Genomic DNA, 112754 nt, shown 5'->3' on the forward strand with positions numbered 1-112754 from the left:
CCAGCTCATCGACGCTGCCGGACAGGCCGGACAGCGAGGAGAACACGACGATGACGGCCAGGCCGATCAGCAGCGTCCGTTTGCCGCCGATGCGGGAGGAGACGAACCCCGTGATCAGCATGGCCAGCGCGGTGACCAGGAAGTAGCTGGTGAAGAGGAGGGAGACCTGGCTGGGGCTGGCGTCCAGGTTGGTGGCGATGGCCGGAAGGATGGGGTCCACCAGGCCGATGCCCATGAAGGCGAACACTGCGGCGAGGGCGGTGGCCCAAACCGCCTTCGGCTGTTTGAGGAATGAGGCCTTTTCGGCCGTCAAGGTTGATTCTGGTGCTTGCAGGGTTTCTGCGAGCTGGCCGTCCATGGAGGGTGCTCCTAAGTTCGTGGCTGGTTCAGTTCTGGAGGGATGCGTTGATTTTGTCGATGACCGGCAGGGCCTCCGCCAGGGCTTGGCGGTCCTGGTCGGTGAGCGTGCTGAGGATGTCGGCCATCACCTGGTTGCGGCGCTTGTTTGCGGCGTCGACGGCGGCACGGCCTTCGGGGGTGAGGATCACCCGGACGGCACGGGAGTCTGCCGGATCCGGCTCGCGGCGGGCCAGGCCGGCGCGTTCAAGTTTGATGATCTGCTCCGTGGCGCTGGGCACGCGGACCCCGAGGTTCCGGGCGATTTCACCGACCCGCTGGCCTTCACCGAGCAGCATCTTGAGCGTGCTGAGCTGGGCGGCGCTGAGTTCACCGTCCGCGTCGAGGCGCCGGACCAGGTAGACGCTGTGGCGGAGGGCTTCGCGGAAGGCGGCGGCAAGTTCGTGGAGCTGGGGATCGTCGTCAGTCATCGTTAGGTACCCTAATAGTTAGGGTACCTAACGGTCAAGGCCTAGAGGGCCAGCTTCATGCCGACGTGGCTGGCCTCGAAGCCCAGCTGTTGGTAGAACCGCTGGGCTGCCGAACGGCTATGGTGCGTTGTCAGCTGCATCAGGTCGCAGCCCCGGCGCCGCGACTCCGCGATGGCCCAGCCCACCATGAGCCTCCCCAGGCCCTGCCCGCGAAGGGACGCGGCCACGCGGACACCTTCGAGCTGCGAGCGCCACGCGCCCTGTCTGGAGATGCCGGGAAGGAAGCTCAGCTGGAAGGTTGCAACCACCGGCCCCTCCTCTTCCCCCTGCGGCACCCTTTCGCCGACGAGCAGGAGATGGGCGGGGTCGGCGTGGATCGCGTCAAAGGCGCGTTCGTAGGGTTCCATATCCTTCGCGGTCTCGCGGCCGGCGCCCAGGGCGTCGTCGGCCAGCAGGCGCACCATGTCCGGGATGTCGGCACGCGTCGCGTGCCTGAGGCGGAACGTCCCGCCGTCGACGTCGGCGGTGAGCAAAGCAGGCGCGGCATTTGGGTTCTGGTTCACCCGCCCAGCTTGGCACAGACAAAGAACGACGCCGGCACTTGGGTAAGTGCCGGCGTCGTTCTGATGGAGCGTCGCCGGAATTCCTGCAGGATCTGATGGAGCGTTGCGCTTGAGGGCGCAGGTAATGATGGAGCGTGTCAGTTGGCGCGTCAGGCGGGGGTGCCGGCCATTTCGGCCTGCCGCTCCTCGACGAGGGTGGCAACGGCGGCGAACAGCGGGTGGCCAGGCGCCAGCCCGGTGATTTTTGCCGTGGCGTCGGCGGGGCTGGTGGAGCGAAGGATTTCTGCCAGCTCCGTGGCCTCTGTATCAGCGGGGTCGTTGAACCGGAGCGCTGATGCGATGGCACCAAGCAGGGCCTCCGGCACCACGCCACGTTCGGCCAGCTCGGCGGCGGGGCCGATGAAGCGCTCGTTCCGGCTCAGCTTCCGCAGCGGAGCACGGCCCACCCGGTTGACGGTGTCCGGAAGATAGGGATTGGAGAACCTGACCAGGATCTTCTGGACGTAGGCTTCCTGCTCATCGTTGCTGAACCCGTGCTTGGCCACCAGGAGCTGCTTGGTTTCCTCCAGCACCGCCCGGACATCCTCCGCCACGTCCTGGTCCGCCATGGCGTCGGAGATCTTCTCCAGGCCCGCCTCGAACCCGAAGTATGCCGCCGAGGCGTGGCCGGTATTCACGGTGAACAGCTTCCGCTCGATGTAGGGCGAGAGGTCGTCCACGAACGTGGCGCCGGGAATGGCCGGAGCGGAGTCACCGAACGCGGTGCGGTCGATGACCCATTCGTAAAAAGTCTCCACTGTTACGTCCAGCCCCTGCCCGGCCTCCTGGTTGGGCACGATCCGGTCCACGGCAGTATTGGCGAACACTGCCTTGCCGTCCAGCACTGCGGCGGTGGCCCCTGGCTGGGCGGCCACCTCCTTGGCCAGGATGTCCGTGGCGTTGATCGCGTTCTCACAGGCCATCACCTGCAGGGGCGCCCGGCCGGGCTCCCTTGCGGCGATGCCCTTGGCGATCACCGGCGCCACGAACTTCAGGATGTGCGGGCCCACTGCGGTGGTGACGATGTCCGCCGTGGCGATCTCGGAGACCAGTTCCGCTTCCTGGGCGTTGGAGTTCAGCGCCCGGAAGTTGTCCACGGTCCGCACGGCGGGATTCTCCCCCACTTCGTGCACGGCGTAGCTGTCCGCTTCCTTGAGCCGGTTGATCAGGTCTTCGGCCACGTCCGCGAACACCACTTCGTAGCCGGCGTCATGCAGGAGCAGCCCCACGAAGCCGCGGCCGATGTTGCCGGCCCCAAAATGTACTGCCTTCACTATGCGTTGACCTTTCCGAAAAGCTCCAGGACTTCATCCTCGGACGTGGCGGCCTCGAGCCGGGCAACCTGTTCCTTGTTGGTGAAGACCTTGGCGATGGACGACAGGATGTGCAGGTGCTCGTTGTTGATGCCGGCGACGCCCACCACGAACTTCACCTGCTTGCCGTTCCAGTCGATGCCTTCCGGGTACCGGATGACGGAAACCGCCGACTTGCGGATGTGGTCCTTGGCGGCGTTGGTGCCGTGCGGGATGGCCAGGAAGCTGCCCATGTAGGTGGATACGGACTCTTCCCGCTCATGCATGGCGGCGATGTAGCCCTCATCCACGGCGCCACGGGCCAGCAGCAGCCGGCCCGCCTCGTCGATGGCGGCGTCGCGGGTGGTGGCCGAACCGCGCATGACCACGCTCTCGCGGGCCAGGATGTCGGAGCTGCCGGCGGCAGGAGCTGCCGCTGCCGCACCTGCTGCGGCAGGCGCTGCGTCCACCGGCGCCTCGGCGGCGTGCGCACCGTGGGCGGTGCCGGCGTCGGACGTTCCGCCTTCCGTGTTGCTCTCGCGGACCAGCTCGACGATCTCGTCGTACCGCGGGCTGCTCATGAAGTTGTCCACCGAGTAGTGGACGGCACTGGACGTGGCCGGCTTGGCCCGCTCGGTCAGGTCCTGGTGCGTGATCACCACGTCGTAGGTGTCGCTGAGGCTGGCGATGGAGGCGTTGGTGACCTTGACGTCCGGGAACCCGGCCGCCTTGATCTTGTTCCGCAGCACCGAGGCGCCCATGGCGCTGGAGCCCATGCCGGCGTCGCAGGCGAACACGATGTTCCGGACGGGTCCGGCCAGCACGCCCACTCCGCCGCGGCCGCCGGACGCGGCACCTGCGGAAGCGCCTGCACCTGCACCTGTCAGGGTGGAGGAAACCGAGCTCTTCTTGCCCTTCATTGCCTCCATGCGGGCGGTGGCGTCGCCCAGGTCTGTTTCGTCACTGTGCTTGGTGGTCTTCATGATGACGGAGGCCACCAGGAAGGATGCCGTGGCGGCGAGCACCACCGACAGGATCACGCCGAGGTAGCTGTCGCGGGACGTCTGGGCCAGCACGGCGAGGATGGATCCCGGAGCGGCCGGCGCAACCAGGCCCGCGCCGGTGACGGCCAGGGTGGCGATGCCGGTCATGCCGCCTGCGATTGCGGCCAGGATCAGCAGCGGGCGCATGAGCACGTACGGGAAGTAGATCTCGTGGATGCCGCCCAGGAAGTGGATGATCGCAGCACCGGGCGCCGACGCCTTGGCGGCACCGCGGCCGAAGAACATGTAGGCCAGCAGGATGCCCAGGCCGGGACCCGGGTTGGCTTCAAGCAGGAACAGGATGGACTTGCCCTGGTCCAGCGACTGCTGGACGCCCAGCGGGGTCAGCACGCCGTGGTTGATGGCGTTGTTCAGGAACAAGACCTTGGCAGGCTCGATGAAGATGCTGGTCAGCGGCAGGAGGCCGTTGTTGACCAGGAACTGCACCACGTTCCCGGCACCGGTGCTGAAGGCCGTGACCAGCGGTGAAATGCCGAAGAAGCCCAGCATCGCGAGCAATGCGCCCCAGATACCGGCAGAGAAGTTGTTGACCAGCATCTCGAAGCCGGGGCGGATCTTGCCCTCCCACAGCATGTCGATCTTCTTCATGGTCCAGCCGCCCAGCGGGCCCATGATCATGGCGCCGATGAACATGGGGATGCCGGCACCGACGATCACGCCCATGGTGCCGATGGCCCCCACCACGCCGCCGCGGACGTCATAGACGTTCTTGCCGCCGGTGTATCCGATCAGGAGTGGCAGCAGGTAGGTGATCATGGGGCCCACAAGGCCGACGTTGGGCTTCCCGCCGGTCTCACCGAAGCCACCGAGGACGGGTACGGGCAGCCAGCCCTTCTCAATGAAGAGGGCCGTGATGATGCCCCAGGCGATAAACGCCCCAATGTTGGGCATGATCATGCCGGACAGGAATGTCCCGAACTTTTGGACGTGCACGCGCGCGCTGGTGCGGGGTTTTGCAACTGTCTCTGTTGCCATGTGATTTCCTAACCTCATTCCTGCTGCTCCGCAGGAGTGGTCCGATGATTACGACGACGTACTGCTGGGTACTACGGGGGTCCGGGGCTAGCCGGCAGGGCTGGTGGAGATCCGGTGAAGCCATTCGAGGAAGAGCTTGAGTTCCGAGCTGGAAAGCTGGTCAGAGTGCGAAGCCTGAAGTGCGGCGTTCAGGGCGATCGCTGCCACCACCACCGAGGACTTTCCGGTGCCGCCCGGGGCCGGGCCGCTGGCGGGCTCGGCGGACACCGCGAAGATCATGGCGTCCCGGGTCATGGTGGACAGTTCGAGGTTGCGTTCGGAAGCGGGCTCCGCAATCAGCATCAGCGTCACGCCCACGTTGGCAGCCAGGATGGACCTGGCTGCCTCCCGGGGCTGGACGTTCAGCTGGCCCGCCGCCGCTGCCTTGTTCAGCATCTCCTCCATGAGCGCCTCAGCGTCCGCCACGATGGCAGGCCGGCTCTCCGGGCGGATATTGCCGAACATCACCAGGTACAGCTCGGGCTGGTTCAGTCCGAACTGGACGTGGTTGTCCCACATTCTCCGGATGTCCTCGATGGGCTGTCCGGAGGGGGCGAAATCCCTTTCGCCCGCGACATATTCTTCAAACCCTGCGGCGACGACGGCGTCGAACAAACCTTCCTTGTCACCGAAGTGGTGGTACAGCGTAGGAGCCGAAACCCCGGCCAGCTGCGTGATCTGGCGCGTGGACACCGGAGCCCCCGCGGATTTTGCCAGCAGTTCCGCGGCAGCACGGAGCAGCCGCATTTTGGGGGGAAGCTGGCCATCCAAACTCATAACCGCTACCCTAGCACCTATAGCGTTGCTATATGAACTGAATCACATACAATTTTTTCAGGCACGTTTCCCGCCCTGGACGTAGCAGTCCTCCGGCGGACCCGGCACGGCGCCGGGGGAACTTGGCGGGCCTGTCTACCGGCAGAGAATGAGGACCTTCAGTGCAGAACTTCCCAGGAGTAGGCGTCAGTCCAGGCCGCGTCATCGGCACCATCCGGCAGATGCCCAAACCGATCAGTGAGCCTCCCGCCGGTGAACAGCTGGCCCCGGACACCACTGCAGAAGAAGCCACCGCAGCACTGAAGGCCGCCGCGCAGGCCGTGCACGACGAACTGAAGGACCGCGCCGCCCATGCCACCGGCGACGGCAAGGCCGTCCTGGAGGCCACCGCCCTGATGGCCAAGGACACCATGCTGATCAAGGGTGCGGCCAAGCTGGTGGCCCGCGGCACCTCTGCCGAACGCGCCATCTGGGAGTCCGGCTCCTCCGTCTCCGAAATGCTGCACAACCTGGGCGGCTACATGGCCGAACGTGCCACCGACGTCCTGGACGTGCGCGCCCGCATCGTGGCCGAGCTCCGCGGCGTGCCCGCGCCCGGCATTCCCGCGTCCAACACCCCGTTCGTCCTGGTGGCCGAGGACCTGGCCCCCGCGGACACCGCAACGCTTGACCCGAACAAGGTCCTGGCGCTGGTCACCGCCGGCGGCGGCCCCCAGTCCCACACCGCCATCATCGCCCGGTCCCTTGGCCTGCCCGCCGTGGTTGCCGCCGTGGGAGTGGACGAACTGCCGGACGGCACCGAGGTGTACGTGGACGGCGCGGCCGGCCTCATCACTTCCGACCCCGACGAATCCCTCCGGGCAACAGCGGAAGCATGGGCCGCCACGGCGTCGCTGCTGGCTGAATTCACCGGCACGGGCGCGACGGCGGACGGCCACGAGGTGCCGCTGCTCGCCAACGTGGGCGGCGGCAAGGACGCCGAAGCGGCCGCCAAGCTGGGCGCCCAGGGCGTGGGCCTGTTCCGCACCGAGTTCTGCTTTTTGGAGCGCGACACCGAACCCAGCGTCGAAGAGCAGGCTGCTGCCTACAAGAGCGTTTTTGATGCCTTCCCCGGCAAGAAGGTGGTCCTCCGGACGCTGGATGCCGGCGCGGATAAGCCGCTGCCGTTCCTGACGGATTCCACGGAGCCCAACCCGGCCCTTGGCGTCCGCGGCTACCGCACCGACTTCACCACCCCCGGCGTCCTGGACCGGCAGCTGGAAGCCATTGCCCTGGCTCAGAAGCAGTCAGAAGCCGACGTCTGGGTCATGGCCCCGATGATCTCCACTGCGGAAGAAGCGGCCCGGTTCGCCTCCATGTGCGCCGATGCGGGCATCAAGACCCCCGGCGTGATGGTGGAGGTCCCCTCGGCGGCCCTCACCGCCGAGGCCATCCTCCGCGAAGTCAGCTTTGCCAGCCTGGGCACCAACGACCTGACCCAGTACGCCATGGCCGCCGACCGCCAGCTCGGCCCGCTGGCCAACCTGAACACCCCGTGGCAGCCGGCCGTCCTGCGGCTGGTCGGACTGACGGTTGAAGGATCCCGGGCGGAGGGCCACAACAAACCGGTGGGTGTCTGCGGCGAGGCCGCCGCCGATCCCGCCCTCGCCGTCGTCCTCACCGGACTGGGCGTCAGCACCCTGTCCATGACGGCGCGGTCCCTCGCCGCGGTGGCAGCAGTCCTGAAGACGGTAACCCTGTCCGAAGCCCAGGACCTGGCCAAGCTCGCCCTGTCCGCGCCGAGCGCCACCGAGGCGCGGGCGTGGGTCCGGGAAAAGCTGCCGGTATTGGAGGAGCTGGGGCTCTGACGGGTCCGCGGCCACGCCGGCTGCGGCCGGGATAGGCTACGTCCATGGCATTGATAGCCCCCCGCGTCACGGCCGGCCTGCCCGCCGGCGAAGCCCGCGTCCTGACGCGCGCCCTCGAGGACAGCAATGACATCACTGTCTTCGTCGACGGAACGGTCCATCGGCTGCCCGGGCAGGCACGGGACGCCGTCGTGGACCTCCTTGCCCGGCTGGGCCGCGGCGAAACGGTGACCGTGAGCAGCGTGGCGGAAATGCTGACCACGTCGCAGGCGGCAGAGCTGGCGGGGATTTCGCACACCTACCTGCGCAACATGACGGACCGCGGTGAGATCCCGGTGGAGTACCGCGGCTCGCACCGGCGGATCCGGCAGGCTGACATCATGGCGTGGCTCAAAAGCCAGAAACTTGCCGAACACAAGCGCAGGCAGGACAAGAACGCCGGGGCAGACGCCGGCCCGCGGGAATAGTGCCCATGGCGAAGGCCGGCGGCGGGACAATCCCTCCGCTGCAGTCAGCCGACCTGGAAGCCCACGGGCTGAAAGGCCGGATCCTCTGGGCTGATGGAACACCTGCACCGGGGCTGGAACGCGCGGACTGTTCGCGAGAGCCCGCATACATCCTCATCCACGGCATCGGCGTTTCTCACCGCTACCTCCGCCGCCTGCACGGTGAGCTCGCCACCACTGCCCCCACCTATTCCCTGGACCTGCCGGGCTTTGCCGGCACCCCCAGGCCGGGGAGGCAGTTGTCCGTGGAGGACTACGGCGCCTTCATCGCGCAGGCTCTGACGGCCAGCGGCATTGGCCCGTACATCCTGGTGGGACATTCGATGGGCGTCCAGTTCGCCATCGAGGCGGCACTCTGCGCACCGGACCAGGCACTGCGGCTGGTGTTGATGGGTCCCGTGGTCGATTCGCGGCACCGCAGCGTGGGGCGGCAGGGCCTGGCACTGTTCCTGGACTCACTCCTCCGGGAAAGCGCCTCCTCCAACTGGCTGGTGGTGTCGGACTACTTCCGCTGCGGTCCGCGATGGTACTTCACCGTGCTCCCCGTGATGATGGGCTACCCCACGGAGCTGCGGCTGGCGGGCATCAATGTGCCGGTGCTGGTCCTGCGCGGGAAACAGGACCCGGTGGCGGGCGCGGATTGGTCGCGCCTCCTCGCCCAGGTGGTGCCGCAGGGACGCTTTGTTGAGATCGACCGGGCAGGACACGTGGCCCAGCACCTGCGGCCACGGCAGGTAGCGGCCGCCATCATGTCCTTCACCGAGGCCGGTGCCTAACGCCAGGTCTGGGTACTCAGATCCTTGGCCTCGCCGCCCAGCGCCGCATCTTCAACGCGGCGTGCAGCTCCAGGCGGGGCATCCCCTTCAGCGGGTCCACCCCCAGCAGCTGCCGGATCCGGCCCAGCCTGTTGTAGATGCTGCTGCGGTGCAGGTGGAGCTTGCCGGCCACATCCTGCACGGACCCATCGTTGTCATACAGGAGTTCAAGGACCGGGATGAGCTCGCCGTTGCGGTCGTGGTCCTCGAGCATCCGGAAGTACACCGAACCGGAATCCGCCCAGGCCCCCACCCCTCCCCCGGCCGAGGCGAGAAGCTGGTAGACGCCCGTTGCGCGGATGTCCACCAGTTCACCCAGCTGCGGGTCCACGGCTGCCGCCTGCGCTGCCACCCGCGACTGCCGGTATGCCTCGGAGAGCTGGCGGGTCTTGGAGAAGCCCTCGCTGATGCCCAGGATGATCCGGTGGACCGGGCGGCCGGACCGTTTGGCCAGCTCCAGCTGGTAGTGGACCAGGACCTGGGCGTGGTTGGCCCGGCCCGTCGACTCGCGGAACAGCACCACCGAGTGGGTTTCCGTACCGGCGCTGAAAAGGGCGGCGTCCACGCCCACGGTTGCCTGGAGCGCTGTGGAGCGGTGGATCAGGGTGGACGCGATGGGGTCCGGGCCGCTGGCCCAGCCGTCCGCATCGAGGACCGTGACCATCTGCCACGGACCGCGGCCCTGGACTTCCTTCCACCCGGCCACGGCGGCCACGGCGTTCGGTTCTCCCGCGCAGGCGGCCAGGAACTCCCGCTCCCGGCCCCGCCGGAATTCGGATTCGGCCGTATTCGAATCGAGCAGGAGGCCGGACAGCAGCTCAAGCTCATGGTTCACGCCCGGCAGCTGGGTGAGGATCGCCGTCGGGCTTTCCTCCGCGGAGTCCTGCTGCACCCAGAGGTAACCCACGCGGAAGCCCCGCACCATGAGCGGAACGCAGACCCTGCCCAGCATGCCCAGCTCAGGGTTGGCCGGGACCACAACGGGCCGCACGGCGGTGGCGATGCCGTGCGAGAGCTGCCACGCGCTCACGTCCGCCGGGACCTTTTTGCTCAGCAGGAAGTTCACCCGCACCCGGTCGGCGTGGGACTGGTTGGAGCTGTAGGCCAGCAAAAGGCCGTCCAGGTCCTCGAGGGACAGGCCGCGCCCCAGCTTCTGCGCCACCTGTTCGACGAGCTGTTCCACACCCTGCTGCTGCATGGGGCAACACTACTGCGCTGGAAGCTCTACAGACGAACGGACACGAGGCGACACCTGACGCTTCAGTGCTCGACACCTGTCGAGCACTGAAGCGTCAAAACCGCGGAATCACGGGGGTCCTTGGCATGGCTGCAAGCCCGCTCCGTGTCACGTGGCTCACAGCCGGATTTATCGTTGAAACACGAAATCCTTTCCGTTTTTTCGGCCCACCGGCCCCGCACACTGGAGCAGACGATGATCATCGGCGTCCCCAAAGAAATCAAGAACAACGAATTCCGCGTGGCCATCACCGCGGCCGGAGTCCACGAATTCCGCACCCACGGACACACCGTCCTGGTGGAGCGCGGTGCCGGCCTGGGCTCAGGCATTACCGATGAGGAATACTCGATCGCGGGCGCCGAGATCGTTAACGAGGCGGACGATGTCTGGGCCCGGGCCGACATGGTGATGAAGGTCAAGGAGCCCATCAAGTCCGAGTACCACCGCTTCCGCAAGGGCCTGATCCTCTTCACCTACCTGCACCTGGCTGCCGAGCCGGAACTCACCCGCGAACTCATCAACTCCGGCGTCACTGCCATCGCCTACGAAACGGTGCAGGAAGGCCGCTCGCTGCCGCTGCTGGCCCCGATGTCCGAGGTTGCCGGCCGCCTCTCCGTCCAGGTGGGTGCCACCTCGCTGATGGCTCCGGCCGGCGGCAAGGGCGTCCTGCTGGGCGGCGTTCCCGGCGTGCGCCCCGCCAAAGTGGTGGTCCTGGGCGCCGGTGTTGCCGGCACCAACGCCGCAGCCATGGCCCTGGGCCTGGGTGCCGACGTCACCATCCTGGACATCAACATCAACCGCCTGCGCGAACTGGACGCCCAGTACCAGGGACGGCTGAAGACGGTTGCCTCCAACAAGTACGAGATCGAAAAGTCAGTGGTGGACGCCGACCTGGTGATCGGTTCCGTCCTGATCCCGGGCGCCAAGGCCCCCAAGCTGGTCACCAACGACCTCGTGGCCCGGATGAAGCCCGGCTCGGTCCTGGTGGACATCGCGGTGGACCAGGGCGGCTGCTTCGAGGACACGCACCCCACCACACACCAGGAACCCACGTACAAGGTGCACAACACCATCTTCTACTGCGTGGCCAACATGCCCGGCGCCGTGCCCAACACCTCCACCTACGCGCTGACCAACGTCACCCTGCGCTACGCCGTGTCCCTGGCCAACCTGGGGGTCAGGGCCGCCTTCGACCGCGACCCCGCCCTCGCCGCCGGCCTGAACATCGCCGCCGGCCACGTGGCACACCACTCCGTGTCCGAAGCCCACAACCTGCCCCTCGTCAAGGACTGGCACGAACTGGTCTCCGCGTAAGCCCCTCCGTCGATTGCTCCCTACTCGCCCCTTTGAGCCCTCAAAACGGCGTCTACGGGGCCCTGTGGGGAGCAATCGACGGGCCTAGGCCAGTTCGCGCGCTTTTTCCATGATTTTCAGGGCCGCGACCGCGTCTTCCGGGTCTACCGGGAGGGGACGGGCTGACGCGGTGCCGCCGTCGAGGATCTTGTCCGCCAGGATCCGGTAGAACTCGGGGTACGCGCCGCGTTCGGTGGGGAGCCGGTCCAGGTGGCCGTCGCGGCCCAAGAGGCCGGCCCACTCCGGCGCCTCCTGGCCGTAGGCGGGATCCAGGGGGCTGCCGCCGGCCGCCATGTAGGGCTCCTGGGGGTCCACACCGTTCTTGGTGAAGCCGCCTATCGAGCCCAGCACCCGGAAGCGCGGACCCTGCTGCGCGCACAGCATGTTCATGGTCAGGTGGCTGGTCACCCCCGATTCGTGCCGCAGGACCAGGAAGACGTCATCATCCGCCCGCTCATCCGAGCGCCGCGCCTTCAGCTCGGCGTGGAGCACGGCGGCCGGGCCGAACAGCTGCAGCGCCTGGTCGATCAGGTGGCTGCCAAGATCAAACAGGATGCCTCCCCCGTCGACGGCTGTGGCCCGGGCCTTCCAGGCTTTGCTGATGGCCGGGGACCAGCGTTCGAAACGCGACTCGAACCTGGTGACGCTTCCCAGCGACTGCGCGGCCAGCAGCTTTCGCAGCGTGAGGAAGTCCCCGTCCCACCGCCGGTTGTGGAACACCGTGAGCACGCGGCCCAGCTGCCGCGCCAGGTCGATCAGTTCCTGCCCCTGCCCGCTGGTGACCGCAAATGGCTTGTCCACCACCACGTCCAGCCCCGCTTCCAACGCTGCCTTGGCCAGCGAATGATGCGTCGCGGGCGGCGTCGCCAGGACCACCAGGTCAAGGTCGGCTGCCCGCTTAAGGACGGCGGCCCCGTCCCGCATTACCTCCACCCCTGGAAGCCTGGATGAGGCAGCCGCCCTCCGCCCGGCATCGGACGTGGCCACGGCGTCCAGCGAGTAGCTGCTGTTGGCCGCGAGCAACGGCGCGTGGAACACGCTGCCGGCGAGCCCATAGCCGACGACGGCGGTACGGATGGTGCGCTGGTCGCCTTCAGTTCCGGTCATGGAACCAACGCTACCCCTGGCGTGGCGGCGTCGAACAAGACCCGTTAAACGCCGAAAGACGGCACCCCTGGTGACCAGGGGTGCCGTCTTTCGGCGTTGTGCGGCTACTGCCGAGGGAGGGACGTTACTTCTTTTCCCAGCCGATGGTGGTCCAGTCCGGAACCTGCGAGAGGCTCTTGAAGAGGGACGGGCCGTAGTTGGCCAGGCCGGTGCGGACGAAGGAGATCTGCGGGCCGTTGAAGACCACGCCCATGGAGTAGTACTTGGCCATGTGCTCCTTCTCCACATCCATGGCTGCCTTGTTGCGGGCGGCGTTGTCCTCGATCGAGGCGAGGTCGGCAATCTTCTTGTCCAGCTCGGCGTCGCCCAGCTTGTTCTCGTTGGTCTTGGAGTCGTAGTACTGCTTGACGGCATCAGTGGCGTCCGGACCAACCGTGTAGCCGGAGATGCTCAGGTCGAACTCACGGCTGCCCAGGACCTTGCCGAAGTCGGCGGAGGCGCGCTGGTCAATCCCGACATCCATGCCGCCGGCCTGGAGCTGCTTCTGGAGCGTCTGGGCCACTGCCAGGGTGGTGGGGTCGTCGCCAAAGTTGCTGATCTTGAAGGCGGCGGGCTTGCCGTCCTTCTCCATGATCCCGTTGGCGTTGGCCGTGTAGCCGGCGTCGGTGAGGACCTTCTTGGCGGCGTCCGCGCCGGTTTCCTTGACCGGGTAGTTGTCCTGGTAGTAGTCCGAGAACGGCAGGAGCATCATGGAACCGGAGCTGGGCTCCTCCCAGTTCAACCCGTTGAAGCGGACCTTGCGCAGGGCTTCACGGTCGACGGCGGCGAAGATGGCCTTGCGGACGTTGACGTCGGTGATGCGCTGGGCGTTCAGGTTCAGGCCGCCGGCAAACAGCCGCTGGCCGCGGCGGATGTCGGAGTCCTTGGTGCCGTCCAGCTGCTTGTAGAGGGAGATGGTGTTGGCCGACATCGCGTCAATCTCGCCGTTCTTGAACGCGGCGATCTGGGCGCTGGTTTCCAGCTGCCGGAAGGTCACGTTGGCAAGGACCGGCTTCTGGCCCCACCACTTGTCGTTCGGCACCATGGTGACAGTCTTGGCGGCGGTGTCGTACTGGTCCAGCTTGAAGGGACCTGCCATCCATTCGGGGTGCAGGTTGCCGTTGAAGCCCTCATTGAAGATTTCGGGGGTGTTGACGGCGGGGTGGATGAGTCCGAAGAACAGCGAATCCACCGGGAAGACCGGCTGGCTGGTCTTGACGATGACTTCCTTGTCGTTGCTGCCCGCTTCGACGGAGTCAACGAACTCGTAGGCGCCCGAGCTGACGATGTCGTAGCCGGCATCCGGGCTCTTGAGGATGTTCCAGGTGTTCTTGAAGGCCTTGACGTCGATCGGGGTGCCGTCGTTGTAGGTGGCCTTGGGGTTCACCTTGATGGTGATGGTCTGCTTGCCGTCCTTGACCACGCTGTCCACTGACTCGCAGAAATCCGTGTTCGGCGTGACCTTGCCCTTGAAGTCCACCTTCCAGCAGCCGCCCATGCCGCCGCCGTTCATGGCGACCGGGTTCATGGGAACCTGCAGCGCTGAGTTGTCCGCACTGTTGCCGTTGTTGGAGAACCCGTTGAAGTCCGGCCCGATGTTGCCCAACGGAAGGGTAACCTTGCCGCCCTGCTGCAGGTCGGCAGCCGGCTTCTCGTTGATGCTGATCAGCTTGGCCAGGTCGCTTCCCGATGCCTGTGCCTTGGCCGTTTCGGGGCCGCTGGCACCGCCACCGCCGCAGGCCGTCAGCGCCAGGGCCGCAGCAACAGCTGCAGCTCCGCCGATCCTGTTCAGTTTCCTCATGGTTTTCCCTTCATTGGTGCGAGTGGTGGTGCTTGTGGGTCGAGAAGTCCTAGGGCGCATGGTGGTCCGCCGGTTCGTGGACCACCAGCATGTCCTCATCCAGTTCCCCATCCGGAAAGAAGCAGGCGAACTGCTGGTCCGCGGCGGATGCCGCAGCTTCCAGGGGCGGTTCCAGGGTGAGGCACTTTTCCTGCTTGGCCGGCGGCAACGCCGCGAAGACAGGACAACGGGTGGCGAAGTTGCAGCCTTTGGGTGCCTGCAGCGGCGAGGGCAGGTCACCCTGCAGGATGATGCGTTCGCGGGTGCGTTCCAGCTGGGGGTCCGGAACGGGAATGGCGGAGAGGAGCGCGCGGGTGTAAGGGTGCCGGGGGTTGTCGAACACCCGGTCCACGGCACCGATCTCCACGATTTTGCCCAAGTACATCACCGCCACCCGGTTGGAGATGTGGCGCACCACGGAGAGGTCGTGCGCCACCAGCAGGTAGCTCAGGCCCAGTTCGGCGCGCAGGTGGTCCAGGAGGTTGATCACGCCGGCCTGGACCGATACGTCCAGGGCGGAGACGGGTTCGTCCAAAACCACCAGCTTGGGGTTCACGGCCAACGCCCGGGCGATCCCGATCCGCTGGCGCTGGCCGCCGGAGAACTGGTTGGGGAAGCGGTTGACGTGGTCCGGCTGCAGGCCCACGAGCTTCATCAGCTCCATGATCCGCTTCCTGGTGGCCGCCCGGTCCATGCCCGCGTTCTGCAGGGGTTCGGCAAGGACCTCGTACACCGTGAACCGGGGATCCAGGGCGCCGGTGGGATCCTGGAACACCATCTGGAGCTCGCGGCGCATCCTGGCTTTGGTCTTTGCGTCGGCAGCCTGCTTGTTGCTGAGCCCGCCGATCACCACCTCGCCGTCCTGGTCCGGATGGAACTCCATGATCTCCAGGAGCGTGGTGGTCTTTCCCGATCCGGACTCGCCCACGATGGAGAAGCATTCACCTTCGCGGATATCAAAGGTCACGCCGTCCACGGCCTTGACCGTGCCGATCCTGCGCTTGATCAAGGCGCCCCTGGTCAGCGGGAAATGCTTCCGCACGTCCTTGAGCCTCAGCACGGTGTCCCGCTGGGCACGGGGGATGGCGTCGAAGCGGGACACAGGCACCGGCGGGGCGGCGAACACGTCGTGGACATCCACAGTTCCGCCCAGCGATCCGGACTTGATGCAGGCGGCACGGTGCAGTGCGCCGCCCTCGACGGGTGCGAGGGCGGGCTCGCCGTCAAGGCAGGCCTCCGAGGCAAGGGGGCAGCGGGGTGCGAACGAGCATCCGATGGGGGCGTGGAGCAGGTTGGGCGGCATTCCCTCGATGGGGACGAGCGAGGATTTCTCCGCCACGTCCACCCGGGGCACGGCGCCCAGCAGGCCCATGGTGTAGGGCATCCGCGGGTTGTAGTAGATGTCGTCCACGGCACCGGTTTCCACCGGCTTGCCCGCGTACATGACCATGATGTCGTCTGCCATCCCGGCCACCACGCCGAGGTCGTGCGTGATCATCACGACGGCGGCACCGGTCTCCTCCTGTGCCGCGTGGAGCACCTCGAGGACCTGGGCCTGGATGGTGACGTCCAGGGCCGTCGTCGGCTCGTCCGCGATCAGGACGCGCGGGTTGTTGGCGATGGCGATGGCGATCATGACGCGCTGGCGCATGCCGCCGGAGAACTCGTGCGGGAAGGCTTTCAGCCGTTCACGGGGGCTGGGGATCCCCACCATGGCGAGAAGCTCGACGGCGCGGGCTTCCTTGGCCTTCCTGCTCATGGAGGGGTGGTGGATGGCCAGCGCTTCGATGATTTGGGTGCCCACCGTGAAGACGGGAGTAAGGGAGGAGAGGGGGTCCTGGAACACCATGGCAAGGTCGTTCCCGCGGAATTGGCACATGGCCTTGTCGCTCAGCCCCAGCAGTTCCCTGCCGTTGAGCCGGACGGAGCCGGAGACCTGGGCCGCGGGCGGGAGGAGTCCCATGATGGCCAGCGAGGTGACCGATTTGCCGGAGCCTGATTCACCAACGATCCCCAGGGTCTTGCCGGGCATCAGGTCGAAGTCGACGCCCCTGACGGCGTGGACAACGCCGTTCTCTGAACTGAAGCGGACATTCAGGTCGCGGACGGACAGCACTGCGTCGGCAGGGGCGTGCAGTCCTGCCACGTGCAGGCGCTCCACGTCCGACCGGGCGGGTTCCATGGCTCCGGTGGTGGTTTCGCTGCTCATGCCGTCTTCTTTTCCGCGGGGATGGTCCGGGCTTTGGCCTTCCTGGCCTTGCCGGTGGAACTGGAGCTGGGGTCGAAGGCGTCCCGCAGGCCGTCGTTCATCATGGCCAGCGAGCCGGTCAGGAGGAACATGACGGTCAGCGGTACCCAGAACATCCAGGGGAAGGTCTGCACCTGGGAGGTGGCACCGCCGATCAGGACGCCGAGGCTCACGTCCGGGACCTTGATCCCGATGCCGATGAAGGAAAAGGCCACCTCGGCGAGGATGGCCGCCGTGACCCCGCGGGTGATGTCCAGGATCAGCAGCGAGCCGATGTTCGGAACCAGGTGGCGCCAGACGATCCGCCGCGGCGGCACGCCCATGTACTGGGCGGCCTTGACGAAGTCACGCTGCATGAGGGACATGGACATGGAACGGATCAGGCGGGCCGTCCCCATCCAGCTGAATACCAGCAGCACGATGATGAGCAGCAGCCACGAGGGAAGGTCCCGCTTGAGGCCCGCAGCGCCGCCGCTGGTGGCGACGGCCACCACCAGGAGTGCCGGCATCATGATCAGGGCCTCCAGGATGAACAGCATCACCTTGTCCACCTTGCCGCCGAAGTAGGCCATGCTGCAGCCGTAGACGGCGGCGATCAGGACCGACACGAGGCCTACCACCAGGCCAATCAGGATGGAGATCCTGGTGCCCTCGACGGTCATGGCGTAGAGATCGATTCCGGCCTGGGACGTACCGAGGAAGTGGTCGGCCGATGGCGGCATTCCGATGTTGAAGGGGTCGATGGTTTCCTTGTCCCACGGGGTGAAGAATCCCCCGATGAACGAGAAAACCGTCAGGGCCAGGAAGATGGCCAGGCCCGCCACTGCGGTCCTGTTCCGCAGGAAGCGGCGGAAGATAATGGTGTTTTTGCCGATGACGACGTCGGCGCTCTCCAGGTGCGCGTCCTGCGCCACGGCTGCCGGGTCAACGGCGTTCAGGTTGGTCATGGCTACTGCACCCGCACTCTCGGGTCGACAAGCGTGGTGGCGAAGTCCGCCAGGATGGCGCCCAGGGCGAAGATCACGGAGCCGTAGGCCAGGGTGGCCGTGGCGGCGTTGACGTCCTGCAGCGAGATGGCGTCAATGCTCCAGGAGCCAACACCCGGCCAGGCAAAGATCTTTTCGGCAAAGAAGCCGCCGGCGAAGATGGCCGGGATGGTGAACGCGATGCTCTGGGCCACCGGAATGAAGGAGACGCGGAGGGCGTGCCGGGCGATTGCCTGGTTCCGGCTGAGCCCCTTGGCCCGGGCGGTGCGGACAAAGTCGGCGTTCACGTTGTCCAGCAGGTACTGCCGCTGCGCAATCTGGTAGGCGCCCCAGCCCACGAGTGTGATGGCCACCGTAGGCACCACGTAATGCGCGGCCAGGTCCATGGCCTGGGGCCAGCCGGCCGCTACGCCCGGTGTGGAGATGCCGGTGACGAAGAAGATCCGGTCCCCCACGGACTCATTGATGTTGATGGCTCCCAGCTGAACCAGGAAGTACGCGATGGGCGCGGGCACGATGTATGCGAGGTAGCTGTAGGACGTGATGACGCGGTCCTGGAACTTGTACTGCCGTGCGGCCGAATAGACGCCGAGCGCGACGCCGATAACCAGGGTAAGGATGATGGACGCCAGGAAGAGCCGGGTGGAGATCCAGACGCGGTCCCCAAACTCGGCGTTGATGTAGGCGCCGTTGGGGCTCCGGCCCCAGTCCCAGCGGGTGACGATCCCGGTGAGCCAGTCAACGTAGCGCTCCCACGGGCTGAGGTCCGGGTCCAAGCCCTTCAGCCGCATGGAGTTGGCCACCTGCTCCGGGGTGGGCCGGGGGATGCGTTCCTGCTCGAGCAGCGCCGGCTTGAGCGAGCTGACAGCCAGGAAGTATCCGGCGGATGTGGTGAGGAAGATCATCACCACATACGTGAGGCCGCGTTTGGCGAGGTACTTGAGCATGGGGCTATTTCTTTGGCCGCGCCGCCGGATGCTGGACGGAGGAACACTCCAATGTCCGATGTCGTGCCGTGCCGCTGGCCAAGTCAACCATCACTGCTGGATCCTTCCGTCGTCCCCGGACAAGCACGGGTTGTGCCGCCTCACCGGGTTCTGCACCAGCGGGTAGCTGGCCTCCCGCAGCCCCATGGGCAGGTCCTGGTGGACTATGTCGCGGGTCACATTCCAGAGGAAACTATCACAAGCATTCACCGGAAAAGCGCCGCAATCCCCCGAAATCAGGCGGGCCGTATCAGATCGTTATGAATAGTTCTGTGAAGTTGGTTTGACTGGACGCACGGGCGTTCCAGCGCGTAATCTACGCGCCGCCCGCCACGCGTGTGACAAGATCGCGCCAGGAAGTTGCCAGCCGTTCACTGGTGACCCCATGTTCGCGGACAAGGTGCAGGAGCCGCTCGGGGTCCAGGCTGGCATTAAGGGATCCGGCCATCAGCCACGGTTCGGGGGACTCGAAGCCGCCTTCGCGCAGGAGCATCTCCACGTGCCGGTTCCAGAGGGCGGCGGCCGGGACGTCAAACCTGCTGCGGGAGGCGTGTCCGGCAGCGAGGACCAGGTCGCCGCATTCCAGTACGTAAGCGATCCGCTCGGTGCCAAAGGCGATGAGCCGGTCCAGCGGCGCAGCCCCTGGGCCCAGGGGCGGCGGGCCGAACAGGACGCGGGCCTGGAAGGCGGCCTCCGAATCGTTCAGCAATGTCAGCATCAGTCCGGCGCGGCTGCCGAAGCGGCGGAAGACCGTGCCCTTGCCCACCCCGGCGTGCCCGGCCAGGCGGTCCATGGTGAGCGCCGCCGCTCCGCCCTGCGCAATCAGCTCCCGGGCAGCCAGCAGGAGACGTTCCCGGTTCCGGGCAGCGTCGCTGCGTTCCGCGGCCGTTACCGGGGTCATTCCCGGCCGCACTGGGATGGAACTCACACAGACAGTGTAGCCACCGGGAATATAAGCGGACTGCGGTCCGTTTAGTACGGTGAAGGCTCCATGAGCCTCTGTTCACCCGAACGCGGTCCCCGCCGCGACCCTAGCCAGGAGATTCCATGACCAAGAGCACAGTCCTTACCCTTGTCGGCAGCCTCCGCGCCGAGTCCACCAACCAGAAGCTGGCGGAAGCCATCCAGCTCAACGCGCCCGAGCAGGTGGACGTGGTGATCCACGAGAGCCTGGGCAACATCCCCTTTTACAACGAGGACCTGGACGTGGAAGGCCAGGTCCCGGCTGCCGCCGCGGCACTGCGCGCCGCCGCCGAAGAGGCCGACACCCTCCTGCTGGTCACCCCCGAACACAACGGCACCGTTCCCGCCGCCCTGAAAAACGCCATTGACTGGCTGTCCCGCCCCTTCGGTGCCGGCGCCCTGGCGGGCAAGCCGACCGCCGTCGTCGGTACAGCATTTGGCCAGTACGGCGGCGTGTGGGCCCAGGATGAGGCACGCAAGGCCGCCGGCATCGCCGGCGCGCAGATCCTCGACGACGTCAAGCTGGCCGTCCCGGGCTCCATGGTCCGCTTCGCCGAGGTCCACCCGAAGGACGACGCCGAAATCGTGGAGCAGATCAAGGGCATCTTCGACACCCTGGCCGCCGCAGCACCGGCAGCCTAACCTCCCGCGCCACTTGGCAGCTTAGGGAGCCCGGCAGCGCCCGGCATGCAGCTTTGCATGCCGGGCGCTGCCGGCTTAAGGGGCACTTCCCAGCCGTGACCAACTCTTGTCCCAACCGGTACCTTCCGGACATCTGCGCGGGCCAGGGCCGCCGTAGCGTTAATCCACTGGACCTACCGGATGGGATTGCGTGCCGCTGGCAAAGAGACGGAGTTGGGGCGGCGGTGGCAGCGGCAGCCTGGCAGCGGCAGCAGGGTGCCTTGCGCTGCTGGTCAGCGCTTGCAGCGCCCCTCTCCCCCAACCGGAAGGGCCATCCGTGCCTGCCACCGGCGGAAATGCCGGAACCAGCGCAGCGCCGCTGGCCCTCCTTCCGGCGACGATGGAAAGCAGCCCTCCGGGGGCGGAGCAAGGAAGACCGGCCGGAAGGCCGCAAAGTACGCCCCAGGCAGCGGCACCCGCAGGTCCCCGGGCCAGCGCCGCCGCCACGGCCCCGCCGGTAACGGCCTACTTCGTGATGGTGGACGACGGCGGGAGGCACGGTATCCGCTTTGGCTGCAATGACAGCCTGGTCGCCTCCGCCCCACTGGCCGGCGCCGGGGATGGCCGGCTGAAGGCTGCAATCGCTGCGCTCCTTGACGGCGGACAGCAGGCGAATGGACTGTACAACGCGCTGGGCGGCTCCAGGCTGAAGTTCCTGTCCGGCAGCTTTGACGGCACCACGGTCACGGTCTACCTGGCGGGCGCGCTGAAGCCCGGCGGAACCTGCGACCTTCCGCGCATAGACGCCCAGCTCACCCAGACCGCCCTTGAGGCAGTGGGTGCAGTCCGGGCTGATATCTACATCAACGGAAAGACCCTGGCGGACTCCCTGAAACTGAAGTAGCCGGCCGCCGGTAAATCAGTAATAAACATATGTTGCTTTTAGAGCAACAACTGGCTGTATCCTGACTCTGTGACCCACGAGACACTTGACACCGCGGCAGGCACGCTGCCGGCGGAAGCCATTGATGCAATCGAGCGGGCGGCAACGTCGGCACACCGGCACGAGGAACTGTTCTCCGAGCGCGCGGCGAACATCCGGCAGTCGGCGGTGAGGGATGTCTTCGACATCTCCATGCGGCCCGGCTTGGTGTCGCTGGCGGGGGGAAGCCCGTACCTGCAGTCGCTCCCCCTGGACCGGCTCGCAGCCACGGCGGCGAAAATCATCGCGGAGGACGGCCTTACCGCCCTCCAGTACGGGGCCGGGCAGGGCACAGCGGAACTCCGGGCACAGATCTGCGATGTCATGGCTGCAGAAGGAATCCTGGATGCCCGTCCGCAGAACGTGGTGATCACCGCAGGTTCCCAGTCCGCCCAGGACGTTGCCACCAAGCTGTTCTGCAATCCGGGCGACGTGGTGCTGGTGGAGGACCCCACCTACGTGGGCGCACTGAACACGTTCGAGGCATACCAGGTCCAGGTGGAAACCGTGGAGATGGACCAGTACGGCCTGGTTCCGGAACTGCTGGAGGCGCGGATCGCCGCCCTGCAGCTGGCGGGCAGGAGCATCAAGTTCCTCTACACCATCCCCAACTTCAACAATCCATCCGGCATCACCCTGGCCAGGGAACGCCGGCAGCAGGTGGTCGATATATGCCGCAGGGCGAATATCCTTGTCCTCGAGGACAACCCTTATGGCCTGCTCCGCTTCGAGGGGGAGCCCTTGGCTCCCTTACGGGCCGCAAGCCCAGACGACGTCATCTATTTGGGATCATTCTCCAAGATCTTCGCGCCCGGCCTGCGCATTGGCTGGGCCCTCGTGCCGGAGCACCTGCAGCGCCGCTACTACCTGGCCGCCGAAGCCGTGACGCTCTGCCCGCCCGCCCTGAACCAGATGCTGGTCTCGGCCTACCTGCGTGACTACGACTGGAAGGGACAGATCGAGACCTACCGCCGGCTGTACGCCGAGCGCTGCCGCGCCATGCTGGCCGCCCTCAGGGAATACATGCCCGCGGGAACCACCTGGACCAACCCGCAGGGCGGCTTCTTCGTCTGGGTGACGCTGCCGGAGGGTGTTGATACCTACCCACTGCTGCACAAGGCGATCGATGCCGGCGTCGTGTTTATCCCCGGCGCCGCCTTCACGCCGTCGGACGAACCGTCCAACAAGCTCAGGCTCGCCTTCAGCGCCGTACCACCCGATGCCATCGCCGAGGGAGTGCGCCGGTTGGCGCCGGTGCTGCAGGAAGCCATCGCCGCGCTGTAGCGTAAGCCACACGAGTGCCGAAACCTAGCAAAGGAGCATGCATATGGCTGGAATCATCGTTGTAGGGGTTGACGGCAGCGAGACGGCGAAGAAGGCGGCGCAGTCAGCCAGGGACCTGGCTGCGGCCCTGGGCGCTTCCCTGCACGTCGTGTCCGCCTTCGACAGCGACCGGACCGAGGTGTTCGGCAGCGGCAGCGACCGCTGGATCGTCTCCGACGCGGACGCCGCGGAGCAGGTGGCCCGGACGGTGGCGGAATCGCTGGGCCGCGACATCACGGTGACGTATTCGGCAGCGCGCGGGCGCCCGGCCGACGCCCTCATCAAGGAAGCCATCCGCATGGACGCCAGGATCATCGTGGTGGGCAACCGGCGCATGCACGGCATCGGGCGCGTCCTTGGCAGCGTGGCCAACAGCGTTGCCCACAACGCACCCTGCGACGTGTACATCGCCAACACCTACGACGCCGACTGAACCGTCAGGACCGGCCGCCGGCGTAACGCCGGACACTCCCCGTGGTGGTGCATGTCGCTGCGGGGGGTGTCCGTTCTCACCGGCTGAAACCGGTTTCGCTGCGTTCTCCAACGATAAAATTGGAAAAGGCCCCAAAGGCGTGGACATTGACAAATCCACCCCCATCGAAGGGCTCCCCCTTGATCACCTTGCAGCGCCGGCAGCTCGTTGGCCACGACATCCTCCTGGCCCGCCACGGAAACCACATCTCCTCCATGCGCGTGGACCGGAGCAACGGCAGGGTAGTTGCGCTGCTTGACGACGGCAGCCTGGACAGCGCCCCCAACCTGATCGCGCCGGGACTCGAGCTTCCCCAGACCGTGCGGAGCGTCCTGCGCGAGGACTGGAAGCTGCTGGGCGCCTGGGCCGGGATGGCGGCCCTGATGGGCGGCCTGATGACCGCAGCCGCTGTGGTTCTGGGAACCACAGCTGATCCTGCCCTGCTTGAGGCCCTCACGGCCTACTCCGCGTACTAGGCGTTCAGCCCACCAGCCAGCCCTGGAGCAGCCACCAGATCCCGGCCATCACCACTCCGCCAAAGAGCGAACCTGCCACCACCTGCCCCGGGGTATGCGCCCGCAGGACAACGCGTGACCAGCCCACCGCCGGAACCAGGAGCAGCAGCGGGGCCCAGGCCGCGCCAAGCATCAGCACCAATACGACGGCGGCACAGGACACTGCAGCGGCATGGCCGCTCATTTTCCAGAACGGGCTGACGACTGCCAGCACGGCCACGCCGCCCACCACCGCCAGGACCATGGCGGTCACGCTCTGCGGGGCGTTCACGGTGTCCAGCACCAGCAGCCCCACGGCAATGCAGGCCAGCGCCATCAGCAGCACCGGGGCGCGCTGCCTCCGGTCGCTCACATGATGGTCCGTCACCTTCCCCAGCCTGACCAGCACCAGCAGCACCACAAGCGGAAGCACGCACACAAAGAGGGCCGCCAGCGCCCCGTAACCCATGGTCCCGGGGAATCCTGCCTCCGTCAGGGGGCTGATCAACAGCTGGATGCTCACCACCACCGGCGGCTGGAAGACCTCAGTCAGCCACCTGGCGGTGTGGTTCCTGGCCCGGATTGAGCCGCTGCTTACCGTCACGTCCTGGTCCGGGCCCTAGTCCAGCAGAAGCGCGGGCTCTTCCAGGATGGCTGCGACGTCGGCCATGAAGCGTGCGGACAGGTCACCATCCACCACGCGGTGGTCGAAGGATCCTCCCAAGGTGGTGATCCAGCGGGGAATCACCTCACCGTCCAGGACCCAGGGCTTTTGCTTGATGGTTCCGAAAGCAACGATGGCCACCTCGCCCGGGTTGATGATGGGCGTGCCGGTGTCGATGCCCAGGGCACCGATGTTGGTGACGGTGAGCGTGCCGCCCTGCATCTCGGCCGGCTGGGTCTTCCCGGCCCTGGCGGTGGTGGCCAGGTTGTTCAGCGCCAGCGCCAGCTCCTTCAGGGACAGGTCCTGGGCATTCTTGATGTTCGGGACCATCAGGCCGCGCGGGGTTGCGGCGGCAATCCCCAGGTTCATGAAGTGCTTGACATGGATTTCAGCGGTGTCGGAGTCTTCGTTGTCCACCCACGACGCGTTCACGCTGGGGTTCCGGGCCGCGGCCCAGATGACGGCTTTGGCCAGGATGAGCAGCGGCGAGACCTTGATGCCCTCGAAGTCCCGGGAGGCCTTGAGCCGCTTGACGAATTCCATGGTGCGGCTGGCATCCACGTCCACGAAGATGCTGACGTGCGGCGCTGCGAAGGCGGATTCCACCATCGCCTTTGCGGTGGCCTTGCGGACGCCCTTGACCGGAATCCGCTCCACGCGCTGGTCCTGCGGCTTTCCGGCCTTGCCCCAGAAGCCGTCCGCCTTGTCCAGCTCGGCATCGCGCTGAGACTGGTAGCTGACCAGGTCCTCGCGCGTTACTTCACCCCGTGAACCGGTGGCAACAACATCTGCCAGGTCGATGCCCAGGTCACGGGCAATTTTCCGGACGGGCGGCTTGGCCAGGACCCGGTTGACCAGGCCCGTGATGGTGCCGCCAAGGGTAGGACGGTTGTCGACGGCGGCGGGTTCGGTGGCGGACACTGCAGCCGGCGTGCCCGGCTGGACAGGTTCAACCTGCGGGGCATTGACCGTTACGGCAGCGGCCGGCGCCGTTTTCCGCGGGCGCCGCTTGACCGCGTCGGCCTTGGGGCCGGACCCCACCAGCGGGCCGGCGGCCGGGGCACTTCCGCCAGCGCCGCCGTCGGCCGTTGTGTCCACTGCCGCATCCTGCGGGAGCTTGCCGTAGAGCGGCTGCACTGGTGCTTCCGGTGCACGGACGTCAGCGGGTGTGGGATCGCCGGACACGTGGTCGCTGACGCTGATGATGGCCGTGCCGACGTCCACGGTCACCCCTTCCCCCACCAGCAGTTCGGTGACCGTCCCGGCGAACGGGGACGGCAGTTCCACGATGGACTTGGCGGTTTCGATCTCGCAGAGGACGTCATTGATGGCGACGGCGTCGCCCGGCTTGACCTTCCAGGAGACGATTTCCGCTTCGGTGAGGCCCTCGCCGACATCGGGCAGGTTGAACTTGTTCAGGGTCATGGTGTCCTCAGTAGGAGAGGGCGCGGTCCAGCGCCTCCAGGATGCGGTCGATGTCCGGAAGGTAGTCTTCCTCCACCTTGGCAACGGGATAGGGCATGTGGAATCCGCCAACGCGGATCACCGGGGCCTCGAGCGAATGGAAGGCACGTTCACTGATGCGGGCGGCGATTTCGCCGCCGATTCCACCGAAGGTGGGCGCCTCGTGCGCCACGATCAGCCGTCCGGTCTTCTGGACGGAGGCGGTGACGGTGTCGAAATCGATCGGCGAGATGGACCGGAGGTCGATGACCTCAACGCTCCTGCCGTCCTCCGCCGCGGCGTTGGCGGCCGCAAGCGCCACGGGAACCAGCGGGCCGTAGGCAACAATGGTGGCATCAGTACCCTCACGCAGCACGTGGGCCTTGAAGGGGTCCTCCGAGGGACCCGGAGCGTCAACGTCGACGTCGCCCTTGAGCCAGTAGCGCCGCTTGGGTTCGAAGATGATCACCGGGTCCTGGCATTCCACGGCCTGCTGGATCATCCAGTAGGCGTCGTGCGGGTTGGAAGGGGTGATGATGCGCAGGCCTGCCGTGTGCGCGAACAGCGCCTCGGGGGACTCGGAGTGGTGCTCCACGGAGCCGATGCCGCCGCCGTACGGGATGCGGATGACGACGGGAACCGTAAGGTTGCCGTGGCTGCGGGCGTGCATCTTGGCCAGCTGGGTGGTGATCTGGTTGAAGCCGGGGAAGACGAAGCCGTCGAACTGGATCTCGCAGACGGGGCTGTAGCCGCGCAGGGCCAGGCCGATGGCGGTGCCGATGATGCCGGATTCGGCCAGCGGGGTGTCCACCACGCGGTCCGGGCCGAACTCGCCGATCAGCCCGTCGGTCACCCGGTACACACCACCCAGGGGACCAATGTCCTCGCCCATCAGCAGCGACTTGGGGTTTGCCGCCAGGGTGGCCCGGAGGCCCTCGTTGATGGCCTTGGCAATGGTCATGGTGGTCATCAGTGGCCTGCCTTTGCTTCCTGCGCGGCGGCTTCTTCCTCGCCGGCGAATCCTGCGCTGTACTCCTCGAACCATGCCAGTTCCTCGGCCACCAGCGGATGCGCCTGGGCATAGACGTTGGCGAAGGCCTGCCGGATGTCCGGGTTTTCAAGATCATGGGCGGTGCGCCGGACATACGCGGCCAGCTCGTCGCCGTCGGCCTTGACCTTGGCGAAGAAGTCGTCGTCCGCCAGGCCTTCGGCACGCAGGTACTTCTCGAGCCGTGTCAGCGGATCCTTGGCCCGCCAGGCGTCTTCTTCCGTCGACGGGCGGTACTTCGTGGGGTCGTCGGCGGTGGTGTGCGCGCCCACCCGGTAGGTGAAGGCCTCGATCAGGACAGGTCCGTTGCCCTGGCGGGCATGCTCCAGGGCCCATTCGGTGACTGCATGCACGGCGATCACGTCGTTGCCGTCCACCCGGATCCCCGGGAAACCATAGCCCTTGGCGCGGTTGGACAGCGGAACCCGGGTCTGGACGTTGGTGGGTACGGAGATGGCCCAGTGGTTGTTCTGGCAGAAGAACACCACCGGCGCCTTGTAGGAGGAGGCGAACACCATGGACTCGTGCACGTCACCTTCCGAGCTGGCGCCGTCACCGAAGTAGGCGATGACGGCGGCGTTCGGCTGCTCGTTGGCCGCATCCGTGGCGGCGGCGAGCTTCTGGTCGCGCTGGATCCCCATCGCGTAGCCCACGGCGTGGAGGGTCTGGGCAGCCAGGACCAGGGTGTACAGGTGGAAGTTGGTGTCCTTGGGGTTCCAGCCGCCGTTGGAAACTCCGCGGAACTGGCGCAGGAGTTCGGCCAGGTCCACGTTGCGGGTCAGCGCGACGCCGTGCTCCCGGTACGTGGGGAAAATGTAGTCCTGCGGCTGGCTGGCACGGCCCGAGCCAATCTGCGCTGCCTCCTGGCCGGTCAACGGTACCCACAGTGCCAGTTGGCCCTGGCGCTGGAGGGCGGTGGCTTCAATATCGAACCGGCGGATAGCGGCCATGTCCCCATACAGCCCACGCAGGTCCTCCGGGGTCAGTTTGTCCGCGTAGCCGCTGAAGACCGGATCGCTGCCGAGCTTCCCGTCGGGGCCGAGCAGCTGCACCATCTGGGCCGCGGGCTCGCCCATGACGGCTTCAGCATCGGCTTCCCGCTGATCGTCTACCGCTGTTCCGTCGAACTCGGTGGAAGGCAGATGAGTGCCCATACCGTCTCCTTGCTTGCCGCATCCGGATGCAATGCAAATGTCGCTGGGATATATGCCTCAAAAGGAATACATTCCCTTTGCGGCATATACATTGGCTTACTGATCCTAACTTTATCTTCGGTAAGTAGCGGGAGGGCTACTTGTTAAGTGCTAGGAAGTTGCCGGTGCCTTTGTATAGTCGGCACACAACTGGAGGAACCGGGTGTTGGCCTCGGGTTCCCCGATACTGACCCGGACGCCCTCCCCGGGGAAGGCCCGCACGGAAAGGGCACGCGTCCCCGCCAGCTCCGCAAAGGCTGAACTTTCAGGACCGAGTGCCAGCCATACGAAGTTGCCCTGGGCATCCGGGACGGCCCATCCGAGCTCCTTCAGGCCGGCGGTTACCCGCGCCCGCTCGTCCACGAGCTTTTGTACCCTTTCCACAACCTGGGCGTAATTCCCAAGGGAAACAATTGCTGCGTCCTCGGCAATTTGGGACACGGCGAACGGGGTGGCGGCAACGCGGAGGTACTGCGTCAGTTCCGGTTGGGAGACGCTGTAGCCCACCCGAAGGCCGGCCAGTCCGTGGGCTTTGGAGAAGGTCCGCAAAACCACCACGTTGGGGTATTTGCGGTAGAGGTCGATCCCCTCAACGGCGTCCTGGGCCCTGACGAACTCCTGGTAGGCCTCGTCGATGACCACCACCACGTCCGCCGGCACGGAACGGATAAAGGCTTCGGTTTCAGCAGCGCCGAGTGCCGGGCCCGTGGGATTGTTGGGCGTGCAGAGAAGGATGACTTTGGTGCGGGCCGTTACTGCAGCCGCCATCGCTTCCAGGTCATGCCGTCCGTCCGCGGTCACGGGGATGCGCACGCTTTCCGCACCTGCCAGGCCCACGCTGATGGGGTACGCCTCAAAGGAACGCCACGCATAGATGACCTCGTCCGCCTTGCCGTCCTCGTTCTGGCCCGCAAAGGCAGCCAGAATCTGGTTCAGTGCGCCCAAACTCCCGGCGCCGGTGACGATGTCCTCGGCGGGCACGCCAAGGAATTCCGCCAGCGCCGCGCGGAGCCTGCTGCTCAGCGGATCCGGGTACCGGTTGAAGTCCCGCTGCCGGGCGATCGCCTCGAGGACGGCCGGAATCGGGGGCAGCGGGTTCTCGTTGGACGACAGCTTGTAGCTGGCCAGCCCGCTGACGGCGGCCGGTGGCTTTCCTGCAGCGTAGCGGGGCAGCCGCTCCAGCACCGGGCGGGGTGCAATGCCGCCTGCCCTGGTCTCAGATGAGGTCATGGCTTCTAGCCTACTTCCAAGCCCCCACGGGAATCGGGGGACCATGCACCGAAATTCAGGGCACGCTGCCGGCCGCACATCAGCACCTTGTGGAAGCATGGTGCCATGGGTTCATTCATCCTCCGGGTCATCGTCAATGCCGCAGCTCTTTGGGTGGCCAGCTGGATCCTGCCGGGCATGGACATCTCCAGCACGGCGGCATCGGATGCCGTGGCCCGCAGCGGTATTTCACAGGACACCGATGCCATCGGGATCGTCCTGGCCTACCTCTTCATCGGCCTCATCTTCGGGGTGGTGAACGCCTTCGTGCGGCCGCTGGTCAGACTCCTGGCGCTTCCCATCACCATCCTGACCCTGGGCCTGTTCGCGATCGTCATCAACGCCGCCATGCTGTACCTGACAGCCTGGATCAGCGGCTACACACCGGTGCACCTCACTATCGATTCCTTCTTCTGGACCGCCGTCCTGGCGGCGATCATCATCTCCCTGGTCTCACTGGTGGCAGGTTTGCTCCCGGGCGGCAGGCGCTGACCCCGGGTCCGGGATCCAGCCTCTAAGTAGGAAGGCGGGCGGAAACAGGTACCCGGCAGGTGCCGTTTCGCCACCCAGCTCCCAAAACAGCAGTACCCGCCACCCATGACCCCTGCCGGACGGGCCGCTTAGGCTGCGAACCGGGGCCTCCAGAGGCCCTGTTGCTGTCAGTTCCGGACCACGGGGGGCCCACGCATGAAGCCCATGAGATTCCTGCTTGCCGCCTGCCTGCTTTTGGCGTGGCAGGCAGGCCCGGCACAAGCAGACGCCGAAACAGGGCCGGCACCGCGGAGCATGACCGCGCTTGGCAACGACATCTCCTGGCCCCAGTGCGGCGCAGACCTCCCCGCACCCCCGGCATTCGCAATCGTGGGCGTCAACGGGGGACGGCCGGACACCGTCAACCCATGCCTGGCTGCCCAACTGGCGTGGGCGGACCAGACGTCGGATGCCGCCGGGGGAACTCCGGCGGCGGTGTACGTGAACACCGCCGCAACAGGACCGGTGGAGTCGGTGTGGTGGCCTGCGAGCAACAACTACCGTGGCATGGACGTCAGCAACCCCTACGGAGTGTGTGACGGCACGGGGGCACCTGCCTGCGCCTACGTGCACGGGTACGCCATGGCCGCCAATGACGTTGCCATCCTGAAGGATTCGGGCGCCGGGGAGCTGCGGCGCATGTGGTGGCTGGATGTTGAAACCGGAAACAGCTGGCTGTGGGACAAGACCGCCAATGCTGCGGAGCTGGAGGGCATGACCGCGTTCCTGGAGGGCACTGGCTTGGACGTGGGGATCTATTCCACCGGTTATCAATTCGGTGAAATTGTGGGGGAAGTGGGCCCCGGCAGCAACCTCTACCGGCTGAGGAACTGGCTGGCGGGTGCGGAATCCACGGACTCTGCCCGCGAATACTGCTCGGCTTCCCCCCTGGCGCCGGGCGGGACCGTCACGCTGACCCAGTTCACCGAAGGCGACCTGGACTACAACTACCGGTGCACAGCCGCCGTGCCGGCGCCGGCCCCGAAGCCCGCCCCGCAGCCGGACCCGCAGGGAAAGACGCGCACCAAGAGGTTCGCGGAAATGCACGCCGCCCAGATCTCCTGAGGCCCTGCCCTGCTTTGGCTGGATGCAAGTTTTACCTGGCACCCGGCTGCGGCCGCCCCGAAAAGGGGTCCCTGCGTTCCCTGGGAAGAGGAGGCGGTGGCGGCTTGGACAGGGAAAACCTGGTGGCAGTGGCAGCACCGCCGGCACCCAGGACCCCGCCCAGCACCGCCGTGGACTGGGCCAGGGACGGGTCCTTGCTGGCGCCCACCAGGCGGGCTGCCTCCTCATAGCCGGTGAGGCGGTGGCCCGGCCCCAGTCCGGCGTCTTCTCCCCCGCGCACGTAGAGGTCGTTGTTCACGGTCACCGTGACCTGGTTCCTGGCATCCCGGTTGTCCAGGCCATCGCTGCCGGGCACCCAGTCCGTGCGGTGTTCCAGGTGAAGAGTGCTGACATCGGGGGGAGGCGTTATGCGCGAAATGGGCGATCCCGCAGTCAGGACGTATTTCATGTCGTACTCCTTGAGGAACTCCTTGTCCGCCGCCAGGTTCATGGCATGGATTCCGCCCTGGCTGTACCCCACCGCAACGACGTCCGCTCCCGGCTCGGCGCCGGCCTCCCGGAGTGCCTGCAGGACTGCGGCATTCACCTGCCGGGAATTGCTGCCCAGGCCGTCGACGATTCCGGCAAGATCGAACGGGTTGGTGCCTTCGTCTTCGTCATGGACCTGGGTTCCCGGAACCACCACCACGTAGGCCTTTCCGCCTCCGTTGTCCACCTCGATGACTTCGATGTAGCCACTGCCGCGCTCCTCCACCAGCCTGACCCGTTCAAGCAGCCCGGCGGGGGTGGCGTCGAGGTCGATGGGCACGCGCTCTTCCTGCCTGGCCGTCACCGGGCCCGGACGCAGCGCGGGGTTGACGCCTTCGACCAGAGACTTGATCAAGGGAAGGGTGGTGACGGCATTGGCCACCAGCATCTCCATGGCATCCCCATTGAGGAATCCCGTCCGCCAGAAGTCCACATGCTTCCGGAGCTCAACGTCCGGATTCGACAGGCCCAGCATCCACTGCGTGTGGGCAATGGATTCGGCCATCTGGTAATCCCACCTGCAGCTCCGTACCTGGCCGCTGATCCGCTGGAGCTCCAGCCGGACCCTGAGGACCGCCTCCCTTGACTCCCCCACGGCAATAAGCGCTGCAGTCCCCGTGGTTCGCGGCTGGTTCTGGTACTCACCAAGCTCCCGCCAGACCGTGAAAAGCTCCGCCTCGATGGCGGCGAGACGGCCAGCGAGTCCATCGAGCTTCGCGGCCCCCGCATCCAGTTCCTCCAGCTGGACGGTGATTCCACCCACGCCACCGGAAATGGTCAGGATGCCGTCCGGGGGCGGTGGTGAAACGTGGATGGGACCTCCTGAACCGGAGGGCGTCACATCGGCCATCAGAACCGGCTGCCCGGCGAGCACTCGGCCGTCAATGCTGCGCTGGCGTGCGCGGCCACCGCGGCAGACGCCTCCCGCACCCGGTCAAGCGCCCTGCGGACCGCCACCGCCTGCAGGCTGACCGAATCGCGGTATGCCTGCCCGGCAGGTGATTCCCAGTTCGCCAACTGGATGTCGTGGAATCCTGCGAGCACCTCTTCCGCCGTGTGACAGCACTGCGCCACCCTTCGCCCCAGTTCCTGGACTTCAAGGCTGACGCCCAGCCCGTTGCCCCATATCCCGTCCGTCAGATCGTTCCCCATGCCAGCTTCCCGTCACGGCCTTCCCGGCCAGATGTTTCGCCATCTCCCTGCTGTGTCCAACGCTAGGCAGGCAGCCCCCGCGGGGTAAGCACCGCCGTCGGCTATGTGGACAAGTAACGTGGCTGCCCGGCTTAAGGCGGTGCCGGACTTCATGAAAGAATCAGCACATGCCTGAAACTGCCGCCACAGCTGATACCCGTACGCCCTCAGGACGCCTGGCCCTCGCCGCGTCATCGGAAAAAATCGCGCTCGGACCCCTGGACGGCCGTTACCAGTCCGCCGTCGCCCCCCTCGTGGACTACCTGTCCGAGGCCGCCCTGAACCGCGACCGGGTGGCTGTGGAAGTTGAATGGCTCATCCACCTGACCAGCAACAACGTCCTGCCGGGAGCCGGTCCCCTCAGCAAGGAGCAGCAGGACCAGCTCCGCGCCATCGTCACCGAATTCGACGCCGCCTCGGTAGCCGAACTCGCAGAGATCGAGGCCGTCACCGTCCATGACGTGAAGGCCGTGGAGTACTACATCGGCCGCCGGCTGCCCGCTATCGGCATCGAAAACCTGACCGCCATGGTCCACTTCGGCTGCACTTCCGAGGACATCAACAACCTTTCCTACGCGCTGGGCATCAAGGGCGCCGTGGAGGATGTGTGGCTGCCCGCCGCCCGCGCCCTGGTGGAACAGATCAGCAGGATGGCGGAAGACAACCGCGCCGTCCCCATGCTGTCCCGGACCCACGGCCAGCCGGCCACGCCCACCACCCTGGGCAAGGAGCTGGCTGTCATCGCGCACCGCCTGACCCGCCAGCTGGACCGGATCGAAAAGACGCAGTACCTGGGCAAGATCAACGGTGCCACGGGCACCTACGCCGCGCACGTGGCCTCCGTCCCGGGCGCTGACTGGCAGCAGGTGTCCCAGACCTTCGTGGAGGGGCTGGGCCTGACCTGGAACCCGCTGACCACGCAGATCGAGAGCCACGACTGGCAGGCAGAGCTCTACGCCGACGTGGCACGCTTCAACCGCATCCTGCACAACGTCTGCACGGATATCTGGAGCTACATCTCCATCGGCTACTTCGCCCAGATTCCGGTGGCCGGCGCGACGGGTTCGTCCACCATGCCGCACAAGGTGAACCCCATCCGCTTCGAGAACGCCGAGGCCAACCTGGAGATCTCCAACGGCCTGCTGGACACGCTGGGCGCGACGCTGGTCACCTCCCGCTGGCAGCGCGACCTGACCGACTCCTCCAGCCAGCGAAACATCGGCGTGGCGTTCGGCCATTCCCTTCTCGCCATCTCCAACGTGGCCAAGGGCCTGGAGCGCCTGGACGTTGCCGGGGACGTGCTGGCGGCGGACCTGGACACCAACTGGGAAGTGCTGGGTGAAGCCATCCAGATGGTCATGCGCGCGGAGGCGATTGCCGGCGTCGAAGGCATGGAGAACCCGTACGAGCGCCTCAAGGACCTCACCCGCGGCCAGCGCGTCGACGCAGCGCGCATGCGCGAGTTCGTTCAGGGACTGGGCCTTTCCCCAGATGCCGAGGCACGCCTCCTTGCCCTTACCCCGGGCAAGTACACGGGCATCGCTGACCAGCTGGTGGACCACCTGAAGTAGGCTCCGCACCAACGCAGAAGATTACGACGGCGGCGCCGGGCTCCCCAGGGCCCGGCGCCTTTCTGCGACCCCGGCGATGTGACGCCCGTTCCGGCCGTACGCCGGCAGCATTCCGGAGTGCGAAACTGGGATCATGAAGTTGCTCCTGATCCGCCACGGCGAAACCCCCGGCAACGTGCTGGGCCAGCTTGATACCGACCATCCCGGCCCTGGGCTGACCGAACTGGGCGAGCGCCAGGCGGAGGCCATGGCGCGGGCCCTGGCCAACGAACGCATCGGGGCCCTCTACGCCTCAACGCTGATCAGGACCCAGATCACCGCCGCCCCGCTGGCGCGGCTGCAGACCCTCGATGTCGAAGTGCTGGAAGGGCTGCACGAAATCGAGGCCGGATCGCTGGAGAAGCTCACCGACCACGAATCCCACAAGCGCTACATGGGGACGGTCATCTCCTGGGCCGCCGGGGACCTGGATCTCCGCATGCCGGCGGGTCCGGACGGCCACGCCTTCTTCGAACGGTTTGACGGTGCCATCGCCCGGGTGGTGGAGCGGGCCGAACATCACCAGCACGGCACCGTTGCGGTCGTCAGCCATGGTGCAGCCATCCGCACGTGGGCCGGGTTGCGGGCCGACGGCGTTGACCACGAGTTCGCCGCCCGCCATGTCCTTGCCAATACCGGGATCGTGGCGTTGGAGGGCGACCTGCGTGCCGGCTGGAACCTGATCCATTGGGACGGCAGCCCGGTGGGCGGCCTCGCCCTGGCGGACCCGACCGCCGAGGACCCGACAGGGCGGGACGCGGGCGCCCCCTAGATCTGCTGCCGGTGGCGCCGGGGAGAGAAGATGCGCATTGCCTTGCACGGGACGGCACCCGGCTCCACGCGCTGACTTACACGGCTGCGCTGGTCGTCCCCGCCGGGCCGGCTGTCTTGGGCCTGCACCGGGGCCGCGGGGATCAGCCGTGCTGCCATCCCCGCGGCGCTTGCCGCCGTCGGCCGTTCGACGGGATCCATGGCTGTCAGGGACCGCAGCAGGATGGCCCATTCACCGAGGTGGTCCGGAACATCCGGTGACCGCAGGGTCCTGGCCACAAGGGATTCGATGGCGGTGCCCGGAAACGCCTTGGAGCCGGTGAGAAGCTCCAGCAGGACCAGGCCCATGGCGTACACATCCCAGGAGGGGTCAGCCGTGCCGCCGGAGGCCTGCTCGGGGCTCATGTAATGCACGGTGCCGGAGGAAATTCCGGGCTCGGGAGCCGACCCCGCCGCGGCGGCGATTCCAAAATCGATGATCCGGACCGGACTCCTGCGCAGCCCGCTCAGCATCAGGTTGGCAGGCTTGATGTCCCGGTGCACAAGCCCGCTGGAGTGAAGGTGCGCCAGTGCACGGAAGAAACCCTGTGCCCAGAGTGCAACATCCCCGGGCCCCGGATTCTGCAGCCGGATGGTTTCGGCCAAGCTCGCGCCCAACGCAAGTTCCTCCACCAGAAAGGGGCGCCCGGAATGGCGCCCGCCGTCGGGCATGACGCCCTGGGCCAGCAGCCGCACGATGGACGGGTGGTTGAGCCCCGCCAGCACGCTTGCTTCATTGCGGATGCGCTGGTGCTGCTTCCGGCCGTTGACTGCCGCGATCTTGACTGCGGCATCAGGACCGCCCTCCAGGTCAACCGCACGGAAGACTTCGGCAGCGGACCCGCGGCCCAGGCGTTCCCTGAGCTGGTAGCGCCCGGCAATGAGACCGTCCGGGCCAGGTTTCTGCGGGCTGAGCGGCAGTACAGGCGCTGCCGTCCCGGCGATGCTCATGCTGAAAGGGCAGCAGAGGTGTGCGTGGCGCGGACATCGGCCGGCTGCCAGGCATCCAGCTGGAATCCGCAGGCGCAGCGCCACACGGGCGGAAGCTCCGTACCCCCTGCGTCGGCCGGCGTGAAGGTGTAGCTGGCGCGGTGCCATCCCACAGCCGGCGTCACGAGCTGCATGGCGGCACCACAGTGGACTGCCGGATCTCCCTGCGGCGCAGTGGTGCCGTCCAAGGTGGATTCCAGCAGGTCGCTTGTCAGGACCGCCCCGGCCAAGCGGGGTTCAGGCGGTGAAACTTCGGTGAAAGTAACCAACACACTCACGACTCCGTTGGGAAGCAACTTTGGGAACAATCGTAAGCTTACATATAACTAGTTGATCTAGCTAGTCCAGCTAGTGAATTTTCTGGTCCTTGCCTTCGGGCGCCTGGAGCGCGTCCGTCATCCGCTGGAGGAAATCGACCACGACCCGGGCCTCCTCCGCGGTCAGGCCTTCCGCCACCTGCATCATGCGCCGGTGCATGGCGCCGAGCGTCTCGCGGACCTCCTTGTCCGATTCAACGGTGGGGATGACCACCACGGACCGGCGGTCCGAGGGATGCGCCTCGCGGCGAACGTGGCCGCTGGCCACCAGCCGGTCGATCAGCGAGGTTGTGGAAGCGCTAGTAATATTGAGGAACTGGCTCAGGTCCTTGGGGACAACCTGCTTGCCTGAGGCCTGCACACGCAGCAGATACCGCAGCGCGAGAATGTCGGTTTCCCCCATGCCCATGGAGTCCCTGGTGGTGCGGCGGATTTCGGTTTCGGCCGCGCGGTAGTCGCGGAGCGACTTCAGCACCGCAGCACTGTAGTCCAGCTGCCCGTCGGGCCCGTACCAGTAGCCGGATCCCTCGTTGCCCATAGAAGCCATGGATTTATTTTAGACCAGCTGGTAACTAGGCTGCCAAGTAACCTGCCCAGCCGCGTCAACATCCGCGTTATCCAGGTGCTTACCGCCAGGAAACACCTGTGTAACTCCCCGCGCCTAGCCTTATCAGGCATACCCCTCCGGCGAATCGAGGCAGATATGCAGACCAACCCCAGGCTGAACATCCGGCAGGTCCCCTGGTCCAACCCCGTGGGCGCCGACCTCCGCCGCGCCCAGCAGGCCGAACTTGACGCCCGCTTTGGCCGGCCTGACCACGAACCCGGCCCGCCGCCGTCGGGCGCCGACTGTGCGGTGTTCCTGGTGGCGTACGACAAGGGTTCGGGGCAGCCTGTGGGCTGCGGGGGGCTGCGGCTCCTGGACGGATCGACGGCGGAAATCAAGCGCCTCTACGTACTGCCGTACACGCGGGGATCCGGGGTGGCCAGCTCCATCCTGGCGGCCCTGGAAGCGGAGGCCTTCAGGCAGGGCATTACCCGCATCAAGGCAGAGGCGGGGTCCGCGCAGCCGGACGGCCGGAACTTCTACGAGAATTCAGGATTCGAGGCCATCCCGAACTTCGGTCCCTACGTCGGGGTGGAACACTCGTACTGCTACGCCAAGAGCATCAATGCCCGCAGCGCGGCGCAAACCGCCATGGCCTAGCAGTGGAGCCCGTGGCACCGGTGCCGGCGCGCCGTCACACTGGAAGGGCGCACCGCCCCTTCGGCTAATCTCAGCCTATGGAAACAGCGGACATCACCTTCCGGACCCGCAAGTGGGTGCGGCCCGAGGACCTCAACGCCAACGGGACGCTCTTCGGCGGCAGCCTGCTGAAATGGATTGACGAAGAGGCCGCCATCTATGCCATCCTCCAGCTGGGAAACGGCCGCGCCGTCACCAAGTACATTTCGGAGATCAACTTCGTCAGCTCGGCCGTCCAGGGCGACCTCATCGAGATGGGCCTCACGGCCACCCGGTTTGGCCGGACCTCCCTCACCATGCGCGCCGAGGTCCGCAACATGATCACGCGGCAAAGCATCCTCACCATCGAGGAGATCGTGTTCGTGAACCTGAACCAGGACGGCAAGCCCGAGCCGCACGGCTACACGGAGATCACCTACGACCGGGACCGGATTCCCACGCACCACCTCAGCGGTACCACGGTCAAGGACTAACGTTCGCCCCCGGTTCACGCCGCGGGCCCCCAGAGTTTCCCCATCTGGTCCAAAGTGGACAGCCGGGCTGTTTATCGAATCGATAGGTATAACAGCCCGGTTTTTGTCATGCGCGGCTATAGGCTGTGCGGACATGCTCCGATTCCAGTCCAGAAATGAGTCCTGATCGTGCGTAAATTGCAGACTTTGGTTGCCGCCGCCGTCGCCGTCACCCTCCTCGCCGGATGCGGTGGTGGATCGAACCCACCAACTTCAACGGGGGAAGCTTCCAAAGCTCCGCAAGGTGCGTCCGGGGACACCCTGGTTGTCTACACCAACTCCAACGGTGAAGGCCGGGGTGACTGGCTGGCCGCCAAGGCGGCCGAGGCCGGATTCAAGATTGAGATCGTGGGGGCCGGCGGCGCTGATGCCACCAATAAACTCATTGCCGAGAAGAACAACCCGATCGCGGACGTCGCATTCGGCTTGAACAACATGTACTTCTCGCAGATCAAGAACGAGGGCGCATTGGAGGCCTATCAGCCGGCGTGGGCAGGTGACGTGGACAAGGGACTCGGTGACGGCGAGACGTACTGGCCCCTCGTGAAGCAGGCGATCCTCCTTGGCTACAACTCTGACAAGTTCGCCAAGGATGCAGCACCGAAGGACTGGACTGACCTGTGGGCCAAGGATGAGTTCAAGAGCCGCTATGAAAGGGTCACCGGCCTGGGCACCGCCACAGCCCAGCTGGTCTTTGCCGGCATCCTCTCGCGCTACCGGGACGACTCAGGGGATTTGGGAATCTCCGATGACGGTTGGAAGCAGGTTGAGCAGTACTTCAAGAACGGAAGTCCCGCCGTGGCGAAAACCGACCTGTTCGCCCGCATCGCATCCGGTGAAGTGGACATGGGGCAGATGCCGTCCTCGATCATTGCCGATCGCGAAAAGTCCTTCAAGGTGAACGTCGACACGGTGATCCCTGCGGTTGGCGTCCCGCTGGCGGTAGAGCAGATCGCGCTGGTGAAGGGGACCAAGAAAAAGGACCAGGCGCAGAAGTTCATCGACTGGTTTGGCAGCGCCGAGGTCCAAGGCGAGTTCGCCCAGAAGTTCAACTCCATGCCGGTCAACAAGGGCGCCCAGGCAAAGGCCAATCCCGAGGTGGTGGGCTTCTTCGCGGATCTTAAGCAGCAGGACATCGACTGGGACTTCGTCCAGAAGAACATGGGTGCCTGGGTGGAGAAGATCGAGCTCGAGTACATGACGTAACCGTCCTGCCAGTCACCGTTCCGCTTTCCATCAGACAGGTATGCCATGATCCGCTTGGAAAACATCGAAGTTACCTTTGGCGATTTCACCGCCATTCCGCAGCTGGACCTGCATGTGCGCCCCGGCGAGTTCTTCACCCTCCTGGGGCCCTCGGGCTGTGGAAAGACGACGGCGCTGCGCACCTTGGCCGGCTTCATCCAGCCGGCCAAGGGTACGGTCCGGGTGGATGGAAAGGACGTGACCCGGCTTCCCAGCGACAAGCGGCAGGTGGGCATGGTGTTCCAAAATTACGCCCTGTTCCCCAGCATGAGCGTGTGGGAAAACATCGCCTTCGGGCTCCGTGTCCGGAAAGAAAAACCTGCCGAGAGCGACCGACTTGTGCGGGATATCGCGCGGCGCGTTGAGCTCAGTGATGAGCAGCTGGCAAAGAATGTGGCGGAGCTCTCCGGTGGCCAGCAGCAGCGGGTGGCCGTTGCACGGGCCCTGGTGCTGCGGCCCAAGATCCTGCTGCTGGACGAGCCCCTGTCAAACCTGGACGCCAAGCTGCGCCACCAGCTGCGCCAGCAGCTCAAGGACCTGCAGAGTGAATTTGGCATCACCACCGTCTATGTCACTCACGACCAGGATGAGGCACTCGCCATGAGTGACCGCGTCGCGGTGTTCAACAAGGGCGTCATCGAGCAAGTGGGGACACCCCAGGACATCTATGACCATGCCGCCACGGAGTTCGTCTGTAACTTCATCGGCGACAGCTCAACCCTGACTCCGGACTTTGTCTCCGAGGTGAACCAACTTTCGGGGGCCGGCCTCAGCACCGACGCCAGGTCCTACCTCCGCGTGGAAAAGGCTTCACTGGACCGGCCCTCCGGCGGAGGCACCGCCGTCGGGCTTCCGGCCACTGTGGTCTCCCGCACCTATCATGGCCTCCACAGCCGCTACGTTGTGCGCAGCCACGGCGCGGACATCCGCCTCCTTGTCAGGGAGAACGGAGGCAGGCACCCGGAGGCCGGCACGAACACCACCGTCTATGTCCAGCCTGAACACATCCTCCAGTACCATCCGGAAACCGGTGTGTCGCTGCGCCGGGACCGGGCAGTTGCCCTGCCATGAGCGCCAACGCCACTGTGCGCAGCATGGGCCGTTCACCCTTCGTCCTGGTGGTGGGCGTCGTCCTCACCTGGTTCATCACCGCGTTTTTGGTCTGGCCCAACGTCAATATCCTGATTGCCACCTTCTTTCCTGACGGCAGCTTCTCGGGGCGCGCCGCGGAGAAGCTGTTCTCGTCGCAGCGGGCCATGAAGGCACTCGGCAACAGCTTCCTCCTGGCCGTGGCCCTTTCCGTCACCGTCAACGTGGTGGGGGTCTTCATCGTGCTGGTGACGCACTATTTCCGGATCCGCGGCTCGCGCATCCTCTTCCTTGGCTACGCCTCCACCTTCATCTATGGCGGCATCGTGCTGGCTGCGGGATACAAATTCATTTATGGGGACAAGGGCATCGTCACCTCGCTGCTGGTCAAGCTGATCCCCGGAATGGACCCGGGATGGTTCTCCGGGTTTTTCGCCGTCCTGGTGGTCATGACCTTTGCCACCACCACCAACCACATGCTCTTCGTGGCCAACGCACTCAAGGGGATCGACTACCAAACCATCGAGGCCGCCCGGAACCTTGGCGCATCCCCCTGGACGATTCTTCGGCGCATCGTCCTGCCAATGCTCAAGCCCACGCTGTTCGCCGTCACCATCCTGTCGTTCCTGACCGGGCTGGGGGCTTTGAGCGCACCGCAGGTGCTGGGCGGCCGCGACTTCCAGACCATTACCCCGATGATCCTGACCTTCACCAACAGCCCCACGTCCAGGGACCTGGCAGCGCTGCTGGCGGTGATCCTGGGCCTGGCCACCATGCTGATGCTCGCCGTCATGTCCCGGCTTGAGAAGGGCGGCACCTACTTCTCGGTGTCCAAGGTGTCCTCCGAGCTGCAGAAGCAGGACATCACCAACCCCGCAGCCAACATGGCCGTCCACGCCGTGGCATATCTCCTCTTTGCCATCTACACGCTCCCGGTGGCCCTGATCGTGCTCTACTCGTTTGCCGACGGCGTGGCCATCCAGACGGGGCAGCTGTCGCCGGCCAACCTCACGCTGGACAACTACGTGCGCGTCCTCACCCAGCAGTCCGGGCTCCGTCCATTTGTCGTCAGTGTTGTGTACAGCGCCTCGGCGGCCGTTATTGCCGTCGGCGGACTGCTCTTCGTGGCCCGGCTGCTGCAGAAATACAAAAACTGGGTGGCCTCGGCCTTCGAGTACCTGCTGCACATTCCCTGGATCCTGCCGTCTGCGCTGCTGGCTTTGGGCCTGATCGTCAGCTACGACCACCCCAGCCCGCTGGTGGGCGGTGCCGTGCTCACCGGAACAACGGTGATCCTGCTCATCGCATTCGTCACGGTGAAGATTCCGTTCACCCTCCGGATGCTCAAAGCATCCTTTGCCTCCGTGAATTCATCGCTGGAGGAGGCTGCATCCATCATGGGCGCCAAGACGCTGTACGTCTTTCGGCGCATCCTCCTGCCGTTGGTACTCCCGGCGGCAGCAGCCATAACCGCCCTGAACTTCAACAGCCTGTTGGACGACTATGACACAGCCATCTTCCTGGCCCACCCGCTGGTACAGCCGCTGGGCCTGGTGATCAAGGCCAACACCGATGGCGCAGAAGGCACCGAGGGTATTGCCAACACGTTCGTCTACACGGTGCTCCTCATGATCATCACCGGCGTGACGATGTACCTGGTCTACGGCAGGTCGGGGCGCAGGCGGACCAGGAAACGACTGCCCGCGGTACCGCCCGTCCAGCAGGCTCCTGGAGGACTCCCCGGCGCCCAGGCCCCGGGCGGGGACGACGCAACACGGCCTGCCGCGGCCGTGCGCTGAATCACCTGCCGGCACTGCTGCCGACGGCGGCGCGTTTGTTGCGCCGCCGGGCCAGGTTGAGCAGGCCATCACGCAGCGGCTGGCCGCGTTCGGTGAGCGCGACGCGGCCCAGCGCCGAGGACGCCAGGCTCACCGCGCGGGTCCGGAACCTCCGCTGCCGGTCGTAGGCGCGCAGTGCCTGGTCTTCGGGCAGCGTGTTAAGCAGGTCTGCAAGTGTCACCGCGTCAACCAGCGACTCGCAGGCGCCGCGGCCAAGTGTGGGCATCATGGCATGGGCCGCATCACCGATGAGCGCAATCCTGCCACTGACGTAGGAGCCCAGGCGCGGAACCGTCCACAGGCGCTGGACCAGGCATTCCTCCGGCGTGGCTGCAGCAAGGGCGCGCCGGATGGCAGGTGCGTGGCCCGCATAGCGCTCCCTGGCCTGTTCCAGCGCTGACGGAACGTCGATCCCGTAGGGGCCAAGTCCGGACCGGTAACTGGCGTACCAGAAGGACCCGCCCCGGGCGGCGGCCATGCCGAACAGGTCCCCGCGGCCCCAGTACTCGCCCACCTCGTCCGGGGCAACTGGAGTAGGCAGGGTCCCGCGGAGGGCGAGGTAGGGCGTCAGACGTGCGTCCGCGCCGGGACCCCAGGCCGTGCTGCGGACAACGCTGTGGACGCCATCGGCGCCAACCACCAGTCCCCCGTCCGCGGGCAGCCCCCGTATCTGGCTGGTGGCCCGGCGGACGCTCCCCGGGACGGCCGTGTCCAGGAGCCGCAGCAGGTCGGTCCGGGAAATGCCGAACATTTCCCCGGCATCGACCGTAACCCAGGGCTCCCCCTGGGCGTTACGTACCGACCCGCTCCCGAGCACCGGGCTCACCGCCCGCGCCTGGTCCAGTATCCCCAGCCGGGCCAGGGCGCGTTGGGCGTTGGGCCACATCCCGAGAGCGTTGCCGACGGCGGGCAGTTCCGGACGCTTCTCGTACACCGTCACGTGGAAGCGGTTGGGGTCCAACGCCGCCGCGAGGGCAAGCCCGGAGATGCCCCCGCCCACGATGGTGATCGTCTCCATACGCAGGATTCTACTACTTTTGTAGTGAATTGAAAGGAGTCCCACTAGACTGTGGCCATGCGCGACAGACGTACCCAGCTCCTTGATGCCGCGCTGTCCGTGGTGGCAAACAAGGGGCTGAAAGGCCTCACGCACCGGGCCGTGGATGCCGCCGCCGACGTGTCCGAAGGCACGACGTCAAACTATTACCGCAACCGGTCAGCACTGGTGGAAGGCGTCCTGGACCGTTTGCTGCAGCTGGACGCAGAGCTCCTGCAGCGCGTTGGCCCGGCCGGTCCCCCACGGGACGTCGACCAGCTGGCCGGGCAACTGGCCGCGATGGTTCTCGCGCTGGCCCGGCAGCATGCCGGCCTCACCAGGGCCCGGCTGGCCCTGTCCCTGGACCATCCGGAGGCGGTGACCGGCGGGCACCGCCTGCTGGTGGGCGGGCTGGAACAGGCTCTTGCAGCCCTGGGGGTGGCTGACGCAGCAGCACGCGCCCGGGATATCGCGGACTACGGCGACGGGGTGCTGTTGCACCTGCTTACCGTCAGGCGCGACGAGCAGCCTGACGCTGCCGCCATCGCGGCGGCCGTCCGGCGACTGGCAGGCCCCTGAACCCACCCCGGCCGACCGCCGTCGTCCTTCTCCCGCGGCTTTAGGCGCCGCCGGGCCAGCCCGTGTAGGCCTCGGCCAGGTAAGCCATGCCGTGGCGGGAGGAGACCACCGAGTTCAGCTCGCCTAGCTGGCGCGCGCGGGAGAAATCGTCCGCGTCGGCGGGGGTGTGCAGCATGGTGGTCATCCAGTACGAGAACTGCTGCGCCTTCCAGACACGCTCCAGGGCCCGGTCGCTGTAGGTTTCCAGCAGGCGGCCGGAACCGGAGTTGTAGTGGCTGTCCAGCCCCTCGAAGAGGACCTTGACGTCGTTGATGGCAAGGTTCAGGCCCTTGGCACCGGTGGGCGGCACGGTGTGCGCGGCGTCGCCGGCGAGGAAGAGGTTGCCGTGGCGCATGGGGGTGTGGACGAAGCTGCGGAACGGCAGCACCATCTTTTCCAGGACGGGCCCTTCCTTGAGCTCGAAGCCGTTGCCGTTGACACGGCTCCGGAATTCGGCCCAGATCCTCTCGTCGTCCCAGTCGGCCACGTTCTCCTTGGGGTCGCACTGGAAATACATCCGCTGGACTGTCTCCGTACGCTGGCTGATCAGGGCGAATCCGTTGGCCGAGTTGGCGTAGATCAGTTCATCGGAGCTGCGCGGGGCCTCGGCCAGGATGCCGAACCAGGCGAAGGGGTACTCGTGGAAGTACCACTTGCGGTGGGCTTCCGGGATCTGGAACCGGCAGTGGCTGCGGGAGCCGTCGGCACCCACCAGGAAATCCGCCTGGATCTCGAACTCAACGCCTTCGGAGTCGGTAAACCGGACTTTCGGGCTGCCTTCCAGGTCATGGACAGTGGTGTCGGTGACGCTGTAGCGGACGTCGCCGCCGTCGTCCTTCCTCCGCGCGGCGAGGTCCAGGAAGACGTCCGTCTGCGGGTACAGCCAGACGGACTCGCCCACGAGGTCCTTGAAGTCGATGCGGTGGCTCTCGCCGTTGAACCGCAGTTCGATGCCATCGTGCCGGTCGCCCTCGCGCAGCACACGGTCCGAGACCCCGCTGTCCACCAGCAGGTTGACCGTCCCGTGCTCCAGGATGCCGGCGCGGACGGTGTGGGCAATCTCCTCGTGGCTGCGGACCTCGATGACCGTTGACTCGATGCCTGCCTTCGCCAGGAGATGGGACAGCATCAGCCCTGCCGGGCCGCCTCCCATGATGGCCACCTGGGTGGTGATGGTTTTTCGTGCCATGACTGCGTCTCGCTTCGTTGCGGGTCCCGCCACGGGCGGCACCGGACCGGTTTGTCTGCCATCAGTGTGGGGGAAGCCGGGTGACCGGCGTTACAGAAATTCCGTTGAATGGTTCAGGCGTCCGCAAGTTGCCGGGCAATGCCCCGGGCGGCCGTTTGCAGTGCCGGAACCAGTGCCTGCAGGCGCATCTCCTGCAGGGGCACCACGACGCCCAGTGAGGCTACGGCCCGCTGCCGGCGGTCCAGCACGGGCACCGCGATCCCCCAGGTGCCCGCATCCACCACGCCTTTCAGTTGCGCAAAGCCCTGATGGGCGGTCTCTGCCAGCAGCGCCCGGACGTCGGCCGCAGCCAGCCTTCCTTCGGGATCGGTGAACTGGCCCAGGTACTCCTGCTGCATGGCCTTGTCCTGGTGGGCCATCAGCGCCAGTCCGGCGGACGAGATATGGATGGGCATCCTGCCCGCTACCTGCGCCCGGTTGGCCACCGAGCCCCGGCGGGACAGCCGTTCCACAAAGAGCGCCTCCCAGCCATCCAGCACCGCGAGGTTCACGTTTTGGTTCAGGACCTGCTGGATGTCCTCCATAAAGGGCATGGCTGCCTGCCGGAGCGCCAGCGCCGGCGAGGCACGGTTCACCAGTTCCCACAGCCTGAGTCCAGGCCGCACCATCCCGCCGGGAGCAGTCTCCAGCAGTCCGTGACCTGCCAGCTGGCCCACCAGCCGGTGGGTGGTGGTCAGCGGAAGGCCTGCCCGCCCGGCAAGGTCAGACAACTGGAGGGCATTGACGTCCTGGGGAAACGCGGAGATCAGCCGCACGATCCGGTCCACCACGGAGTCGCCGGACGGGGAGTTGGCCAGCGTGAACACCTGCTTCCGTTGAATGGGAAAAGTTGTCCCAGATTACACCCGATAGTGATACAAACCTCACTGGGGATGTGGGCAATGCTGCCCACCCATTACCGGCAAAGCAGACTGCCGCTCAAAACTCCTGGAAGATACACCGAGGTATTTCTATGTCATTTGCGCCATCCCAGCACCGTTCCAAGTGGCCAGTCTGGCTTTGCTGGCTGGCTATGGTTCTTGACGGTTTTGACCTGGTGGTTTTGGGCACCGTCATTCCCACACTGATCAAGACCCATGAGCTTGGCTTCGACGCGGTGGGTGCCACCTTGGCCGCCACAATTTCACTGGTGGGCGTTGGCGCCGGTGCCCTGTTCATCGCCCCGCTGTCCGACCGCTTTGGCCGGCGCCGCCTCCTGGTGGCCTGCGTCCTGTGGTTTTCGATCTTCACCATCGCCGTGGTGTTCGCACCCAACGTGGCGGTGTTCTGCGCCTTCCGGCTTCTTGCCGGGCTGGGACTGGGCGCCTGCCTCCCGGCCGCCCTGGCCTACATGAACGACTACGCTCCGGCAGGTACCGCCGGAAAGTCGACCACCCGGACCATGACCGGCTACCACGCCGGCGCTGTGGCCACGGCCTTCCTTGCCCTGCTGCTGATCCCGGACTGGCGGATGATGTTCATCGTGGGCGGGCTGGCAGGCTTCGCCCTGGCACCCTTCCTGTGGTTCAAGCTCCCCGAAACCCTTCCCCCGGCGGCGGCAGGAACAGAACCTGCCGCAGCCCGCACGGGCTTCCGGGACCTGGCACGGAAGCCTTACCCCTTGGTGGCGCTGGCCATCGCGGCCGCGTCCTTCATGGGGTTGCTCCTGGTCTACGGCCTGAACACCTGGCTTCCGCAGCTGATGGCCGGCGCCGGGTACACCGTCAGCACCGGCCTGGTTCTCCTGCTGGTCCTCAACGTAGGGGCCGTGGTGGGCCTGGTGATCGCGGGGATCCTGGCCGACAAACACGGCACCAAGCGTGTGGTGCTGCTGTGGTTCGGACTCTCCGCGGTTTTCCTGGCTGTCCTGAGCGTCAAGATCCAGAATGAACTGCTGCTCAACGCGGCAGTCTTTGTCACCGGCGTGTTCGTCTTCAGCGCACAGGTCCTGGTTTACGCATGGGTCAGCCAGCTGTTCCCGGCAACCCTCCGTGCTACAGCCCTCGGCTTCGCCGCCGGGGTGGGCCGGCTCGGCGCGATCATGGGCCCCGCCGTCACCGGCACGCTGGTCGCTGCCAACATCGCCTACCCCTGGGGCTTCTACGTCTTTGCGGCCGCTGCCGCGATTGCCGTGGTAGCGCTGGTGACGGTGCCGCACACCATCGCTGCGGTCCGGGAAGCATCAGCCGCGGAACGTCCGTAACGGGTCACCACCCGCCCCTGCCCCTGGTGTTGCAGGGGCGGGCACAAGGCGGTCAGGCCGCCGTCGTCCTTTGCCTGATCCGGCGCCATGCGCCGGGCGCCAGCACCACGGCAATGCCGACGGCGGCGCCGATCACGGTCTCGATGATGCGGTCGCGCAGCAGGATGGAGGGTGACGCCGGGACCACCAGCAGTGTTGAGACCAGCGCGAGGGGTGTCACGAAAACCTGGGCCAGAAGGTACTGGCGGATGATGAACATCTCGGCCCCGAACTGGCACAGCGCCATCACCAGCACGGTTTGCCACGGCTGCAGGCCCACCAGCAGCACGGCCGCGAGGACCAGCAGGCCCAGGACCGTGCCGATGATCCTTTGTATGCCGCGGCGCACCCGGTGCCTGGTGGTGTGGCCCACCAGCGGCACCACGGCAGCAACCATGGCCCAGTAGTTGTGCCCGAACCCCAGGCGCTCCCCCGCCCACGTGGCCAGCGTGCCGGCAAGGCCTGCGGCCACCAGGTAGCCGAGCCCTTCAAGCCAGGCCGCGCGCTTCTCCGCGGGAGTGCGGCGGATGCGGGGAGGCCTGGCCCAGGGAGTCCTGTGGCTGGGAAGGATGCGGGACGAGAAGCCGACCAGCAGGGCGAACACCGTGGTCAGGACGGCCACCAGCATGCCTTGCCAGAGCGGCGGCTGGTTGGGAATGGATGCGATGGCGGCGAAGGCGAAGATATGGAAGAGCGAGCCGCCGGGGCGCAGCCTGAGCCAGGAAATGGCAACCGAACAGGCGCCGGCCACCAGCGTGGTGGCCAGGACCAGCAGCCACGTGTGGGTGGGGGCGTCCAGGCCCCAGGCGGGACCCATGCGCGCCGCCAGCGCCGCCAGGAGCATGACGAGCAGCATCAGCAGACCGGCGCGCAGCTGCAGGATAAACCGGACGGCGTGGGGTTCGCCGCGGCCGTAGATTCCGGTGAAGGCGCCGAAGGACGCGAAAATTGCCAGGTCCAGCCTGCCGAGCAGCACCAGCGTGATCAGCGGAACGAAGACGCCCACGGCGCACCTGAACGCGGGGTGGTGGTCCTTGTTGCCGGGGGCAATGCTGAACATTTCAGCAAACAACTTCACGGGCAGCGCCTTCCTTGGGTGGATTCTGACGGGCGGCCGCGCTGACGTTCCTGATAAATCCTACGGTGCGGGACCCGGAAGGCCCCCGGCGCGTTCCCATGAATGGAATCGGGAGGCAATGCGGTGGAAACAGCACCGCACCATGCTTGTGTCATGAAGCGCCCTGCCCACAACACACCCGCTGCCGAACTGCGCTGCAAGGTCTGCGGCCTGATGCCTGAGCCGCCCAAGGCGCGGCTGACCTTGGCGAACGTCGCCGTGATGCTGCCCATCGAGCTGCTGGTCCACGCCCTGGTGGTGGAGACCCACCTTCCCTATGTGGCCAAGGTCCTGGTGCTGACCCTGACGGCCACAGTCCTGGTGATCTGGGTGGCCGAGCCCTCGGCTGCCCGGATTCTGCTGCGCTGGCTGCACGCCCCGGCCCTTCGGCACCGGCGGCAGCTGGCGTCGGCGCCGTCCCTGTGGCGGGCGCGGACGCTTCTCCAGGACCGGCCCGGTTCGCTGCAGCGGATCACGGCGGCGCTGGCCCGGCTGGACACCAACATCCTGAGCATCCATGTCCACCCGGTACCGGCTGGGGTCCTGGATGAGTTTGTCCTCTCGGTGCCCGGGGACGTGGGCGAACGGGAACTGCTGGCGGCACTTCACGACGGCGGCGGCAGCAGTCCGCACGCCTGGCCCACCACCGCCCTGGACATGGCTGACGGGCAAACCCGGGCGCTCAGCCTGGCAGCGAGGATCGCCGCCACCCCGGACGAACTCCCCCTGGCGGTGGCCGAGCTGCTGCACGCACGGATTGTGCCGCCGTCGGACGCCGGCTTCAAAGCGTCCGACGACGGGACGCACCTTAGGATCCCCACGGCCTGGCATGGCCCCATCACCTTCTCCCGGCCGGATGAGCCGTTTACGCCGGCCGAGTCCGCGCGGGCCCACCGGCTGGCGGAACTGGCCGAGATCCTGTCCCACCGGCCGGACGGATCCCCCACGGCGCGTTGAGCTTTCCGCGCTGCTGCCGCCCGGCCTTACCCGTGCGCGGCAGTCACAATCCGTCAGCAGGGCCCCTGCAGCGCCCGGCCGGCAAAACCCCTTGACAGTGGCCGGAGTCACTTCTACCTTTGATTTTGGGATCCCAAATTGGGATCCCAAAAGTGCATTTCCCGCTCAACGCTCCGGATCGTCCAGCGGCCCCCTGCCGGCAGGCGCAACAACCCTGCCCGGCACGTACGTACAACGCACCATTCGCATCCTCCCCATCCGTAAACTTCCCCGTGAAGGAGAAGCTGTGTCCATCCCAAACACTGAAACAACGGCCACGTCCGACGAGGCCACCCCCGGCACTACCGAAACGCGCGGAAAGGACGGAACGCAACGGCGCACCTCCGTCCGCTGGCGGCTGTTCCTGCTGCTCCTGGTCCTGGTGTCCGTCAACTACATCGACCGCGGCTCCATCTCGGTGGCCCTGCCCATCATCCAAAAGGAGTTCGACCTCGCCCCGGAACTGGTGGGCCTGCTGCTCTCCGCCTTCTTCTGGACCTACGCCCTGATGCAGATCCCTGTGGGCCTGCTCATCGACAAGTTCGGTCCCCGCAAGGTGATGACCGCCTCCTGCGTGGGCTGGGGCGCGGCAACGGCCGCATCCGGCATGGCCGGCGGCTTCCTGAGCATGTTTATCGCCCGCCTCGGCATCGGCGTGACCGAAGCAGGTGTCATGCCCGCCGGCGGCAAGCTCAACGCCATCTGGATGCACAAGTCGGAGCGCGGCCGCGGTGCCACCATCCTGGACGCCGGCGCCCCGCTGGGTGCAGGCCTTGGCGGCATCCTCATCGCCGGCCTCATCGCAGCGACGGGCAGTTGGCGCAGTTCGTTCGTCATCGCCGGCGCCGCAACAGTCCTGATGGGCCTGGCCGTCTGGTGGTACGTCCGCGACAACCCGCGGCAGCACCGCGGTGTCAATGCCGCCGAAGCCGAGTACATCGAAGCGTCGCACGCTGCCGAGGATGCCGAAGCTGAGCTCGACGGCAGCCAGGGCAAACGCGCACTGCTCCCCTACCTCAAGTTCCGCTCCTTCTGGGCGATGTGCTTCGGCTGGCTCGGCTTCAATGGAGTGTTCTATGGCCTGCTGACCTGGGGCCCGCTCTATCTCGCCCAGGCCAAGGGCTTCGACTTGAAGACCATCGGCTGGTCCACCTTTGTCATCTTCGGTGCCGGCTTCGTCGGTGAAATCCTGGGCGGCACCATTGCGGACAAGTGGCGTGCATCCGGCGCGTCAGCCAACCGGGTGATGCGCACCCTCCTGGGGATCTCGAGTGTCGTGGTGATCGGCGGCCTGGTGGGCGTCACCGTGGTCCCGGACCCCACCACCGCTGTGGTCCTGCTCTCCCTCGTCATGTTCTTCCTGCGCTGGGTGGGCCTGTTCTGGAGCATCCCCTCCATCCTGGGCGGCCGCACCAACGCAGGCGTCCTGGGCGGTGCCATGAACTTCAGCGGCAACATCTCCGGCTTCGTCACGCCGATCGCCGTCGGCCTGATCGTCGGAGCCACAGGTTCCTACACCTGGGCGCTGCTGTACTTCGTGGGTTCCGCAGTGATCATGGGCGCCTCAGTCCTGACGCTGAACTACAACAAGCGGCTTCCTGTCTAAGCTGACCCTCGCAGGGAAACTTGCAACCAACGCCCCCGCAGCCGGGAGCAGTGCCGTACAAAATCCGAATGGAGCATCATGCTGACCGCAGAAGAGACCCAGGACAAGGACCGCCCCCTCCGCGAGACTGTCCGGGACACCCTCCGCACCAGGATTTTCGAAGGACACTACGCTCCCGGCACGCGGCTGGTGGAACGCGACCTGGCAGCCGAATTCTCCGTCTCCCGGCTGCCGGTCCGCGAGGCCCTGCGCATGCTTCGCCAGGAAGGCCTGATCAGCGACCGGGGCGCCCGCGGGGCTGAGGTGAGCAGCCTCAGCCCCAAGGACGTGGAGGACCTCTTCGATGTCCGCCAGTCCCTGGAAGTCCTGGCCTGCCGGCTCGCCGCCAAACGGGCCACCAAGGAGGACCTCGCCCATTTGAAGGGGCTGCTGGACGATGCGGAAACCTTCCTGGCCAAGGGATCAGTGATGGAGGCGCACCGCTCCAACAGCGAATTCCACGACGCCATCACCCGCATCGCGGACAACAACTTCCTCAAGTCCGCCCTGGAACCCCTCCAGGGCCGCATGCACTGGCTGTTCCGGCATGTCAGCGACCTGCCCGAACTCATCCGCGAACACCGCGACCTGTACACCGCCATTGCCAGCGGCGATCCGGACAAGGCAGCCGCCCAGTCCGCATCACACATTGGAAAGTACCGGGACCAGTTTCCCGAGGACTTCCAGAAGACCGAACCAGAATTCCACCGGAAGAGAAAATGAAACTCCTGGTCATCAACCCCAACATCAGCGCCGATGTCACCGCGCTGATTGAATCCGAGGCGCTCCGTTCCGCCTCCGCCGGCACCGAACTGCTGGTCAGGACTGCCGGGCACGGCGTGGAGTACATCGAGACCCGCTTCGAAGCCCTCATCGCCGCGGGTGCCGTGGCAGAGATCATTGCCGAACACACCCGTCCCGGCGCAGACCCGGTGGACGCCGTGGTGGTGGCTGCCTTCGGGGACCCGGGAATGCCGGCCCTCAAGGAACTGGCCGAGGTGCCCGTCATCGGGATCACCGAGGCCGCCCTGTGCGCAGCAGCACTGCAGGGCCACCGGTTCTCCATCATCGCCATCTCGGACCGGATCAAGCCCTGGTACCGCGAGTGCGTGGAGCAGTTCGGACTTGCCGGACGGCTGGCCTCCATCCGTTCCATCAATGACTCCCTGACCAGCATCGCCTCCGTCCAGCAGGACTTCAGGGAAACCCTGCTGGCACTCAGCCGGCAGGCCGTGGCGGAGGACGGCGCCGACGTCGTGATCCTTGCCGGCGCCCCGCTGGCCGGCCTTGCCCGCGACCTCACGGGGCAGATTCCCGTCCCTGTGGTGGATGGCATCTCCGCAGGCATCCGCATGGCCGAGGCCGTTGCCGCGCTGCAATCCGGGCCGCACCGCGCCGGCGCCTTCGCCCCGCCGCCGGCCAAGGACCGCAAGGGCCTGCCGCCCAATCTGGACGCGGCCCTTGCCGCCCGCCAGGAGCACGCCGGCACCCCCCAGCCCGCCGCCTAGCCAGAGCCCAACGACTTTAGGAGGACACCGATGTCCCACCAGCCACAACTCGTCATTGCCAACGCCACCGTGGTGAACAGCCACGGCCGCCGGGAGGCGCACGTCGTGGTCCACGACGGCCGCATTGCCCGGCTCGTCGACGCCGCCGGACCCGTCCCCGCGGCGGACCGCACCATCGACGCCACGGGCAAACTCGTGATCCCCGGCGGCGTGGACGGACACTGCCACGTGGCCCAGGTCACGGGGCGATTCCGCACCCTGGACGACTACCGGACCACCTCCACGGCAGCGCTGTGGGGCGGGACCACCACCATCATCGATTTCGGAATTCCCCGCGACGCCCAGGAAACCCCGCTCGCCGCCGCCCTGCACAAGAAGGAACTCGCCACGGAGTCCCGCTGCGACGTTGCCCTTCACGGCGCCGTGGTCACCTGGGACGAAACCGTCCCGTGGCAGCTTGAGCAGCTGGCAGCGGAAGGCGTCCGGTCGGTGAAGATGTACACCACCAACCGGGGCACCACCATGGCGGACGGCGACACCATCCTGAAGGTCATGCGGGAAATGGTCCGGCTGGACGGGTTGACGTACATCCACGCCGAACACGATCCCATCATCGCCGACTGCACCGCCCAGCACGCGGAGGACGGGCGGATCGGCATCGAACACCTGCACCGGACCCGGCCGGAACTGGCCGAGGAGATCTCGGTCAAGGAAACCCTGGCCATGGCCGAATACACCGGCGCACCGGTGTACTTCGTCCACCAGTCCACGCCCGGGGCAGTGGACCTGGTGAGCGAAGCCCGCTCCCGGGGACTGGAGGCCTACTCCGAGACCTGCCCGCATTACATCACGCTGGACGATTCCGTCTACGGATCCACCTTCCCCGAGTGGTTCGCCTGCTGCCCGCCCATGCGCAGCCCGGAAACCGTGGCCGCCCTCAAGGAGCGGCTGGTGTCCGGAGCCATCCACACCATGTCCTCCGACCACTCCTGCTACGACCTGTCCCAGAAGCGCGAGCGCACCGACGACGTGCGCGCCATGCCGCACGGACTGCCCGGCGTGGAGACGCGGATGCCGGTTACGTTCACCGCGATGACCTCCGCCGGGGCAACCGTGGAGCAGTTCGTGGAGGCTTTCGCTGCCGCGCCGGCACGGATCAACGCCGTGCCCGGCAAAGGCTGCATCGCCGAGGGGTTCGACGCCGACCTGGTGGTTTTCGACCCCGCAGAGGAACGCACCGTGAACGGCGCGGCCCTGCACATGGGAACGGACTTCTCGCCTTTTGACGGGAAGGCACTCACGGGCTGGCCCGCCGTCGTTGTTTCCAAGGGACGCGTGGTCCTGGACGCGGACGGCTTCCATGACCCCGGCGCCGTGGGCCGCTTCATCAACCGCACCGGCTTCCGGCAGCACCAGTCTGCTGCCCCCGAAGCTTCCCGACTCGCCGCCGCCCTCTAGGAGCCCCCATGCCTGCAAGCACACGCCCCCGCCGGATCGGCATGATCGTGCCGTCCTCCAACACCTGCCTGGAACCGCAGACCTACCGCATCCTGGGCGTCCGCACCGACGTCACGGTGCACTTCACCCGGATCCCAGTCACCCGCATCGCGCTCGATGACTCCTCCGACCGCCAGTTCGATCCCACAGTCATGCAGGAGGCAGCAGCGCTGCTGGCGACGGCGGACGTGGACGTGATTGCCTGGAACGGCACTTCAGGCTCGTGGCTGGGCCCGGCGCACGACCAGGAGTTGGCGGCCGGGATCAGCGGCGCCACGGGCATCCCCGCCACCACCTCCACGCTTGCCTACCTGGAAGCCTTCCGGACCTTCGGCACGGAGCGGATCGGCCTGTTCACCCCCTACACCGCGGACGTGAACCACCGGGTCATCGCCTGCTACGAGCGCGAAGGCATCAAGACCGTGGACCACCGGGCGCTGGGATTGAGCGACAACGAGTCCTTTGCCCGGGTCACCGACGACGAGATGCGCCCGGGGTCCCTGGAACTCGCAGCCACTGCCCCGGACGCCCTGGTGTACCTGTGCACCAACCTCTACGGGGCCAACATCACCGCCGAAATCGAGGACAGCACCGGAGTGCCGGTGCTTGACTCCGTTGCCGTCACCCTCTGGCACGCTCTGAAACTGGCAGGCGCGCCGTTGCTGGAACCACGCTGGGGACGGCTGCTGGGCTAAACCGCCCTACATCCGCAAGGTCAGGGCGCCGGGCTCCATGGTCATGAGCACGTGCTTGCTCTCGCCTTCGTGGTCCCCGTCCAACTGGTAGTCGTCCTTGTGTTCCAGCGTGATCTCAACGGTTTTGCCCTGGAAGTACTCCACGGCGGTGTCCTTGCCGCGGCCCTTGCCGATCATTCCCGCCACCACGGAGAGCCACCCCAGCTTTCCGTGGTGGGGAGCCAGGACGGCGATGTCCAGCAGGCCGTCGTCCACCTTGGCATCAGGGAAGATTTCAAGACCGCCCTGGACCTTGCCGCAGTTGCCCACCATCACGCTGCGGACGCCCCGGTGCACCACGGGCTTGCCGTCGATCACCACGGTTGCCTTGACCGGTTTGCCGGGCAGGTTCCGGATGCCGGCGTCCACGTAGGCCAGCCAGCCCACCTTGTCCTTCAGGTCCTCGTTGGTGTCCGCCATGATGGTGGCGTCATAGCCCAGGCCGGCCATGACCAGGAAGAGCTGGTCCTTGTCCGGGTCGCTGCGCCGGGCCCGGACCACGTCGATCTTCCGCTCCGTGCCGATGAGGGCCCCGGCCATGGCGCCGTCGTAGTCGGTGACGTCCATGCCCAGGTTGCGCGCCAGCAGGTTGCCCGTCCCCAGCGGCAGCAGGCCCATGGGGGTGTCGCTGCCGGCCAGGACCTCGGCAACGCACCTCACGGTGCCGTCGCCGCCGGCCGCGATCACGATGTCCGCACCCTGGGCCAGCGCTTCCTTCGCCTGGCCGACGCCCGGATCCTCCTTGGTGGTTTCCAGCCAAATGGCTTCCCCCCACCCGTTTTCCACGCAGTGCTTGGCCACCAGGCCGCGCACGTCGATATCCACCGGCTTGGCAGGATTGACGATGATGGCGGCACGTTTGGGCGAAGTGGAGCTGTTGTCAGTCATGGCGTCCTCTGATGGCGGATGGAAAGCAAGCTTCTGAGAGAAGGGTAACCCGCCCGGTGCGCCGTTCCGCGCCTACAGGGCCTTGACCGCGCCCAGCACCTGGGCCAGGGAGTCCTTGGCGTCGCCGAACAGCAGCGATGTCTGGGGTTCATACAGCAGGTCGTTCTCGATGCCGGCGAATCCCGGGCGCATGGACCGCTTGAGGAACACCACCTGCCGCGCCTCCGCCACTTCAAGGATGGGCATGCCGTAGATCGGTGAGCCGGACGAAGTCTTGGCGGCGGGGTTCACCACGTCGTTGGCGCCCACCACCAGGGCCACGTCCGTCGTCTTGAACTGCGGGTTGATCTCGCCCATCTCCTTGAGCGACTCGTACGGGACGTTGGCCTCGGCCAGGAGCACGTTCATGTGTCCGGGCATCCGGCCGGCCACGGGATGGATGGCAAAATCCACTTCGATGCCTCGGGCCTCCAGGGCCAGGGCCAGCTCGGCGGCCGTATGTTGGCCCTGCGCCACGGCCAGGCCGTAGCCGGGGACGATGATCACCCGCTGGGCGTACCCCAAAAGGACCGCCACGTCCTCGGCCGAGGACGAACGGACCGGACGCTCGCTCACGGCGGTGGACCCCGCCGTCGAACCTCCCCTGAAAGCCCCGAACAGGATGCCCGCCACGCTCCGGCCCATGGCGGCGGCCATGGCCCGGGTGAGGATGGTGCCCGAAGCCCCCACCAGGGTCCCGGCCACCACCAGCAGGACGTTGCCCAGCACCAGGCCGGACGCCGCAACGGCCAGGCCGGTGAAGGCGTTCAGCAGCGAGATGACGATTGGCACGTCGGCGCCGCCTACTGGCAGCACCAGCAGGACGCCGGCGGCAAGGCCCAGCAGCAACAGCAGGACCGCAAGGGGCAGCGAGGCGGTGAGCACCACGGCCACGCCGGCGGCCACTGCGGCGAGCAGGACCACGGCCATCACCACCGGGAGGCCCGGGAACACCACGGGCCGGGTGGTCATCAGTTCCTGCAGCTTGGCGAAGGTGACGCCGGAACCGGCGAAGGAAACGGCACCCACCAGGAGCGTGAACACGATGGCCACGCGGACCCAGGGATTGCCGGCATGGCCCAGTTCCAGGAGGGCCACCAAGGCAGCCGCGCCGCCTCCCACGCCGTTGAACAGCGCCACCAGCTGGGGCATCTGCGTCATCTTCACGCGCCGGGCCACGGGTGCCGCCACCACGCTGCCCACCGCGATGGCGGCCAGGATCCAGGGGATGTTCTCCAGCCGGGCGGACAGGAACACCGTGACGACGGCGATCAGCGCACCGAGTGCGCCCACCAGGTTTCCGCGGCGCGCGGTCCGCGGGGAACTGAGCCCGCGCAGGGCCAGGATGAAGCAGACCGCCGCGACGAGGTAGAGCAGGGAGGTCCCGATGGGGTCGAGGAGGCTCATTTGCTGCCCGTTTCAGGCTGCACGGCACCTTTTGGGGCTGCGTCCTTCCTGGCATGGAACATGTGCAGCATCCGGTCCGTCACCACGAACCCGCCCACCAGGTTGGCGGTGGCAAGGACAACGGCGAGCAGCGCCACCGCCAGGACCCATGGGTCTGCTGCCTGGCCGGCCACAATGATGGCACCGACAAGGATGATGCCGTGGATGGCGTTGGCACCGGACATCAGCGGCGTGTGCAGGGTGCTGGAGACCTTGGACACCACTTCGAAGCCGACGAACACCGCCAGTACCGTAATGGTCAGCAGGGCTGTTCCGTCCATCAGAGCGTTCCTTCCTGCCGGGCCGCGGCCGTGGCCGGCTCTGCGGCGGCACGTGCGCGGGCGGCCAGCAGCTCCGCCGTGGGCTGGTGCCGCACCACGCCGTCGTGGGTGAGGCAGGCACCGGCCACCACTTCGTCGTCGAAATCCAGGGTGAGCCCGCCGGCACCGGCGTCATCCGGGCGCACCAGCAGGGCCAGCAGGTTGGCCACGTTCTTGGCGTAAAGACGGGAGGCGTCCGACGCCATCGCCGAGGCCGGGTCCTTCAGGCCCACCAGGGTGACGTGCCCCATTCCATCGGCGGTGGGGATGGGGATGTCCTGGCCCGGTACCGAACCCTCCACGTTGCCGCCGGACTCCGCGGCGAGATCAACCACCACCGACCCGGGCCGCATGCCCTGCACCATCCCGCGCGTCACCAGGAGGGGTGCGGGGCGCCCGGGGACCGCCGCCGTCGTAATCAGCACGTCCGACTGAGCCACGTGCGGCGCCAGCAGCTGCCGCTGCCGTGTGCCGGCATCGGAGCTCAGCTGCCGGGCGTAGCCGCCGGCCGCCTCCGCCGTCTCCAGGTCCAGCCGGATGAAGGTGCCGCCCATGGAGGCAACCTCGTCCGCGGAAGCCGGACGGATGTCGTTGGCGAAAACCCGGGCGCCCAGGCGCTTGGCCGTGCCGATGGCCTGCAGCCCCGCCACCCCGGCTCCGAGGACCAGGACCCTGGCGGGCGGAATGGTTCCCGCGGCCGTCATGTAGAGCGGGAAGAAGCGGGGCAGCCGGATGGCAGCCTCCAGCACGCAGCGGTAGCCGGCCACCAGCGCCTGCGAGCTGAGGGCGTCCATGGACTGGGCACGGGAAATGCGGGGCACCAGTTCAAGGGCGAAGGAGGTCACCCCGTTGTCCGCGAGCGCCTGCACTGCCGGCAGCTCGGACGACGGCGACGCGAGCCCCACGGTGACGGCTCCCCTTTTCAGGGACGCGGCGGTGTGCCGGTCAAGGGGGCGGACATGCGCCAGGATGTCGAGGGCCGTGGTGTTGAGTTCCGGGACGACGGCGGCGCCGGCGTTTTGGTATGCCTGGTCGGCGTGCCCGGCGCCGTCCCCCGCCCCGGTCTCCACCAGGACCTCCAGCCCCATCCCGGCCAGCTGCCTGACGGTATCCGGCGTGGCGGCCACACGACGCTCGCCCTCCCGGCGTTCCCGCGGTATGCCCAGTTTCACCCGCCGACCCCTCCTCCTGACAAGCGATGCAGCGGCTCTGCTGCACGCAGTTGGCTAGAGTCTATGGCCCGTTCAGCTGCGGCGGGAGTGGTGCGCTGTGCTTGTGTGGAAACAGTTACATGGCAAGCGGCCTTGAGTGCGGTCCACCGCGGGAGGGAGGGTCAGCCGCGGGTGGTTGGGCCAGGGCCGCCGTAATCGAGTGCGATCCGCCGCGCGGTCTCCATCAACGGGGGAAGGACTGACGATTCAATGTCCTGGGCGGCCGCCCGGTGCGTCTGCAGTGAAACATTCGCCGCAGCCACCACCTCGTTCCCCCGCCGCACCGGCACGGCCACGCCGCGCAGGCCTTCCTCGAGCTCCTGGGAAACCATGGACCAGCCCCTTTTACGCGCCAGCTCCACTTCGGAACGCAGGTCGTCAATGCTGCTGATGGAGCGGTCGGTGTAGCGGTGCAGCTGGACCGTGCGGAGATACTCCTCGAGCTGCGCCGGGGGCATTCCGGCGAGGAGCACCCGGCCCATTGACGTCGCCCAGGCCGGAAACCGGGTCCCCACGGTAATGGAGACGCTCAACAGCCGCGGCGACGGCACGCAGGCAACGTAAACCACGTCGCCGCCGTCGAGGATGCACAAGGCCGTGGTCTCGTTCAGGTCCTCCGCCAGTTCCTTGAGGTGCGGCTGGGCCACCCCGGGAAGCGTAAGGCCGGCCAGGTAGGCCCGACCGATGTCCAGGGAACGGGCGGTCAGTTCAAAGGCCTGGCCATCGGCGCGGAGGTAGCCAAGATCTGCCAGGGTCAGGAGGAACCGGCGCGCGGAGGCGCGGGTCATGTCGGTCCGGGCAGCAACCTGGGAAACAGTGAGCCGTGGCTGGTCGGGGGAAAAGGCGAGCAGGACGTCGAAGGCCTTCTCAACCGACTTCACAAAGTAGGCTGGCTGCTCCTCCATGAACGTTGCGGTTCCTCTCCCGACGGTCGGCGCCCCGGCACAGGGTCCGCCGGGCTTCAGCGCCTGTCCGATCATATCGGCCCGGTGGGCACTGGAGTGCGTGGGGCGGCCCGCTGGTCAGGAGGCGGCCCGGATGCGTTCCAGCGTTTCCTTGAGCAGCCTCCCGGACTGCCCGTCGAGCCCCAGGAGCGGCACCATGGCCACCGCCTGTTCCCGCAGGTGCTCCCAGCCATCGATGCACCGGACTCCCATGCCACGCGCCCGGGCCACGCTTGCAGTGGTGTGGCGGGCATACACGAAGTCATAGACGACGGCGTCAGGGGCGAGTGGGCCGTCGCCCCATGCCGGACCGTCGGACATGCTTTTGCCGATGGGAGTGGCATTCACGATCAGGGAGGCATCGGCGGACAGCTCCTGCCCCTGCTGCCAGGAGACCGTCCGGGCGTCCATGCCGCGTTCCCGGGCAAGATCCAGCAATTCCGCCGCGGCGTGCGGGTCGCGGTCAGTGATGGAAACGGTCCCCAGATGCCCCTCCAGGGCGATCATCGCGGCCCTTGCCGCTCCACCGGCGCCCAGGAGGAGGGCGTGCCGTTGGTACTGGCCGCCCAGCAGCGCGGTCACGGCGGATATATCGGTGTTGTGCCCCACCAGCCGTGTGCCCTTTCGAACCAGGAGGTTGCAGGCACCGCTCAACAGGACCGGGTCTGTTGCCTCGTCCGCTGTTTCCGCCGCCCAGTGCTTGTGCGGCATGGTCACGTTGGCCGCCACGATGCCGGGCGCCAGGAGCCGCCTGCGGACCTCGTCGAGGTCGCCGCCGGCCGGCACATCCCAGGCATCGTAGGTCCATCCAAGGCCGAGTTCCTGGAAAACAGGATTCCAGAGGCGCGGGGACATGGCCTTGGAAGCTGCTGATCCGATCAGGACTAAGCGGGAGGGTTCCATCGTGAAGCACCTTTCCGTCGGCGTTGTGATTGGCGTCACCGACTAGTATCCTCTTTGTAGGCGCATTACGCACACATGTTCGCAATGCGTACAAATAGAACAGATCCCCCGCCTTCAGCGTGGAAGGAAAACCCGGACATGACCGACATCGCAGCAGGAGCCCAGGCCAAGCCGACGCCTGAGGCACAACGCCGGCTAAAGCGCGCCAAGAAGGCAGCGCTGGCCGCATTCCTCGGCGGCGCCCTGGAGTACTACGACTTCTTCATCTACGCCACTGCCGCTTCCCTCGTCTTCTCGAAGATCTTCTTCCCGGCGGGCGACCCCACGGTTGCCTTGCTGGCCTCCTTCGCCACGTTCGGCGTGGCATACGTGGCCCGGCCCTTCGGCGCCGTGGTGTTCGGCCACCTTGGTGACAAGATCGGCCGGAAGAATACGCTCGTGCTCACCCTGGTGCTCATGGGCAGCGCAACGTTCCTCATCGGCGCCCTGCCGGACTTCAACACCGCCGGCTACTGGGCACCCGCGCTGCTGGTCCTGCTCCGCCTGATGCAGGGCCTCTCCGCCGGCGCCGAGACGGCCGGCGCCTCCGCCCTCTCCACGGAAGAGGCTCCCGAGGGCCGGCGCGGCTTCTTCGCCAGCTTTGCCATGAGCGGCATTTCCGCGGGCATCGTCATGGCATCCCTGGCCTTCCTGCCCGTGGCTGCCATGAGCGAGGCCGACCGCCTCGCCTGGGGCTGGCGGATCCCGTTCTGGCTCTCCCTGATCGTGCTCATCGTCGCCTACCTGGTCCGCCGGTCACTGGCCGAACCTGAGGTCTTCGAGGAAAAGCAGGAGCACGGTGAACTGGTGAAGCTTCCGTTCGCCAAGATGTTCCAGACCCACCCGGCGCAGTTCTTCCAGGTGGCGCTCATGTCCTTCGAAACGGTCACCAACACGTTCATGCAGTCATTCGGCCTGGCCTACGCCGTGTCCGTCGGCGTTCCCGCTTCCACCATGCTGTGGGTCAGCATCGTGGGCAACATCCTTGCCGTCTTCACCCAGCCCCTGACCGCGCGCCTGTCGGACACGTTCGGCCGCCGGCCCATCTTCATCATCGGCGTCCTGGGCTCCGGCATCATGATCTTCGTGTATTTCTCGGTGATCGCCACCGGCAACATCCCCATGATCTTCCTGACCAGCACGCTGATCACCGCCGGCACCTATGCCATGTCCAACGCGATCTACCCGGCCTGGTTCTCCGAGCTCTTCAACGTCAAGGTCCGCTACTCCGGCATGGCCATCGGGCTCCAGATCGGCATCCTGTGCGCCGGTTTCACCCCGCTGCTCGGCACCGCCCTGGTGGGCGCCGACAAGGCGAACTGGGGACCGGCAGCCTGGATCGTGGCGGGCTCGTCGATCCTCGCCGTGGCCGGCGCCTGGTGGGCGCGCGAGACCGCCAAGACGCCGCTGCGGGAGCTGGGCAACCCCGTCCGGTAGGGGCATTCACAGCCCCATAACGAACAGAAGAGGACGACGGCGGGAAGCACCCGCCGTCGTCCTCTTGCTTAACCTGGCGGCGCGGCGAGGCCCTGGTTGAGTGCGCAGGAACAGTCCCGGCGCACTCAGGCCAGGAGTGGACGCACGGCTGGGGTGGTATTGCTAACCGCGGGCGGTCAGGTCCGCGGAGATGAGTTTCGCGGTGGCCATGATCTCCTGCGCCACCGAGGCCAGGTAGGCTTCCCGGTCCGGTTTGGCCTCCACGGACTGGGCCTGCAGGGAGACGTTCACCGCGGCCACCACCTTGGGTCCGTCGTACACAGGAGCGGCAACGGACATCAGGCCCAGCTCCAGTTCCTGGTCCAGCAGGCACCAGCCCTGTGCACGGACCGTTTCCAGGACGGCCAACAGTTCCTGGACGGACCCGAGGGCGCGGGGGGTCAGGGGCTTGATGTCGGCCGCGGCGAGATAGGCCTTGAGGTCCGACGCCGGCAGGTGGGCCAGCAGGACCCGGCCCATGGAGGTGGCGTAGGCGGGGAACCGGGTGCCCACGGTGATCCCGATGGTCATGATGCGGCGCGTGGTGACGCGGGCAATGTAGGCGATGTCGGTGCCGTCCAGCACGGCGGCCGACGTCGATTCGCCGAGTTTGAGGGACAGTTCCTCCAGGTGCGGCTGGGCCAGTTGGGGCAGCGACAGCCCGGAGAGGTAGGCGTAGCCCAGCTGGAGGACTTTGGCCGTCAGCGCGAAGGTCTTGCCGTCGGTGCGCACGTACCCCAGCTCCACCAGGGTATGCAGGAACCGGCGTGCCGTGGCACGGGTCAGGCCCGTGCGGCCCGCCACCTCGGTGAGCGTCATGACCGGCCGGTCGGCGTCGAAGGCGCGGATCACCGCCAGCCCGCGGGCCAGCGACTGGACGTACTGGTCGCTGGCCTGCGGGGTTGGCTGGATATCGGTACCTGCGGCGTCGGTCATGGTAACCAATCCTAGGGCCGTCCTTAGCCGGCCGAGGCGGCCTTGAGCGGGACGGGGATGAGTTCCTGGAGTTCCTCGAGGGTGCAGCCAAAAGTCTCGCGGACGGTGACACCGTTGGGACCGGTGAGGAAGACGGCTTTGTCCGTGTAGACGCGGGTGACGCAGTTGACGCCGGTGACCGGGTAGGTGCAGGCCTCGACGATCTTGGAGGCGCCGTCGCGGGTCAGGAGGGTCATCATGACGAAGACGTCCTTGGCGCCGGTTGCCAGGTCCATGGCACCGCCGACGGCGGGAATCGCCCCGGGTGCGCCGGTGTGCCAGTTGGCCAGGTCACCGGTGGCCGAGACCTGGAAGGCGCCCAGGACGCAGATGTCCAGGTGCCCGCCGCGCATGATGGCGAAGGAGTCGGCGTGGTGGAAGTAGGAAGCGCCCGGGAGTTCGGTCACGGGAATCTTGCCGGCATTGATCAGGTCCTCATCGATCTCGTCGCCCTTGGCTTCGGGGCCCATGCCCAGCATGCCGTTCTCGGTGTGGAGGGTGATGTTCTGGTCCTCGGTGAGGTAGTTGGACACCAGGGTGGGCTGGCCGATCCCGAGGTTCACGAACGAGCCCGGGGCGATGTCGCGGGCCACGAGCCGGGCGAGGTCATCCCGGCCCAGGGGCGTGGCGGAGGTCTGGAGTGATGTTGCAGTGGTCAAGGTCAGGCCACCTTTCCGCTGGTGCCGGTTGCGCTGCGGTCTGAGGCCGGGACGCGGACAACCGTGTTGACGTGAATGCCGGGGGTGACCACGTTTTCCGGGTCCAGCGCCCCCGTGGGCACGATCTCGGAGACCTGCACGATGCTCTGCTTCGCGGCGGCAGCCATGATGGGGCCGAAGTTCCGGGCCGTCTTGCGGTAGACCAGGTTGCCCTTGCCGTCCGCCTTCAGTGCCTTGATCAGGGCGACGTCGGCGTGGATGGGGGTTTCAAAGACCTGGCCGCGGCCGTCAATGATCCGCGTTTCCTTGCCCTCGGCCAGCATGGTGCCGTATCCGGTGGGGGTGAAGAACCCGCCGATGCCTGCCCCGGCGGCACGGATCCGTTCGGCCAGGTTGCCCTGCGGCACCAGTTCCAGCTCGATCTCGCCGGCCTTGTACTTGGCGTCGAAGTGCCAGGAATCGGACTGCCGCGGGAAGGAGCAGATCATCTTCCGCACCCGGCCTTCCTTGATGAGCAGGGCCAGGCCCTGGTCGCCCTGCCCGGCGTTGTTGTTCACCACGGTCAGGTCCGTGGCGCCGCAGTCCAGCAGCGCGTCGATCAGTTCGAACGGCTGGCCGGCGTTGCCGAATCCGCCGATCATCACGGTGGAGCCGTCCTTGATGCCGGCCACGGCCTCCTGGACGGTGTCAACAAAAGTCAGCATTACTGGTCCTTTCCAGCGGTGACGTTCTCGAGTACCACGGCCAGGCCCTGGCCCACGCCGATGCAGATCGCGGCGACGCCCCAGCGTTCGCCGGAGGCCTGCAGGGACCGGGCCAAGGTGCCCAGGATCCGGGTGCCGGAAGCACCCAGCGGATGGCCCATCGCGATGGCCCCGCCATGCCGGTTCACGATCGAGGGATCGATGCCCCAGGCGTTGATGCAGGCCAGGGACTGCGCAGCGAACGCTTCGTTAAGTTCGACGGCGCCCACCTGGTCCCAGCCGATGCCCGCCTTCGCGAGGGCCTTGTTCGCCGCCTCCACCGGTGCGTACCCGAAGTACTGCGGATCATTCGCGTGCGCGCCGCGGCCGGCGATCCGGGCCAGCGGATCCAGCCCCAGCAGCCCGGCGGCCGCCTCGGACCCGATCCACGCCGCGGAGGCGCCGTCGGACAACGGCGATGCGTTCCCCGCTGTCACCGTGCCGTTCTCGGTCCGGAACACGGTCTTCAGCCCGGCCAGCTTCTCCGCCGACGATCCGGCACGGATGCCTTCGTCGCGGACCAGGTCCGTCCCGGGCACCGGGGCGACCAGGTTGTCGTAAAACCCTTCATCCCAGGCGGCGGCGGAGAGGTTGTGGGAGGCCGCGGCGAACTCGTCCTGCGCCTCGCGGGTCACGTTGTACTTCTCGCGCAGCCGCTCCGTGGCCTCGCCCAGGGAGATGGTCCAATCCTTGGGCATGGCCTTGTTCACCAGCCGCCAGCCCAGGGTGGTGGAGGCCAGGGTCATGTCCCCGGCCGGGTAGGGCTTCTCCGTCTTGGGCAGCACCCACGGGGCACGGGACATCGACTCGGCCCCGCCCACCAGCACCAGGTCGGCGTCGCCGGCGTTGACCTGCCGCGACGCGATGATCGCCGCGTCCAGGGACGAGCCGCAGAGCCGGTTGACCGTGGTGCCCGGGATGGACACCGGCAGCCCGGCCAGAAGGGTTCCCATCCGCGCGATGTTGCGGTTTTCCTCGCCCGCGCCGTTGGCGTTGCCGAACACCACCTCATCGATCCGCTCGGGATCAAGCCCGGGAGCCCGCTTCACGGACTCGCTGATAACGTGCGCGGCAAGGTCATCCGGCCGGACGCCGGCGAGGCCGGAACCGAACTTGCCAAAGGGGGTGCGCACGGCGTCGTACACAAATGCCTGGTTCATGGGGTTTTATCCGTTCCGGTGTTGTCCATGTCGTGGAACACCTGCTGTGCTGTCTTGAAGGCGGTGTTGGCGGAGGGGACGCCGCAGTAGATGGCGGTCTGGAGCAGGATCTCCTTGATCTCGTCCCTGCTCAGGCCGTTCCGGAGGGCGGCGCGGATATGCATGGCCAGCTCTTCCCAGTGCCCGTGCGCCACCATGGCAGTGATGGTGACGGCGGACCGCATCTGGCGCGGGAGCCCCGGGCGGGTCCAGATACCACCCCAGGCGATCCGGGTGATCATGTCCTGGAAGTCCTCGGTGAACTCATCCTTGTTGGCGTTGGCCCGGTCCACGTGCGCGTCCCCCAGGACTTCGCGCCGGACCACCATGCCGCCGTCGTAAATCTCCTGGCTGGTGGCGCCGGGCTGGACCACGCCGTGCCGCTCATTTCCGCTCACTTGGCTGCTCCTTGGGATTCGGTCCAGCTGATCAGGCTGCGCATGAGATCGGCAAGATGCGCGGGAGCCTCGGCCGGTGCCAGGTGCGCCACGCCTTCCAGCGTGACGGCAGTGGCGGTGCCGCCCCCGGCGGTGATGCCGGCTGCCACCTCGTCAGCCATGGCCGGCGTGGCCACGCCGTCCACCGCGCCGGCGATGACCTGGGTGGGGACGCGGATGCTGCCCAGCTGGCTGCGGACGTCGAAGGAGGCCAGGGCCTCGCAGCAGAAGGCGTAGCTGAAACGGTCGGCGTCGCGCAGGGCGTGCAGGAGCCGGCTGCTGAACTCGGGTTCCCGGTCCATGTAGCCCGGCGCGAACCAGCGCTGCGCCGAGCCCTGGATCATCACGGGTGTGCCCTGGGTGCGGACCGTTTCGGCCCGTTCCAGCCAGCCCTCCGGGGTGCCGATCTTCGCCCCGCTGTTCTGGATGGAGAGGCTCTTGAGCCGCTCGCCGTGCTTGATGCCCAGCTGCAGGCCCACGGCGCCGCCCAGTGAAACGCCGGCGTAGTGGAATGTTTCACCGGGGGCGATGGAATCCACCAGGTCCACCACGGCGTCCGCGAGGGCTGCGACGTCGAAGGTTTCGGTGGCTGCCGGAGAGACGCCGTGGCCGGGCAGGTCCCAGGCGACCACGTCGTAGTCATTGCCGAGCAGGGTGGCCACCCTGTTCCACAGGATGGAGGAGGTGCCCAGGGATGGGCCCGCCACCAGCAGGGGGTGGTCGCCAAGGGGTCGCTGGGGGGACAGCAGCGCTGCCTTCAGGGTTGGCTTAGCCACGGGAAGCTCCGTTCGCGTCGGTGGTCTGGGAATCAAAGTCGGGGAACGCCGCCAGGATGCGGCGGGAGATCTGGGCCGCCTGGCCCAGGTAGCTGCCGGGGTCCAGGAGCTCCTCCAGCCGCTGGTCGGGAACGACGGCGGCAGGGACGGCCTCGCGGAGCAGCTTCCGGTAGGTGGCGGCCTGGTCGGAAGGCGGTGCTTGAAGGGTCTGGTCCACCACGTCCTGCAGCTGCTGCTTGCCGGTGCGGCCGTCCTTCCCGTCCAGGAGGGGCGCCACGGCCGCGCTGACGCCTTCTGCCAGCAGCAGCGGCCCGGACAGGTCCAGGTTGCGGCGCATGGCGTCGGGGAACACCTGGAGTCCTTCGGCGAGCTCACGGATATGTCCGGCAGCGCCGAGCGTGAGCGCCAGGAGCTGGCGGAGTGCCGGCCATTCGATGTGCCAGGCGCCGTCCGGGCGTTCGTCGTTGAAGGTGGCGGCGGCCAGGTGCAGCTGGGCAGCCAGGCCGGGCGCCTGCAGTGCGGCGCTGCGGACCAGGACGGACAGGACCGGGTTCTGCTTTTGCGGCATGGCAGAGGAAACCCCGCGCCCGGGAGCGCGTGGCTCGGCAAGCTCGGCCACCTCGGGCCTGCTCAGGAACAGGACGTCCGCGGCGATCTTTCCGAACGCATCCAAAACCGAAGCCAGCCCATGCCCAAGGGACGTGATGGCCAGCCGGTTGGTGTGCCAGGGAGCCGCCGCGGGGGCCAGGCCCAGCTGGGCGGCCAGGGCATCGGCCAGGGTAAACGGGGTGGCAGTGGATCCGTCGGTCAGCACGGTTGCGGCGGCGAGCGTTCCCGCAGCCCCGCCGAACTGGACCGGGAACTCCAGGCCTTGCAGCTGCCGGCCGGCGGCGGCCACGCCCTGGAACCACTGCGCGGCCCGGAGCCCGAAGGTATAGGGAAGCGAATGCTGCGTCAGGCTCCTGCCCACGCACAGCGTCTGCGCATGTTGCCCCGCCAGGGCGGCCAGCGCCGCGGCGGTGCCTTTGAGGTCGGCCAGCACGGCGTGGACGGTGTTGCGGGCCACCAGCATGAGGGCGGTGTCCAGCACGTCCTGGCTGGTCAGGGAGGTATGCACGGCCTTCCCGGCACCGATCCCGGCGCTGTCCAGCGCGGCCACCTTCTTCCGGAGGTCCGCCAGCAGCGGAATGACCGGGTTGCCGCCGCCCTGGGCACGCAGCGCGATGTCGGCGAGGTCGTATCGCCCTGCCTCGGCAGCGGAAGCCACGACGGCGGCAGAACCGGCAGGTGCCAGGCCGGCCCGTTGCAGCACGGCTGCCCAGCCCGATTCGACGGCGAGGATCGCCGCCAGCACTGCCCGGTCCCCCGTCAGCGCCGCCACCAACGGTGACGCTGATACGGGACTGAGCAGGCCGGCGTCGGCCTCTTCCGCGAAGGCGCGCAGATCTCCCGGGGCGGCGTTGGTCACTGGAAGTCCAGGAAGACCGTCTCGCCCTCACCCTGGAGGCGGATGTCCCAGGTGAGGCCGCCGTCAGGGTCGCGGCGGGCGATGAGCGTCTTGCGGCGCTCCGGATCCAGCGAGCTGAGCAGGGGGTCGTTGGCCAGCGCCTCGGCGTCCTCAGGCAGGTAGATGCGGGTGAACAGCCGGTTGGTCAGGCCGCGGGCAAAGAGCGCCACGGAGATGAACGGCGCCGCACCCGGTTTGGTGGGGCCGGGGTTGACCGTGGTGAACGTGAAAACGCCGGAGTTGCCCACGGCGCCGCGGCCCCACCCAGTGAAGGTGTAGCCGTCGCGGACCAGGGAGCCGGTGCGCTGGACAACCCTGCCGTCGGCGTCCGGCTGCCAGATTTCCAGGATGGCGTCCGGGATGGTGTGGCCGGCGCCGTCGTAGACGGTGCCCTGCAGGCGGGTGGAGCCCGGGAAGCCGGGAGGCAGCAGCTCGTTGTCCTTCTCGAACGGAAGCGCATAGCCATAGAAGGGGCCAACGGTCTGGCCCGGGGTGGGAACAAGTTTGGTGCTCATTTTCCTACTCCTCGTCACCTTCTGCGCCGAGCGCCTCGTTTTCGGTCCAGGTCCGCTTGGGCCCGGTCAGGACGATGTCCCAGTTGTAGCCCAGGGCCCACTCGGGCTCGGTGAGGCTGTGGTCGTAGGTGGCCACCAGGCGGTCGCGGGCGTCCTGGTCCACGATGGTCTGGTAGATGGGGTCCAGCGGGAAGAGCTGGTCGCCCGGGAAGTACATCTGGGTGATGATGCGCTGGGTGAACTCCGTGCCGAACAGCGAAAAGTGGATGTGGGCGGGTCGCCACGCGTTCAGGTGGTTCTTCCAGGGGTAGGCGCCGGGCTTGATGGTGATGAACCGGTAGGAGCCGTCCGGGCCGGTGATGCAGCGGCCGATGCCGGTGAAGTTGGGGTCGATCGGGGCGGGGTGCTGGTCGCGCTTGTGGATGTAGCGGCCGGACGAGTTGGCCTGCCAGATTTCCACCAGCTGGCCTGCCACCGGGCGGCCGTCGCCGTCCAGGACCTTGCCGGCGACGATAATCCGCTCGCCCAGCGGTTCGCCGTTGTGCTGGATGGTCAGGTCGGACTCCAGGGCGTGCACGTCCTGGTGCCCGAACGCCGGCGAGTACAGCTCGATGGTCTCCGGATCCGCGTGGTGCAGGCTCTTGGTGGGGTGGCGCAGGATGCTGCTGCGGTACGGCGGGTAGTCCAGCCGCGGCTGGGTCTCCGGCTGGGCGCCGTCCTTCAATGCCCGCTGGTAGGCCTCGCCGATGGCGTTGATCTCTGCGCTGAGGTCCGCCTGTAACTCGATGGCCTTGTCCAGGGGCTGGTGGGCAGCCTTCGGTTCGGCCGGGGGCACGAGTTCCTCCGACTCCAGCTCGGCGGTGATGTCTTCCGGCATGGCTGGCTCCTTTCTGATCTGTTCGGTTTCTTGCGTCCGGGGTTGTGTGGTGCGGTCTAAGGCGTGCGGTGCAGCGAGTCGTACTGGACGGCGTGGCGCACCGGAGCATTGGGGGCGCCGTAGCCGTCGTAACCGCCGCGGCGTTCCACCATTTCGAAGAACACGCTGCCCACGGTGGCGGTGTAGAAGTGCAGGAATTCGCCGTCGGCGTCGCGGTCGAACAGCAGGTTCAGCTCCTGCAGGGTGGCCAGGAACCCAGGCTCCAGGTCGAACCGGGCGTCCAGGTCCTCGTAGTAGTTGGCCGGGATCTGCAGGAATTCCAGGCCCCGTTCCCGGGCTGCCCGGGCTGTGGCCACGAGGTCGTCCACGGCAAAGGCGATGTGCTCCTGGTAGGTCTTGCGGACCTCGCTCCGTGCCTGCTGGATGGGGGCGAGGTTGAGCACCAGCCGCACCGCGCCGTCGGAGGTCTGCATGACCTGCGAGCGCACCAGCCCGCTGGGGCTTGGCACCTCCGCGAACGGCTGCGGCTCCAGGGCCAGGGCGCTGGTGTAGAAGAGGACAGCTTCGTCGAAGTGCTGCCACGGCTGGGCAAGGTTGACGTGGTCGATCACGGCACTGGCTCCGGCGGACGGGTGTTCCAGCCCCTCCCCGAACTCGTGGGTCCACGCCGCCGTGCCGTCCGGGCTGCCCTGGCAGAGAAAGATCTCGGTGGAATCGGGCGCGGAGATGCCCTGGAAGACTTCCTCGTCCGCCTGCACCTTGCGGGCCACCACGGGGGCCTTGAGCTGCTGGGCGCGCGCCGAGGCAATCACGGGGGAATCGACGTCGAACCCCAGTGCGGCAATGGCCGGCTCGGCATGCCGGGCCGCCTGTTCGTTGATGATCACCCGGGCCTGGCCCATGGTCCACAGCTGGACGTCCTTGGTGCGGTGCCTGCCCTCGAAGGCGAAGCCCAGCTGGCCCAGGAGTTTCTCCAGCTGCGCGGTGTCGTCCGCCTTGACCTCGGCAAAGTTGAAGCCCGCGGGTTCGTTCACCTTGGGCAGGGTGGCAAGTTCCATGGGGTAACGACGGCGGAGCGCTGCTCCGTTGCCTGGTGCGGCTTCGGTACCGGCCAGCCACTTGGCGCTCTGTTCTTCAAGCCAGATGAGCGACCGCATGGCATCCACGGCCGTCCGCTCCACGTCCGACTGGCGGAAAACGTCATTGAAGACTTCCAGCGAAACGGGTCCGGTGTACCCGGCCCGGACCACGTGGCCCATGAACTTGGCCAGCTCAAACTGGCCCTCGCCCGGGAACACCCGGTAGTGCCGGCTCCAGGACAGCACATCCATGGAGAGCTTGGGGGCGTCCGCAACCTGGACGAAGAAGATCTTCTCCGGGTTGAATGCCTCAATGTGGGCGGTTTCCCAGTCCCGCGAGAGGATGTGGAAGGAGTCCAGGCAAGTGCCCAGATTGGGATGGTCAACCATCTCCACCAGCCGGTAGGCATGCTCGTAGTCGTTGACGTACTTGCCCCACGCAAGCGCTTCATAGGCCACCTTGACGCCGTGGTCGCCGGCCAGGTTGGCAAGCTGTGCCAGCTGCTCGGCGCGGAGGCCGTCGTCGTCGATGGTGGCGGTGGCAACGTTGGAGCAGACCAGGATGGTGTCCATGCCCAGGCGGGCCATGAGCCGGAACTTGGCCTCGGCCCGGCGGAGGTTGGCCTTCAGCAGGTCCGGGCTGACGCCGTCAAAATCCCGGAAGGGCTGGTAAAGATCCAGGCCAAGGCCCAGGTCCGCGGCCAGCTTGCGGACGTCCTCGGGACTCAGCGGGGACGTCACCAGGTCCTGCTCGAAGATCTCGATGCCGTCGAAGCCTGCGATGGCGCAGGCCTGCATCTTCTCTTTGAGGGTTCCGGACAGGCAGACAGTGGCGATTCCGGTGCGCATCAGGCAGCCACCTCTTCCGCTGCCACGAGCTCCAGGAAGTGGGCGCGCATGCGGTCCGGGTCCGCGTCCAGCCCGGTGAAGATCCGGAACGCGTCCGCGGCCTGGCCCACGGCCATCCGGCCGCCGTCCAGGACGTCGCAGCCCTTGGCCCGGGCGCCGCGGACCAGTTCCGTGTCGATGGGGCGGTAGACGATATCCGCCACCCAGTGCCGGGACTCCAGCAGGTCCAGGTCCAGCGGCACGCCGGGGTGGGCGGCCATCCCCACGGGGGTGCAGTGCACCAGGCCGTCGGCCACGCGCATCAGCTGCGGCAGCTCCGCCGTCGTACCTGCCGTGACGGTGCTGTCCGGGAAGAAGCCCTGGAGCTCGGCGGCCCGGGCTGCCGCGCGTCCCGGGTCCACGTCCACCAGGTGCAGGGTCCTGACGCCGGCGGTCAGCAGGGCGTAGGCGACGGCAGATCCGGCACCGCCGGCACCGAGCTGGACCACGCGGTCCAGCGACGCCCCGGGGAGGCCGGAAGCCAGTGCCGCGGCGAAGCCGGAGAAGTCGGTGTTGTAGCCGATGAAGCGGCCGTCCCGGATCACCACGGTGTTGACGGCGCCCAGGCGGCGGGCGTCCGGGGAGATTTCGTCAAGGTACTCCAGGACCAGCTGCTTGCAGGGATGGGTGATGTTCAACCCATTGAAGCCCAGCGTCCGGGCGCTCTGCAGGATGCTGCCGACGGACTCGCCCGCCAGTCCCAGCTCCAGGAGGTCGATGGGGCGGTAGAGGTAACGCAGGCCCTGCACGTCACCTTCCCGTTCGTGCATGGGCGGCGTGAGCGACGGCGTGACACCGTCTCCAACCAGTCCCACGAGGTAGGACTCAGTTCGAATACTCATCCGTGCAGCTCCTTTGGTAACGGCACCGGCAGTGTCCATGCGGGGATGGGCTGCGCCGGTGATAGGGATTACAGTACAGCATTTGTTCACTTCTCGCACTACTGTTCGAGATACGAACCAAATATTTTGAGTAACGGCACAGGCGCCTTAGCCGCGCTGCGGAAGGCGTGCAGCCAACTCGGCTGCCGCATCGACCAGGACGGGGACGTGGGCCTCCAGCTCCTCGAGGCTCAGGCGGAAGACCGGAACGGCCGTCGCCAGGGAGGCAAAGGCGTGGCCCTGGCTGTTGAGCAGGGGCACCGCCACGGCACGCATGCCGGCCTCGTTCTCCTCATCCATGACCGCGTAGCCGCGGCGGCGCACCTCCTCGATTTCCGCCCGGAACGCGTCCCGGTCGGTGATGGAGCGGGCGGTGAGCGCCTCGAGCGGGAGTTCCGCGAGCAGCCGCTCCCGTTCCGCATCCTCGGCGAATGCCACCAGGGCCTTGCCGACGGCAGTGGTGGACAAGGAGCCCAGGTGGCCCGGATCGCTGGTGACGCGGAAGATCTGCGGCCCGTCCACCTTGCTGACGGTGAGGTGGTGCAGGCCGTCCCGGACGCTGAGGATGGTGGCTTCCCCGGTCTGCTCGGTCACCCGGCGCAGGATGGGCATGGCAGTGCCCGCGAAACCGTGGTGGTTGGAGACCCGCTGGCCCAGCTGGAAGATGCGCAGGCCCAGGTGGTAGCGGCGGCCGTCCGGCTCGTAGTCAACAAAGCCGTCACGGGTCAGGGATCCGAGCAGCCGGTAGGTTGTGCTGAACGGCAGTTCCGCGCGGCGGGAAATTTCCGCGGCGCTGGCACCGCGGGGTTCGTCCCCCAGGAGGACAAGCAGGCCCAGGGCCTTGCCCACCATGTCCGTGCGTTCCGCAGGACGCGCGCCAACCTTCGCCTCCGGGGGCATGGCGTTCACGGGCTCCGTGGCGGCAGGGGCAGCAGCGGATTCTTCATTGGCCGCTGTGGTTTGGTTCACACTCATGGCAATCATGTTGCCACAATGTGAGAGCTATTTCTAGATGGTGATTATTTTCTTGACAGGTGACTGCCCTCACAGTCATAGTTTCTATATCGCACAAGTAGCTCCCACCATGTGGCTACTGACGCCGGGTCTTCTTCCGGACTCCAGCCGCATCGCGCCCCGCCCGCACCAAGGCAGCGGCGGCTGCGACCTCCAGATCCATCCGCGACAATGTCGTCACACCAAAGGAACACCATGAGCCAGACACTTCCGTCCGCCGGGGCGGGTGCCCTCACCCGTGCCGGGACGCCCAGGAAAGCAGCCCTCGCCAGCTTCCTGGGCAGCGCCGTCGAATACTACGACTTCTTCATCTTCGGATCCGCTGCGGCGCTGATCTTCCCCAAGGTCTTCTTCCCCGATGCAGACACCAACGCTGCCATCATGTCCTTCGCCACCTTCGGCTTCGCCTACGTGGCACGTCCCGTGGGCGCCATCATCCTGGGCCACTTCGGCGACCGGGTGGGCCGCCGGAAGGTCCTGATGTTTACCCTGCTGCTCATGGGCGCGTCGACGTTCGTGATCGGCTGCCTCCCCGACTTCCACACGGTCGGCTGGTGGGCCCCGGTCCTGCTGGTGCTGGCCCGCCTGTGCCAGGGCCTCTCCGCCGCCGGTGAGCAGGCCGGCGCCTCGTCCATGACCCTGGAGCACGCTCCGGACAACCAGCGTTCCTTCTTTACGTCCTGGACCCTCACCGGTACCCAGGGCGGCCAGATCCTCGCCGCCCTGGTCTTCATCCCCGTCCTGGCCCTGCCGGATGAGATCAAGTACGGCATCGGCTGGCGCGTCCCGTTCTGGCTCAGCGCCGTCGTGGTCATGGTTGCCTTCTTCATCCGCCGCACGCTGCACGAGCCGCCGGCCTTCGAGGAAGCGCAGAAGAACGCCCAGATCTCCAAGCTCCCGGTGGCCGACCTCCTCAAGGGCCACTGGCGCGACGTCCTGCGTGTTGTCGCCTGCGCCTTCATTGCCGCCGTCTCCACCGTCTTCGGCACCCTGGCCATCAGCTACGCCAAGACCGTGGCCGGAGTGGACGGCACCACCACCCTGTGGCTCGTCGTCGGGGCCAACCTGGTGGCCCTGGGCACCCAGCCGCTCTTCGGGAAGCTCGCGGACAGGATCGGCCGCAAGCCCGTCTTCATTTACGGCGCCGTGGCCAGCGCAATCCTCACCCCGCTGTTCCTGCTCAGCCTGGAATCCCACAGCATCCCGTTGATGTTCGTTGCAGCCATCGGCTTCTTCTCCTTCGGCTACGCCGCCTCCAACGCCGTGTGGCCGTCCTTCTACGCCGAGATGTTCAGCACCAAGGTCCGCTTCTCCGGCCTGGCCATCGGCACCCAGCTCGGGTTCCTGATGGCTGGCTTCGCCCCGGCCATTGTGGCTGCCATGGGCGGCATCCAGGCGGGCGGCTGGGTCCAGATCAGCATCTTCACCGCCATCATCTGCGCCATCGCCGCCGTCTCGGCACTCACGGCCAAGGAGTCCTTCCGGACCCCCACCAACCTGCTGGGCGTGAAGTAGGCGCCGAAAGCGTCACACCAGCCCGGTTTTAGAGCCGGAAAGCCCGCCATTCCCCCAAATGGCGGGCTTTCCTTCGTGAAAGATGGGCTGCTTCGGAAGCGTCCCGCAGGGCACTTACCCCCGCCCGGTCTCCAGCACCGAGGCCAGGTCAAAATTGACCGGTTCCTCCAATTGCTCATAGGTGCAGGACTCCGGGTCCCGGTCCGGGCGCCAGCGGTTGAACTGGGCCGTGTGGCGGAACCTGTCGCCCTCCATGTGGTCGTAGCGGACCTCCACCACCAGTTCGGGCCGCAGTGGGACGAAGGACAGGTCCTTCCCGGCGCTCCACCTGCTGCCTTCGGCGTTCCGCGGCGTCCGTTCCCCTTCTTCCTGCTTGCCCCACGCCCACGGGTGGCCCTCGAAGCCGGTCACCAGCGGCTGGAGTTCTTCGAACAGTTCCTTGCGGCGCTTCATGGGGAAGGCGCCGATCACGCCCACGCTCGCCAGGCCGCCGTCGTCCTTGTAGAGGCCCAGCAGGAGGGACCCGATAGCATCGGGACCGCTCTTGTGGAGGCGGTATCCTGCCACCACGCAGTCGGCCGTGCGCTCGTGCTTGACCTTGAACATCACCCGCTTGTCCGGCTCGTACCGGCCGTCCAGCCGCTTGGCCACGATGCCGTCCAGCCCGGCGCCCTCGAACTGTTCGAACCACTGCGCGGCCGTGGCTTTGTCCGTGGTGGCAGCTGTGAGATGGACCGGGGCACTGCTGGCCGCGAGCGCCTTCTCCAGCGCGGCCCGCCGCTCAGAAAAAGGCCTGCCAGTGTAGTCGTCGTCGTCCAGCGCCAGCAGGTCGAACGCCACGAAGCTCGCCGGGGTTTGTTGGGCCAGCAGCTTCACCCGGCTGGCCGCGGGGTGGATGCGCTGCTGCAGGGTGTCGAAATCCAGCCGGTCGCCGGACGCACCGATAAGGATGATCTCGCCGTCCACCACGCAGCGCGGCGGCAGGTTTTCCTTCAGTGCCGCAACGAGCTCCGGGAAGTAGCGGGTCATGGGCTTCTCGTTGCGGCTGCCGATCTCCAGGTCATCACCGTCGCGGAAGATGATGGACCTGAAGCCGTCCCATTTTGGCTCGTAGCTGAGGTCCGCGCTTCCTGGAATGCCGTCAATGCCGCTGACGGCCTTGGCGAGCATGGGCGGGACGGGCGGCATCACGGGAAGTTCCATAGTGCCCATTCTTGCCCGGCCAGCGCCCTGCACGGTAGGGCGGCGCGGCGGCGGAGTGGTTTTCAGCCTGCCAGCAGCCAAACCACCAGCACCAGCACCGGCGCCGCGGCGGCGGTGGAGAGCAGGATGGTTTCCCGCGCCACCGCCACCCCCCTCCCGTACTTGCTGGCGAACAGGAACACGTTCTGGGCCGAGGGAAGCGCCGCCATGAGCACTACGCCCAGCAGCATGTGGTGGTCCAGGTTGAAGAGGAAGCGGCCGACGACGAACGCCACCGCCGGCATCACCGCGGACTTGAGTGCCGTGGCAGTGAGGATTTCGGCCGTGTGGCCGCCGCTTCGAAGCATCTTTGTTCCGTGCAGCGACATCCCGAAGGCCAGGAGCACCACCGGCACTGCAGCACCGCCCAGGAGCGTCAGTGGAGCCATCACCGGAGCCGGAAGCTGCACATGGAACGCGGCCAGGACCACGCCCAGGAGCGAGGCGATGATCATGGGGTTCCGGAAGGGCTGCGTCAGCATGAGCCGGGGCGAAAACCGGCCGGCCTCGGAGAGGTCCAGCAGGGTCAGGACCAGCGGGGCGAACAGGAGCAGCTGGACCAGCAGGACCGGAGCTACGGGAGTGGCGTCCCCCAGGGCATACAGCGTGATGGGGATGCCGATGTTGTTGGCGTTGACGTAGGAGCCCGCCATCGCGCCCACGGCCGTCTCCGCGAGCGGCCGCGGAAACCAGATCCGGCTGGCGGCCACATACAGGAGGGCCGTGATCGCCGCCGTGATCATGGCGAGCGGAACGTATGCGGAGAGGACCACGGAGAGGTCCGATTTCAGCACCACGGTGAAGAGCAGCACCGGGTTGGTGATGAAGAAGGCGGTCCGGGTCAGCGCCGAGATGGTGGGTTCATCGCCCAGGCCGCAGCGTGCGGCGATGTAACCCACGGCAATGACGACGCCGATCACCGCCAGTCCGATCAGCACACCGCCCACGTGGGGTACTTCCTTCCGCTCCCGCCGCATCCTGCCGCGCCGCAGGACAAAGTACTACAAGTCTCAAACTTATCGGACAAGCGGTCCCGACATTGCCAGGTGGGCCGCGTGACCCGCTGCCCCCGGTGTGCGCTGTGTGAAAAGATCAACCATGCACGCAATGCAGCACTCCAGCAAGCTTGAAAACGTCCGGTATGAGCTCCGCGGGCCAGTCCTGCAGGCGGCCAAAAACATGGAGGCCGAAGGGCACCGGATCCTCAAGATGAACCTCGGGGACACGGCGCCGTTCGGCCTGGAAGCACCTGAATCCGTGGTGGTGGACATGATCCACCACCTTCGCGGCGCCCAGGGCTACAGTGACTCCAAGGGCATTTTCACGGCGCGGACCGCCATCTCGCAGTACTACCAGACGCGTGGCCTGATGAACATCGGGGTCGAAGACATCGTGATCGGCAACGGCGTCAGCGAACTGATCTCCATGTGCCTCCAGGCGTTCATGGAGAACGGCGACCAAATTTTGGTCCCGGCACCGGACTACCCTTTGTGGACCGCCGCCGTGACCCTGACGGGCGGAAAACCCGTGCACTACGCCTGCGACGAGGCGGAGAACTGGTGGCCGGACATGGCCGACGTGGAGGCAAAGATCACCAGCCGCACCAAAGGCATCGTGATCATCAACCCGAACAACCCCACCGGCGCCGTCTACCCCCGCCACATCCTGGAGCAGTTCGCGGCGCTGGCCCGGAAGCACAACCTGGTCCTGTTCTCGGATGAGATCTACGAGAAGGTGCTGTATGACGACGCAAAGCATATCCACACCGCGTCCGTGGCTGAGGACCTGTGCTGCCTGACGTTCAGCGGACTGTCCAAGGCCTACCGGATGCCTGGCTACCGGGCAGGATGGGTGGCCATCACCGGACCGCTTGCCGCTACCGCCGCCTACCGTGAAGGCCTTGAGCTGCTTGCCTCGCTGCGCCTTTGCGCCAACGTTCCCGCCCAGCATGCCATCCAAACCTGCCTGGGCGGCTACCAGAGCATCGAGGCGCTGGTGAAACCCGGAGGCCGGCTGCGCGAGCAGCGGGACCTTGCCCATAGACTCCTTACCGCCATTCCCGGCGTGACCTGCGTGCCGGCGTCGGGCGCCATGTACCTGTTCCCGCGCCTGGACCCGGACCTGTATCCCATTGCCAATGACGAAAAATTCGTCCTGGACCTGCTCCGGGACCAAAAGATCCTGGTCTCCCACGGCTCGGCCTTCAACTGGCCCGCGCCGGACCACTTCCGGTTTGTCATCCTCCCCTCGGTGCTGGACATCGAGGAAGCCGTCCGGCGGATTTCCAGCTTCCTGGCCGCCTACCGCAACGGCACGGACGAATAACGCCGGGGACATGTAAGCAGAGGCAGGAAACCGCAGCGGCGCGAAGAACTAACCGGGCGCTAACCACGGGGAAACCGCGTCGCAACATTCCCGGCCCACACTGGGTAGTGCAGGCAAGAGCCGGCACCAGCTCCAGCCAGGAGGCCCCCGATGTTGAAGAAAGCGACCACGCATGTAACCAGAGTCCGCGCCCTGGACCAGCTCCACCGCGGTGACGAAATCGAAGCCCGCCTCTCCGTGGGCCCTTCCTACGACGACGTGGTGATCCGCCGCGGCAGCGTGCAGGAAACGGCGCCCGGCATTGGGGTGGTGTGGATCCTGGACCGGATCACGGGGGTCCGGAAAGCAATCAATACGGACGAATGCACCGTCTGGCGTGTGGCATAGGGACCTGGATGCGGGGCTGCGGGCGTAGTCAGTAAGGACTGCCCGCCACCGGCCCGCCTCCCGGTCAGCCGCCGGCCACGGACTGGATCACCAGTACTTCCTGGCCCGGCGCCACCCTGGTATCCAGGCCCTGCAACCGCCGCACCTCGTCGCCGTTGACGTAGATGTTGACGAACCGGCGCAGCGCACCGGTTTCGTCACGGAGCCGCCGGCCCAGCACCGGGTAGTCGGAGGCCACCGCATCAAGCAGGCTTTCCACCGTCACCGGCCCGTCCGCGGGCGCAGTCAGTACGGACTGCCCGCCGGCCAGGGGCTGCAGGACGCTGGGCAGCAGCAAAGAAATCTCAGGCACCTGCCACCACGGCCGCCCTGACACACAGGACATCAGGCAGGTGGGAGGCCACCTCCCTGAATGTCTCCCCTTCATCCGCACTCGCATAGACCGTCCCGCCCCGCGTACCGAAGTACACGCCGGCGGGATCTGCAGTGTCCACGGACGCCGCGTCCCTGAGCACGCTGTTGTATTCGTGCTCAGGGAGCCCGGTGCTGAGCCGCTTCCAGGTGTTCCCGGCGTCGTCGGTGCGGTGGACGGCAAGCTTTCCGTCGGGCGGGATGCGTTCGCCGTCGGCCTTCAACGGAATAACCCAGGCGGTGCCCTCCCTGCGGGGATGCGTGAGCATGACGAAGCCGAAATCGGCAGGCAGGCCTTCGGCGATGGAGGTCCAGCTGTCCGCATTGTCGTCCGTCCGGTACACCCCATGGTGGTTCTGGGCATAGAGGCGCCCTTCCACGGCGGCATCGGCGGCGATCTTGTGCACGCACTGGCCGAACTCGGGATTGGGGTCCGGCATGAAGTAGGCCGAGATGCCCTTGTTGCGCGCCTCCCAGGAGGTGCCGCCGTCCAGCGAGCGGTAAACGCCGCCGGTACTCATGGCAACGTGCACCGTTTCCCCGGCCGGCTGGACCACGATCGAATGCGCAGCCGCCCCGCCATAGCCCGCTCCCCATTCGCTGCGGTGCGGGTGGTCCCACAAGCCGCGGTTCAGCTCGAAGTGCTCCCCGCCGTCCGTGGATTTCCAGACGGAGATGGGTTCGGCTCCGGCCCATACCACTCCGGGGCGGGACCCGGCGTCCGGATAGATCTGCCAGACCCGCTCCAATGCTGCCCCGGTGTCCTCTGGGAACTTGATGGCGCCCTGTTCCGGCTCGGTCCAGGTGGTGCCGAAGTCGTCGGAGTGGGCAACCGTTGGTCCCCAGTGCGGACTGCGGACACCCACCAGGATGCGCGTGCGGCCTTCCCTGGTATCGATCCCGATGCTGGGGATCTCCGCCATGAGGAAGTGCGGCCCGGTGAAGGACCACTCCTGCCGGTCCCGGCTCGTGGCAAGCCACAGCCCTTTCTTGGTCCCGATTGCCAGGACAAATGATTCTGCGGCCGTTGCCATGCGGACCATGCAACCACCGGATCAGTCACCGCGCAACGTTTCCAGGTGCGCAGGCTCCACATTCACAGAGGCAGGAGTCAGTCCACGAACTCCGACTGCGTCTGGATGAAGTCCCAGTCGGCGACGGTCAGCACGGCGGCGGGATTTCCGGGGTGCGGGCCGCCCGCCTCAGCGATGCCCTGGAGCACCGGAAGGGGCAGTTCCTCCGCATAAAGGTTTTCCCGCAGCCACTCTTTGCTGGCGAGGTCCAGGTCCAGCCACCACATAAAGATTTCCACGAAACCCCTCCTTGCGTCGCTTTAAACGTTAGGCGCGGCCCCTCCGGGGGACAAGGTGCTGCGGCCGGAAGCAGGTGTGTCCGGCCGGGTTTCAAGTACTGGCAGGTAACTTTCCCGGCCAACCCCGTTGAAAGACGAGTATCCCCTACTGGCGACTGCGCAAGGCGGCGCTCCTAGCCTGAAATCTCAAGCAAGCTGACCGTGCTGCTGGGGCATACGGCGTCACCGCTGGCCTTTCCTCGCCATGGTCCGTTTCACACATATATGGGGAGACAAAATGAAACGCACCTTAGCAACAATGGGGGTGATGGGGCTTGGCCTTATCAGCCTCACAGCGCCCGCCATCGCGGCTTCCGACCAGGTGGTGGTCGCCCGCTCAAACGGAAGCGCCCTGATACCGCTGGAGATCAATACCAACGGCGGCACTAACAACGGCGGTGGCAACAACACCGGTGACACCAACAACGGCGGCGGCAACAACATCGGTGGCGGCAACGGCGGCGGCGGCACCAACAACGGTGGCGGCAACGGCGGCGGCGGCACCAACAACGGTGGCGGCAACGGCGGCGGCGGCACCAACAACGGTGGCGGCAACGGCGGCGGCGGCACCAACAACGGTGGCGGCAACGGCGGTGGCGGCACCAACGGCGGCGGCACCGGCGGCACCAACAACGGCGGCGGCAACGGCGGTGGCGGCACCAACGGCGGCGGCACCGGCGGCACCAACAACGGCGGCGGCGGCAACAACGGCGGTGGCGGCACCAACAACGGTGGCGGCAACGGTGGCGGCAACGGCAACGGTGGCGGCAACGGCAACGGCGGCGGCAACAACGGTGGCGGCAACGGCAACGGCGGCGGCAACAACGGTGGCGGCAACGGCGGCGGTGGCGACAATACCGGCGGCGACAATACCGGCGGCAACACCGGCGGCGACAATACCGGCGGCGGCGATACCGGCGGCGACAATACCGGCGGCGACAATACCGGCGGCAACACCGGCGGCGACACAACCGGTGGAACTGCTCCGGCCGCTGTGGCGGCTGTGGCCCCTGCTGCCGCACCCGCGCAGCCGGCGCCCGCCAAGCAGGCTGTTGCCACACCCAAGGCCGCCCCTGCCGCGGCACCCGTCAGCGTTGGCACGAACCAGGGCTACAACGCACAGACGGCTGTGGGAGCACCGGATGGCTTGCCAGGCTGGCTGGTAGGCCTGGGAGCGCTTGCTGCCGCGGGCACCGTGGTGGCAGTACGGCGCCAGTCGCGTCCGCTGCACACTGCCGGCTAGCCGGAACACCGCCACCACCAGTGGCCCCCTGACAAGGAAGGCGTCCTGCCAGTGCCCGGCAGGACGCCTTCCTTCCACCCCCGCCAACCCGTGAGGAGCGCCATGCGGCAGGATCGAAGCCGGCACGCAGCCCCCAGCCGCGGGATGTGGCGGCGCATATGGCGCCGGTGGAACGCCGGTGACCTGGCAATCCTGTGCTGTGGCGTCCTCGCCTTCGTGTCATTCACCCTCGGCGCTCCCCTGTTCCACCCGGCACCGCCACTGGCAATCGGAAATGCCCCCGCTTCGGTTGCCCTCGTTCGTGGCGGCATTCCATCCGCCGCTGGGGCGGCTCCCATTGCGGAGACCGGCCTGCCGGACGCCGCAGCGGCACCCGACCAGGCAGCGGCAGCCCAGGCTCCTGGCGAAACAGCAACGGAAGCGCCTGCGGGACCGGAGCTTCCGGCGGCGTCCCAGCCGGTCCGCATCCGCTACCCGTCGGCCGCCTTCGATGTGCCCGTCCACCCGCTGGACCTGGACAGTGGGGCCCAATACAGCCGGACCATTGAACCTCCCGCCACCAAGGACGGCTACTGGCTCACGCCCTTCGGGGTTCCGGGCAAGGGCTCCGGCAACACCACCTACGTGATTGGCCACAGTTGGGACGGCGCGGATGCTCCCTTCAACCACCTCAGTTCGGCGGCGGCCGTTGGCGACCGCCTGGAGGTGGAAACAGTGGCGGGAACCATCAGCTACCGGGTGGACAGCGTCACGACCTACCTGAAGTCCAGCCTCAAGGACAGCCCCGTCTGGGACATGGTGCCCAACCGGCTGGTCCTCATCAGCTGCTACACCGAGGATCCGTGGGGCAAGAACGTGGTGGTCACGGCATATCCCAGCCTTCCCTAGGCCTCCGGGCCCGCACTCCGGAAGTTTGACGGGCCGAACGAACCTGTTCATGCAGCCGGTGCGGGCGGACAATTGCAGCATGACATGGGAAAACTTCGACGGCGCTCCGCTGCTGACGGGAATCATGCCCAAACAGCACCCGGAGGTACTCCAGACCGCAGCCTCCCTGGCAGCCCGGTTGTCGGCGCCATTGGTCTGCGCGTACGTGGACGAAGCCAGCTACCTGGTGGAATGGGACCCGGCCCGCTCCGCCCACCGGCTTTCCCTGCACCCGGACGCAGATGACGACATGCTGGCGCTGACAACGGAGTTGAAGGCACAGGTCCAGGCTGCGGCGGACAAGGTGCCTTCCGACGGCGGGCCCCTGCAGTGGTCCTTCCGCACCCTTTCAGGCGATCCCGCACGGGCGCTGGCGCAACTGGCCGCCGAACTGGATGCCCCGGTCATCATCGTGGGCACCTCCGAGCGCGGCTTCACGCACCGGCTCTCGGAGGCACTCAACGGATCGGTCGGGCAGTGGCTAAGCCACCACCAAAGCCGCCCCGTGCTTGTGGTTCCATACCGGATGCCGGCCCATGAGGACAGGCCCTGAGCGGCGGATACCGGGGAAAATACGCCTGGAAATGGCGGGCTTAAAGTAAAGCGAAAGTACTTATTCGTGGTGCTGGCGCGCTGCCCGTACCTGCCAGTAAGCTGATTCAAGCAAGGCCGATCCACACGAGTGGAAGCCGGATTTGCCCAAAAGCTGCTCCGGAGTGCGTATCCCCCAATAACGCACTCCGGAGCTTTTTTTGTGCCCGGGATAATGTCCCACGGACGGGTGGGAAGAGTTCCCGGATACCCCTAGGGGGTACTTGCGCTCATACCCCCAAGGGGTATAGGTTGGCTTCATGAACGCTATCGAAGAAGCCGTTGCGGCGGTAGCAGCCGCACCACCGGCCGCGGAGTCCGGCGTTGCAGCCCAACACGGTTACGCAGCCCAGCACGGTTACACGGAAAACAAGGACGCGTACCTTCGCCGCCTGAAGCGCATTGAGGGGCAGGTCCGGGGCATTGCCCGGATGGTGGATGAGGACAAGTACTGCATCGATATCCTCACGCAGGTTGCCGCCGTCACCAAGGCCCTGCACGCCGTCAGCCTGGGGCTGGTTGAGGAACACATCGGCCACTGCGTGGTGGGTGCAGCCTCCGAGCCGGACCCGGCAGCACGCGCTGAAGCCATCGATGCCAAAGTCAAGGAAGCCGCCGACGCCATCGGCCGACTGCTTCGCTGACACCCACCAACACACCCGGAACCCGGCCACCGCCGGCCCAACTGAAGGAGCAAGCCATGAGCACCACCTCCCCCACCACCACGACCATCAGCGTCTCCGGCATGACCTGCGGGCACTGCGTGTCGGCCGTCAGTGAAGAACTTGAAGCCCTCGAAGGCGTTGAAGAGGTCACCGTCGACCTGAACGCCGGCGGGGTCTCCACCGTGACCATCACCTCAAGCAAGGAACTCCCACCCTCCGACATCGGGGAGGCCGTCGCTGAGGCGGGCTACCTGGTAGTCGCCAACGAGGCCTAGAAACCCCTACACCGCGGAAAGCCGACATGAGCCACCAGGAACTGCTCCACCCACCGGGTACCCGGATCGTCGAACTGGACATCGAGGGGATGACCTGCGCGTCCTGCGTCAACCGGGTGGAGAAGAAGCTCGGCAAGCTCGACGGTGTGGCGGCCACCGTCAACCTGCCGCTGGAGTCGGCCTACGTGACGGTCCCCGAGGGCATCACCGACGAACAGCTCACGTCAACGGTCGAGGCAGCCGGGTACAAGGCGAGGGTCCGCCACCGCAGCACTACTGGTGCGGGGGCGCGGCCGGTGGACCCGTCTGCTGAGGTCCACGCTTCGAGTCTCCGCCCGCGCCTGGCCGCCGCTGCGGTGCTGACAGTCCCGGTGTTTTTGGTCAGCATGGTTCCGGCGTTCCAGTTCCCGCACTGGGGCTGGGTGGCAGCGGTCCTGGCGCTGCCGGTGGTCACGTGGGCGGCGTGGCCCTTCCACCAGGCCGCAGCAGTCAATGCCCGCCATCTCGCCTCCACCATGGACACCCTGGTGTCGCTCGGCGTGGCCGCCGCCTACTCCTTCTCCGCCTGGCAGCTGCTGGCGGACCCGCGCATGACGGAGCATCCCGGCATGGAAGGCATGTCCGGCGGCCTGTACTTCGAGGTGGCCGCGGTGGTCACCACCTTCCTTCTCCTGGGCCGGTACCTGGAGGCCAATGCCAAGCAAAAGGCCGGCGACGCCCTCCAGGCCCTGCTGAACCTGGGCGCCAAGGACGCCACCGTCCTGCGCGGCGGCCGGGAAGAGAAAATTCCCGCGGACGGTCTGCAGGTGGGCGACGTCCTGGTGGTAAGGCCGGGTGAAAAGATCGCCACCGACGGTGTGGTGGTGGACGGCGCCTCCGCGGTGGACGCCTCCCTGGTCACGGGTGAGTCCGTCCCCGTCGAGGTGGGGCCGGACAGCCGCGTTACGGGTGCCACCATCAACACCTCCGGCCGCCTGCTGGTCAGGGCAACCCGGGTCGGCTCCGAAACCACACTGGCCCAGATGGCGCGCCTGGTGTCGCAGGCCCAGACCGGCAAGGCCCCCATCGCGCGGCTCGCCGACCGCATCAGCGCCGTCTTCGTACCGGTGGTCCTGGCCATCGCCGCCCTGACGTTCGTGCTCTGGCTCCTCGTCGCAGGCCCGGGCGCCGACGGCAGCCACCTGCGGCAGGCGTTCACGGCCGCCGTCGCAGTGCTGGTGATCGCCTGCCCCTGCGCGCTGGGCCTGGCCACTCCGGTGGGCCTGCTGACCGGAACCGGACGCGGCGCACAGCTGGGCATCCTGATCAAGGGCCCCCAGGTCCTGGAGGACACCCGCACCGTGGACACCATCCTGCTGGACAAGACGGGGACGGTCACCACCGGCGCCCTGGCCGTGGATGCCACGGCCGCGTTCCCCGGCTTCCAGGACCGGGATGTCCTCCGGCTGGCCGGAGCCGTTGAGGCCGCCAGCGAGCACCCGGTTGCGCACGCCATTGCGGCAGCAGCAGTTTCCGCCGCACGCCTGGCGCCCGCAGGGGACGACGGCGGCACCTCGCCTTCAGTGCACCTGCCGCCAGTCCAGGGGTTCAGTTCCGCCCCGGGTGGCGGAGTGTCGGGCACCGTCGAAGGCAGCCACGTGATGGCCGGGCGGAGCAGCTGGCTGCAGCAGAACGGCATTGCCCTGGACGGCGGCCAGCAGGCGCAGTTGGCTGCTGCAGAGGAAGGCGGCGCCACGGCCATCTGCGTGGCAGTGGATGGCACGCCCGCCGGCATCATCAGCCTCAGGGACAGCGTCAAGGAAGGGTCCGCCGCAGCGGTCGCCCGGCTTAAGGCGCTGGGCCTGCGGCCCATCCTGCTGACCGGCGACAATGCCGCCGTCGCCGCCCAGGTGGCTGCCGCCGTCGGCATCGCCGCGGATGACGTCCATGCAGGCGTCCTGCCGGAAGGGAAGGTGGCAGCAGTCCGGGAGCTCCAGGCGGACGGGGCCACGGTGGCCATGGCCGGGGACGGCGTCAATGATGCCGCGGCGCTTGCGCAGGCGGATCTCGGGATTGCGATGGGCTCAGGGACCGATGTGGCCATCGAAGCCGCGGACCTGACGGTGATGGGGAACGACCTCGCCCAGGTGGCCCAGGCCATCGAACTGTCCCGGAAGACCCTGGGCACCATCAAGACCAACCTGTTCTGGGCGTTCTTCTACAACGCCGTGGGGATCCCGGTGGCCGCCCTGGGGCTGCTCAACCCCATGATCGCAGGAGCTGCCATGGCTGCCAGCTCGGTGCTGGTGGTGGCCAACTCTCTGCGGCTGCGCAGCTTCGGCAAGTAGCAGCGCAGGCTCAGGCCGCGCCGTAACGGACCGCGGCGCGCGCCCTGGCCTTGGCCGCTTCGGCCTCCCGGTCCTTCGGCGGCGCCTGCGTCACCAGGGAATCCAGCAGGTGCTGCGTGATGTGGGCTATCTGGTGCACGGCCTCATCAAAGGCCTCCTGGTTGGCCTTGGACGGTTTGGTGCTGCCGCTGACTTTGCGGACATACTGCAGCGCCGCCGCGTGCACTTCCTCGGAGGTGGCGTGCGGCTCAAAGTTGTGAAGGGTTCGGATATTCCGGCACATACCGCCATGCTAGGCTCTTCCAACGCCTGGGATCGACCCCTTTTCATGGTCCCTACCCGGCGTCCATGGGGAGCCCGGCATGGGCAGGGCTGCCCATCGACACTGTTTTGGGGGCCGGGATAGGTTTGAGGCAATGGATCTTCCGGATGAGCCGGGGGGCCACTGGGGAGCCGATCTGGTTCGGATCCACGACCTAACAAGGAGAAACTGATGGCTATTTGGGGTGCAGACGTTGAGCAGCTTCGCCAGCTCGGCAGCAAGCTTCAGGCAGGGGCGTCCGAGATCGAGACGCAGAAGTCCACTCTCACCAAGGTCCTGAGCGGCACTGACTGGAAGGGCCCGGACGCTGATAAGTTCCGCCAGGAGTGGTCCGGAACCCACACCACCATGCTTACCAAGGTTGCCGAGGCGCTGAAGGAAGCCGGCGCGCAGGCCAAGCGCAACGCCGAGCAGCAGAGCCAGGCATCGAACTAGGCTTATCGCCGCATTCCGGCAAGGGGCAGGGACACCAGGTGGTGTCCCTGCCCTTTTGTGTTGGCGTGCGACGCCGGTGCCCGGCTTACGGGACCTGCGCTCCTAAGGGACAGGCTCGACGTCGTTCGCGTGCTCAAGCGGTGACGCCGGCACCTGGGTGCCCTTTCCGCCGTCGTAAGGAGCAATGGTGGCGGGGGAACGCAGCTCGTCGAGCCTTACCAGGATGACCCCGCCGACGATCAGCACCCCGCCCAGGAGTTGGATGGTGCCCGGCAGTTCCCCAAGCAGCAGCCACGCCCAGACCACGGCGAAGAGGACCTCGGTGAGCGACACGAAGGACGCCACCTTGGAACCGAGGGCCCGGGCCGCCATGACGCCCGAGACGTACGCCAACACGGTGGCCAGCACCACCAGCCCGGCAAGCGGCACCCACCACGGCGTAAGCCATGGGCCCAGGGTGGTGTCCGCAGTGCTGAAGGCCATGGGCAGCAGGCCCGTGGCGGCAGCGAGCCACATGGCGGCCGCACCCACCAGCAGGCCGCCGGCAGCCAGCACGATGGGCGGCAGCGTGTCATTTTCCTTTGCCGTGATGAAGAAGTAGATGGCCAGGCAGACCGCGGCAGCCATGCCCCACAGCACCCCCACCAGGTCAACCTTCACGGCTCCGGTGAGGTCAAGGACCAGTACCAGCCCGGCCAGCGACAGCAGCGTCCCGCCGGCCGTGAGGACGCGCGGGCGGCGTCGGCTGGCGGCCCAGAGCCACAGGACGATGATCACCGGGGCCAGGTACTCCAGCAGGAGCGCGACGCCCACGGAGAGCAGGGCCACTGCGTTGAAGTAGAACAACTGGCATGCCGCCACCCCGATGAGTCCGAACAGCATGATGGTGAGCCAGTTGTCCTTCAACTGGCTCCAGCGGCCCCTAAGCGCCCACGCCGCGGGCAGGGCAAGGATCAGGGCAGCTCCCGTCAGGCGGGCAGTCACGGCCGCCCCCGGGGACCAGCCGGTTTCCAGCAGCGACTTGGCGAAGGATCCGGACAGGCCAAAGACGGCGGAGGAGAACATCGCGACGCCGAGCCCGGAGGCCTGGAAGCCGGGACGCCTGGGGGACAGTTCCGGGGTGGGGGTGTGGTTTTGGGCGGCAGGCACCGTTGCCTCCTGTCAGGAGTAAAGTGGGGTAATGCTCATGACACTACGCTCAGGCGCTGTAAGGAGTCAACATGGTTTTCGCCCCTGACACTGAAGTGGCGCTGCGGACGGTGGTGAACCTCATCAACACGGCCGCGAACGGCAGGGAAGGCCTGGCCTCCGTTGCGGACCTGGACAGCTTCCTGGCCGCGGAGGGTTTTTCCGGCTCCCGGAACCGGGACGCTGCGGAATTGGAAAGCGTGCGGCAGTTGCGCCGTGAACTGTCCGCGGTATGGACGGCCGGTGAGGACGCCGCCGTGGAAACCGTCAACCGGCTGCTGCGGGACGCCAACGCGCTGCCGCAGCTGATGAAGCACGACGGATGGGACTGGCACCTTCATGCCACGGCGCCCGAGGCACCCCTTGCCGACCGGATGAGCACCGAAGCGGCCATGGCCCTGGCTGATGTGATCCGCAGCAAGGAGATGGACAGGCTGCGGATGTGTGAGTCAGAGGACTGCGATGCCGCCGTGCTGGACCTGAGCCGCAACCGGTCCAAGAGGTACTGCGATACCGGCAACTGTGCCAACCGTGCGCATGTTGCTGCTTACCGGGCCCGCCAGGCTGCTGCGGGGTAGGGATTTTCCCGCGCTTTGTCCGGCTGCCGCCGGTAACGGCTAGCGCTGGGGAGTTTCGTCAGTGCCATCGCCGGATGCCGGCGGGTTCTGGTTGCCGGGAGCTCCGAAGCCATGGCTTGGCCCTGCGTGCGGGGATCCTTTGGGCGCCGAACTCAGGTTCACCCCTGATCCCTTGCCCAGGTGTTCGGCGTTCTCCTTGTAGCTCATGGACAGCATTGCGGCGATCACCAGGGTGGCGATGAAGGCGATGCCGGCTGCGGTGAACGCGAGGTCGAACCGGGGTGCACGTGCGCTTCCACCGGAGGCGAAGATCAACACTGCCACGAAGGCGACGACGGCCCAGAATGCCGAAAACATCAGCGGCCCCTTCACCGAGGTCCGCAGCTTGCGCGGTTTTCCTTGATGCTGGTCAGCCACGGTGGTTCCTCCCTGCGGGCGGCGCACGGCCGGCCCGGTTTACGAATTGCGGTGTCGCACCGAATTTTCTACAGAAAGTAGAAGGGCGCTCCCCCTAGTTTACGGCTTCCCTGCGCCGGCACGGGCATCGTGCCGCAGCGTCAGGCCGGAAAGCACCCACAGGACGCCGGAAATAATGGCGCCTCCACCGGCCACGCCCAGCAGGGCATGGGCACCGAGACTGATGAAGAACGGCAGGAGCACCGCGGTTCCAATCCCGATGACGCCGGAAGCAATCCAGTCGCGGGCAAGAACATGGCGGCCCCTGTGCTGCAGGCCGCAGGCAAGCTCCAGGATGCCGGCTGCGCCCAGGCCCAGGGCTGCGATCACCCCGAACAACAGGTCACTGTGCAGGAGGAGCACGGCAAAGCCTGCGCCGGCCAGGACCGCGCCGGCGGCGGACAGCAGCTTTCCGGCCGCCGAGTTCTGCGCGAATCCGGCTGCGGGGACGGTCCGCAGGGAAACCACACCGGCGGCCAGGAGGTAGAGTCCCCCGGCCCAGCCCATGACCTCCACAGACGGTGACGTCCAGAAGACCGTCACGGCGCCAAACACCAGGGCAGCGGCCGCACGGAGCAGGACCGGCTTCCAGAGGTCGTGGCGGGCGGTGGTTCCGGGAGCAGCACCGGCGGGGGTGGATGGTTGTGTCACCGGTCCAGTTTAGTGGGGGCAGCTGGAAGGTCTAACCGGGCCGCGTCAGGCAGAGCCCAGCACCATCCAGCGGTCGGACCGGGCACGCAGGCCCAGCGTCACGGCGCGCGCCGCCATATACCCCAGCGCGAAGGCAACCCAAAGCCATGCGAGCCCGGTGGTGCCGGTGGCACCGGACCAGGCAACCGCTGCCAGCAGCGGCACGTAGACGGCAAGGTTCACCAGCCCCGCCAGCGCGAGGTTCCGCGCGTCCCCTGCGCCGATCAGCACACCGTCCAGGACAAAGACATAGCCGGCGATCGGCTGCCCGGCCGCCAGGATCCAGAGGGCAGCGGTGAGTGCCTGCTGCACTTGGGGGTCCGTGGTGAACAGAGCCCCGGCCGAGGGTGCTGCCGCTGCCAGCAGCAGGCCCGTCACCACGCCGAACCCCGCGCCCCAGCGGATCATCGTTCCGGTCAGCAGCCGGGCCCTGGCGGCATGGGACGCGCCGAGCTCCTTGCCAATGAGCGCCTGCGCCGCGATCGCCAGGGCATCCAGCGCGAACGCCAGGAAGGAAAAAATGGTCATGGCCAGCTGGTGGGCGGCAAGGTTGACCTCCCCCTGGGCCGTCACCACCAGCACCGTGGCCAGGATTGCGGCCCGGAGGCTGAGCGTGCGCAGCATCAGCCAGGATCCAACCCGCGTCATGCTGCGGATGCCGCGCCAGCTGGGGAGCAGGCTCACGCCCTGCCGCACTGCGCTGCGCCGCACCATCACCACATAGACAGCCGCCATGGCCCACTGGGCCAGGCTGGTGCCCACCGCGGAACCAGCCACAGACATGCCCAGCCCGTACACAAGCCACAGGTTCAGGACAATATTGACCCCGAAACCGGCCGTGGCCACCACCAGCGGGGTGCGGGTGTCCTGCAGTCCGCGGAGAACACCGGTGCCGGCGAAGATCAAGAGCATTGCCACCAGGCCCGGCATGGACCAGCGGAAGTAATCGACCGCAAAGGTCCGGACGCTGCCCTGGGCCCCCATCAGGTCAATCAGCGGTTCGGCCGCCGCGAAGCCTGCCACGGCGAGGACCACGCCGAGGAGCAATGCCAGCCACACGCCGTCGCGCCCTGCCGCAAGGGCCTTGCCCAACTGCCCGTCACCAATGGCGCGGGCCACGGCGGGCGTGGTGGAGTAGGCCAGGAAGACCATGAGTCCGACGGCGGTCTGGAGCACCGCAGATGCCAGCCCCACTCCCGCGAGCTGCGCAACACCAAGATGTCCCACAATGGCGGAGTCCGCCAGCAGGAAGAGGGGCTCAGCCACCAGCGCGCCAAAGGCAGGGACAGCAAGGCGGAGTATCTCCCGGGCATGGCCTTGGCGGCCGGCCACGGCGGAGGGGGCGGGTTGTTGGGGCACGCTGCCAGCTTAACCGCGGCCGCCGACAACACGCTCCGGAGATGAGAAAGCCCACAGTCCCCCAAAGAATAGTTGACACTTCAACCATTGGTCGGCAAGAGTGGTATCCATGAACCAGTTACGACTCACCACCACCGCCCTCACCGCCCTGCGCATCGTCCTTGGCTTCCTCTTCGCAGCCCACGGATGGCAGAAGTTCAACGAATGGACCATCGCCGGCACCCAGGCATCCTTCGCCAAAATGGGGGTTCCGGCAGCCGGGCTCGTGGCACCCGCCGTCGCCGTCCTGGAACTGGCGGGCGGCGTTGCCCTGATCCTGGGGATCCTCACCCGAGTGGTGGCCGCCCTCCTCGCCCTGGACATGCTGGGCGCCCTTTTCCTGGTGCACGCTCCCGCCGGCATCTTTGCCGCAAACGGCGGCTACGAACTCGTCCTGCTCCTGGCCGCCGCGGCATTCGCGCTGGCGCTCACGGGCGCCGGCCGGCTTTCCCTGGACCGCGCGCTCTTCGGGCGCAGCAACTCGCGGCTGGCCGCCCTCGCCTAGGATCACTTGTCCCACCGGGTGCGACGGCGGCAGGTCACCCAAGGTGGCCGGCCGCCGTCGGGCTTTAATCGCGGCACTCCCGCCGGGAAGTTTGTTTCAGGCCCAACCGGCCAGTAACCGTGGCCCTCAGTAAGATCGCAGCATGACTGAGACCGGCCGCGCCAACTCCGTGACCCTCCGCTTCCTCGCTGCCCCCACCGACGTGGGGCACAGCGGCTCCGTGGACGCAGGCACGGTGCTTGAGTGGGTGGACAAAGCCGCCTATGCCGCGGCAGTGGGATGGGCCAAGTCCTACTGCGTCACCGCGTACGTGGGAAACATCCACTTCGCCGATCCCGTCAACAGCGGCGACATGGTGGAGGTGGAAGCGACCATCGTCTACACCGGCCGGTCCTCAATGCACATCCATACCGTGGTTTCCTCGGGTGACCCCAAAGGCGGCCCTGCCACCATGCGCAGCCAGTGCATGGTGATCTTCGTTGCTGTCGGCCCGGACGGCAGGCCCATCCCGGTGCAGCAGTTCGAACCCCAAACCCCGGCCGAGATCGAGCAACGGGACCACGCGCTGGCCAGGATCAAGGTCCGCGAGCAGATCGTGGAAGCCATGAACCGGCAGGAATATACCGACGCCGGTACGGCCGAGCGGGTGACGCTGCGGTTCATGGCCGCCCCCACGGACGTGAACTGGGGCGGCAAGGTCCACGGCGGCATTGTCATGAAGTGGATCGACGAGGCCGCTTACGTGTGCGCTTCCCGTTACTGCGGCAGGGATACCGTGGCTGTCTTCTCCGGCGGCGTGCGCTTCTACCGGCCGCTGCTGATTGGCCATGTTGTGGAGGTTGAGGCCCGGCTGGTTTACACCGGGACCAAGGGAATGCACATCGCCGTCCATGTCCGTTCGGGCGATCCGAAAGGCCGTGAACTGGCCCTCACCACATACTGCCTCACCGTGATGGTGGCGCGCGACGACGAGGGCAACTCCGTGCCCGTCCCCGCCTGGGTGCCGGTCAGCGAGGAGGACAAGCGGCTCCACGCCCACGCCCGCGAACTCCTGGAGATCCGGGGAACAGCGCCCGGCAACCGCCTGCCGAACCACCTGCTGGCCGCCGCAGGGCCTGCCGGCGGGGGAACCGGCGCCCGCCGGGATACTTAGAAGCCGCCGCCGGTATCGCCGGCCATGTTGGCGAAGCGGGAGTAGTGGCCCTGGAAGGCCACCACAATGTCCTTGGTGGGACCGTTACGGTGTTTGGCCACAAGGATGTCCGCTTCTCCGGCACGGGGTGATTCCTTGTCGTAGACGTCCTCGCGGTGAAGCAGGATCACCATGTCCGCGTCCTGCTCGATGGAGCCGGACTCGCGGAGGTCGGACACCATGGGCCGCTTGTCCTGCCGCTGTTCCGATCCACGGTTCAGCTGGGACAGCGCGATCACGGGGACCTGGAGTTCCTTGGCCAGGAGCTTGAGCGCACGCGAAAACTCGGAGACTTCCTGCTGGCGGGACTCCACCTTCTTTCCCGAGCTCATGAGCTGCAGGTAGTCCAGGATGACCAGCTTGAGGTCGTGCTGCTGCTTCAGGCGGCGGCATTTGGCCCGGATTTCCATCAGGGACATGTTGGGGCTGTCATCAATGAACAGCGGTGCATCATTCATCCGGCCCATGGTGGTGGCGATCTTGGACCACTGTTCGTCCTTGATGGTGCCCTTGCGGAGGTCCTGGAGACCAATGGTGGCCTCGGCAGACAGCAGGCGCATGGCGATCTCATTCCGGCCCATTTCCAGCGAAAACATGACGGTGGCGAGGTTGTTCTTGATGGCTGCGGAACGGGCGAAGTCCAGTGCGAACGTCGACTTACCGACGGCCGGGCGGGCGGCGATGACGATCATCTGCCCCGGGTGGAGCCCGTGGGTCAGCTCGTCGAGCTCATAGAACCCGGTGGGCACACCCGTCATGCCCTCTCCACGGTGGCCGGACGCCTCGATTTCGTCCACCGTGGACTCCATCACGTCCTTCAGTACCACGTAGTCCTCCGCGGTGCGGCGCTCCGCTACCGCGTAAACCTCCGCCTGCGCCTGGTTGACCAGGTCCTCCACCTCGCCGTCCGACCCGTACCCCAGCTGGACGATCTTGGTTCCGGCGTTCACCAGCCGGCGGAGCACTGCCCGTTCGGCCACGATCTCGGCGTAGTAGCCCGCGTTGGCTGCCGTGGGAACGGTCTGGATCAGTTCGTGCAGGTAGGCAGGGCCGCCGATCCTGTTGATCTCGGCGCGCTTGGTCAGCTCATCGGAGACGGTGACGGCATCGGCGGGCTCCCCCCGGCCGTAGAGGTCAATGATGGCCTCGTAGATGGTCTCGTGCGCGGGACGGTAGAAATCCTGCCCGCGGAGGATCTCAACGACATCTGCGATGGCATCCTTGGACAGCATCATGCCGCCCAGGACCGACTGTTCGGCCGCGATGTCCTGGGGAGGTTTCCGGCTGGCGTCCGATCCACGGGTTGTCTCGACAGGGTCCAGATGCGCGATTGACAAAGCTGCCGTCCTCAATTTATGCCCGGCCTGGCGGCCCGGCGATCCATCCTGTTCGCGGCACCCGGTAACCGGCTCCGCCACCTGCCCAGGTCTACCCGCTGGCCCTGACAATCAAGCGCCGGCGGCTCCGGATGCCCGGCTCCGCAGGAGTTATCCCCACTATCCACAGCTTTTCCACAGAGACCTGCAGGAGGCCGTCCGCCGGGCTGAAAACCGGTGCAGGCATACCCTGTTTTGACCGCGGAGAACAGGTACCCCGCTACGCTAACCGCCCTGGCGCCAGCCGCAAAGCCAGCATGCCGCAGGGGCTGTGGATAACCTGTGCAGTACCGGGCATACCTTGTGCACAGTCTGTGGGGAACACTGTGGATATCAAAGTTTTTTGTCGCCGCTTCCGCCTCTGACCTGCGGAAACACTTGGGACAGCATGTGGAGTAAATATTTCTTCCAAGGAATTTCATCCACAGGCCATTGTTGGCACCACTCGCGGAAAGCGGAGGTAAGGCCGGGCCGGGAGCACTTCGATCGGCGCTGTGGCACTACTCATATTCCCGTCAGGGAGTTTGACCCACACCAGCGGGGCGCTGTATGCGAAGCAGTGAATATGCTGTGGATAACCACGATCTGGATTAAGCTCTAGGTATGGGCGATCTACTGCTGGTGCTGTTGCCTGCGATAGTTTTGGTGGCGCTCATCTGGGGCATTGCCACAGCCCTGCGGCCGCGTGGTGCGGGCACCTCTGAAGCCGAAAAATACCAGCACGAACTTGCCGTGCGGTCTGCCCGGCATTACGCAGCCCAGGTCGAGGCGGCCACCGCCGCCCGCGCCCGGCTGGAGGCGGCTACCCACCCAAGCCAAAACAGGCAGCAGCACATCCAACAGCAGGAACACGGCTGGGCGGATGACCAGCAAAGCAATCGCACCTGGCGAGGGCCAGGAAGTACATAGAACGGCTCGTGAAAATGGAATCGCTTGTGGTCCCGGTCCTTATCCTGCTCGCCGTGGTTGCGGGAGTCACCGTGGCCTACCGCGCGGCCACCAGGCGGAGGGCCGCACATACTGCCTCCCAGTCCCAGCCCGCTGCCACCCCACAGGAGCTGGCCCGGGCTGCGGCAGACCGGCTGTCGGAAGACGAACACCGGCGGCTTTATGCCCTGATTGCCCAGGGCCAGGCCATGGCTGCCATCAAGCTCTACTACGAAATCACGGGCGACGGGCTTCGGGCCTCCCGTGACGCCGTCGGGGCCCTGGCGGCCCATCCCCAGCCCTACCGGAGCCCCGAGTCGGCGCAGGCACCCGAGGCCGACGACGACGAGCCCCAGCGGTTTCCTTACCGCTACCGGGCGATCGCCAGCAAGGGCGACGTCACCCGCGAAGTGAGCAGCAACATGCTCAACGACGAGATCTATGGCAGGATCCGCACCCTTGCCCGCAGTGGCGACACCGAAGCGGCAGCCACTGCACTGTCCAAGCATTCTGATATCTCCATGAAGCAGGCCCGCGAGTTCATTGCGCTGCTGGACGACTGACACCTGCCAATTGAAACGGCTGTACGGCCGGGCTCCCATTCCTGCGAATGGGTCCCGGCCGTACTTGTCCTGTATGCCTTGCCTGGCTCAGGATGAAGATGGGCTGGCTGCCGCCCGCCTACCCGGCACCGCCGGTGGAATCGTAGTAGTGCCAGTACCGGCTTGTGGCATTCACGTCAGCGAGCACCAGCAGGCCGCTGTTGGCCGTGCCCCGCGCAACACTGTTGACGTTCTGCTTGGTCGACGTGACGTTATGGACGTACTGGTCGGCGTCAACGATGCGGGCCGTCTTGGTGGTGCTGAAGCTGATGTTGTCCAGGGACGTGGATTTCTCGTAGATGGCCCCGCCGGAACTCGTGCATACCCCGGCATTCGTTGTGCCACCCGGCTTCGGATAGGTAGCGAAGGTACGCAGCTTGCGCGCTGCCTCGTCGATCATGACGATCACCCTGTTCGGGCACTCAGACACTGTCGCAATCGTGTGTGCAGACCATGTCGACGTAGACGTATTCAGTGCCAGCAACTGGATCAGCGGCTGGGACGCCGAGGTGTACGAGGTTTTGATTGCGGCAAAAACCTTGTCTGTTGAGGCATCCAGCCACTTCAGGTTCATGTGGTCGTCGCCGCTCCGCTGCCCCTTCACCGCCGCCACAGGAGTGGTCCAGGTGGTCTTCGACGCTCCGTCGACGTGGTAGCTCCAGTACATGCCGTCAGTGGAGTCCCCCACCTGCCTGCTCCACATCACACCGATCTTGTTCCCGCTGAACGCGATGACCGCTGAGTTATCGTCCACGGACACATTGCTCAACGACGCCGGATGGGCAAACGGGGTGCCCCACGTGGCGCCGTCCGTGCCGGTGACGTTCATATAGATCCGATTGCCCTGCTGCCACGTGGCCCACACCCGGCCGGTTGAGTCCTTATCAATGGAGATGGTTTCAGTTTTTTGGTTGTTGATTTGGCTGGATCCCAGGCTCGTGTACGACTTGGTGCTCGAGTTGTAGCTGTACCGCCGCATAGTCGTGGGGAAGTTCGGTTCGGACGGCAGGCCGTCATTGACGAACCGGAAGCTCGCGACATACAGGGTCTTCCCGTCCCACAACACGTCATGGTGGGTGTTCGCCCGGGACTCCGTCACCACACCTGTACTCGTCCACGAACTTGTCGAGGCATTAAACCGGAAGATGCGGAAAGTGGAACTGCCGGCGTCCCAAAGGTTCCCCCACCAGGTCCCGTCGTTGAACCACAGCGAATTCGTCTGCCGTTTGGTCCCGGTGGGCGTTGCCGTCCCGGAGTGGGACGGGCCCTGGACGCCTACATCACCGGTAGCGGCGGAGGCGGCCAACGGCGCCACCAGACCACCAAGCACAAGCAGCAGCGCCGTCAGCAGTGCGGGAAACGCCAGTCGGCGTTGACGCATGCGGCGGCCCTCGGGACCGGCAGGTCCCCATCTAAGAAAGGGCCGGGAAGCCCCGGCACCCCGATCATGCTCGTCCACGTTGGATATTGGATGGTCTCTCAACTTCACTCCCCGGTGTTGAATTATCAGTCAACCCCCAGATTGCTCAGTGTTGGCGGTGGAAGGATCAATAGCAATCCCCGGACCGCCCCCTAAAACCCGCGGCCCGGGTCCCCTAACCCCGAAACCACGGGGTCCGGCACCGGGGGCGGCCGCCCGTGTGTCAGCGGTTCCCGGAAATCCCGGCCAGCAGCTGCTCGAAGGGAAGGGACTCCAGCGGGGCGGGCTTCCGGCCCGGTTGGGGCCCCTGCAGCAGAGTGGTGAATTCACCGGCTGCGCGGTCGATGCGGTCCGCCAGTGACCCCCCGCCCTCTTCAGCTGTTCCCCAGTCCTGGGGTCCGGCAAAGACGCCGGTTGCAGCCATGCGCGTGCGGAGGTAGCTGAACAGTGGCCGCAGCGCGTAGTCCAAGACCATCTGGTGCCGGTCCGTGCCGCCGGTGGCGCCCAGCAGGACCGCCTTGCCGTCCAGCGACTTCGGGTCGAGAACATCGATAAAGGATTTGAAAAGGCCGCTGAAGGAGGCGCTGAAGACCGGTGTCACGGCGATGATGCCGTCCGAGGCCTCCACCCCGGCTATGACCTCGGCCAGGCGTGGTGCGGCATAGCCGGTGACGAAGTTGTTGGCGATGTCCACGGCAAGGTCGCGGAGTTCGACGACGTCCACCTCCACCTCGTAGCCGCCGGCCCTGAGCTGGCGCTCGGCGGCAGCAGCCAGCTGGTCAGCCAGCAGCCGGCTGGACGAAGGTACGCCAAGCCCTGCGGAAAGGACGGTGATACGGCGGGTTTCCATGGCATTTCTCCTGGTAATCGTTCACTTCAGCATACATGCGTTTGCATCTATACCTGTGAACTGCCGCCGGCAGCGAAGTATTCCCGGACGTGAACCCGGGCCGCTGCGTCAGAGCAGGACGCTTCCCTGGATGCAGGTGGCGGAGTCCCCGCCCACCCAGATGTCCCCCCCATCGGCAGTGATGTGGATGCGTCCGGCGCGCCCCAGGACGGTCCCCTGCGAAGCCACATATTCCTCCGGCGCCCTGCCGCTTCCAATGAGCCATTGGGCGGCGCCTGCATTGAAGCTGCCGGTGACCGGGTCTTCGGCCATGGCGTCGCCGGGCAGGAATGTGCGGACCTCAAAGTCGGCGTCTGCACCCGGCTCGTGCGGCCCGATAACGCCGATCTTCAGGTTGCCCATCGCCGCCTGGTCCGGATTCAGGGCCAGCACCTGGGCCGCAGAAGGCAGCAGGACACCGATCCATTCCGGACCATTCACCAGCCAGGACGCGTCAACGATGTCGGCAGCGGACACCCGCAACGCCGCGGCCAGTTGACGGAGGATACCCGCATCCACAGGCCCGAAGCGTGTCAGGGGCGGTGCCGCGAAAGCCAGCCTCCCGCCGTCGCGCTTTATCCGGACCAGGCCCGCAGCGCACTCCTGCACCACGTGGCCGTCAGACCGCGGCACTCCCCCGGCCTGCAGCCACGTATGGGCCGAGCCAAGGGTCGGGTGGCCTGCGAACGGAAACTCTTCGCTGCCGGTAAAGATCCGGACCCGGTAATCGGCGCGGGGATCTTCGGGAGGCAGGAGAAACGTGGTTTCCGAGAGATTGGTCCAGTTGGCGAAGTGTTGCATTGTTGCCGTGTCCAGCCCTTGGGCATCAAGTACGACGGCGAGCGGGTTGCCGCGGTAGGCCTGGCTGGCGAAAACATCCACCTGATGGAAGGGGCGGCTGCGTGGTGTCGGGTTCACCGGAGCAGGCTACCACCGGAAAACGAAAGACCCCCGCCGCCGGAGTCCGGCGACGGGGGTCTTCCGATGCAGTTGAGGACTACTTTCCTGCAACCACGTCGAGTTCGATCACAGCAGCAACGTCAGCGTGGAGGCGGACGTTGGCCTGGTAGGAACCAACCGACTTGATGTGGGCAGGCAGTTCAACCTTGCGCTTGTCGATCTTGCCGAGGCCGGCGGCCTCAACAGCGTCGGCGACGTCGCCCTGCTTGACGGTGCCGAACAGGCGGCCGGACTCGCCGGCCTTGACGACCAGCTTGACCGGCTTCGCGGACAGTGCAGCGGCCTGCTTCTGAGCATCTTCCAGGGAAGCGTGCTCGCGGGCAGCGCGGGCAGCCTTGATGGACTCAACCTGCTTCTCGCCACCCTTCGACCAGGTCAGGGCAAAGTTGCGGGGCAGGAGGTAGTTACGTGCGTAACCGTCCTTGACCTCGACAACATCGCCAGCAGCACCGAGACCGGTTACTTCGTGGGTCAGAATGAGCTTTGCCATGTTAGTTAATCCCTTCCTTAGCCGCGGCCAGCGCCGGAGTAAGGCAGCAGAGCAACTTCGCGGGCGTTCTTGATTGCCTGGGCGATCTTGCGCTGTTCCTGCACCGTAACGCCAGTGACGCGACGGGCGCGGATCTTTCCGCGGTCGGAGATGAACTTGCGCAGCAATGCTACGTCCTTGTAGTCGATGACAGTGATGTCAGCGGCCTTCAAGGGGTTGGACTTTGGTTTGGGCTTACGGAGTTCAGCCTTAGCCATCGTGGAGCTCCTATTCTAGGGAGCCCGTGGATATTGATCCACGGGATGGTGGTGGTCCGACGGCGGCAGTTCCCTGGGTGCCTTTCGGCTCCCTGGGAGGCCCCGCGCCGGACCGTTGTTTGGGTTTTAGAAGGGAGGTTCGGAATCGGGGCCGTTGCCCCAGCCGCCTGCGTTGGACACGCCGGGCGTAGCCCAGGGATCGTCCTGTGCAGCCTGCTGGTTCCCGCCGCCCCAGCCTCCGCCGGCGTTGGCGCCCTGGCTTCCACCAGAGTTGCCGCCGCCGAAGCCACCGCCGCTGTTGCCGCCGCCAAAGCCGCCGCCACCCTGTCCGCCGGAGCGCTGGGTACGGTTAACCTTGGCGTTGGCGTAGCGCAGGCTCGGGCCGATCTCGTCGACCTCAAGCTCGATAACGGTGCGCTTTTCGCCTTCCTTTGTTTCGTAGGAACGGCTCTTCAGGCGGCCGGTCACGATGACGCGCATCCCCTTGGTCAGGGATTCGGCAACGTTCTCGGCTGCTTCACGCCAGACAGCGGCGCGGAGGAACAGGGTTTCCCCGTCCTTCCACTCGTTGGACTGGCGATCAAAGGTGCGGGGGGTGGAAGCGATGGTGAAGTTCGCTACTGCCGAACCGGACGGTGTGAACCGCAATTCCGGGTCATTGGTGAGATTACCGATGACCGTAATGGTGGTCTCGCCTGCCATCTACTGCCTCCTTGTTCGATCCTGGGTGAAGAGTGCGTGTCCTGCGGGGTAAAGAATGAAGACGTGGTGCTGAATTACTCAGCAACAACCTTCTGCTCTTCGGGGCGGGTGATCTTGGTGCGCATGATGGTCTCGTTAAGAGACAGCTGGCGGTCAAGTTCCTTGGCGGTTTCCGGCTTGGCGGTGAAGTTCACCACGGCGTAGATACCTTCGGACTTCTTCTTGATTTCGTAAGCCAGACGGCGACGGCCCCAGATGTCAACCTTTTCGATGGTTCCACCATCGTTGGTGATGACGTTCAGGAACTTCTGAAGCGACGGCTCAACGGTACGCTCTTCGACCTCGGGGTCGATGATTACCATCAATTCGTAAGGACGCATATGTGAACCCACCTCCTTTGGGCTAAGCGGTTACGGCATTTCCGTAACAGGAGGTTCATTTGCGATTCCGTGCAATGCCTTGCCCCGGAACGGAGGCAGGACGCAGCACAGACTTCAATATCCTAGTGCATTTGGACCCGATAGGCGATTCGCGCTTGACTCAAGGCTAGTGCCGTGGTGCGCAGCCCAGGCAGCGGCGCGGCACGCTATGTGGAAAAACCGGGGCTGCTATCCACCCCGCCGCTGAAGCCCCTATTATCTGACACATGCGTCGACCCGCGATGGCCCTGGGGATGGCGGCACTGTTCCTGTCCGGCTGCTCGGCCAGCTCAGCCCAACCCATGACAGACTCTGCCATGAGCTCTGCCGCGGCAAGGCTGGGCTGGGGCACGCCGATCGCCGGCGACGAGTTCAATTACGCCGGGGCACCGGACGCCGCGAAGTGGTCCGTGTACGACAGTGACGGGCACGCAGGGAACGGCATACGCAGTCCCCGGCAGGTCACGGTGGATGGTTCCAGGATGGTCATTACCGGAACATCGGATGGCACGACCGCGGGAATGAGTGCCAAGTTTGGCCTCCAGAGGTATGGCCGCTGGGAAGTCCGGGCAGCGGGCTCCGGGGACGATGAATACCATATGGTGTCGATCCTCTGGCCGGACAGCGGGCACTGGCCCTGTGACGGTGAAGTGGACTATGCGGAGACTACCGGTGACTGGAACCGCACCAATTTCTTCCACCACTTCGGATGCTCGAACTCTAAGACCTCTGTTTCCAAGCCCCTGGACGTCACGCAGTTCCACAACTACGCAGTTGACTGGTCCCCCGGCGGCATCATCGGCTACGTCGATGGCGTGAAGTGGTTTGAGGACAGCGACCCCACGCATCAGCCACCGGGTTCGATGCACCAGACGTTGCAACTGGACTGGTTTCCGGACGGCACTCCCAACGGTCACGGCGAGATGCGGGTGGACTGGGTTCGCGTCTACGCCCAAGGTACCCCCTCTACCTGACGCACCGAACGGGACAAACCCCCAACGTACTTAACGCCACGCCCGGACGTGCCCCTCCACCCCCAGCCCTGCGAAAAGCGCGCCATTCCCCACGTAGCAGGCGATGCAAAAGGCGAGTACTCACTACCGGTGTTTACCCGGGCGGCCTACCCTACGCTCGATTCTGCCGGCGGAGTTTTAAGGCCGGGGGTTTCGAATCCGTCTACGGGCACTGGGTGGATTGGCCCGGGCCGGAGCTGTATTCGGCCGACACCAATCAGACAGGGGAGGACTATGAGCACCAGGCGGGCGAAGGCACTGCACTTCGACATTCACGGCCGCGTCACGATCAGCGTCGACGCAATGGCCCCCACGGCAAGGCAGCTTCAAAGCATGTTGGCGTGTTTCGCCTCCGACACGGAGGATCGGCAGCCCGACATTATTGTTGATGACCGCCCCGAGCCTATGCCGAATGCCGGCTTCGTCGAGCATGAGCTGGCGTACACGGACAACAGTGTGCGCTTCCAGGCTGACCGGGTCCAAGTTGTCAGGGGTGCAGAGCAATGGCGTATTCACGGACCCGGAGAGCTCTTGACCTCCGTGGTACCGGTTCTCGATGCCGCCATGATCTCCCGCGGGGCGGCCATGATCCACGCGGCAACGATGGCCTACCGGGGCCACGCCATCGCGCTGCCCGCGGCCGGCGGGACCGGTAAGACCAGCACCGCCGCCAAGCTGATGCGGCGTGAGGGCTGGTCGTTCATGGGTGACGACTGGGCATTCCTCGCCGAGGACGCAACGCTGCTTGGATACGCGAAGCCCATGTTCATTAAGCCGCATCACCGCGCAATCTACCCGCACCTGTTTGAAGGTGCGCGCAAGCCCCTCGTCCCCTCCCGGTTCTCCGGGAGCATCGGACGCCTCACCACTGTGGTGCACCCGTTCGTTATCCGTTATCCACGCCTGGCCGACTTCTCCCGACGGTGGTCGCCGGAGCACCGCATGGTCACCCCGGAGGCAGCGTTTCCCGGTCGGAAGGTGACCACCTCAGCACCGCTTGCGGCCGCCATATATGTGGAGCGCTACGAGGGCGCACGGTCACGGGTTGTTGAACGGACCACCGACTGGATGGTGGACCGCATGATCGGCAACTTCCATATCGAGATGGCGAGCTTCTCGCAGCGGGTCGTTACCGGCCTCGCAGCAAGCTCCGTGGTCCCGTGGCGCGAACACTTCGCGGCGAAAGGACTCGTTCTCAGCAAAGCCCTGGACGGACGCCCCTGCCACCTGTTCCAAGTCCCGGCCGCTTACTCCGCGGACGAGGCATCGGACGATATTGTCCGGCACCTGGACGAGCTGCTGCCGTCGATCCTCGACGAGCAGGCCTAAGGGGGATCACGGTGGGCTACAGCACAGCAGACGTCACCGCGGTCGTTCCGGCCCGCAACGCGGAGCAGCTGCTTCCGCGCTGTCTGGAAGCCTTGCGTCAGTCCGGTGTCGCGGAAATCATCGTGGTGGACGGGTTGTCCACCGACCGCACGGTCGAAATTGCCCGCGCTGCCGGCGCCCGGATCCTTAGTGACGAGGGCCGCGGCCTGCCCTGGGCCCGCACGCTTGGCGTCCAGAACAGCACCACCCGGTGGGTCCTGCTGGTGGATGCCGACGTCGTGTTCGGAGCCACCGGCGTCGCAGACCTGCTCATTGAGTTGGTGGAGGACGGATATGACGCCCTCCAGGCAGGCCTTGAAAGCGTCGCAGGACCCGGCTACTGGGGCCAGGCGCTGGCACATCACCATCGCACCGGACGCAGCCGCAACTGGTTCGGACTCGTCGCCACGCTCGTAGACCGGGACCTGATGTTGGGCCTCGGTTTCGACGACGCATTCAAGTCGGGCGAGGACATCGAACTGCGGTGGCGGATGCGGCAGTCAGGGATGAAGACCGGGGTGTCGCAGCGGGTCATGGTCGAACACCGGTTTGCCGCCGACGACTTCGACTTCGCGCTTGACCAGTTCCTCATGGATGGTACGGGACTGGGCCGGATGGTCCGGAAGCACGGCTGGGGCGGCGCACGATTGGCGCTCCTGCCCGCCGCCGCCGCCGTTCGGGGAAGCGCTTTGAGCCTCGCCTCCGGCCAGCCTAAATGGCTTCGCTATTACATCGCCTTCTGCTGGTACAACTACGCGGGTATGGCGAGGGGTTTAGGTCGTGACGGCTGAACGGGAGATCGCTCCAACGGAGGCCCCACCCGTCGTCCGGCATTCCCCCCTGCGCAGCTCGCTTGGACTCGTCCTGGCCAAGGCTGCGCAGACGGGCACGGGTTTCGCATTCTGGGTCGTCGCCGCGCACGCGGCGATAGACCGTGAGGTTGGGTTGACCACTGCTGCGGTTTCGGCGGTGATGATCTGCACCCAGCTTGCGGTGCTGGGCACCGGTTCGGCCGTCATCGTCTCGGTGGGGCGGGGGGAGCCGCCGGCCCGGGTGCTGGACGCGGCGTTTGGCATCGTGGGGGTGGCAGGGACCGTGCTGGCCCTGGGCTACCTCGTGCTGGAGTTGTTCGTGGCGCCGAACACGGCCCCGATGTCGGTTCTCTTCTGGTTGACGTTCGTGGTGGCTGCCGTCACGGGAACCATGTGCACGGTGCTGGACCAGGCGCTCGTCGCGTTGGGACGCGGCAGCAGCGCAACACTGAGGTACACACTGGGCGGCATGGTCTCCCTTGGGGCCACGGCGTTGGTGGCGTTGCAGGCGGCCCACGCGGCTACGGCCGATGTGCTGATGGCCTGCTGGACCCTCGGTTCGGCCGTCTCGTGCATCATCGGTGGCGTCCAGCTGCGGAGATTGGTGGGCTATCGGCCACGGCCGTCCCTGCATCCCGGGCGCGGACGTTCATTGCTGAAAATGGGCATTCCAAACCAGCTCCTCACCCTCACCGAACGCGCCCCGGGACTGGTGCTGCCGCTCCTGCTTGCGCACTTGGTATCGCCGGAGGTGGCGGCCTACTGGTATCCCGCATGGATGATGGCCTGGGCTGCCTACACAGCTCCGATGCTTATAGGCATTGTCCAATTCTCCGAGGGAGTCCGTGAACCGGGCCGCCTGGCGGCCACCACCTGGGCAAGTTTCCGCTGGTCCCTCATAGTCGGTGGCCTCGCTGCGATGGTCCTCATCGTCTTTGCCCACCCGCTGCTCCATCTGCTCGGCGACAGGTACGCCAATGCATCCACCGGCACCCTGCGGTTGTTGGCCGCGGGAGTGGTGGCCTATGCAGTGCTGCAGGCCTACAACTCCGTCTGCCGGGTGCTCGGCCGCTATACAGAGTCGATCATCGTCGGGGTGACACTTGGCGCCGCGCTCTGCGTCTCGGCGCTCCTGGGCGCCGACAGTGGCTCCAGCGCCATGGCCCTTGCGTGGCTGGTAGTGCTCTCCGCCGGGGCCCTGGTCATCGGACTGCGGCTCATCGCAATTCTCCACCGCACCAAAAAGGAGGCATCATGACCAGCACGCTCAAGGAGGCCATCCACCGTCCCCAGGCGCGCTGGAAAACCAGGGATGTCTGGTGCGCCGCAGCGGGGGCGGTGTCGCTCGCACTTGCAGCGTGGGCCGCCTCCACCGTGGCACTTCCTGTGAACAGCGACCTTGGACTGGTCGGTGTGCTGCCCTACCCGTTCTGGGTGGGGGTCCTGATTCTCAACATCGCCTTCGTCGTGGCACTGCGCGGGGATGCCGCGGGCCCTGCACGCAGCCCGGTGATGCTGTGGCTCCTCGTGGTACTGGTGCTCATACTCTTCGGCGCCGCTGTCTTCGTGACGGACGTACCGCGCGGTGAAGTGGCGTTCCGCCACCTGGGCATCGCCGACGCCATGTCGCGCAATGTGGCCATCGATCCCAACATCGATGCATACTTCAACTGGCCGGGATTCTTTGCCCTCCTGGCGACCGTGCTCGGAACGGCCGGCCTCGACCCCGTGAGCGTTGCCCTGTGGGCACCGGTGTTCAACGTGGGCCTGTGGCTCGTCGCCGTGGCCGTGGTGACACGGTACCTGATCAGCGATCCGCGCCGGCGCTGGCTGGTGCTCTGGCTCTTCTGCCTCGGCAACTGGCAGGACCAGGACTACCTCTCCCCCCAGGCCTTCGGCTTCTTCCTCTACCTGGTTGTGGTGGCCCTGGCACTGGGGCCGCTGGCAACGGAGCCTTCCCACTTCCGCGGGTTCCGGCGCGCCGACCTGGCAGCATGGTGGCGGGGCCGGTCCCCGGCCGAACCCCAGCCGGGGCGCCGGATTGGCGCCCTGGCGGTAACCCTCCTGCTGATCGTGGTCATTTGCGCGAGCCACCAGCTCACGCCGTTCATGGTGCTGATCGCGCTCACCGCCCTTACCCTGAGCGGACGTCTCTGGCCCAGCAGGCTGCCCCTGATCGCCGGCGTCGTACTGGTGCTCTGGCTTGTTTTTCCTGCAAGCACGTACCTCGCAGGCCATCCGCCGCTGGCGGACGCGGGCCTGCAGACCGCCATCGAAGCAAATGTCGTCGACCGCACCAACGGGACCCCTGGACATCTGCTCGTGGTGCAGGTCCGAATGGGCCTCACCCTCCTGCTCTGGGCCCTCGCCGCCGTTGGAACGTTCCGCGACTGGCGCAGGGGGCGCCTTGACATCCGCGTGCTCCTCCTGGCCGTCGCCCCGTTCCTGCTCTTTCCCGCGCAGTCCTACGGCGGGGAAATGCTCATCCGCGTATCACTGTTCGCGCTCCCCTTCGTTGCGATGCAGGCGTCATCGGTCCTGCTTCCCGGAAACGTGGGATACCGGCCTTCCTTCCGTGCTGCGGGAGCCCTTGTCCTCACCTGCATCCTGTTCGCCGTCATGACCGTGACAGGCCGTTTTGGCAACGCGCAATATGACGTCTTTACCGATGACGAGATGGCCGCCATCGCCGCCGTGGACCACATGGCGCCGCCCGGCTCTTCGATTATCTCGGCTGACCATCCCACACCGTGGCGCAACCAGGACTACCTGGAGCACCGATACCGGACCATTGAGGACCTCTGTCCCGCCGACCTGTCGGCCGAAACCTGCGGCCCCCTCATCTACGGTTACGCCAGGCACAATGCCGCCGGCGCCTACCTGCTGCTCCTGCGCTCATCGGAGTCGAGCCTGATCATCCAGGGCCAGACCACCGCCACGGGCCTCGGGGAGCTCGAGGACTGGCTTGATACGCAGGTCGGCGTGGAGCTCGCGTACAGCAATGCCGACGCACGCGTATACCGGGTGGGGCCATGACCGGCCGCGGAGTGAGCCGGCCCACCCTGGCGCTGGGGGTTGCCGCGGTGGTACTGGCCCTGGTCACGCTGGTCGGGTTGCCGACACCGCTGCAGACGGTCGCCGCCATAGCCATCCTTATCCTGCTCCCGGGCCAGGCACTGGCCCGGCTTATCCCGATTACCGACGTCCCGCTTGGCGTGCTGCTCGTCCTGGGACTGGGCCTGGCCACACTCACCGCAGTGTCCACGGCCATGTTCTACCTCACGCTGTGGTCGTGGCAGGCATGCGTCGTGACAATGGCCGTCATTACTGTCCTCGCATGCTTGGCGCGGGCACGTCAGGAGGTCGCATCATGATGGATCTGGCAGGAGTGCTGGCAGCTGCCGTGCTGCTCATCACCCTGGTAACCCTCGAGGTCCGGCGGCTTGGGCCCGGCAGGTCAACCACCGCACCAAGCACTGGATCAAGCACTGGGCAACCGGCAGCAGCGCCGGTTCCCCACAGCCAGTCCAGGAACAGCAGGATCGTCGTCGGCGTCATGTGGGCAGCCTTCCTGCTCCTTCTCTTCCCCCGCGTCCTTGGACTGCTTACGTGAACCTGGGGCGCGGGGCGCGATGGTTGCTCGTCAGCGACCTCCATCTGGACGTCACTGACGACGATCCCCGGAACCCCGGCAGGGTACTGCCGGGGTTCCTCCACCGCGAGGTGCCCGCCGCCCCGGGCATGCAGCAACACCTTGTCTTCGTTGGTGACACTTTTGAACTCACAGGCCTGTCCGAGAACGAGAGCCTGGCCCGGCTTGACTCCATCTTCGAACGGCACCCGGCCACTCTCCGGGCCCTGGAGGCGTGCGTGGCGCGCGGGGTGCAGCTGCACTTCGTATGCGGGAACCATGATGTGGAGTTGGCCCGCCCATCGGTGGCCGCACGGCTGGCGGCGCTGCTGGCACCCGATGATCCCACGCGGGTCCGGGTGCACCCGTGGTTCCTCTATGTCCCCTCCGTGCTGATGGCCGAGCATGGACACCTGCATCACGCGCTGCACCGGATACCCGAGGTGCTGCGCACCGCCGTCAACGGCACTGACGGGCTGGATCTGCCGCCCCTCGCCGCCTGGCATGCCCATCCCACGCGGTCGCGCCTCAGTCGTGCCGGAGCTGTTGCCCAGGCCTGTTTGGCCTCGGAACGGGCGGAACGGCGCGTCCGCGGCCCGGCCTATGACGAGCTGCTCCAGACCGAGTCGCAGCGGCTCGCGCTCAACGGGACGGCAGTGCGGGAACTTGCACGCCTGTCCCGGTTCCGGACGGTGTCAGCGCTCCCCCTTACCGCGACCCGCATGGTGCTTGCTGCCACTGGACGCAATGTCAGTGGCGGGCAAGCTCCTGCGGCGGCAGCCCGGGTGGCGGGCATTCTTGAAGCACACGGTTCCGAAGTGGCCTGGTACATCTCGGCCCACACGCACCGCGCCCTTGAATCACGGCTGGAAGGTTCTCCAACCCGGTACATCAACACCGGCACCTGGTCGTCGGACGTCCGCGGCCAAGGTCCGGATCAGTTGGACCGCCAGGTCTTTCCCTACGCGCTGATCGATGTCGCCGACGACGGGGGTACCAGCGGCGGATTGCGGTACTGGCACCCGGACGCCGGCTGACCCCACTGCCGCAGCCCCTGAACGCAGCGCTTGTGCCGGGTTTGATTCAACCTCCACATTGGGAAAGACCTCTTAGTCGTTGGCTCTGTTTGGTTGCCACCAACGTTAAGAGGTCTTTCCCATGGACGGGACGGGCAGCGTCCTGGCTAGGTGTTCACCCTCACTGGACTTCCCGCCAGACTGCGCCTTGGGGAATTTCACTGCCCAACTGGGTTGTGGAGCTGTGCGCCAGCCGGCGGCCGCGGAGGTAGCCGGCGGAGGTGAAGGCCAATACCGCAAGGACGGATCCTGCCCGTCCCAGTCCCATGGGATTGTCGCCCCGGCTCCAATCGCGGATTCCCGAGAACACGGCGCGCGGCAGTGTGCTGCGGACATACCGCCGTTCGGGACCGAGGGCCCGTTTGTGCCCCACGACGTGGCTGACCTGTGCCTTGGAGAGGCCCTCCGACCAGGACCTGGAAAGCATGTAGCGCACAGTCCCACGTTCCTGCGGGACGTGATGCCGGACCAAGGCAGCAGGTTCGTAAACGATCCGGGAACCGGGTGCGCCCATGGTGGAGCGGATGCAGATCTCGGTCTCCTCGCAGCCAAGCGGCAAATTGCCTTGCCTGCCCAGCGCGATGTTGAAGCCACCAACCTGTCGGAGGACGTCGAGCCTGAAGGACATGTTTGCCCCAATGAGGTTCCGGACTTCGGAGGCAACCGTCGGCATTCCGCGGTGGCTGCATCCAACGATCCAGTCGAGTTCTTCACCGAAGTAGCCTGGGCGGCCCTGGTCCCATACAGGTTCGACGCGGCCGCCAACGGCCAGCACGTCGGGATCGTCGTAGAGGACAAGCAGCCGTTCCAGCCAGTTTGGCGTCGCCACCGCATCATCATCCAGGAAGGCCACGATGTCCCCCTCTGCGAGTCCGACGCCCGTGTTGCGTGCCCCTGAAAGCCCCGGAGGGCCTTCGCTCTCCACCACTGTCACGTCGTCGACAATTTCGAGGAGCCGACCGTAGAGGTCCTCGTTATGGTCCACGACCACCAGGATCTCCTGGGGGGCGACAGTTTGGGCGCGGACGGACTCGATCACGTCCAGCAAAAGCTCCCAACGGCGTTCGGTGTAGGCACAAATCACGATCGACACACTTGGACGGACAATTCGATCCAGCATGCTAAGCCCCCTGAACCAATGCAAGGATGCTCTGCGGGTCGGTTGGCGTCCGCGGAACGCTGACGTTGGCGTAGGCGTACTTGACCCGGCGCAGGGCTTCGGGCCGGGCGCCGGCCGTGGGTGCCTCCCACATGGTGCATTCGTGGGCCAGCTTCCGCAGGACCCGCCACCCATCACGGAAGGTCTGCAGGTTGGAGGCTCCCGAAATCCGGTCAAGCTCAATGCTGGGGACTTCCGCAATCCGGAGGCCGGCCCGTGCTGCCCGGACGATCAGTTCAGTTTCGATTTCGAATCCGTCTGATTCGAGTTGCAGGATCTCAAGGCATTCACGCCGAAACGCAATATATCCGTAGCAAAGATCGGAGTAATTGCTGTGCAGCACCGCGTTGGCCAACTTGGTCAGCGCCTGGTTGCCGGCTTTCCGCAGGCGCGTGAGGTCCTCGGAGCCCCCACCGGTGACATGCCGCGAGCCCTTGACGAAGTCGTAGTCATGTTGCAGCGGGGAAACGAACCACCCGATCTCCTGCGGGTCCATGCTGCCGTCCGCGTCAAGCATGACAATAATGTCGCCTGAGGCGGCAGCGAACCCTGAGCGTAGGGCCACACCTTTCCCCTTGCGGGGCTCATTGACGATGACGAGATTGTCGCGGACCGCCTGGGCTACTCCCACAGTGTTGTCGGTGGACCGGCCGTCCACGATGATGACCTCATCAACGTAGGACGGCATCCTGCGCAGGACCCACGGAATGTTCCTGGCTTCGTTCAGTGTTGGAATGACGACGCTGACGGAGGCCTTACCGGGCTCCGTGCCCTGCATCGCAAGAGTAATTGGGAGCTGGATGGAAATGGACAAATACCTCACCACTTCATGACGTTTGCGGATAGTTAACAACGAACCCGCCCGCTTGGAAGCCGAGCGCGTCTTTGACGCTTTATCCGGTCATGGGTCTGGTCTCGGGCCCCAGCTCTCGTTAGCCTTTGACTCTGGCCGTGGAGAAAGCCTATTTCCACCCCTTTCGAGTGTCACCAGTAGCGAGTACTCAGTTTCTGCAGTCATATTTACTGCGATAAGGCAAGTACGGGGATTACGGGTACAGGGTGATATTAGGTATAGGGGTTATTGTCTGCCGCGCGTTTTTAAGTACGGGGGTTATCATGCTGCCCTTCGTGGTTCATGCGATGGGGTGGCGCCGGTACTGCCGCCAATACCGCAATCGCCAGGCCCTGCAAGGCCCCAGCGTTCGCCGGGCCGGCCTTCAGCCACGCGGCGGGGACCTTGAGCAATTGTGGATCTAATCTTGATGCAATCCAGCGCAAATTTGTATGGTGCCATGTTTAGTGGCGCGTTATATTCGCTTGTAGCGGCCTACGCGTTGGGGAGCGCGGCCACCATTTGAACCGGCAGTACAAAATGCGGTCTCCTTCTTCGATGATTGGGGACCCCATGCCGCTTGTGGGCCGAAACAAAGAAATTGACCGGATTCTTTCTGCGATCCGTGGCCCCAAGGAAACAGTCTTGGCCATCGTCGGCGGCCGGGGCATAGGCAAGTCAGCCCTGTTGTCCGAAATTTCCTCTCTCTGCGAATACCGGTCCGTGTTCCTGGCTGCCAGCGCCGCTGAATCGGGCTGGCCCTTTTCCGGGCTGACCGCGCTGCTGAATGAGATGGATGACCCGGTCCTGAACGGGTCCGTCGACGCCCTCCGGGGTGGCAACGCCGGTGCCCTGACCGTTCCCGCTGTGTCCGGCATGCTGCTCAGCGGACTGCAGCGCCGGTCGTCAACGCGGACCATCATTGCGATTGACGACGCCGACTGCCTGGATCCGGCCAGTCAATCAGTCATTGGATTCCTGGCACGGCGACTGGCCGGCACGGAAATTGTCCTGTTTGCGGGCATGCGGGACGAGGTCCCGGGAAGCCCCTTCACCGGCCTCCCCGCCCTGCGCCTGGGTGCGCTGAGCCAGGGTGACACCGTGCGGATGCTGGAAAGCATGCCAACCAAACAGACCACGACGGCGGTGGCCCACGCGGTTGCCGCAGCCACCGGCGGCAACCCGCTTGCCGCCGTCGAACTGTACAGCGGGCTGGTGGAGAGGCACGCCGGCGGCAAGTGCGCACTGCCCATCCCGCTGTCCTCCACGAGCAGCCTTGACGCTGGACACGCATCAGCGGTGGCCGCTCTGACCCCCGGCGCGAGCATGGTCCTGGACCTGCTTGCGCTCTCGTTCCGCAGTGACATCACCACTATC

At 66.4% G+C, this 112754-nt stretch carries 116 protein-coding genes and 1 pseudogene (2 of these 117 running past the window's edge); 51 read left to right on the forward strand and 66 right to left on the reverse strand.

Features of this window, described 5'->3' with window-relative positions; translation table 11 throughout:
* The 6 genes from LDO86_RS19455 to LDO86_RS19480 form a co-directional block, all read right to left on the reverse strand.
* Positions 1 to 358: the 5' end (the start) of an MFS transporter gene (locus LDO86_RS19455; RefSeq protein ID WP_018769732.1), read on the reverse strand. The gene continues 869 nt to the left of window position 1, outside the view; only the first 358 of its 1227 coding nucleotides appear in the window; it begins with the start codon at positions 356 to 358; its stop codon lies beyond the left edge, outside the window.
* A 28-nt stretch (positions 359 to 386) separates the two neighbouring features.
* Complete coding sequence (locus tag LDO86_RS19460; RefSeq protein ID WP_018769733.1) at positions 387 to 827, reverse strand: MarR family transcriptional regulator; 441 nt, start codon at positions 825 to 827, stop codon at positions 387 to 389.
* Between the two features lie 41 nt (positions 828 to 868).
* Entirely contained in the window at positions 869 to 1360 is a 492-nt protein-coding gene (locus tag LDO86_RS19465; protein ID WP_018769734.1) for a GNAT family N-acetyltransferase, read from the reverse strand.
* A gap of 179 nt (positions 1361 to 1539) precedes the next feature.
* On the reverse strand, positions 1540 to 2703 hold the full coding sequence (locus LDO86_RS19470) for a mannitol-1-phosphate 5-dehydrogenase (RefSeq protein WP_018769735.1): 1164 nt from the start codon (positions 2701 to 2703) through the stop codon (positions 1540 to 1542).
* The gene (locus LDO86_RS19475; RefSeq protein ID WP_018769736.1) at positions 2703 to 4760 is read right to left on the reverse strand and encodes a PTS mannitol transporter subunit IICBA; all 2058 of its coding nucleotides are present in this window, start codon (positions 4758 to 4760) and stop codon (positions 2703 to 2705) included. Before LDO86_RS19475 ends, LDO86_RS19470 begins: the two co-directional genes overlap by 1 nt.
* Before the next feature lie 87 nt (positions 4761 to 4847).
* A complete protein-coding gene (locus LDO86_RS19480) occupies positions 4848 to 5576 on the reverse strand; it encodes a TetR/AcrR family transcriptional regulator (protein ID WP_026265838.1) in 729 nt (242 codons plus the stop codon).
* Positions 5577 to 5737: 161 nt separating this feature from the next.
* Between LDO86_RS19480 and ptsP the strand changes: the two genes are divergently transcribed.
* From ptsP to LDO86_RS19495, 3 genes are read left to right on the forward strand one after another with little or no spacing between them, the layout of a single operon-like run.
* The gene (gene ptsP / locus LDO86_RS19485; RefSeq protein WP_018769738.1) at positions 5738 to 7423 is read left to right on the forward strand and encodes a phosphoenolpyruvate--protein phosphotransferase; all 1686 of its coding nucleotides are present in this window, start codon (positions 5738 to 5740) and stop codon (positions 7421 to 7423) included.
* Between the two features lie 44 nt (positions 7424 to 7467).
* Positions 7468 to 7890 (forward strand): helix-turn-helix domain-containing protein, encoded by a 423-nt coding sequence (locus LDO86_RS19490; protein ID WP_018769739.1) that lies wholly within the window; start codon positions 7468 to 7470, stop codon positions 7888 to 7890.
* A 5-nt stretch (positions 7891 to 7895) separates the two neighbouring features.
* On the forward strand, positions 7896 to 8705 hold the full coding sequence (locus tag LDO86_RS19495) for an alpha/beta fold hydrolase (protein WP_043425021.1): 810 nt from the start codon (positions 7896 to 7898) through the stop codon (positions 8703 to 8705).
* A gap of 16 nt (positions 8706 to 8721) precedes the next feature.
* Here LDO86_RS19495 and LDO86_RS19500 read toward each other — a convergent pair.
* Positions 8722 to 10018, reverse strand: a pseudogene (locus LDO86_RS19500) (helix-turn-helix domain-containing protein).
* 158 nt (positions 10019 to 10176) lie between these two features.
* Here LDO86_RS19500 and ald point away from each other — a divergent pair.
* Positions 10177 to 11295: an alanine dehydrogenase gene (gene ald / locus LDO86_RS19505; protein ID WP_026265840.1), complete on the forward strand. Its 1119-nt coding sequence runs from the start codon at positions 10177 to 10179 to the stop codon at positions 11293 to 11295.
* Positions 11296 to 11379: 84 nt separating this feature from the next.
* Here ald and LDO86_RS19510 read toward each other — a convergent pair whose 3' ends face one another.
* From LDO86_RS19510 to LDO86_RS19535, 7 genes are all read right to left on the reverse strand, one after another.
* Entirely contained in the window at positions 11380 to 12441 is a 1062-nt protein-coding gene (locus LDO86_RS19510) for a Gfo/Idh/MocA family oxidoreductase (RefSeq protein WP_018769743.1), read from the reverse strand.
* A 124-nt stretch (positions 12442 to 12565) separates the two neighbouring features.
* A complete protein-coding gene (locus tag LDO86_RS19515; protein WP_018769744.1) occupies positions 12566 to 14281 on the reverse strand; it encodes an ABC transporter family substrate-binding protein in 1716 nt (571 codons plus the stop codon).
* A 49-nt stretch (positions 14282 to 14330) separates the two neighbouring features.
* Entirely contained in the window at positions 14331 to 16529 is a 2199-nt protein-coding gene (locus LDO86_RS19520) for an ABC transporter ATP-binding protein (RefSeq protein WP_018769745.1), read from the reverse strand.
* Complete coding sequence (locus tag LDO86_RS19525; protein WP_018769746.1) at positions 16526 to 17515, reverse strand: ABC transporter permease; 990 nt, start codon at positions 17513 to 17515, stop codon at positions 16526 to 16528. Before LDO86_RS19525 ends, LDO86_RS19520 begins: the two co-directional genes overlap by 4 nt.
* Positions 17516 to 17517: 2 nt before the next feature.
* Positions 17518 to 18501, reverse strand: a complete 984-nt coding sequence (locus LDO86_RS19530; RefSeq protein ID WP_018769747.1) for an ABC transporter permease — start codon at positions 18499 to 18501, stop codon at positions 17518 to 17520.
* Positions 18502 to 18591: 90 nt separating this feature from the next.
* Positions 18592 to 18720, reverse strand: coding sequence for a hypothetical protein (locus tag LDO86_RS20235; protein WP_018769748.1), 129 nt, complete (start codon positions 18718 to 18720; stop codon positions 18592 to 18594).
* 136 nt (positions 18721 to 18856) lie between these two features.
* Positions 18857 to 19468 carry a TetR/AcrR family transcriptional regulator gene (locus LDO86_RS19535; protein ID WP_026265841.1) on the reverse strand — a complete coding sequence of 204 codons (612 nt, stop codon included), beginning with the start codon at positions 19466 to 19468 and terminating at the stop codon, positions 18857 to 18859.
* 119 nt (positions 19469 to 19587) lie between these two features.
* On the opposite strand from LDO86_RS19535, the gene LDO86_RS19540 reads away from it, so the two are divergent.
* The 5 genes from LDO86_RS19540 (at position 19588) to LDO86_RS19560 (ending at position 23377) form a co-directional block, all read left to right on the forward strand.
* The gene (locus LDO86_RS19540; protein WP_018769750.1) at positions 19588 to 20145 is read left to right on the forward strand and encodes an NADPH-dependent FMN reductase; all 558 of its coding nucleotides are present in this window, start codon (positions 19588 to 19590) and stop codon (positions 20143 to 20145) included.
* A gap of 316 nt (positions 20146 to 20461) precedes the next feature.
* The gene (locus tag LDO86_RS19545) at positions 20462 to 21028 is read left to right on the forward strand and encodes a GerMN domain-containing protein (protein ID WP_018769751.1); all 567 of its coding nucleotides are present in this window, start codon (positions 20462 to 20464) and stop codon (positions 21026 to 21028) included.
* A 69-nt stretch (positions 21029 to 21097) separates the two neighbouring features.
* Positions 21098 to 22390 carry a PLP-dependent aminotransferase family protein gene (locus tag LDO86_RS19550; protein ID WP_018769752.1) on the forward strand — a complete coding sequence of 431 codons (1293 nt, stop codon included), beginning with the start codon at positions 21098 to 21100 and terminating at the stop codon, positions 22388 to 22390.
* Between the two features lie 43 nt (positions 22391 to 22433).
* On the forward strand, positions 22434 to 22862 hold the full coding sequence (locus LDO86_RS19555; protein WP_018769753.1) for a universal stress protein: 429 nt from the start codon (positions 22434 to 22436) through the stop codon (positions 22860 to 22862).
* Positions 22863 to 23041: 179 nt separating this feature from the next.
* Complete coding sequence (locus tag LDO86_RS19560) at positions 23042 to 23377, forward strand: hypothetical protein (protein ID WP_018769754.1); 336 nt, start codon at positions 23042 to 23044, stop codon at positions 23375 to 23377.
* 4 nt (positions 23378 to 23381) lie between these two features.
* Here LDO86_RS19560 and LDO86_RS19565 read toward each other — a convergent pair whose 3' ends face one another.
* The 5 genes from LDO86_RS19565 to LDO86_RS19585 all read right to left on the reverse strand — a co-directional run bounded on the left by LDO86_RS19565 (position 23382) and on the right by LDO86_RS19585 (position 28973).
* Entirely contained in the window at positions 23382 to 23999 is a 618-nt protein-coding gene (locus LDO86_RS19565; protein ID WP_026265843.1) for a phosphatase PAP2 family protein, read from the reverse strand.
* A gap of 15 nt (positions 24000 to 24014) precedes the next feature.
* The gene (locus tag LDO86_RS19570) at positions 24015 to 25484 is read right to left on the reverse strand and encodes a dihydrolipoamide acetyltransferase family protein (protein ID WP_018769757.1); all 1470 of its coding nucleotides are present in this window, start codon (positions 25482 to 25484) and stop codon (positions 24015 to 24017) included.
* Positions 25485 to 25491: 7 nt separating this feature from the next.
* Complete coding sequence (locus tag LDO86_RS19575) at positions 25492 to 26472, reverse strand: alpha-ketoacid dehydrogenase subunit beta (protein WP_018769758.1); 981 nt, start codon at positions 26470 to 26472, stop codon at positions 25492 to 25494.
* Entirely contained in the window at positions 26472 to 27704 is a 1233-nt protein-coding gene (gene pdhA, locus LDO86_RS19580) for a pyruvate dehydrogenase (acetyl-transferring) E1 component subunit alpha (protein WP_018769759.1), read from the reverse strand. The genes LDO86_RS19575 and pdhA overlap by 1 nt, the downstream gene beginning before the upstream one ends.
* A 150-nt stretch (positions 27705 to 27854) precedes the next feature.
* The gene (locus LDO86_RS19585) at positions 27855 to 28973 is read right to left on the reverse strand and encodes a histidinol-phosphate transaminase (protein WP_018769760.1); all 1119 of its coding nucleotides are present in this window, start codon (positions 28971 to 28973) and stop codon (positions 27855 to 27857) included.
* A 105-nt stretch (positions 28974 to 29078) separates the two neighbouring features.
* On the opposite strand from LDO86_RS19585, the gene LDO86_RS19590 reads away from it, so the two are divergent.
* Together LDO86_RS19590 and LDO86_RS19595 are read left to right on the forward strand one after the other, a co-directional pair.
* Entirely contained in the window at positions 29079 to 29504 is a 426-nt protein-coding gene (locus LDO86_RS19590) for a phage holin family protein (RefSeq protein ID WP_018769761.1), read from the forward strand.
* 195 nt (positions 29505 to 29699) lie between these two features.
* The gene (locus LDO86_RS19595; protein WP_026265844.1) at positions 29700 to 30608 is read left to right on the forward strand and encodes a hypothetical protein; all 909 of its coding nucleotides are present in this window, start codon (positions 29700 to 29702) and stop codon (positions 30606 to 30608) included.
* A 31-nt stretch (positions 30609 to 30639) separates the two neighbouring features.
* Here the strand turns inward: LDO86_RS19595 and LDO86_RS19600 are convergent, their stop codons facing one another.
* Complete coding sequence (locus LDO86_RS19600) at positions 30640 to 31986, reverse strand: hypothetical protein (protein ID WP_223993108.1); 1347 nt, start codon at positions 31984 to 31986, stop codon at positions 30640 to 30642.
* Positions 31986 to 32288, reverse strand: a complete 303-nt coding sequence (locus tag LDO86_RS19605; RefSeq protein ID WP_056392466.1) for a hypothetical protein — start codon at positions 32286 to 32288, stop codon at positions 31986 to 31988. The genes LDO86_RS19600 and LDO86_RS19605 overlap by 1 nt, the downstream gene beginning before the upstream one ends.
* A 167-nt stretch (positions 32289 to 32455) precedes the next feature.
* Between LDO86_RS19605 and purB the strand changes: the two genes are divergently transcribed.
* Positions 32456 to 33898 (forward strand): adenylosuccinate lyase, encoded by a 1443-nt coding sequence (gene purB / locus LDO86_RS19610; protein ID WP_056392462.1) that lies wholly within the window; start codon positions 32456 to 32458, stop codon positions 33896 to 33898.
* A 133-nt stretch (positions 33899 to 34031) separates the two neighbouring features.
* The gene (locus LDO86_RS19615) at positions 34032 to 34709 is read left to right on the forward strand and encodes a histidine phosphatase family protein (protein WP_018769766.1); all 678 of its coding nucleotides are present in this window, start codon (positions 34032 to 34034) and stop codon (positions 34707 to 34709) included.
* Here LDO86_RS19615 and LDO86_RS19620 read toward each other — a convergent pair.
* From LDO86_RS19620 to LDO86_RS19630, 3 genes are all read right to left on the reverse strand, one after another.
* On the reverse strand, positions 34706 to 35698 hold the full coding sequence (locus tag LDO86_RS19620) for a serine/threonine-protein kinase (protein WP_056392461.1): 993 nt from the start codon (positions 35696 to 35698) through the stop codon (positions 34706 to 34708). The genes LDO86_RS19615 and LDO86_RS19620 overlap by 4 nt on opposite strands.
* The gene (locus LDO86_RS19625; RefSeq protein WP_018769767.1) at positions 35695 to 36009 is read right to left on the reverse strand and encodes a hypothetical protein; all 315 of its coding nucleotides are present in this window, start codon (positions 36007 to 36009) and stop codon (positions 35695 to 35697) included. Before LDO86_RS19625 ends, LDO86_RS19620 begins: the two co-directional genes overlap by 4 nt.
* Before the next feature lie 76 nt (positions 36010 to 36085).
* Entirely contained in the window at positions 36086 to 36601 is a 516-nt protein-coding gene (locus LDO86_RS19630; protein ID WP_043425008.1) for a MarR family transcriptional regulator, read from the reverse strand.
* A 156-nt stretch (positions 36602 to 36757) separates the two neighbouring features.
* Here LDO86_RS19630 and LDO86_RS19635 point away from each other — a divergent pair, with 156 nt between their 5' ends.
* From LDO86_RS19635 to LDO86_RS19655, 5 genes are all read left to right on the forward strand, one after another.
* Positions 36758 to 37261: a GNAT family N-acetyltransferase gene (locus tag LDO86_RS19635; RefSeq protein ID WP_018769769.1), complete on the forward strand. Its 504-nt coding sequence runs from the start codon at positions 36758 to 36760 to the stop codon at positions 37259 to 37261.
* 77 nt (positions 37262 to 37338) lie between these two features.
* Positions 37339 to 37773 (forward strand): hotdog domain-containing protein, encoded by a 435-nt coding sequence (locus LDO86_RS19640; RefSeq protein WP_018769770.1) that lies wholly within the window; start codon positions 37339 to 37341, stop codon positions 37771 to 37773.
* A 168-nt stretch (positions 37774 to 37941) separates the two neighbouring features.
* Positions 37942 to 39018 (forward strand): extracellular solute-binding protein, encoded by a 1077-nt coding sequence (locus LDO86_RS19645; protein WP_026265846.1) that lies wholly within the window; start codon positions 37942 to 37944, stop codon positions 39016 to 39018.
* A gap of 45 nt (positions 39019 to 39063) precedes the next feature.
* Complete coding sequence (locus LDO86_RS19650) at positions 39064 to 40128, forward strand: ABC transporter ATP-binding protein (protein WP_224084162.1); 1065 nt, start codon at positions 39064 to 39066, stop codon at positions 40126 to 40128.
* Positions 40125 to 41945 carry an iron ABC transporter permease gene (locus LDO86_RS19655; protein ID WP_224084163.1) on the forward strand — a complete coding sequence of 607 codons (1821 nt, stop codon included), beginning with the start codon at positions 40125 to 40127 and terminating at the stop codon, positions 41943 to 41945. Before LDO86_RS19650 ends, LDO86_RS19655 begins: the two co-directional genes overlap by 4 nt.
* Position 41946: 1 nt before the next feature.
* Here the strand turns inward: LDO86_RS19655 and LDO86_RS19660 are convergent, their stop codons facing one another.
* The gene (locus LDO86_RS19660) at positions 41947 to 43002 is read right to left on the reverse strand and encodes an FAD-dependent monooxygenase (RefSeq protein WP_018769774.1); all 1056 of its coding nucleotides are present in this window, start codon (positions 43000 to 43002) and stop codon (positions 41947 to 41949) included.
* Between the two features lie 57 nt (positions 43003 to 43059).
* Between LDO86_RS19660 and LDO86_RS19665 the strand changes: the two genes are divergently transcribed.
* Complete coding sequence (locus LDO86_RS19665; protein WP_224084164.1) at positions 43060 to 43599, forward strand: TetR family transcriptional regulator; 540 nt, start codon at positions 43060 to 43062, stop codon at positions 43597 to 43599.
* 40 nt (positions 43600 to 43639) lie between these two features.
* Here LDO86_RS19665 and LDO86_RS19670 read toward each other — a convergent pair whose 3' ends face one another.
* Both LDO86_RS19670 and LDO86_RS19675 read right to left on the reverse strand, forming a co-directional pair.
* Entirely contained in the window at positions 43640 to 44827 is a 1188-nt protein-coding gene (locus tag LDO86_RS19670) for a 4-hydroxybenzoate 3-monooxygenase (protein ID WP_134164884.1), read from the reverse strand.
* Positions 44828 to 44940: 113 nt separating this feature from the next.
* A complete protein-coding gene (locus LDO86_RS19675; protein ID WP_026265847.1) occupies positions 44941 to 45684 on the reverse strand; it encodes an IclR family transcriptional regulator in 744 nt (247 codons plus the stop codon).
* 215 nt (positions 45685 to 45899) lie between these two features.
* Here LDO86_RS19675 and LDO86_RS19680 point away from each other — a divergent pair, with 215 nt between their 5' ends.
* A complete protein-coding gene (locus LDO86_RS19680) occupies positions 45900 to 47069 on the forward strand; it encodes an aromatic acid/H+ symport family MFS transporter (RefSeq protein ID WP_018769778.1) in 1170 nt (389 codons plus the stop codon).
* Between the two features lie 52 nt (positions 47070 to 47121).
* On the opposite strand, the gene LDO86_RS19685 is transcribed toward LDO86_RS19680, so the two are convergent.
* On the reverse strand, positions 47122 to 48186 hold the full coding sequence (locus LDO86_RS19685) for an FUSC family protein (protein ID WP_223993120.1): 1065 nt from the start codon (positions 48184 to 48186) through the stop codon (positions 47122 to 47124).
* A 153-nt stretch (positions 48187 to 48339) separates the two neighbouring features.
* On the opposite strand from LDO86_RS19685, the gene LDO86_RS19690 reads away from it, so the two are divergent.
* From LDO86_RS19690 to LDO86_RS19715, 6 genes are all read left to right on the forward strand, one after another.
* The gene (locus LDO86_RS19690) at positions 48340 to 49182 is read left to right on the forward strand and encodes an ACT domain-containing protein (RefSeq protein WP_224084165.1); all 843 of its coding nucleotides are present in this window, start codon (positions 48340 to 48342) and stop codon (positions 49180 to 49182) included.
* A gap of 286 nt (positions 49183 to 49468) precedes the next feature.
* A complete protein-coding gene (locus tag LDO86_RS19695) occupies positions 49469 to 50827 on the forward strand; it encodes an MFS transporter (RefSeq protein WP_018769781.1) in 1359 nt (452 codons plus the stop codon).
* 78 nt (positions 50828 to 50905) lie between these two features.
* Positions 50906 to 51589 carry a GntR family transcriptional regulator gene (locus tag LDO86_RS19700; RefSeq protein WP_018769782.1) on the forward strand — a complete coding sequence of 228 codons (684 nt, stop codon included), beginning with the start codon at positions 50906 to 50908 and terminating at the stop codon, positions 51587 to 51589.
* On the forward strand, positions 51586 to 52374 hold the full coding sequence (locus tag LDO86_RS19705) for an aspartate/glutamate racemase family protein (RefSeq protein ID WP_224084166.1): 789 nt from the start codon (positions 51586 to 51588) through the stop codon (positions 52372 to 52374). Before LDO86_RS19700 ends, LDO86_RS19705 begins: the two co-directional genes overlap by 4 nt.
* 30 nt (positions 52375 to 52404) lie before the next feature.
* Positions 52405 to 53832 carry an amidohydrolase family protein gene (locus LDO86_RS19710; RefSeq protein ID WP_224084167.1) on the forward strand — a complete coding sequence of 476 codons (1428 nt, stop codon included), beginning with the start codon at positions 52405 to 52407 and terminating at the stop codon, positions 53830 to 53832.
* Between the two features lie 8 nt (positions 53833 to 53840).
* Positions 53841 to 54566: an Asp/Glu racemase gene (locus LDO86_RS19715; protein WP_224084168.1), complete on the forward strand. Its 726-nt coding sequence runs from the start codon at positions 53841 to 53843 to the stop codon at positions 54564 to 54566.
* A 6-nt stretch (positions 54567 to 54572) separates the two neighbouring features.
* Here LDO86_RS19715 and LDO86_RS19720 read toward each other — a convergent pair whose 3' ends face one another.
* The 6 genes from LDO86_RS19720 to LDO86_RS19745 form a co-directional block, all read right to left on the reverse strand.
* The gene (locus LDO86_RS19720) at positions 54573 to 55493 is read right to left on the reverse strand and encodes a diacylglycerol kinase family protein (protein WP_134164877.1); all 921 of its coding nucleotides are present in this window, start codon (positions 55491 to 55493) and stop codon (positions 54573 to 54575) included.
* A gap of 72 nt (positions 55494 to 55565) precedes the next feature.
* A complete protein-coding gene (locus tag LDO86_RS19725) occupies positions 55566 to 56939 on the reverse strand; it encodes an NAD(P)(+) transhydrogenase (Re/Si-specific) subunit beta (RefSeq protein ID WP_018769787.1) in 1374 nt (457 codons plus the stop codon).
* Positions 56936 to 57259, reverse strand: a complete 324-nt coding sequence (locus tag LDO86_RS19730) for an NAD(P) transhydrogenase subunit alpha (RefSeq protein ID WP_223993130.1) — start codon at positions 57257 to 57259, stop codon at positions 56936 to 56938. Before LDO86_RS19730 ends, LDO86_RS19725 begins: the two co-directional genes overlap by 4 nt.
* Positions 57259 to 58470: a Re/Si-specific NAD(P)(+) transhydrogenase subunit alpha gene (locus tag LDO86_RS19735; protein WP_224084169.1), complete on the reverse strand. Its 1212-nt coding sequence runs from the start codon at positions 58468 to 58470 to the stop codon at positions 57259 to 57261. Before LDO86_RS19735 ends, LDO86_RS19730 begins: the two co-directional genes overlap by 1 nt.
* Positions 58471 to 58631: 161 nt before the next feature.
* Entirely contained in the window at positions 58632 to 59414 is a 783-nt protein-coding gene (locus tag LDO86_RS19740) for an IclR family transcriptional regulator C-terminal domain-containing protein (protein ID WP_224084170.1), read from the reverse strand.
* Between the two features lie 117 nt (positions 59415 to 59531).
* Positions 59532 to 60356, reverse strand: a complete 825-nt coding sequence (locus LDO86_RS19745; protein ID WP_224084171.1) for a shikimate dehydrogenase — start codon at positions 60354 to 60356, stop codon at positions 59532 to 59534.
* Positions 60357 to 60494: 138 nt separating this feature from the next.
* Between LDO86_RS19745 and LDO86_RS19750 the strand changes: the two genes are divergently transcribed.
* Positions 60495 to 61832, forward strand: coding sequence for an MFS transporter (locus LDO86_RS19750; RefSeq protein WP_056392427.1), 1338 nt, complete (start codon positions 60495 to 60497; stop codon positions 61830 to 61832).
* Positions 61833 to 61994: 162 nt separating this feature from the next.
* Here LDO86_RS19750 and LDO86_RS19755 read toward each other — a convergent pair whose 3' ends face one another.
* From LDO86_RS19755 to LDO86_RS19810, 12 genes are all read right to left on the reverse strand, one after another.
* Entirely contained in the window at positions 61995 to 62807 is an 813-nt protein-coding gene (locus tag LDO86_RS19755; RefSeq protein WP_018769794.1) for an IclR family transcriptional regulator C-terminal domain-containing protein, read from the reverse strand.
* Positions 62808 to 62830: 23 nt separating this feature from the next.
* The gene (locus LDO86_RS19760) at positions 62831 to 63505 is read right to left on the reverse strand and encodes a 3-oxoacid CoA-transferase subunit B (RefSeq protein ID WP_056392424.1); all 675 of its coding nucleotides are present in this window, start codon (positions 63503 to 63505) and stop codon (positions 62831 to 62833) included.
* A 2-nt stretch (positions 63506 to 63507) separates the two neighbouring features.
* A complete protein-coding gene (locus LDO86_RS19765; RefSeq protein ID WP_223993132.1) occupies positions 63508 to 64209 on the reverse strand; it encodes a 3-oxoacid CoA-transferase subunit A in 702 nt (233 codons plus the stop codon).
* Positions 64209 to 65408 carry a thiolase family protein gene (locus LDO86_RS19770; protein ID WP_056392422.1) on the reverse strand — a complete coding sequence of 400 codons (1200 nt, stop codon included), beginning with the start codon at positions 65406 to 65408 and terminating at the stop codon, positions 64209 to 64211. Before LDO86_RS19770 ends, LDO86_RS19765 begins: the two co-directional genes overlap by 1 nt.
* On the reverse strand, positions 65405 to 65845 hold the full coding sequence (gene pcaC, locus LDO86_RS19775; protein WP_018769798.1) for a 4-carboxymuconolactone decarboxylase: 441 nt from the start codon (positions 65843 to 65845) through the stop codon (positions 65405 to 65407). The genes LDO86_RS19770 and pcaC overlap by 4 nt, the downstream gene beginning before the upstream one ends.
* The gene (locus tag LDO86_RS19780) at positions 65842 to 66660 is read right to left on the reverse strand and encodes an alpha/beta fold hydrolase (protein ID WP_223993133.1); all 819 of its coding nucleotides are present in this window, start codon (positions 66658 to 66660) and stop codon (positions 65842 to 65844) included. The genes pcaC and LDO86_RS19780 overlap by 4 nt, the downstream gene beginning before the upstream one ends.
* Complete coding sequence (locus tag LDO86_RS19785; protein ID WP_223993134.1) at positions 66653 to 68128, reverse strand: lyase family protein; 1476 nt, start codon at positions 68126 to 68128, stop codon at positions 66653 to 66655. Before LDO86_RS19785 ends, LDO86_RS19780 begins: the two co-directional genes overlap by 8 nt.
* A complete protein-coding gene (gene pcaG, locus LDO86_RS19790; RefSeq protein WP_223993135.1) occupies positions 68125 to 68682 on the reverse strand; it encodes a protocatechuate 3,4-dioxygenase subunit alpha in 558 nt (185 codons plus the stop codon). Before pcaG ends, LDO86_RS19785 begins: the two co-directional genes overlap by 4 nt.
* Positions 68683 to 68686: 4 nt before the next feature.
* The gene (gene pcaH / locus LDO86_RS19795) at positions 68687 to 69559 is read right to left on the reverse strand and encodes a protocatechuate 3,4-dioxygenase subunit beta (protein ID WP_223993136.1); all 873 of its coding nucleotides are present in this window, start codon (positions 69557 to 69559) and stop codon (positions 68687 to 68689) included.
* Between the two features lie 56 nt (positions 69560 to 69615).
* Positions 69616 to 71487, reverse strand: a complete 1872-nt coding sequence (locus LDO86_RS19800) for a sugar phosphate isomerase/epimerase and 4-hydroxyphenylpyruvate domain-containing protein (RefSeq protein WP_018769803.1) — start codon at positions 71485 to 71487, stop codon at positions 69616 to 69618.
* Entirely contained in the window at positions 71487 to 72368 is an 882-nt protein-coding gene (locus LDO86_RS19805) for a shikimate dehydrogenase (protein WP_018769804.1), read from the reverse strand. Before LDO86_RS19805 ends, LDO86_RS19800 begins: the two co-directional genes overlap by 1 nt.
* Before the next feature lie 147 nt (positions 72369 to 72515).
* Entirely contained in the window at positions 72516 to 73307 is a 792-nt protein-coding gene (locus tag LDO86_RS19810; protein ID WP_051081380.1) for an IclR family transcriptional regulator, read from the reverse strand.
* Between the two features lie 309 nt (positions 73308 to 73616).
* Between LDO86_RS19810 and LDO86_RS19815 the strand changes: the two genes are divergently transcribed.
* A complete protein-coding gene (locus LDO86_RS19815) occupies positions 73617 to 74936 on the forward strand; it encodes an MFS transporter (protein ID WP_018769806.1) in 1320 nt (439 codons plus the stop codon).
* Positions 74937 to 75050: 114 nt separating this feature from the next.
* Here LDO86_RS19815 and LDO86_RS19820 read toward each other — a convergent pair whose 3' ends face one another.
* Positions 75051 to 76139, reverse strand: coding sequence for an ATP-dependent DNA ligase (locus tag LDO86_RS19820; RefSeq protein WP_018769807.1), 1089 nt, complete (start codon positions 76137 to 76139; stop codon positions 75051 to 75053).
* 62 nt (positions 76140 to 76201) lie between these two features.
* Positions 76202 to 77125 carry an AEC family transporter gene (locus LDO86_RS19825; protein ID WP_018769808.1) on the reverse strand — a complete coding sequence of 308 codons (924 nt, stop codon included), beginning with the start codon at positions 77123 to 77125 and terminating at the stop codon, positions 76202 to 76204.
* Positions 77126 to 77276: 151 nt separating this feature from the next.
* Between LDO86_RS19825 and LDO86_RS19830 the strand changes: the two genes are divergently transcribed.
* Together LDO86_RS19830 and LDO86_RS19835 are read left to right on the forward strand one after the other, a co-directional pair.
* Positions 77277 to 78503, forward strand: a complete 1227-nt coding sequence (locus LDO86_RS19830; RefSeq protein WP_056392398.1) for a pyridoxal phosphate-dependent aminotransferase — start codon at positions 77277 to 77279, stop codon at positions 78501 to 78503.
* Between the two features lie 150 nt (positions 78504 to 78653).
* Positions 78654 to 78890, forward strand: a complete 237-nt coding sequence (locus tag LDO86_RS19835; protein WP_056392396.1) for a hypothetical protein — start codon at positions 78654 to 78656, stop codon at positions 78888 to 78890.
* 64 nt (positions 78891 to 78954) lie between these two features.
* Here the strand turns inward: LDO86_RS19835 and LDO86_RS19840 are convergent, their stop codons facing one another.
* The 3 genes from LDO86_RS19840 to LDO86_RS19850 all read right to left on the reverse strand — a co-directional run bounded on the left by LDO86_RS19840 (position 78955) and on the right by LDO86_RS19850 (position 80613).
* Positions 78955 to 79242, reverse strand: coding sequence for a MoaD/ThiS family protein (locus tag LDO86_RS19840; protein ID WP_026265850.1), 288 nt, complete (start codon positions 79240 to 79242; stop codon positions 78955 to 78957).
* Positions 79235 to 80344, reverse strand: coding sequence for a glycoside hydrolase (locus tag LDO86_RS19845; protein WP_223993138.1), 1110 nt, complete (start codon positions 80342 to 80344; stop codon positions 79235 to 79237). Before LDO86_RS19845 ends, LDO86_RS19840 begins: the two co-directional genes overlap by 8 nt.
* Positions 80345 to 80412: 68 nt before the next feature.
* Entirely contained in the window at positions 80413 to 80613 is a 201-nt protein-coding gene (locus LDO86_RS19850; protein WP_018769813.1) for a hypothetical protein, read from the reverse strand.
* A 277-nt stretch (positions 80614 to 80890) separates the two neighbouring features.
* Here LDO86_RS19850 and LDO86_RS19855 point away from each other — a divergent pair, with 277 nt between their 5' ends.
* The 6 genes from LDO86_RS19855 to LDO86_RS19880 all read left to right on the forward strand — a co-directional run bounded on the left by LDO86_RS19855 (position 80891) and on the right by LDO86_RS19880 (position 86680).
* Positions 80891 to 81895 (forward strand): hypothetical protein, encoded by a 1005-nt coding sequence (locus LDO86_RS19855; RefSeq protein WP_223993142.1) that lies wholly within the window; start codon positions 80891 to 80893, stop codon positions 81893 to 81895.
* Between the two features lie 102 nt (positions 81896 to 81997).
* Positions 81998 to 82783 carry a class F sortase gene (locus tag LDO86_RS19860; RefSeq protein WP_026265852.1) on the forward strand — a complete coding sequence of 262 codons (786 nt, stop codon included), beginning with the start codon at positions 81998 to 82000 and terminating at the stop codon, positions 82781 to 82783.
* 79 nt (positions 82784 to 82862) lie between these two features.
* On the forward strand, positions 82863 to 83375 hold the full coding sequence (locus LDO86_RS19865; protein WP_026265853.1) for a universal stress protein: 513 nt from the start codon (positions 82863 to 82865) through the stop codon (positions 83373 to 83375).
* Positions 83376 to 83673: 298 nt separating this feature from the next.
* Positions 83674 to 84057, forward strand: a complete 384-nt coding sequence (locus LDO86_RS19870; protein WP_018769816.1) for a metal-sensitive transcriptional regulator — start codon at positions 83674 to 83676, stop codon at positions 84055 to 84057.
* A gap of 56 nt (positions 84058 to 84113) precedes the next feature.
* Positions 84114 to 84353, forward strand: coding sequence for a heavy metal-associated domain-containing protein (locus LDO86_RS19875; protein ID WP_018769817.1), 240 nt, complete (start codon positions 84114 to 84116; stop codon positions 84351 to 84353).
* 26 nt (positions 84354 to 84379) lie between these two features.
* On the forward strand, positions 84380 to 86680 hold the full coding sequence (locus LDO86_RS19880; protein ID WP_018769818.1) for a heavy metal translocating P-type ATPase: 2301 nt from the start codon (positions 84380 to 84382) through the stop codon (positions 86678 to 86680).
* Between the two features lie 10 nt (positions 86681 to 86690).
* On the opposite strand, the gene LDO86_RS19885 is transcribed toward LDO86_RS19880, so the two are convergent.
* Positions 86691 to 86963: a DUF2277 domain-containing protein gene (locus tag LDO86_RS19885; protein WP_018769819.1), complete on the reverse strand. Its 273-nt coding sequence runs from the start codon at positions 86961 to 86963 to the stop codon at positions 86691 to 86693.
* A gap of 210 nt (positions 86964 to 87173) precedes the next feature.
* Here LDO86_RS19885 and LDO86_RS19890 point away from each other — a divergent pair, with 210 nt between their 5' ends.
* Positions 87174 to 87437 (forward strand): WXG100 family type VII secretion target, encoded by a 264-nt coding sequence (locus LDO86_RS19890; protein WP_018769820.1) that lies wholly within the window; start codon positions 87174 to 87176, stop codon positions 87435 to 87437.
* A 102-nt stretch (positions 87438 to 87539) separates the two neighbouring features.
* Here LDO86_RS19890 and LDO86_RS19895 read toward each other — a convergent pair whose 3' ends face one another.
* The gene (locus LDO86_RS19895; RefSeq protein ID WP_224084172.1) at positions 87540 to 88586 is read right to left on the reverse strand and encodes an EamA family transporter; all 1047 of its coding nucleotides are present in this window, start codon (positions 88584 to 88586) and stop codon (positions 87540 to 87542) included.
* A gap of 71 nt (positions 88587 to 88657) precedes the next feature.
* Between LDO86_RS19895 and LDO86_RS19900 the strand changes: the two genes are divergently transcribed.
* Positions 88658 to 89203 carry a CGNR zinc finger domain-containing protein gene (locus tag LDO86_RS19900; RefSeq protein ID WP_018769822.1) on the forward strand — a complete coding sequence of 182 codons (546 nt, stop codon included), beginning with the start codon at positions 88658 to 88660 and terminating at the stop codon, positions 89201 to 89203.
* 39 nt (positions 89204 to 89242) lie between these two features.
* On the opposite strand, the gene LDO86_RS19905 is transcribed toward LDO86_RS19900, so the two are convergent.
* The 3 genes from LDO86_RS19905 to LDO86_RS19915 all read right to left on the reverse strand — a co-directional run bounded on the left by LDO86_RS19905 (position 89243) and on the right by LDO86_RS19915 (position 91708).
* Positions 89243 to 89620 (reverse strand): hypothetical protein, encoded by a 378-nt coding sequence (locus LDO86_RS19905; protein WP_018769823.1) that lies wholly within the window; start codon positions 89618 to 89620, stop codon positions 89243 to 89245.
* Positions 89621 to 89719: 99 nt separating this feature from the next.
* Positions 89720 to 90310 (reverse strand): hypothetical protein, encoded by a 591-nt coding sequence (locus LDO86_RS19910; protein WP_018769824.1) that lies wholly within the window; start codon positions 90308 to 90310, stop codon positions 89720 to 89722.
* A 45-nt stretch (positions 90311 to 90355) separates the two neighbouring features.
* Positions 90356 to 91708 carry an MATE family efflux transporter gene (locus tag LDO86_RS19915; protein WP_155845570.1) on the reverse strand — a complete coding sequence of 451 codons (1353 nt, stop codon included), beginning with the start codon at positions 91706 to 91708 and terminating at the stop codon, positions 90356 to 90358.
* A gap of 109 nt (positions 91709 to 91817) precedes the next feature.
* Between LDO86_RS19915 and LDO86_RS19920 the strand changes: the two genes are divergently transcribed.
* Both LDO86_RS19920 and LDO86_RS19925 read left to right on the forward strand, forming a co-directional pair.
* Positions 91818 to 92252 carry a DoxX family protein gene (locus LDO86_RS19920; RefSeq protein ID WP_026265854.1) on the forward strand — a complete coding sequence of 145 codons (435 nt, stop codon included), beginning with the start codon at positions 91818 to 91820 and terminating at the stop codon, positions 92250 to 92252.
* Positions 92253 to 92394: 142 nt separating this feature from the next.
* Positions 92395 to 93405 carry an acyl-CoA thioesterase gene (locus LDO86_RS19925; protein WP_018769827.1) on the forward strand — a complete coding sequence of 337 codons (1011 nt, stop codon included), beginning with the start codon at positions 92395 to 92397 and terminating at the stop codon, positions 93403 to 93405.
* On the opposite strand, the gene dnaB is transcribed toward LDO86_RS19925, so the two are convergent.
* Positions 93402 to 94781: a replicative DNA helicase gene (gene dnaB, locus LDO86_RS19930; protein ID WP_018769828.1), complete on the reverse strand. Its 1380-nt coding sequence runs from the start codon at positions 94779 to 94781 to the stop codon at positions 93402 to 93404. The genes LDO86_RS19925 and dnaB overlap by 4 nt on opposite strands.
* A gap of 642 nt (positions 94782 to 95423) precedes the next feature.
* On the opposite strand from dnaB, the gene LDO86_RS19935 reads away from it, so the two are divergent.
* Both LDO86_RS19935 and LDO86_RS19940 read left to right on the forward strand, forming a co-directional pair.
* Positions 95424 to 95729: a hypothetical protein gene (locus LDO86_RS19935; protein ID WP_018769829.1), complete on the forward strand. Its 306-nt coding sequence runs from the start codon at positions 95424 to 95426 to the stop codon at positions 95727 to 95729.
* 14 nt (positions 95730 to 95743) lie between these two features.
* Entirely contained in the window at positions 95744 to 96310 is a 567-nt protein-coding gene (locus LDO86_RS19940) for a hypothetical protein (protein ID WP_018769830.1), read from the forward strand.
* Between the two features lie 118 nt (positions 96311 to 96428).
* Here LDO86_RS19940 and LDO86_RS19945 read toward each other — a convergent pair whose 3' ends face one another.
* From LDO86_RS19945 to rpsF, 7 genes are all read right to left on the reverse strand, one after another.
* A complete protein-coding gene (locus tag LDO86_RS19945) occupies positions 96429 to 97730 on the reverse strand; it encodes a hypothetical protein (protein ID WP_018769831.1) in 1302 nt (433 codons plus the stop codon).
* Between the two features lie 262 nt (positions 97731 to 97992).
* On the reverse strand, positions 97993 to 98619 hold the full coding sequence (locus LDO86_RS19950) for an FMN reductase (RefSeq protein ID WP_018769832.1): 627 nt from the start codon (positions 98617 to 98619) through the stop codon (positions 97993 to 97995).
* 108 nt (positions 98620 to 98727) lie between these two features.
* The gene (locus LDO86_RS19955; RefSeq protein WP_026265855.1) at positions 98728 to 99576 is read right to left on the reverse strand and encodes a PhzF family phenazine biosynthesis protein; all 849 of its coding nucleotides are present in this window, start codon (positions 99574 to 99576) and stop codon (positions 98728 to 98730) included.
* Positions 99577 to 99655: 79 nt separating this feature from the next.
* Positions 99656 to 100108, reverse strand: a complete 453-nt coding sequence (gene rplI / locus LDO86_RS19960; protein WP_018769834.1) for a 50S ribosomal protein L9 — start codon at positions 100106 to 100108, stop codon at positions 99656 to 99658.
* Positions 100109 to 100125: 17 nt separating this feature from the next.
* Positions 100126 to 100365, reverse strand: a complete 240-nt coding sequence (gene rpsR, locus LDO86_RS19965; protein WP_003800144.1) for a 30S ribosomal protein S18 — start codon at positions 100363 to 100365, stop codon at positions 100126 to 100128.
* A gap of 126 nt (positions 100366 to 100491) precedes the next feature.
* A complete protein-coding gene (locus LDO86_RS19970; RefSeq protein ID WP_018769835.1) occupies positions 100492 to 101067 on the reverse strand; it encodes a single-stranded DNA-binding protein in 576 nt (191 codons plus the stop codon).
* 74 nt (positions 101068 to 101141) lie between these two features.
* Positions 101142 to 101447, reverse strand: coding sequence for a 30S ribosomal protein S6 (gene rpsF, locus LDO86_RS19975; protein WP_013602900.1), 306 nt, complete (start codon positions 101445 to 101447; stop codon positions 101142 to 101144).
* Positions 101448 to 101713: 266 nt separating this feature from the next.
* Between rpsF and LDO86_RS19980 the strand changes: the two genes are divergently transcribed.
* The 8 genes from LDO86_RS19980 to LDO86_RS20015 all read left to right on the forward strand — a co-directional run bounded on the left by LDO86_RS19980 (position 101714) and on the right by LDO86_RS20015 (position 109347).
* Complete coding sequence (locus LDO86_RS19980) at positions 101714 to 102460, forward strand: glycoside hydrolase family 16 protein (RefSeq protein WP_026265856.1); 747 nt, start codon at positions 101714 to 101716, stop codon at positions 102458 to 102460.
* Between the two features lie 273 nt (positions 102461 to 102733).
* A complete protein-coding gene (locus LDO86_RS19985) occupies positions 102734 to 103828 on the forward strand; it encodes a hypothetical protein (protein WP_018769838.1) in 1095 nt (364 codons plus the stop codon).
* Between the two features lie 11 nt (positions 103829 to 103839).
* A complete protein-coding gene (locus LDO86_RS19990) occupies positions 103840 to 104658 on the forward strand; it encodes a glycosyltransferase (RefSeq protein ID WP_018769839.1) in 819 nt (272 codons plus the stop codon).
* Positions 104648 to 105937 carry a hypothetical protein gene (locus tag LDO86_RS19995; protein ID WP_018769840.1) on the forward strand — a complete coding sequence of 430 codons (1290 nt, stop codon included), beginning with the start codon at positions 104648 to 104650 and terminating at the stop codon, positions 105935 to 105937. Before LDO86_RS19990 ends, LDO86_RS19995 begins: the two co-directional genes overlap by 11 nt.
* On the forward strand, positions 105934 to 107715 hold the full coding sequence (locus LDO86_RS20000) for a hypothetical protein (RefSeq protein ID WP_018769841.1): 1782 nt from the start codon (positions 105934 to 105936) through the stop codon (positions 107713 to 107715). The genes LDO86_RS19995 and LDO86_RS20000 overlap by 4 nt, the downstream gene beginning before the upstream one ends.
* The gene (locus tag LDO86_RS20005) at positions 107712 to 108053 is read left to right on the forward strand and encodes a hypothetical protein (protein WP_018769842.1); all 342 of its coding nucleotides are present in this window, start codon (positions 107712 to 107714) and stop codon (positions 108051 to 108053) included. Before LDO86_RS20000 ends, LDO86_RS20005 begins: the two co-directional genes overlap by 4 nt.
* Entirely contained in the window at positions 108050 to 108292 is a 243-nt protein-coding gene (locus tag LDO86_RS20010) for a hypothetical protein (protein WP_018769843.1), read from the forward strand. Before LDO86_RS20005 ends, LDO86_RS20010 begins: the two co-directional genes overlap by 4 nt.
* A complete protein-coding gene (locus tag LDO86_RS20015) occupies positions 108289 to 109347 on the forward strand; it encodes a hypothetical protein (protein ID WP_018769844.1) in 1059 nt (352 codons plus the stop codon). The genes LDO86_RS20010 and LDO86_RS20015 overlap by 4 nt, the downstream gene beginning before the upstream one ends.
* Before the next feature lie 160 nt (positions 109348 to 109507).
* Here LDO86_RS20015 and LDO86_RS20020 read toward each other — a convergent pair whose 3' ends face one another.
* Positions 109508 to 110479: a glycosyltransferase family 2 protein gene (locus LDO86_RS20020; RefSeq protein WP_018769845.1), complete on the reverse strand. Its 972-nt coding sequence runs from the start codon at positions 110477 to 110479 to the stop codon at positions 109508 to 109510.
* Between the two features lie 28 nt (positions 110480 to 110507).
* Positions 110508 to 111323: a glycosyltransferase family 2 protein gene (locus LDO86_RS20025; RefSeq protein ID WP_018769846.1), complete on the reverse strand. Its 816-nt coding sequence runs from the start codon at positions 111321 to 111323 to the stop codon at positions 110508 to 110510.
* Positions 111324 to 111950: 627 nt separating this feature from the next.
* Here LDO86_RS20025 and LDO86_RS20030 point away from each other — a divergent pair.
* Positions 111951 to 112754: the beginning of a LuxR family transcriptional regulator gene (locus tag LDO86_RS20030; protein ID WP_026265858.1), read on the forward strand. 1887 nt of this gene lie beyond the right edge of the window; only the first 804 of its 2691 coding nucleotides appear in the window; the start codon lies at positions 111951 to 111953; the stop codon falls past the right edge of the window.

The sequence above is a fragment of the Arthrobacter sp. StoSoilB19 genome (genome assembly GCF_019977275.1).
Lineage (GTDB): Bacteria > Actinomycetota > Actinomycetes > Actinomycetales > Micrococcaceae > Arthrobacter.

Coding starts and splice junctions, on each gene's coding strand:
- LDO86_RS19460 (WP_018769733.1), bottom strand. CDS start 827: ATGACTGACGACGATCCCCAGCTCCACGAACTTGCCGCCGCCTTCCGC.
- LDO86_RS19475 (WP_018769736.1), bottom strand. CDS start 4,760: ATGGCAACAGAGACAGTTGCAAAACCCCGCACCAGCGCGCGCGTGCAC.
- LDO86_RS19480 (WP_026265838.1), bottom strand. CDS start 5,576: ATGAGTTTGGATGGCCAGCTTCCCCCCAAAATGCGGCTGCTCCGTGCT.
- LDO86_RS19490 (WP_018769739.1), top strand. CDS start 7,468: ATGGCATTGATAGCCCCCCGCGTCACGGCCGGCCTGCCCGCCGGCGAA.
- LDO86_RS19495 (WP_043425021.1), top strand. CDS start 7,896: ATGGCGAAGGCCGGCGGCGGGACAATCCCTCCGCTGCAGTCAGCCGAC.
- ald (WP_026265840.1), top strand. CDS start 10,177: ATGATCATCGGCGTCCCCAAAGAAATCAAGAACAACGAATTCCGCGTG.
- LDO86_RS19510 (WP_018769743.1), bottom strand. CDS start 12,441: ATGACCGGAACTGAAGGCGACCAGCGCACCATCCGTACCGCCGTCGTC.
- LDO86_RS19515 (WP_018769744.1), bottom strand. CDS start 14,281: ATGAGGAAACTGAACAGGATCGGCGGAGCTGCAGCTGTTGCTGCGGCC.
- LDO86_RS19520 (WP_018769745.1), bottom strand. CDS start 16,529: ATGAGCAGCGAAACCACCACCGGAGCCATGGAACCCGCCCGGTCGGAC.
- LDO86_RS19525 (WP_018769746.1), bottom strand. CDS start 17,515: ATGACCAACCTGAACGCCGTTGACCCGGCAGCCGTGGCGCAGGACGCG.
- LDO86_RS19530 (WP_018769747.1), bottom strand. CDS start 18,501: ATGCTCAAGTACCTCGCCAAACGCGGCCTCACGTATGTGGTGATGATC.
- LDO86_RS19540 (WP_018769750.1), top strand. CDS start 19,588: ATGACCAAGAGCACAGTCCTTACCCTTGTCGGCAGCCTCCGCGCCGAG.
- LDO86_RS19555 (WP_018769753.1), top strand. CDS start 22,434: ATGGCTGGAATCATCGTTGTAGGGGTTGACGGCAGCGAGACGGCGAAG.
- LDO86_RS19570 (WP_018769757.1), bottom strand. CDS start 25,484: ATGACCCTGAACAAGTTCAACCTGCCCGATGTCGGCGAGGGCCTCACC.
- LDO86_RS19575 (WP_018769758.1), bottom strand. CDS start 26,472: ATGACCACCATGACCATTGCCAAGGCCATCAACGAGGGCCTCCGGGCC.
- pdhA (WP_018769759.1), bottom strand. CDS start 27,704: ATGGGCACTCATCTGCCTTCCACCGAGTTCGACGGAACAGCGGTAGAC.
- LDO86_RS19585 (WP_018769760.1), bottom strand. CDS start 28,973: ATGACCTCATCTGAGACCAGGGCAGGCGGCATTGCACCCCGCCCGGTG.
- LDO86_RS19590 (WP_018769761.1), top strand. CDS start 29,079: ATGGGTTCATTCATCCTCCGGGTCATCGTCAATGCCGCAGCTCTTTGG.
- LDO86_RS19595 (WP_026265844.1), top strand. CDS start 29,700: ATGAAGCCCATGAGATTCCTGCTTGCCGCCTGCCTGCTTTTGGCGTGG.
- LDO86_RS19600 (WP_223993108.1), bottom strand. CDS start 31,986: ATGGCCGATGTGACGCCCTCCGGTTCAGGAGGTCCCATCCACGTTTCA.
- LDO86_RS19605 (WP_056392466.1), bottom strand. CDS start 32,288: ATGGGGAACGATCTGACGGACGGGATATGGGGCAACGGGCTGGGCGTC.
- purB (WP_056392462.1), top strand. CDS start 32,456: ATGCCTGAAACTGCCGCCACAGCTGATACCCGTACGCCCTCAGGACGC.
- LDO86_RS19615 (WP_018769766.1), top strand. CDS start 34,032: ATGAAGTTGCTCCTGATCCGCCACGGCGAAACCCCCGGCAACGTGCTG.
- LDO86_RS19620 (WP_056392461.1), bottom strand. CDS start 35,698: ATGAGCATCGCCGGGACGGCAGCGCCTGTACTGCCGCTCAGCCCGCAG.
- LDO86_RS19630 (WP_043425008.1), bottom strand. CDS start 36,601: ATGGCTTCTATGGGCAACGAGGGATCCGGCTACTGGTACGGGCCCGAC.
- LDO86_RS19635 (WP_018769769.1), top strand. CDS start 36,758: ATGCAGACCAACCCCAGGCTGAACATCCGGCAGGTCCCCTGGTCCAAC.
- LDO86_RS19640 (WP_018769770.1), top strand. CDS start 37,339: ATGGAAACAGCGGACATCACCTTCCGGACCCGCAAGTGGGTGCGGCCC.
- LDO86_RS19650 (WP_224084162.1), top strand. CDS start 39,064: ATGATCCGCTTGGAAAACATCGAAGTTACCTTTGGCGATTTCACCGCC.
- LDO86_RS19655 (WP_224084163.1), top strand. CDS start 40,125: ATGAGCGCCAACGCCACTGTGCGCAGCATGGGCCGTTCACCCTTCGTC.
- LDO86_RS19660 (WP_018769774.1), bottom strand. CDS start 43,002: ATGGAGACGATCACCATCGTGGGCGGGGGCATCTCCGGGCTTGCCCTC.
- LDO86_RS19665 (WP_224084164.1), top strand. CDS start 43,060: ATGCGCGACAGACGTACCCAGCTCCTTGATGCCGCGCTGTCCGTGGTG.
- LDO86_RS19670 (WP_134164884.1), bottom strand. CDS start 44,827: ATGGCACGAAAAACCATCACCACCCAGGTGGCCATCATGGGAGGCGGC.
- LDO86_RS19680 (WP_018769778.1), top strand. CDS start 45,900: ATGGTTCTTGACGGTTTTGACCTGGTGGTTTTGGGCACCGTCATTCCC.
- LDO86_RS19690 (WP_224084165.1), top strand. CDS start 48,340: ATGAAGCGCCCTGCCCACAACACACCCGCTGCCGAACTGCGCTGCAAG.
- LDO86_RS19700 (WP_018769782.1), top strand. CDS start 50,906: ATGCTGACCGCAGAAGAGACCCAGGACAAGGACCGCCCCCTCCGCGAG.
- LDO86_RS19705 (WP_224084166.1), top strand. CDS start 51,586: ATGAAACTCCTGGTCATCAACCCCAACATCAGCGCCGATGTCACCGCG.
- LDO86_RS19710 (WP_224084167.1), top strand. CDS start 52,405: ATGTCCCACCAGCCACAACTCGTCATTGCCAACGCCACCGTGGTGAAC.
- LDO86_RS19715 (WP_224084168.1), top strand. CDS start 53,841: ATGCCTGCAAGCACACGCCCCCGCCGGATCGGCATGATCGTGCCGTCC.
- LDO86_RS19720 (WP_134164877.1), bottom strand. CDS start 55,493: ATGACTGACAACAGCTCCACTTCGCCCAAACGTGCCGCCATCATCGTC.
- LDO86_RS19725 (WP_018769787.1), bottom strand. CDS start 56,939: ATGAGCCTCCTCGACCCCATCGGGACCTCCCTGCTCTACCTCGTCGCG.
- LDO86_RS19730 (WP_223993130.1), bottom strand. CDS start 57,259: ATGGACGGAACAGCCCTGCTGACCATTACGGTACTGGCGGTGTTCGTC.
- LDO86_RS19740 (WP_224084170.1), bottom strand. CDS start 59,414: ATGGAGGAGCAGCCAGCCTACTTTGTGAAGTCGGTTGAGAAGGCCTTC.
- LDO86_RS19745 (WP_224084171.1), bottom strand. CDS start 60,356: ATGGAACCCTCCCGCTTAGTCCTGATCGGATCAGCAGCTTCCAAGGCC.
- LDO86_RS19750 (WP_056392427.1), top strand. CDS start 60,495: ATGACCGACATCGCAGCAGGAGCCCAGGCCAAGCCGACGCCTGAGGCA.
- LDO86_RS19755 (WP_018769794.1), bottom strand. CDS start 62,807: ATGACCGACGCCGCAGGTACCGATATCCAGCCAACCCCGCAGGCCAGC.
- LDO86_RS19765 (WP_223993132.1), bottom strand. CDS start 64,209: ATGCTGACTTTTGTTGACACCGTCCAGGAGGCCGTGGCCGGCATCAAG.
- LDO86_RS19770 (WP_056392422.1), bottom strand. CDS start 65,408: ATGAACCAGGCATTTGTGTACGACGCCGTGCGCACCCCCTTTGGCAAG.
- pcaG (WP_223993135.1), bottom strand. CDS start 68,682: ATGAGCACCAAACTTGTTCCCACCCCGGGCCAGACCGTTGGCCCCTTC.
- pcaH (WP_223993136.1), bottom strand. CDS start 69,559: ATGCCGGAAGACATCACCGCCGAGCTGGAGTCGGAGGAACTCGTGCCC.
- LDO86_RS19800 (WP_018769803.1), bottom strand. CDS start 71,487: ATGCGCACCGGAATCGCCACTGTCTGCCTGTCCGGAACCCTCAAAGAG.
- LDO86_RS19805 (WP_018769804.1), bottom strand. CDS start 72,368: ATGAGTATTCGAACTGAGTCCTACCTCGTGGGACTGGTTGGAGACGGT.
- LDO86_RS19810 (WP_051081380.1), bottom strand. CDS start 73,307: ATGCCCCCGGAGGCGAAGGTTGGCGCGCGTCCTGCGGAACGCACGGAC.
- LDO86_RS19815 (WP_018769806.1), top strand. CDS start 73,617: ATGAGCCAGACACTTCCGTCCGCCGGGGCGGGTGCCCTCACCCGTGCC.
- LDO86_RS19820 (WP_018769807.1), bottom strand. CDS start 76,139: ATGGAACTTCCCGTGATGCCGCCCGTCCCGCCCATGCTCGCCAAGGCC.
- LDO86_RS19830 (WP_056392398.1), top strand. CDS start 77,277: ATGCACGCAATGCAGCACTCCAGCAAGCTTGAAAACGTCCGGTATGAG.
- LDO86_RS19835 (WP_056392396.1), top strand. CDS start 78,654: ATGTTGAAGAAAGCGACCACGCATGTAACCAGAGTCCGCGCCCTGGAC.
- LDO86_RS19845 (WP_223993138.1), bottom strand. CDS start 80,344: ATGGTCCGCATGGCAACGGCCGCAGAATCATTTGTCCTGGCAATCGGG.
- LDO86_RS19855 (WP_223993142.1), top strand. CDS start 80,891: ATGAAACGCACCTTAGCAACAATGGGGGTGATGGGGCTTGGCCTTATC.
- LDO86_RS19860 (WP_026265852.1), top strand. CDS start 81,998: ATGCGGCAGGATCGAAGCCGGCACGCAGCCCCCAGCCGCGGGATGTGG.
- LDO86_RS19865 (WP_026265853.1), top strand. CDS start 82,863: ATGACATGGGAAAACTTCGACGGCGCTCCGCTGCTGACGGGAATCATG.
- LDO86_RS19870 (WP_018769816.1), top strand. CDS start 83,674: ATGAACGCTATCGAAGAAGCCGTTGCGGCGGTAGCAGCCGCACCACCG.
- LDO86_RS19875 (WP_018769817.1), top strand. CDS start 84,114: ATGAGCACCACCTCCCCCACCACCACGACCATCAGCGTCTCCGGCATG.
- LDO86_RS19880 (WP_018769818.1), top strand. CDS start 84,380: ATGAGCCACCAGGAACTGCTCCACCCACCGGGTACCCGGATCGTCGAA.
- LDO86_RS19885 (WP_018769819.1), bottom strand. CDS start 86,963: ATGTGCCGGAATATCCGAACCCTTCACAACTTTGAGCCGCACGCCACC.
- LDO86_RS19890 (WP_018769820.1), top strand. CDS start 87,174: ATGGCTATTTGGGGTGCAGACGTTGAGCAGCTTCGCCAGCTCGGCAGC.
- LDO86_RS19900 (WP_018769822.1), top strand. CDS start 88,658: ATGGTTTTCGCCCCTGACACTGAAGTGGCGCTGCGGACGGTGGTGAAC.
- LDO86_RS19920 (WP_026265854.1), top strand. CDS start 91,818: ATGAACCAGTTACGACTCACCACCACCGCCCTCACCGCCCTGCGCATC.
- LDO86_RS19925 (WP_018769827.1), top strand. CDS start 92,395: ATGACTGAGACCGGCCGCGCCAACTCCGTGACCCTCCGCTTCCTCGCT.
- LDO86_RS19935 (WP_018769829.1), top strand. CDS start 95,424: ATGGGCGATCTACTGCTGGTGCTGTTGCCTGCGATAGTTTTGGTGGCG.
- LDO86_RS19940 (WP_018769830.1), top strand. CDS start 95,744: ATGGAATCGCTTGTGGTCCCGGTCCTTATCCTGCTCGCCGTGGTTGCG.
- LDO86_RS19945 (WP_018769831.1), bottom strand. CDS start 97,730: ATGCGTCAACGCCGACTGGCGTTTCCCGCACTGCTGACGGCGCTGCTG.
- LDO86_RS19950 (WP_018769832.1), bottom strand. CDS start 98,619: ATGGAAACCCGCCGTATCACCGTCCTTTCCGCAGGGCTTGGCGTACCT.
- rplI (WP_018769834.1), bottom strand. CDS start 100,108: ATGGCAAAGCTCATTCTGACCCACGAAGTAACCGGTCTCGGTGCTGCT.
- rpsR (WP_003800144.1), bottom strand. CDS start 100,365: ATGGCTAAGGCTGAACTCCGTAAGCCCAAACCAAAGTCCAACCCCTTG.
- LDO86_RS19970 (WP_018769835.1), bottom strand. CDS start 101,067: ATGGCAGGCGAGACCACCATTACGGTCATCGGTAATCTCACCAATGAC.
- rpsF (WP_013602900.1), bottom strand. CDS start 101,447: ATGCGTCCTTACGAATTGATGGTAATCATCGACCCCGAGGTCGAAGAG.
- LDO86_RS19980 (WP_026265856.1), top strand. CDS start 101,714: ATGCGTCGACCCGCGATGGCCCTGGGGATGGCGGCACTGTTCCTGTCC.
- LDO86_RS19985 (WP_018769838.1), top strand. CDS start 102,734: ATGAGCACCAGGCGGGCGAAGGCACTGCACTTCGACATTCACGGCCGC.
- LDO86_RS20000 (WP_018769841.1), top strand. CDS start 105,934: ATGACCAGCACGCTCAAGGAGGCCATCCACCGTCCCCAGGCGCGCTGG.
- LDO86_RS20005 (WP_018769842.1), top strand. CDS start 107,712: ATGACCGGCCGCGGAGTGAGCCGGCCCACCCTGGCGCTGGGGGTTGCC.
- LDO86_RS20010 (WP_018769843.1), top strand. CDS start 108,050: ATGATGGATCTGGCAGGAGTGCTGGCAGCTGCCGTGCTGCTCATCACC.
- LDO86_RS20025 (WP_018769846.1), bottom strand. CDS start 111,323: ATGCAGGGCACGGAGCCCGGTAAGGCCTCCGTCAGCGTCGTCATTCCA.